This window comes from Streptomyces sp. NPDC006235, from assembly GCF_040613735.1.
Classification (GTDB): domain Bacteria; phylum Actinomycetota; class Actinomycetes; order Streptomycetales; family Streptomycetaceae; genus Streptomyces.
The window spans coordinates 148,889-264,231 of sequence record NZ_JBEXSR010000007.1; the positions used below are offsets into that span (position 1 = coordinate 148,889).

General features: G+C 71.5%; 98 protein-coding genes and 2 pseudogenes (1 of these 100 cut by a window edge). 42 read left to right on the forward strand and 58 right to left on the reverse strand.

The genetic code is table 11. The annotated features are described in order from the left end of the window. Positions 1-548: hypothetical protein (locus ABZ192_RS11685; RefSeq protein ID WP_356924317.1), on the reverse strand; the 548-nt coding region annotated here is incomplete at its 3' end. A 118-nt stretch (positions 549-666) separates the two neighbouring features. Here ABZ192_RS11685 and ABZ192_RS11690 point away from each other — a divergent pair. Genes ABZ192_RS11690 through ABZ192_RS11700 form a run of 3 tightly spaced genes read left to right on the forward strand, consistent with a single transcriptional unit; the run spans position 667 to position 2,737 of the window. Next, complete coding sequence (locus ABZ192_RS11690; RefSeq protein ID WP_356924318.1) at positions 667-1,740, forward strand: sialidase family protein; 1,074 nt, start codon at positions 667-669, stop codon at positions 1,738-1,740. A 33-nt stretch (positions 1,741-1,773) separates the two neighbouring features. Then, positions 1,774-2,493 (forward strand): NADPH-dependent F420 reductase, encoded by a 720-nt coding sequence (gene npdG, locus ABZ192_RS11695; RefSeq protein ID WP_020269687.1) that lies wholly within the window; start codon positions 1,774-1,776, stop codon positions 2,491-2,493. 13 nt (positions 2,494-2,506) lie between these two features. Next, a complete protein-coding gene (locus ABZ192_RS11700; RefSeq protein WP_356924319.1) occupies positions 2,507-2,737 on the forward strand; it encodes a hypothetical protein in 231 nt (76 codons plus the stop codon). 4 nt (positions 2,738-2,741) lie between these two features. Here the strand turns inward: ABZ192_RS11700 and ABZ192_RS11705 are convergent, their stop codons facing one another. Next, positions 2,742-3,542, reverse strand: coding sequence for a site-2 protease family protein (locus ABZ192_RS11705; RefSeq protein ID WP_356924320.1), 801 nt, complete (start codon positions 3,540-3,542; stop codon positions 2,742-2,744). Positions 3,543-3,646: 104 nt separating this feature from the next. Here ABZ192_RS11705 and ABZ192_RS11710 point away from each other — a divergent pair, with 104 nt between their 5' ends. Both ABZ192_RS11710 and ABZ192_RS11715 read left to right on the forward strand, forming a co-directional pair. Beyond that, the gene (locus ABZ192_RS11710) at positions 3,647-4,387 is read left to right on the forward strand and encodes a DUF6578 domain-containing protein (protein WP_356924321.1); all 741 of its coding nucleotides are present in this window, start codon (positions 3,647-3,649) and stop codon (positions 4,385-4,387) included. A 580-nt stretch (positions 4,388-4,967) separates the two neighbouring features. Then, the gene (locus tag ABZ192_RS11715; RefSeq protein ID WP_356924322.1) at positions 4,968-8,252 is read left to right on the forward strand and encodes a BTAD domain-containing putative transcriptional regulator; all 3,285 of its coding nucleotides are present in this window, start codon (positions 4,968-4,970) and stop codon (positions 8,250-8,252) included. Between the two features lie 21 nt (positions 8,253-8,273). On the opposite strand, the gene ABZ192_RS11720 is transcribed toward ABZ192_RS11715, so the two are convergent. The 3 genes from ABZ192_RS11720 to panB all read right to left on the reverse strand — a co-directional run bounded on the left by ABZ192_RS11720 (position 8,274) and on the right by panB (position 11,113). Next, entirely contained in the window at positions 8,274-9,089 is an 816-nt protein-coding gene (locus tag ABZ192_RS11720) for an ABC transporter permease (protein ID WP_356924323.1), read from the reverse strand. Then, positions 9,086-10,105: an ATP-binding cassette domain-containing protein gene (locus ABZ192_RS11725; protein WP_356924324.1), complete on the reverse strand. Its 1,020-nt coding sequence runs from the start codon at positions 10,103-10,105 to the stop codon at positions 9,086-9,088. Before ABZ192_RS11725 ends, ABZ192_RS11720 begins: the two co-directional genes overlap by 4 nt. 132 nt (positions 10,106-10,237) lie before the next feature. Beyond that, entirely contained in the window at positions 10,238-11,113 is an 876-nt protein-coding gene (gene panB / locus ABZ192_RS11730) for a 3-methyl-2-oxobutanoate hydroxymethyltransferase (protein WP_356924325.1), read from the reverse strand. Between the two features lie 202 nt (positions 11,114-11,315). Here panB and ABZ192_RS11735 point away from each other — a divergent pair, with 202 nt between their 5' ends. The 6 genes from ABZ192_RS11735 (at position 11,316) to ABZ192_RS11760 (ending at position 18,781) form a co-directional block, all read left to right on the forward strand. Beyond that, positions 11,316-12,917, forward strand: a complete 1,602-nt coding sequence (locus ABZ192_RS11735) for an MFS transporter (protein WP_356924326.1) — start codon at positions 11,316-11,318, stop codon at positions 12,915-12,917. 49 nt (positions 12,918-12,966) lie between these two features. Beyond that, the gene (locus ABZ192_RS11740; protein ID WP_356924327.1) at positions 12,967-13,602 is read left to right on the forward strand and encodes a TetR/AcrR family transcriptional regulator; all 636 of its coding nucleotides are present in this window, start codon (positions 12,967-12,969) and stop codon (positions 13,600-13,602) included. A 175-nt stretch (positions 13,603-13,777) separates the two neighbouring features. After that, the gene (locus ABZ192_RS11745) at positions 13,778-14,839 is read left to right on the forward strand and encodes an endonuclease/exonuclease/phosphatase family protein (protein WP_356924328.1); all 1,062 of its coding nucleotides are present in this window, start codon (positions 13,778-13,780) and stop codon (positions 14,837-14,839) included. A 155-nt stretch (positions 14,840-14,994) separates the two neighbouring features. Beyond that, entirely contained in the window at positions 14,995-16,212 is a 1,218-nt protein-coding gene (locus tag ABZ192_RS11750) for an MFS transporter (RefSeq protein ID WP_356924329.1), read from the forward strand. A 254-nt stretch (positions 16,213-16,466) separates the two neighbouring features. Continuing rightward, positions 16,467-17,711, forward strand: a complete 1,245-nt coding sequence (locus ABZ192_RS11755; protein ID WP_356924330.1) for an MFS transporter — start codon at positions 16,467-16,469, stop codon at positions 17,709-17,711. A 146-nt stretch (positions 17,712-17,857) separates the two neighbouring features. Next, the gene (locus tag ABZ192_RS11760; RefSeq protein WP_356924331.1) at positions 17,858-18,781 is read left to right on the forward strand and encodes an NADP-dependent oxidoreductase; all 924 of its coding nucleotides are present in this window, start codon (positions 17,858-17,860) and stop codon (positions 18,779-18,781) included. Between the two features lie 18 nt (positions 18,782-18,799). Here the strand turns inward: ABZ192_RS11760 and ABZ192_RS11765 are convergent, their stop codons facing one another. The 6 genes from ABZ192_RS11765 to ABZ192_RS11790 form a co-directional block, all read right to left on the reverse strand. Continuing rightward, on the reverse strand, positions 18,800-19,396 hold the full coding sequence (locus ABZ192_RS11765; RefSeq protein ID WP_356924332.1) for a class I SAM-dependent methyltransferase: 597 nt from the start codon (positions 19,394-19,396) through the stop codon (positions 18,800-18,802). A 19-nt stretch (positions 19,397-19,415) separates the two neighbouring features. Beyond that, positions 19,416-20,123 carry a haloacid dehalogenase type II gene (locus ABZ192_RS11770; protein WP_356924333.1) on the reverse strand — a complete coding sequence of 236 codons (708 nt, stop codon included), beginning with the start codon at positions 20,121-20,123 and terminating at the stop codon, positions 19,416-19,418. Between the two features lie 119 nt (positions 20,124-20,242). After that, on the reverse strand, positions 20,243-21,997 hold the full coding sequence (locus tag ABZ192_RS11775) for an NAD+ synthase (protein WP_356924334.1): 1,755 nt from the start codon (positions 21,995-21,997) through the stop codon (positions 20,243-20,245). A 92-nt stretch (positions 21,998-22,089) separates the two neighbouring features. Continuing rightward, positions 22,090-24,033 (reverse strand): S53 family peptidase, encoded by a 1,944-nt coding sequence (locus ABZ192_RS11780; RefSeq protein ID WP_356924335.1) that lies wholly within the window; start codon positions 24,031-24,033, stop codon positions 22,090-22,092. Positions 24,034-24,238: 205 nt separating this feature from the next. Then, the gene (locus ABZ192_RS11785) at positions 24,239-24,859 is read right to left on the reverse strand and encodes a DUF305 domain-containing protein (RefSeq protein ID WP_356924336.1); all 621 of its coding nucleotides are present in this window, start codon (positions 24,857-24,859) and stop codon (positions 24,239-24,241) included. Then, complete coding sequence (locus ABZ192_RS11790; RefSeq protein ID WP_356924337.1) at positions 24,856-25,521, reverse strand: DUF3105 domain-containing protein; 666 nt, start codon at positions 25,519-25,521, stop codon at positions 24,856-24,858. The genes ABZ192_RS11785 and ABZ192_RS11790 overlap by 4 nt, the downstream gene beginning before the upstream one ends. Before the next feature lie 172 nt (positions 25,522-25,693). On the opposite strand from ABZ192_RS11790, the gene ABZ192_RS11795 reads away from it, so the two are divergent. Continuing rightward, a complete protein-coding gene (locus ABZ192_RS11795; protein WP_356924338.1) occupies positions 25,694-26,143 on the forward strand; it encodes an Rrf2 family transcriptional regulator in 450 nt (149 codons plus the stop codon). On the opposite strand, the gene ABZ192_RS11800 is transcribed toward ABZ192_RS11795, so the two are convergent. After that, the gene (locus ABZ192_RS11800; protein WP_356924339.1) at positions 26,140-27,330 is read right to left on the reverse strand and encodes a globin domain-containing protein; all 1,191 of its coding nucleotides are present in this window, start codon (positions 27,328-27,330) and stop codon (positions 26,140-26,142) included. The genes ABZ192_RS11795 and ABZ192_RS11800 overlap by 4 nt on opposite strands. A gap of 294 nt (positions 27,331-27,624) precedes the next feature. On the opposite strand from ABZ192_RS11800, the gene glnA (ABZ192_RS11805) reads away from it, so the two are divergent. From glnA (ABZ192_RS11805) to ABZ192_RS11815, 3 genes are all read left to right on the forward strand, one after another. Further along, the gene (gene glnA, locus ABZ192_RS11805; RefSeq protein WP_030249586.1) at positions 27,625-28,986 is read left to right on the forward strand and encodes a type I glutamate--ammonia ligase; all 1,362 of its coding nucleotides are present in this window, start codon (positions 27,625-27,627) and stop codon (positions 28,984-28,986) included. Between the two features lie 182 nt (positions 28,987-29,168). Then, on the forward strand, positions 29,169-30,341 hold the full coding sequence (locus tag ABZ192_RS11810; RefSeq protein ID WP_356924340.1) for a hypothetical protein: 1,173 nt from the start codon (positions 29,169-29,171) through the stop codon (positions 30,339-30,341). Between the two features lie 10 nt (positions 30,342-30,351). After that, a complete protein-coding gene (locus ABZ192_RS11815; protein WP_356924341.1) occupies positions 30,352-31,305 on the forward strand; it encodes an HD domain-containing protein in 954 nt (317 codons plus the stop codon). Between the two features lie 26 nt (positions 31,306-31,331). Here the strand turns inward: ABZ192_RS11815 and ABZ192_RS11820 are convergent, their stop codons facing one another. From ABZ192_RS11820 to ABZ192_RS11830, 3 genes are all read right to left on the reverse strand, one after another. Beyond that, complete coding sequence (locus ABZ192_RS11820; protein ID WP_356924342.1) at positions 31,332-32,579, reverse strand: hypothetical protein; 1,248 nt, start codon at positions 32,577-32,579, stop codon at positions 31,332-31,334. A gap of 75 nt (positions 32,580-32,654) precedes the next feature. Further along, on the reverse strand, positions 32,655-33,101 hold the full coding sequence (locus ABZ192_RS11825; RefSeq protein ID WP_356924343.1) for a VOC family protein: 447 nt from the start codon (positions 33,099-33,101) through the stop codon (positions 32,655-32,657). Positions 33,102-33,123: 22 nt separating this feature from the next. After that, positions 33,124-33,636, reverse strand: a complete 513-nt coding sequence (locus tag ABZ192_RS11830; RefSeq protein WP_356924344.1) for a pyridoxamine 5'-phosphate oxidase family protein — start codon at positions 33,634-33,636, stop codon at positions 33,124-33,126. Between the two features lie 168 nt (positions 33,637-33,804). On the opposite strand from ABZ192_RS11830, the gene ABZ192_RS11835 reads away from it, so the two are divergent. Continuing rightward, positions 33,805-36,813 carry a bifunctional [glutamine synthetase] adenylyltransferase/[glutamine synthetase]-adenylyl-L-tyrosine phosphorylase gene (locus ABZ192_RS11835; RefSeq protein ID WP_356924345.1) on the forward strand — a complete coding sequence of 1,003 codons (3,009 nt, stop codon included), beginning with the start codon at positions 33,805-33,807 and terminating at the stop codon, positions 36,811-36,813. Positions 36,814-36,818: 5 nt separating this feature from the next. Here the strand turns inward: ABZ192_RS11835 and ABZ192_RS11840 are convergent, their stop codons facing one another. From ABZ192_RS11840 to ABZ192_RS11850, 3 genes are all read right to left on the reverse strand, one after another. After that, complete coding sequence (locus ABZ192_RS11840; RefSeq protein WP_356924346.1) at positions 36,819-37,103, reverse strand: hypothetical protein; 285 nt, start codon at positions 37,101-37,103, stop codon at positions 36,819-36,821. 181 nt (positions 37,104-37,284) lie between these two features. After that, positions 37,285-38,163 carry a phosphatase PAP2 family protein gene (locus tag ABZ192_RS11845; protein ID WP_356924347.1) on the reverse strand — a complete coding sequence of 293 codons (879 nt, stop codon included), beginning with the start codon at positions 38,161-38,163 and terminating at the stop codon, positions 37,285-37,287. Positions 38,164-38,256: 93 nt separating this feature from the next. After that, entirely contained in the window at positions 38,257-39,291 is a 1,035-nt protein-coding gene (locus tag ABZ192_RS11850) for a LacI family DNA-binding transcriptional regulator (protein WP_356924348.1), read from the reverse strand. Between the two features lie 414 nt (positions 39,292-39,705). Here ABZ192_RS11850 and ABZ192_RS11855 point away from each other — a divergent pair, with 414 nt between their 5' ends. The 8 genes from ABZ192_RS11855 to ABZ192_RS11890 all read left to right on the forward strand — a co-directional run bounded on the left by ABZ192_RS11855 (position 39,706) and on the right by ABZ192_RS11890 (position 53,970). Next, a complete protein-coding gene (locus ABZ192_RS11855) occupies positions 39,706-40,974 on the forward strand; it encodes an extracellular solute-binding protein (RefSeq protein WP_356924349.1) in 1,269 nt (422 codons plus the stop codon). 118 nt (positions 40,975-41,092) lie between these two features. Continuing rightward, on the forward strand, positions 41,093-42,097 hold the full coding sequence (locus tag ABZ192_RS11860) for a sugar ABC transporter permease (protein ID WP_356924350.1): 1,005 nt from the start codon (positions 41,093-41,095) through the stop codon (positions 42,095-42,097). 14 nt (positions 42,098-42,111) lie between these two features. After that, positions 42,112-42,963, forward strand: coding sequence for an ABC transporter permease subunit (locus ABZ192_RS11865; protein ID WP_356924351.1), 852 nt, complete (start codon positions 42,112-42,114; stop codon positions 42,961-42,963). A 221-nt stretch (positions 42,964-43,184) separates the two neighbouring features. Next, complete coding sequence (locus tag ABZ192_RS11870) at positions 43,185-44,852, forward strand: glycoside hydrolase family 13 protein (protein WP_356924352.1); 1,668 nt, start codon at positions 43,185-43,187, stop codon at positions 44,850-44,852. 154 nt (positions 44,853-45,006) lie between these two features. Then, the gene (locus ABZ192_RS11875) at positions 45,007-46,380 is read left to right on the forward strand and encodes an alpha-amylase family protein (protein ID WP_356924353.1); all 1,374 of its coding nucleotides are present in this window, start codon (positions 45,007-45,009) and stop codon (positions 46,378-46,380) included. Positions 46,381-46,486: 106 nt separating this feature from the next. After that, positions 46,487-51,886: a pullulanase-type alpha-1,6-glucosidase gene (gene pulA, locus ABZ192_RS11880; RefSeq protein WP_356924354.1), complete on the forward strand. Its 5,400-nt coding sequence runs from the start codon at positions 46,487-46,489 to the stop codon at positions 51,884-51,886. Positions 51,887-51,963: 77 nt separating this feature from the next. After that, positions 51,964-53,583 carry a fused response regulator/phosphatase gene (locus ABZ192_RS11885; RefSeq protein ID WP_356924355.1) on the forward strand — a complete coding sequence of 540 codons (1,620 nt, stop codon included), beginning with the start codon at positions 51,964-51,966 and terminating at the stop codon, positions 53,581-53,583. A 30-nt stretch (positions 53,584-53,613) separates the two neighbouring features. Further along, a complete protein-coding gene (locus tag ABZ192_RS11890; RefSeq protein ID WP_356924356.1) occupies positions 53,614-53,970 on the forward strand; it encodes a 5-carboxymethyl-2-hydroxymuconate Delta-isomerase in 357 nt (118 codons plus the stop codon). 54 nt (positions 53,971-54,024) lie between these two features. On the opposite strand, the gene ABZ192_RS11895 is transcribed toward ABZ192_RS11890, so the two are convergent. The 3 genes from ABZ192_RS11895 to ABZ192_RS11905 all read right to left on the reverse strand — a co-directional run bounded on the left by ABZ192_RS11895 (position 54,025) and on the right by ABZ192_RS11905 (position 57,306). After that, complete coding sequence (locus ABZ192_RS11895; RefSeq protein WP_356924357.1) at positions 54,025-54,714, reverse strand: TetR/AcrR family transcriptional regulator; 690 nt, start codon at positions 54,712-54,714, stop codon at positions 54,025-54,027. A 94-nt stretch (positions 54,715-54,808) separates the two neighbouring features. Beyond that, positions 54,809-56,731 (reverse strand): hypothetical protein, encoded by a 1,923-nt coding sequence (locus ABZ192_RS11900; RefSeq protein ID WP_356924358.1) that lies wholly within the window; start codon positions 56,729-56,731, stop codon positions 54,809-54,811. A gap of 47 nt (positions 56,732-56,778) precedes the next feature. Next, positions 56,779-57,306 (reverse strand): tetratricopeptide repeat protein, encoded by a 528-nt coding sequence (locus ABZ192_RS11905; protein ID WP_356924359.1) that lies wholly within the window; start codon positions 57,304-57,306, stop codon positions 56,779-56,781. Between the two features lie 148 nt (positions 57,307-57,454). Here ABZ192_RS11905 and ABZ192_RS11910 point away from each other — a divergent pair, with 148 nt between their 5' ends. Next, positions 57,455-57,907 (forward strand): hypothetical protein, encoded by a 453-nt coding sequence (locus tag ABZ192_RS11910; RefSeq protein WP_356924360.1) that lies wholly within the window; start codon positions 57,455-57,457, stop codon positions 57,905-57,907. 81 nt (positions 57,908-57,988) lie between these two features. Here the strand turns inward: ABZ192_RS11910 and ABZ192_RS11915 are convergent, their stop codons facing one another. The 9 genes from ABZ192_RS11915 to ABZ192_RS11955 all read right to left on the reverse strand — a co-directional run bounded on the left by ABZ192_RS11915 (position 57,989) and on the right by ABZ192_RS11955 (position 67,312). Next, positions 57,989-59,548: a DUF1996 domain-containing protein gene (locus tag ABZ192_RS11915; RefSeq protein ID WP_356924361.1), complete on the reverse strand. Its 1,560-nt coding sequence runs from the start codon at positions 59,546-59,548 to the stop codon at positions 57,989-57,991. Between the two features lie 203 nt (positions 59,549-59,751). Next, positions 59,752-60,405 (reverse strand): response regulator transcription factor, encoded by a 654-nt coding sequence (locus ABZ192_RS11920; RefSeq protein ID WP_356924362.1) that lies wholly within the window; start codon positions 60,403-60,405, stop codon positions 59,752-59,754. Then, positions 60,390-61,661, reverse strand: coding sequence for a sensor histidine kinase (locus ABZ192_RS11925; protein ID WP_356924363.1), 1,272 nt, complete (start codon positions 61,659-61,661; stop codon positions 60,390-60,392). Before ABZ192_RS11925 ends, ABZ192_RS11920 begins: the two co-directional genes overlap by 16 nt. An 85-nt stretch (positions 61,662-61,746) precedes the next feature. Beyond that, positions 61,747-62,748 (reverse strand): NAD-dependent epimerase/dehydratase family protein, encoded by a 1,002-nt coding sequence (locus ABZ192_RS11930; protein ID WP_356924364.1) that lies wholly within the window; start codon positions 62,746-62,748, stop codon positions 61,747-61,749. Positions 62,749-62,822: 74 nt separating this feature from the next. Beyond that, complete coding sequence (locus ABZ192_RS11935; RefSeq protein ID WP_356924365.1) at positions 62,823-63,419, reverse strand: winged helix-turn-helix domain-containing protein; 597 nt, start codon at positions 63,417-63,419, stop codon at positions 62,823-62,825. A 331-nt stretch (positions 63,420-63,750) separates the two neighbouring features. Beyond that, a complete protein-coding gene (locus ABZ192_RS11940) occupies positions 63,751-64,671 on the reverse strand; it encodes a hypothetical protein (RefSeq protein ID WP_356924366.1) in 921 nt (306 codons plus the stop codon). Positions 64,672-64,758: 87 nt separating this feature from the next. After that, entirely contained in the window at positions 64,759-65,790 is a 1,032-nt protein-coding gene (gene glnII, locus ABZ192_RS11945) for a glutamine synthetase (RefSeq protein WP_020274437.1), read from the reverse strand. A 360-nt stretch (positions 65,791-66,150) separates the two neighbouring features. After that, on the reverse strand, positions 66,151-66,810 hold the full coding sequence (locus ABZ192_RS11950; protein WP_356924367.1) for a hypothetical protein: 660 nt from the start codon (positions 66,808-66,810) through the stop codon (positions 66,151-66,153). Positions 66,811-66,952: 142 nt separating this feature from the next. Further along, positions 66,953-67,312 carry an arsenate reductase family protein gene (locus ABZ192_RS11955; protein WP_356924368.1) on the reverse strand — a complete coding sequence of 120 codons (360 nt, stop codon included), beginning with the start codon at positions 67,310-67,312 and terminating at the stop codon, positions 66,953-66,955. A gap of 200 nt (positions 67,313-67,512) precedes the next feature. On the opposite strand from ABZ192_RS11955, the gene ABZ192_RS11960 reads away from it, so the two are divergent. Next, positions 67,513-67,827: a hypothetical protein gene (locus ABZ192_RS11960; RefSeq protein WP_356924369.1), complete on the forward strand. Its 315-nt coding sequence runs from the start codon at positions 67,513-67,515 to the stop codon at positions 67,825-67,827. Positions 67,828-67,888: 61 nt separating this feature from the next. Here the strand turns inward: ABZ192_RS11960 and ABZ192_RS11965 are convergent, their stop codons facing one another. The 7 genes from ABZ192_RS11965 to glnA (ABZ192_RS11995) all read right to left on the reverse strand — a co-directional run bounded on the left by ABZ192_RS11965 (position 67,889) and on the right by glnA (ABZ192_RS11995) (position 74,697). After that, positions 67,889-69,085 (reverse strand): winged helix DNA-binding domain-containing protein, encoded by a 1,197-nt coding sequence (locus ABZ192_RS11965; RefSeq protein ID WP_356924370.1) that lies wholly within the window; start codon positions 69,083-69,085, stop codon positions 67,889-67,891. 81 nt (positions 69,086-69,166) lie between these two features. Then, positions 69,167-70,807 (reverse strand): alpha/beta fold hydrolase, encoded by a 1,641-nt coding sequence (locus ABZ192_RS11970; protein WP_356924371.1) that lies wholly within the window; start codon positions 70,805-70,807, stop codon positions 69,167-69,169. A gap of 55 nt (positions 70,808-70,862) precedes the next feature. Further along, positions 70,863-71,447, reverse strand: a complete 585-nt coding sequence (locus ABZ192_RS11975; protein WP_356924372.1) for a hypothetical protein — start codon at positions 71,445-71,447, stop codon at positions 70,863-70,865. 7 nt (positions 71,448-71,454) lie between these two features. After that, positions 71,455-72,372, reverse strand: a complete 918-nt coding sequence (htpX, locus tag ABZ192_RS11980) for a zinc metalloprotease HtpX (RefSeq protein WP_356924373.1) — start codon at positions 72,370-72,372, stop codon at positions 71,455-71,457. A 97-nt stretch (positions 72,373-72,469) separates the two neighbouring features. Beyond that, a complete protein-coding gene (locus ABZ192_RS11985; protein ID WP_356924374.1) occupies positions 72,470-72,844 on the reverse strand; it encodes a signal peptidase I in 375 nt (124 codons plus the stop codon). 38 nt (positions 72,845-72,882) lie between these two features. Beyond that, on the reverse strand, positions 72,883-73,155 hold the full coding sequence (locus tag ABZ192_RS11990) for a hypothetical protein (protein ID WP_356924375.1): 273 nt from the start codon (positions 73,153-73,155) through the stop codon (positions 72,883-72,885). Positions 73,156-73,287: 132 nt separating this feature from the next. Beyond that, positions 73,288-74,697, reverse strand: coding sequence for a type I glutamate--ammonia ligase (glnA, locus tag ABZ192_RS11995; RefSeq protein ID WP_356924376.1), 1,410 nt, complete (start codon positions 74,695-74,697; stop codon positions 73,288-73,290). Between the two features lie 210 nt (positions 74,698-74,907). Between glnA (ABZ192_RS11995) and ABZ192_RS12000 the strand changes: the two genes are divergently transcribed. Beyond that, complete coding sequence (locus ABZ192_RS12000; RefSeq protein WP_010037124.1) at positions 74,908-75,375, forward strand: RDD family protein; 468 nt, start codon at positions 74,908-74,910, stop codon at positions 75,373-75,375. A 114-nt stretch (positions 75,376-75,489) separates the two neighbouring features. On the opposite strand, the gene ABZ192_RS12005 is transcribed toward ABZ192_RS12000, so the two are convergent. The 4 genes from ABZ192_RS12005 to lipB form a co-directional block, all read right to left on the reverse strand. Continuing rightward, the gene (locus tag ABZ192_RS12005; protein WP_356924377.1) at positions 75,490-76,194 is read right to left on the reverse strand and encodes a DUF4191 domain-containing protein; all 705 of its coding nucleotides are present in this window, start codon (positions 76,192-76,194) and stop codon (positions 75,490-75,492) included. A gap of 79 nt (positions 76,195-76,273) precedes the next feature. Continuing rightward, positions 76,274-76,486 (reverse strand): hypothetical protein, encoded by a 213-nt coding sequence (locus ABZ192_RS12010; RefSeq protein WP_010037129.1) that lies wholly within the window; start codon positions 76,484-76,486, stop codon positions 76,274-76,276. 260 nt (positions 76,487-76,746) lie between these two features. Continuing rightward, entirely contained in the window at positions 76,747-77,712 is a 966-nt protein-coding gene (lipA, locus tag ABZ192_RS12015; RefSeq protein WP_356924378.1) for a lipoyl synthase, read from the reverse strand. Positions 77,713-77,806: 94 nt separating this feature from the next. Continuing rightward, the gene (gene lipB, locus ABZ192_RS12020; RefSeq protein WP_356924379.1) at positions 77,807-78,607 is read right to left on the reverse strand and encodes a lipoyl(octanoyl) transferase LipB; all 801 of its coding nucleotides are present in this window, start codon (positions 78,605-78,607) and stop codon (positions 77,807-77,809) included. Between the two features lie 238 nt (positions 78,608-78,845). On the opposite strand from lipB, the gene ABZ192_RS12025 reads away from it, so the two are divergent. Then, positions 78,846-80,318, forward strand: a complete 1,473-nt coding sequence (locus tag ABZ192_RS12025) for a regulator (protein WP_356924380.1) — start codon at positions 78,846-78,848, stop codon at positions 80,316-80,318. 53 nt (positions 80,319-80,371) lie between these two features. Here ABZ192_RS12025 and ABZ192_RS12030 read toward each other — a convergent pair whose 3' ends face one another. Then, the gene (locus tag ABZ192_RS12030) at positions 80,372-81,778 is read right to left on the reverse strand and encodes an NAD(P)/FAD-dependent oxidoreductase (RefSeq protein ID WP_356924381.1); all 1,407 of its coding nucleotides are present in this window, start codon (positions 81,776-81,778) and stop codon (positions 80,372-80,374) included. 283 nt (positions 81,779-82,061) lie between these two features. Then, positions 82,062-82,964: a TIGR01777 family oxidoreductase gene (locus tag ABZ192_RS12035; RefSeq protein WP_356924382.1), complete on the reverse strand. Its 903-nt coding sequence runs from the start codon at positions 82,962-82,964 to the stop codon at positions 82,062-82,064. A 70-nt stretch (positions 82,965-83,034) separates the two neighbouring features. On the opposite strand from ABZ192_RS12035, the gene ABZ192_RS12040 reads away from it, so the two are divergent. Further along, entirely contained in the window at positions 83,035-83,532 is a 498-nt protein-coding gene (locus ABZ192_RS12040; RefSeq protein ID WP_356924383.1) for a GNAT family N-acetyltransferase, read from the forward strand. Positions 83,533-83,548: 16 nt separating this feature from the next. On the opposite strand, the gene ABZ192_RS12045 is transcribed toward ABZ192_RS12040, so the two are convergent. After that, entirely contained in the window at positions 83,549-84,733 is a 1,185-nt protein-coding gene (locus ABZ192_RS12045) for a MarP family serine protease (protein ID WP_356924384.1), read from the reverse strand. 260 nt (positions 84,734-84,993) lie between these two features. Here ABZ192_RS12045 and ABZ192_RS12050 point away from each other — a divergent pair, with 260 nt between their 5' ends. Next, the gene (locus tag ABZ192_RS12050) at positions 84,994-85,845 is read left to right on the forward strand and encodes a peptidoglycan recognition protein (protein ID WP_356924385.1); all 852 of its coding nucleotides are present in this window, start codon (positions 84,994-84,996) and stop codon (positions 85,843-85,845) included. A 154-nt stretch (positions 85,846-85,999) separates the two neighbouring features. On the opposite strand, the gene ABZ192_RS12055 is transcribed toward ABZ192_RS12050, so the two are convergent. Further along, complete coding sequence (locus ABZ192_RS12055) at positions 86,000-86,518, reverse strand: DUF4240 domain-containing protein (protein WP_356924386.1); 519 nt, start codon at positions 86,516-86,518, stop codon at positions 86,000-86,002. Between the two features lie 84 nt (positions 86,519-86,602). Between ABZ192_RS12055 and ABZ192_RS12060 the strand changes: the two are divergent. Then, positions 86,603-87,193, forward strand: a pseudogene (locus ABZ192_RS12060) (IS200/IS605 family accessory protein TnpB-related protein); the annotation flags it as partial. Here the strand turns inward: ABZ192_RS12060 and ABZ192_RS12065 are convergent. The 6 genes from ABZ192_RS12065 to ABZ192_RS12090 all read right to left on the reverse strand — a co-directional run bounded on the left by ABZ192_RS12065 (position 87,190) and on the right by ABZ192_RS12090 (position 97,431). Beyond that, positions 87,190-88,167, reverse strand: coding sequence for a YafY family protein (locus tag ABZ192_RS12065; RefSeq protein WP_356924387.1), 978 nt, complete (start codon positions 88,165-88,167; stop codon positions 87,190-87,192). The pseudogene ABZ192_RS12060 and the gene ABZ192_RS12065 sit on opposite strands and share 4 nt — an antisense overlap. A gap of 59 nt (positions 88,168-88,226) precedes the next feature. Continuing rightward, complete coding sequence (aceE, locus tag ABZ192_RS12070) at positions 88,227-90,929, reverse strand: pyruvate dehydrogenase (acetyl-transferring), homodimeric type (RefSeq protein ID WP_356924388.1); 2,703 nt, start codon at positions 90,927-90,929, stop codon at positions 88,227-88,229. Between the two features lie 269 nt (positions 90,930-91,198). Continuing rightward, on the reverse strand, positions 91,199-91,822 hold the full coding sequence (locus ABZ192_RS12075) for a GntR family transcriptional regulator (protein WP_150480437.1): 624 nt from the start codon (positions 91,820-91,822) through the stop codon (positions 91,199-91,201). Positions 91,823-92,085: 263 nt separating this feature from the next. Further along, positions 92,086-93,888, reverse strand: coding sequence for a 2-oxoglutarate dehydrogenase, E2 component, dihydrolipoamide succinyltransferase (sucB, locus tag ABZ192_RS12080; RefSeq protein ID WP_356924389.1), 1,803 nt, complete (start codon positions 93,886-93,888; stop codon positions 92,086-92,088). Positions 93,889-93,951: 63 nt separating this feature from the next. Beyond that, a complete protein-coding gene (gene lpdA, locus ABZ192_RS12085; RefSeq protein WP_020276914.1) occupies positions 93,952-95,340 on the reverse strand; it encodes a dihydrolipoyl dehydrogenase in 1,389 nt (462 codons plus the stop codon). Positions 95,341-95,904: 564 nt separating this feature from the next. Then, entirely contained in the window at positions 95,905-97,431 is a 1,527-nt protein-coding gene (locus tag ABZ192_RS12090; RefSeq protein ID WP_356924390.1) for a leucyl aminopeptidase, read from the reverse strand. Between the two features lie 347 nt (positions 97,432-97,778). Here ABZ192_RS12090 and ABZ192_RS12095 point away from each other — a divergent pair, with 347 nt between their 5' ends. The 5 genes from ABZ192_RS12095 (at position 97,779) to ABZ192_RS12115 (ending at position 104,376) form a co-directional block, all read left to right on the forward strand. Further along, on the forward strand, positions 97,779-99,812 hold the full coding sequence (locus ABZ192_RS12095) for a hypothetical protein (protein ID WP_356924391.1): 2,034 nt from the start codon (positions 97,779-97,781) through the stop codon (positions 99,810-99,812). Positions 99,813-99,912: 100 nt separating this feature from the next. Further along, positions 99,913-101,436: a GT4 family glycosyltransferase PelF gene (pelF, locus tag ABZ192_RS12100; protein WP_356924392.1), complete on the forward strand. Its 1,524-nt coding sequence runs from the start codon at positions 99,913-99,915 to the stop codon at positions 101,434-101,436. Further along, the gene (locus tag ABZ192_RS12105; protein ID WP_356924393.1) at positions 101,433-102,947 is read left to right on the forward strand and encodes a hypothetical protein; all 1,515 of its coding nucleotides are present in this window, start codon (positions 101,433-101,435) and stop codon (positions 102,945-102,947) included. Before pelF ends, ABZ192_RS12105 begins: the two co-directional genes overlap by 4 nt. Further along, positions 102,944-103,603, forward strand: coding sequence for a spherulation-specific family 4 protein (locus ABZ192_RS12110; protein ID WP_356924394.1), 660 nt, complete (start codon positions 102,944-102,946; stop codon positions 103,601-103,603). The genes ABZ192_RS12105 and ABZ192_RS12110 overlap by 4 nt, the downstream gene beginning before the upstream one ends. Continuing rightward, positions 103,600-104,376, forward strand: coding sequence for an endo alpha-1,4 polygalactosaminidase (locus ABZ192_RS12115; protein WP_356924395.1), 777 nt, complete (start codon positions 103,600-103,602; stop codon positions 104,374-104,376). The genes ABZ192_RS12110 and ABZ192_RS12115 overlap by 4 nt, the downstream gene beginning before the upstream one ends. On the opposite strand, the gene ABZ192_RS12120 is transcribed toward ABZ192_RS12115, so the two are convergent. Continuing rightward, positions 104,336-104,947 (reverse strand): RDD family protein, encoded by a 612-nt coding sequence (locus ABZ192_RS12120; protein ID WP_356924396.1) that lies wholly within the window; start codon positions 104,945-104,947, stop codon positions 104,336-104,338. The two genes, ABZ192_RS12115 and ABZ192_RS12120, sit on opposite strands and share 41 nt — an antisense overlap. Positions 104,948-105,029: 82 nt before the next feature. Further along, positions 105,030-105,812, reverse strand: coding sequence for an adenosylcobinamide-GDP ribazoletransferase (locus ABZ192_RS12125; RefSeq protein ID WP_356924397.1), 783 nt, complete (start codon positions 105,810-105,812; stop codon positions 105,030-105,032). 60 nt (positions 105,813-105,872) lie between these two features. Here ABZ192_RS12125 and ABZ192_RS12130 point away from each other — a divergent pair, with 60 nt between their 5' ends. Further along, complete coding sequence (locus ABZ192_RS12130) at positions 105,873-106,637, forward strand: hypothetical protein (protein ID WP_356924398.1); 765 nt, start codon at positions 105,873-105,875, stop codon at positions 106,635-106,637. 4 nt (positions 106,638-106,641) lie between these two features. On the opposite strand, the pseudogene ABZ192_RS12135 reads toward ABZ192_RS12130, so the two are convergent. Beyond that, positions 106,642-107,286, reverse strand: a pseudogene (locus tag ABZ192_RS12135) (hypothetical protein); the annotation flags it as partial. Positions 107,287-107,424: 138 nt separating this feature from the next. After that, complete coding sequence (gene cobT, locus ABZ192_RS12140) at positions 107,425-108,543, reverse strand: nicotinate-nucleotide--dimethylbenzimidazole phosphoribosyltransferase (RefSeq protein ID WP_356924399.1); 1,119 nt, start codon at positions 108,541-108,543, stop codon at positions 107,425-107,427. Positions 108,544-108,713: 170 nt separating this feature from the next. Here cobT and ABZ192_RS12145 point away from each other — a divergent pair, with 170 nt between their 5' ends. Further along, the gene (locus ABZ192_RS12145) at positions 108,714-109,760 is read left to right on the forward strand and encodes a class I SAM-dependent methyltransferase (RefSeq protein ID WP_356924400.1); all 1,047 of its coding nucleotides are present in this window, start codon (positions 108,714-108,716) and stop codon (positions 109,758-109,760) included. A gap of 146 nt (positions 109,761-109,906) precedes the next feature. On the opposite strand, the gene ABZ192_RS12150 is transcribed toward ABZ192_RS12145, so the two are convergent. Continuing rightward, entirely contained in the window at positions 109,907-111,106 is a 1,200-nt protein-coding gene (locus ABZ192_RS12150; protein ID WP_356924401.1) for a bifunctional adenosylcobinamide kinase/adenosylcobinamide-phosphate guanylyltransferase, read from the reverse strand. Positions 111,107-111,329: 223 nt separating this feature from the next. Between ABZ192_RS12150 and ABZ192_RS12155 the strand changes: the two genes are divergently transcribed. Beyond that, entirely contained in the window at positions 111,330-111,542 is a 213-nt protein-coding gene (locus ABZ192_RS12155; protein WP_306967594.1) for a hypothetical protein, read from the forward strand. A 39-nt stretch (positions 111,543-111,581) separates the two neighbouring features. On the opposite strand, the gene ABZ192_RS12160 is transcribed toward ABZ192_RS12155, so the two are convergent. Then, entirely contained in the window at positions 111,582-112,283 is a 702-nt protein-coding gene (locus ABZ192_RS12160; protein ID WP_356924402.1) for a methyltransferase domain-containing protein, read from the reverse strand. An 83-nt stretch (positions 112,284-112,366) separates the two neighbouring features. After that, entirely contained in the window at positions 112,367-112,966 is a 600-nt protein-coding gene (locus tag ABZ192_RS12165; protein ID WP_356924403.1) for a DUF3043 domain-containing protein, read from the reverse strand. Between the two features lie 336 nt (positions 112,967-113,302). Between ABZ192_RS12165 and ABZ192_RS12170 the strand changes: the two genes are divergently transcribed. From ABZ192_RS12170 to ABZ192_RS12180, 3 genes are all read left to right on the forward strand, one after another. Continuing rightward, positions 113,303-114,088: a PspA/IM30 family protein gene (locus ABZ192_RS12170; RefSeq protein ID WP_356924404.1), complete on the forward strand. Its 786-nt coding sequence runs from the start codon at positions 113,303-113,305 to the stop codon at positions 114,086-114,088. A gap of 23 nt (positions 114,089-114,111) precedes the next feature. Next, a complete protein-coding gene (locus tag ABZ192_RS12175; RefSeq protein ID WP_356924405.1) occupies positions 114,112-114,390 on the forward strand; it encodes a hypothetical protein in 279 nt (92 codons plus the stop codon). A gap of 359 nt (positions 114,391-114,749) precedes the next feature. After that, positions 114,750-115,343, forward strand: partial view of a histidine kinase gene (locus ABZ192_RS12180; protein WP_356924406.1) — the beginning only. 624 nt of this gene lie beyond the right edge of the window; the window shows 594 of its 1,218 coding nt (coding positions 1-594); it begins with the start codon at positions 114,750-114,752; its stop codon lies off the right edge, out of view.

Here is a 115,343-nt window from a genome sequence, read left to right on the forward strand (position 1 = left end):
TCCCGGAAGCGGCGCCGGCCGCGCGGTGTCGGCACGGCGTTCTCCCCGGCCGCCGCGCTGACCAGGTGCTGCACGGTGTCCAGGTCCAGCTCCGAGCCGTCGGGCACGGCCAGGGCCTCGTGGGCCATCGCCGGCAGCTCGCCCTCACCGGGGCCGAGGGACAGCACCGTCGCCCCGGCGCGCCGGGCGTCGGACACCCGTTCGAGGAGGGGTGAGGCGGGGCCCTCGGGAGACACCACCAGCAGCGTCTCGCCCCGCCGGGCCGCCTCCAGTCGCCCGAGGCCGACCGCCAGGTGCGCCGGATCCGAGGGGCGCGCGTCATGACGTACCAGCGTCGGGGCCAGCTCCGGCGTGCCCGACCACGCCGCCTCGTCCACCAGGTGCGCCGCCAGGTGCCACGGCTCGTACTCCGGCGTGCCGACGAGCAGCAGTCCGCCGCCGTGCGACACCACCGACCCCCGCAGCGCACCGGCGAACCGCCGCGTGGCGCCCAGCCACTCCGTCCCGGCGAGCACTTCCCGCAACAGCGCGACCCGTACGGCATCCATACGACCGCATCCTGCCCCAACCGGTCAGTCGTGACGCGGAATTCACCACGAGTTCGCCCGGCTCGGGCAGAGGGACCGGTCATCCGTACCGTCGTCGAACACCCGGAGGAACCCGCCGATGACCGAGACCAGTGTCCCCTTCCGCGCCGGCCGGGAGGGGTACGCCAGCTTCCGCATCCCCGCCGTCGTCGCCACCGCCGACGGCACCCTGCTGGCCTTCTGCGAGGGCCGGGTCGGCTCCCGGGACGACTTCGGGAACATCGACATCGTCCTGAAGCGCTCCACGGACGGCGGCCGCACCTGGAGCCCGCTCCTGGTCGCCGCCAAGAACGGCGACGCCCTCGCCGGCAACCCGGCCCCCGTCGTCCTCGACACCGGTCGCGTCCTCCTCGTGCACGTACGCAACGCCGCGCTCGCCACCGAGGACGCCATCCGGCGCGGCAAGGTGAGCGCGGCCGACGGACGCCGCGTCTGGGTGCAGCACAGCGACGACGACGGCCTCACCTGGTCCGCGCCGAGGGAGATCACCCAGCAGACCAAGAAGCCGCACTGGCGCTGGTACGCCACCGGACCCGGCCACGCCCTCCAGCTGGGCACCGGCCGGATCGTCGTCCCCGCCAACCACTCCCTGCCGCCCACCGGCACGGACAACGGCACGGAGGGCAGGTACAACGGCGGCCACTGCCTGCTCAGCGACGACCGGGGCGCGACCTGGCGGATCGGCTACGTCGACGACAACACCGACGGCTACATCAACGTCAACGAGACCACCGCCGCCGAACTCCCCGACGGCCGCGTCTACTTCAACACCCGCAACGACTCCCCGTCACCCGGCACCCGCGCCGACGCCCACTCGATCGACGGCGGCCGGACCCTGGTGAAACCCTTCCGACCCCAGGCGGGCCTGTCCGCACCCGTGTGCCAGGCGAGCGTCCTCCAGCTCCGCGACCCCGACGTGCTGCTCTACTCCGGCCCCGCCGACCCCGGCTTCCGCGCGCTCATGACGATCCGCGCCTCCGCCGACGGCGGCACCACCTGGCGTCCGGCCCACACCGTGGACGGCCTGCCCGCCGCCTACTCCGACCTCGTGCGCGTCGACACGGACACCGTGGGTCTGCTGTACGAGACCGGCGACTTCAGCGCCTACGAGACCATCGCCTTCCGCCGGGTGCCCGTGACGGAGCTGACCTGAGCCGACGGCCGCGGCGGACGTAGAGTCAGGGCCATGACCTCTACCGACAGTGCTGCCACCGACAATGCCCAGAAGGCCCCCGCCAAGGACCCCTGGGACCTGCCCGACGTCTCCGGACTCGTCGTCGGAGTGCTCGGCGGGACCGGGCCGCAGGGCAAGGGTCTCGCCTACCGGCTCGCCAAGGCCGGGCAGAAGGTGATCATCGGGTCGCGGGCGGCCGACCGTGCCCAGGCCGCCGCGGAGGAACTCGGACACGGCGTCGAGGGCGCCGACAACGCCGAGACCGCGCGCCGCAGCGACATCGTGATCGTCGCCGTGCCCTGGGACGGCCACGGCAAGACCCTCGAATCCCTGCGCGAGGAGCTGGCCGGCAAGCTCGTCGTCGACTGCGTCAACCCGCTCGGCTTCGACAAGAAGGGCGCCTACGCGCTCAAGCCGGAGGAGGGCAGCGCCGCCGAGCAGGCCGCCGCCCTGCTGCCGGACTCCCGGGTCACGGCCGCCTTCCACCACCTGTCGGCCGTGCTGCTGCAGGACCCGGAGATCGACGAGATCGACACCGACGTGATGGTGCTCGGCGAGGTCCGCGCCGACGTCGAGATCGTGCAGGCCCTCGCCGGGCGCATCCCCGGCATGCGCGGCATCTTCGCCGGGCGGCTGCGCAACGCTCACCAGGTGGAGTCGCTGGTGGCGAACCTGATCTCCGTCAACCGCCGGTACAAGGCGCACGCGGGGCTTCGCGTCACCGACGTGTGAGCCGCCGAGGCGCATGGGGGACACTGGTCGTCGTAGCAGTGTCCCCCGACAGGAGTCGACCGAAATGCCCCGCCTCGCCCTCTACGCCCTGATTCTCTGCGTCCTCGCCGTGGCCGCGGCCGTCGTCTCCTTCACACGGGGCAGCTGGCTGGGGATCGTCTGGGTGCTGCTGGCGGGCCTGTCGTCCAACATGTGCTGGTACTACGTGAAGCGCGGCAAGCAGGAGAAGTCCGTCACGGGCTGATGCCTCAGGGAGCGGCCGAGCAGAACTCGTTCGAGCCCTGCCAGAAGCGGTACAGCTCCTGCCCGCAGTACGTCTCGAAGTCACTGATCCCGAGCGACTTCAGGAGCGAGTCGACCACGTCGAAGAACACGCCGTTGACCGCGGGCAGCCACAGCAGCGCGAACACGAACAGCAGGCCGAACGGCGCGAACGGCTCCACCTGGCGCCGGATGTTGTACGACAGCCAGGGCTCGACGACGCCGTAGCCGTCCAGGCCCGGCACCGGCAGGGAGTTCAGCAGCGCGGCCGTCACCTGGAGCAGTGCCAGGAAGGCCAGGGCGAACCGGAAGTCGGCCGGCACGCCGTCCAGCGCGTCCAGCCAGAACGGGGCCGTGCACACGACCGCGAACAGCACGTTCGTCAGCGGACCGGCAGCAGAGATCAGACTGTGCTTCCAGCGGCCCTGGATCCGGCCCCGCTCGATGAACACGGCCCCGCCGGGCAGCCCGATCCCGCCCATGATCACGAAGATCACCGGGAGGACGATGCTCAGCAGCGCGTGCGTGTACTTCAGCGGATTCAGCGTGAGGTAGCCCTTCGCGCCGACCGAGATGTCGCCGCTGTGCAGGGCGGTGCGCGCGTGCGCGTACTCGTGCAGACAGAGCGAGACGATCCAGGCCGCCGTCACGAAGAGGAACACGGCGACCCCGGGCTGTTCCGCGAACCCGGTCCAGGTCGCCCACCCCGTGACCGCCGTCACGGCCAGAATCCCGACGAAGACGGGACTGATCCGCCGCTCACTGTGGCGGCTGGTGGCGGTGGTCATGGGACTCCCTGCACTCTCGGACACGCGATGGGGACGCCCGACGGTACCGGGCGCAGGGGGAAAACGTCTCGCGCGGGGCGGTCGGTTCCGGGGAGGGTGGGGGCATGGGGCTGTGGCACGTGTTCTACGCGGACTGGCAGATGGAGTGCTGCGGCACGCCGTTCTCGGTGGGGGACGAGGTGAGCTGGCCGCTGATGCTCGTGGGCTCGGACAGGGTGCTGGGCGGCGGCTGGCATGATCAGCTCACCGAGCTCGTCGGGCCGGTCGAGCACGTGGGCGGCGTCCGGGTCGTGCGGGAGGAGACGGGCCTCACGGTGGCCCTGGCCGCGGACCCCGACTCCGAGGAGGATCTGGGGCCGAGGCCGGGGGACCGGATGAGGTCGGTGGGGCTGCTGTCCGTCGAGCGCCACGGGGCGGTGTGGCCGCACGCTGAGGGGCGGGTGCGGGCGGTGCAGGTGCTGACCCAGGTCTACGCCGAAAGCGCGCCCGGATCGCGCTCGTGGGAGCCGGTGCGCCGGGAGCGCGGGTTGCGGGCGGTGGACCGGTGTCCCAAGTGGTTCACCGAGACCGAGGGGAAGCGGGGTGCCGACGGACGGGGACGGCAGTCGCGTGAACCGGGAGCGGTGGTGACCCTGGACGTGCCGGGCACGGACTCCCGCCTCTCCTACGCCGTCCGCGAGGCCCGGGGCATCCCGCACCAGGACGCGAAGCCCGGCGCGGAGACGGAGGGCCTCTCGGCGGCGGACCTGGCGGCTCTGCTCCAGACGCTGAGCACGGCGGCCGGCCCACGGGGGCGCCGGGGGCGGTCCGGTGGGAGGGGCGGTCGACATGGCGGACATGCCTGACCGCTGCCGGTGCGGCTGCCGCAGCGGTCGGGGACGGGCTGCACTCGCCACGGACCGACGCCCGCCGCCCAACGCTCCGGCATCCGCGGCCCGTTCGGGGCGGGGGAGGGGCGCGGCCGGACGATGTCCTTTGTATGTCGGGGGCTTTCCGTCGTATGTCTGGGGCTTTCCGTCTTGGCCGGGTCGGCTGGGCCGACGGGCCCGGGCCGGGGCGAGCCGAGGCTCTCTGCCCGCCGCTTGCCGGGTTGCGGCCCTGGCCGGGTGCGTCGAGGGCCGGGTTCCGTGTCGGAAGTCGGCCGTGGGCCGGCGTACTGCCGGTGGCCCGGGGACTGTCGGCTCCGGCCGGTCCGTGCCCGTCGTGGCCGAGCCGGGTCCGAGAGGTCGGGGGTTCGTGACAGGCTGAGGCTCTCTGTCCGTCGCCCCCCGTCCGTGCTTGCCGGGTCCGGCCCTGGCCGGGTGGCCGGGGCCGTGGCAGCTGTTGGTCGGCGTGCTGCAGATGGCTGGGGTCGGGCCCGCGGCCGGCGGTCCCGGCCCGCCGCGCCGTAGAACCGTCGTGACCGCCCTCGTACCACCGGAGACAATGGATCCCGTGCGTTATCGCATCCTCGGCACCACGCAGGCGCTCCGCACCGACGGCACGGTCGTCCCGGTGGGCGGGGCGCGGCTGCGTGCGCTGCTGACCGTGCTGGCCCTGCGGGCCGGCCGTACCGTGCCCGTGGGGCTGCTGGTGGACGAAGTGTGGGGCGGTGATCCGCCCGCCGACGCCCCGGGGGCGCTCCAGGCACTGGTCGGGCGGCTGCGGCGGGCGCTCGGGGCGGACGCGGTCGCCTCCGACGAGGGCGGGTACCGGCTCACGGCCGCGCCCGACGACGTCGACCTGCACCGGTTCGAACGGCTGGCCGATGAGGGGCTGCGGGCCCTGGCCGACGGCGATCCCGCCAAGGCGGTCATGGTCCTGGACGACGCCCTCGCCCTGTGGCGCGGCCCGGCCCTGGTCGACCTGCCCGACCGCGCCGCCGAGGCGGCCCGCCGGGACACCCGCCGCCTGGACGCGCTGCGCGCCCGCCACAGCGCCGCCCTCGCCCTCGGCCAGGCCGAGCAGTCCCTGCCCGAGCTGACCGCCCTGTGTGACAGCCACCCCCTGGACGAGCCCCTCCAGACCCTGCGCCTGCGCGCCCTGCGCGACGCCGGCCGCACCGCGGAGGCGCTGGACGCGTACGAGGACGTGCGGCGGCTGCTCGCCGACCGGCTCGGGGTGGATCCGGGACCGGAACTGCGGACCCTGCACGCCGAGTTGCTGAAGCTGGGCGACGACAGCACCGCGCCCGGGCCCGCCGCGGACGCCCCGGCCGCGGGCAACCTGCGCGCCCGCCTCACCTCCTTCATCGGCCGCGAGTCCGACATCGAGACCATCTGGGACGATCTCACCGCCGCCCGCCTCGTCACGCTGCTCGGACCGGGCGGGGCGGGCAAGACCCGGCTGTCCCAGGAGGCCGCCGAGGCCGTACGGCACGCCATGCCCGGCGGCGTCTGGCTGGCCGAACTCGCCCCGGTCGACGACCCCGCCGCCGTGCCGGAGGCCGTGCTCACCGCCGTCGGCGCCCGCGAGACCGTGCTGTACGGCGCCGGCGCCGAAGGCATCCGGGCCGCCGTCGCCGACCGGCTCGACGATCCCGTCGAGCGGCTCGCCGAGCACTGCTCCCGACCCGGCATGCTGCTGATCCTCGACAACTGCGAGCACGTCGCCGACGCCGCCGCCCGGCTCACCGGGGAACTGCTGGAGCGCTGCCCCGGCCTGACCGTCCTCGCCACCAGTCGCGAACCCCTCGGCGTGCCGGGCGAGTTGCTGCGGCCCGTGGAGCCGCTGCCCGAGCCGGTCGCGCTGCGGCTGCTCGCCGACCGGGGCGCGGCGGCCCGGCCCGGCTTCCGGATCGAGGACGACCCCGCGGCGTGCGCGGAGATCTGCCGGCGCCTCGACGGGCTGCCGCTCGCCATCGAACTGGCCGCCGCCCGGCTGCGGATGCTGACACCGCGCCAGATCGCCGACCGGCTCGACGACCGCTTCCGTCTCCTCACCTCCGGCAGCCGCACCGTCCTGCCCCGCCAGCAGACCCTCAGAGCCGTCGTCGACTGGTCCTGGGACCTGCTCGACGAGGACGAACGGGACGTCCTGCGGCGGCTGTCGGTGTTCGCGGGCGGCTGCGACCTGCCCGCCGCCGAGGCGGTGTGCGGACCGGTCGCCCTGGAGGCGCTCGGCTCGCTCGTCGACCGCTCCCTGGTCGTCGCCACACCGCCCGGCGAGCCGGCGGACGGCGAGATGCGGTACCGGCTGCTGGAGACGGTCGCCGAATACGCCGCCGAGCGACTGGAGGAGTCCGGGCAGCGCGCCGCAGCCGAGCGCGCCCACCTGACGTACTTCCGCGAACTCGCCCGCACCACCGACCCGTTGCTGCGCGGCCCGGACCAGCTCGCCGCGATCCGCCGGCTGGAGCGGGAGTACGAGAACCTGCGCACCGCCCTGCGGCACGCCGTCACCCTGCGCGACGAGCAGGAGGCGCTGTGCCTGACGCTGTCCCTCGTCTGGTACTGGCAGATGCGCGACCTGCGCATCGAGGCCCGCAACTGGTGCCGCGAGGTCATGGCCCTCGGCCCGGACCCCTTCACCGAGCCCGTCCGCCGCGCGGCCCCGGTGTGGCAGCGCTGCACCGACACCCCGCCCCCGATGAGCGGCGAGATCCTGTGGGAGGCCCGGCGCGGTGTCCACCTGGCCCATCTCGCGTGCATGGACACCGAACTGGAGGCCTGGCAGAACCCGCGCTCCCAGCAGAAGCTGCGGACCATCTCCCTGACCTACGAGCCCGGCCTGCCGCAGAACTGCCGGCTCCCCGGCCTGCTCTGGTTCTTCGCCGTGATGCTGACCGGCGACATGGGGCGGCTGCGCGTCATCATCGACGCGTCCATCCGCACCTGCCGGGAGACCCCCGGCTTCGACTGGGAGCTGGCCTCCGGCCTGCAGATGCGGGCCAACTTCCTCGCCAACCGCACCGACTGGGCGGGCGACGCCGCCCGGGACGCGGACGAGTCGCTGGAGATCTACCAGCGTCTCGGTGACGCCTGGGGCACCGCCGAGGCCCTCTCCGCCCGCGCCGAGGCCCATGAACGCAAGGGTGAATACCCCCTGGCCGCCGCCGACTACGAGGCGGCCATCGCGCACGCCGAACAGATCGGCGCCCGAGCCCAGGCGGCCGTCCTCGCCGCCCGGCTGGGCAGCGCGCTGCTGGAGGCGGGCGAGGGCGAGCGCGGCGAGCGGCTGCTGCGTGAGGTGATCGCACAGCGCGAGGACACGCACAGCGAGGCCATGCCCGCCGCCCGGCTCTTCCTCGCCGGCTGGCTCGGCATGACGGGCCGTGTCCCCGAGGCGCGCGAGCAACTGCGGCGGCTGCGCCAGGACTTCCGTATCGCCCACTTCATCATCTTCGACGCGTACATCCTGGGCACGGAGGCGTGGCTGGACGCCATGGAGGGACGGTACGAGGAGTGCCTGGACCGGATCCGCAAGGCGCTGGAGCGGGCCGCCGACCCGCTGTCCGAGGCCATCGCACCCCATATGCGCTCGGGCTACCTGATCATCGGCGCCTCGGCCCTGGCAGCCCTCGACGGCGGGCGGCGCGCCGTGGACGCGGCCCGCTGCCTGGGCGCCTTCGACGCCCTGCTGCCCTCCGGCCACATCGCCCAGCGGCAGGAGCGCGAGACCCGGGAGCGGACGGAACGGCAGGTCCGTGCGCTGCTCGGCGACCAGGCGTACGAGGCCGCGTACGCGCAGGGCGGTGGCCTCTCCCTGGAGGAGGCCACCGCCCTGCTCTGACGCGGATGGGACTCCCTCCGGTCAGCTCTTCGTGCGGAACTTGTGGATCGCGACCGGCGCCATCACCGCGGTGATCGCCACCGACCAGCCGAGCGTCACCCACAGGTCGTGCGCGACCGGCCCGCCCACCATCAGACCGCGCGCGGCGTCCGCCAGCGTCGACAGCGGGTTGTAGTCGGTGAACGCCTGCAGCCAGCCCGGCATCGACGTCGTCGGCGCGAAGATCGACGAGCCGAACTGGAGCGGGAACAGCACCAGGAAGCCCATCGCCTGCACGGATTGCGCGTTCTTCAGGATCACGCCCAGGGTGAGGAACACCCACATGATCGACGAGGCGAACGCCGTGGACAGCGCCACGGTCGCGAGCAGCCCCGGCCAGCTGCTGATCTCGAAGCCGACCGCGACGGCCACGATCATCAGCACCGCGGTCGCGAACAGCATCCGCAGCAGCTCCACCGAGATCTTCGCGAACAGCACCGAACCCCGCCCGATCGGCAGGGACCGGAAACGGTCCATGACACCGGAGTTGAAGTCCTGGCTGAAGCCGGTGCCGACGCCCTGGGACAGCGTCATGCTCATCATCGCGATCATGCCGGGGATCACGTACTGCACATAGCGGTCCTGCCCGCCGCCCAGGGCCTGCCCGATCGAGCCGCCGAAGACGAACACGAACAGCAAGGTGAAGATGACCGGCATCAGCAGGGCGTCGGCCATCGACTCCGGGTCCTTGCGGATCCACAGCAGGTTGCGGCGGATCAGGGCACCGGTGTGGCGCAGGTGGCCGCGCAGCGAGATACGGGCGTCCGCCTCGGCGTCGTGGACGGTGACGGCGCTCATACGGCGGCCTCCTGAAGGTCTTCGGCGGGCATGGCGTCCTGCGGGGCACTGGCGCGGTGGCCGGTGAGGGACAGGAACACCTCGTCCAGGCTGGGCAGTTCGGTGGTGAGGGAGGAGAGGGTGATGCCGCGCGCGGTGACCGCGCCGACCACGGCGGTCAGCTGCTCGTCGCTGAGGATCGGCACGAGGACGTCACCGCGTTCGGTGTCCACGGTCGTGGTGGCCAGCCCGGTGATCCCCAGCTCGTCCAGCGCGCCGGCGAGAGGCCGCAGCTGCGCCGGATCGGCCGGGCGGATCCGCAGCGCCCGGCCGCCGACCTTCGCCTTCAGCTCCTCGATGGCACCTCCTGCGATGATCCGGCCGCGGTCGACGACCGTCAGCTCGGAGGCGAGCTGCTCGGCCTCCTCCATGTACTGGGTGGTGAGCAGCACGGTGACCCCGTCGCCGACCATGCGCTTCACCTCGTCCCACACCTCGTTGCGGGTGCGCGGGTCGAGCCCGGTGGTCGGCTCGTCCAGGAAGAGCACGGCCGGCCGTCCGATCATGGACGCGGCCAGGTCCAGCCGCCGCCGCATGCCCCCGGAGTACGTCGCCGCCGCCCGCTTGGCGGCCTCGGTCAGCGAGAAGCGCTCCAGCAGCTCGTCGGCCCGGCGGCGGGCGTCCTTGCGGGGCAGGTCGAGCAGCCGCCCGATCATGTACAGGTTCTCCCAGCCGGAGAGCTTCTCGTCCACGGAGGCGTACTGCCCCGTGAGCCCGATCACCCGCCGCAGCTGCCGGGGCTGCCGTACGACGTCGTAGCCGGCGACGGTGGCCCGGCCCGAGTCGGGAGCGAGCAGGGTGGACAGGATCCGGACCAGGGTCGTCTTCCCGGCCCCGTTCGGCCCGAGGACACCCATGACGGTGCCCTCCCGCACATCCAGGTCGACCCCGTCCAGTGCCTTGGTCTCGCCGTAGTGCTTCACCAGCCCCCGCACGGTCACAGCGGCGCCGCCGGTGTTCTTGTCGATTCGCGTCATGCCCCTGACGATGTCAGCCCCCACCGACAAACCGCCGACAGGGGCCCCGGGGTCACCGACAGAACGCGGCAGCCCGCCGACGGGGGAAGATCGGCGGGCTGCCTGTGGTACCGCAGTGGCTCTGGCGGTGGTCTAGTGGACGGAGTGCTCCTCCTGCGGGAACGTTCCGCCGACGACCTCCTCGGCGAACGCCTTCACCGCGTTCCCCATGACCTCACGCAGGTTCGCGTACTGCTTCACGAACTTCGGCATCCGCCCGCCGGTCAGGCCCAGCATGTCGGTCCACACCAGGACCTGCGCGTCGGTCTCCGGGCCCGCCCCGATCCCGACGGTCGGGATGTGCAGCACCCGCGTCACCTCGGCCGCCAGCTCCGCCGGAACCAGCTCCAGCACCACGGCGAACGCGCCCGCGTCCTGCACGGCCTTGGCGTCCCGCAGCAGCTGCTGGGCCGCCTCCTCGCCCCGCCCCTGCACGCGGTAGCCCATCGCGTTGACGGACTGCGGGGTCAGGCCGATGTGCGCCATGACCGGGATGCCGGACTCGACGAGCAGCCGGATCTGCTCGTGCGACCGCTCGCCCCCCTCCAGCTTCACGGCCTGCACGCCCGCCTCCTTCACCAGCCGGGTCGCCGAGCGCAGCGCCTGCACCGGGCCCTCCTGGTAGGAGCCGAAGGGCAGGTCGCCGACGATCAGGGCGCGCGAGGTGCCCCGTACGACCGCCGCCGACAGCATGGTCATCTCGTCGAGGGTGACGGGCACGGTCGTCTCGTACCCGAGGTGGCAGTTGCCCGCCGAGTCGCCGACGAGCATGACCGGGATGCCGGCCTCGTCGAAGACGGACGCGGTCATCGCGTCGTAGGCGGTGAGCATGGGCCACTTCTCGCCGCGCTCCTTGGCGGCGGCGATGTCCCGCACGGTGATGCGGCGGGTGCCCTTGCCCCCGTACAGCGTCTTGCCGCCGTCGGAGGACTTCGGCTGAGCAGTCTGGGCAGCCGGAAGCTGCGTCATTGCACGGCTCCTAACACGTCATCTCGAGGCGCCCTGACGGCGTCCCCGGACCACGTCCATGGTGGCACCTCGTGCCGGCAAGGGCTAGGGGAGCCCCTGTGAGTTCCGCCCCCACGCCCTGAAGCACAGTGGCCGTAAGAGCTCGGTAAAAGTATTCCAATACGAGACGGTCTCGTATCGAAATGGTCCTACGCTCGGCGGCATGACTACTCCTGCCGACCGTGCCGCCCCCACCGGCCCCCGCCTACCGGAAGCGGTGCACCGGCGCCGCTGGGCGATCCTCGGCGTGCTGATGCTCAGCCTGCTGATCGTCGTCCTCGACAACTCGATCCTGAACGTCGCCATCAAGACGATCTCCACCCCCGCCCCGACCGGCCTCGGGGCCACGCAGAGCGAGCTGGAGTGGGCGATCAACGCCTACACCCTCGTCTTCGCGGGCCTGCTGTTCAGCGCCGGTCTGCTCGGTGACCGGTTGGGCCGCAAGAAGGTGCTGCTCGGCGGGCTCGCGGTGTTCGGCGTCGGCTCCGCGCTCGCCGCGTTCTCCGGCTCCCCGGGCGAGCTGATCGCCTTCCGTGCCGTGATGGGCCTGGGCGCCGCGTTCGTCATGCCGGCCACCCTCGCCGTCCTCATGCACGTCTTCGAGCGCGAGGAGCAGCCGAAGGCCATCGGCATCTGGGCGGGCGGCGTCGGCCTCGCCATCGCCATCGGTCCGATCACCGGCGGCGTGCTCCTGGACCACTTCTGGTGGGGCTCGGTCTTCCTCGTCAACGTGCCGATCGTGCTGCTCGCGCTCGCACTGATGCTGTGGTTGGTGCCCGATTCCCGGGACCCGAACCCCGGCCGCCTCGACCCCGTCGGTGTCGTCCTGTCCGTCGTCGGCCTCGTGCTGCTCGTCTACGGCATCATCAAGGGCGGCCAGCTCGCCGACTTCACCGACGCCACCGTGCTGTCGACGATCGGCGCGGGGCTCGCGGTCCTCGTCGCCTTCGTGGTGTTCGAGAAGCGCAGCGACCACCCGTCCATCGACGTCACGTACTTCAAGAACAAGGTCTTCTCGGCCGCCATCGCCGCCATCGCGCTGGTCTTCTTCGCGCTGATGGGCGTGACCTTCTTCTCGGTCTTCTACACGCAGAGCGTGCGCGGCTACTCGCCGCTGCAGACCGGTCTGCTGATGCTGCCGCTGGCCGCCGCCCAGATGATCTTCGCGCCGCGTGCCCGGCTGTTGGTCGACCGCTTCGGCAACCGGGCCACCACGACCGCCGGACTGCTGGTCATCGCCGCGATGCTGGCCGCCTTCGCCACGCTGGAGGCCGACACCCCCATCTGGATCCTGGAAGTGATCTTCTTCCTGATGGGCGCCGGCATGGCGCACATCATGACGCCGGTCAGCGTCGTCATCATGCAGGCCCTGCCCCGCGAGAAGGCCGGCTCGGCCTCCGCCCTCAGCAACACCTTCCGGCAGGTCGGCGGCGCGCTCGGCATCGCCATCCTCGGCTCGGTGCTGTCCACGGCGTACCGCACGGGCATCGAGGACAAGCTCGGTCAACTGCCGCCGGCCGCCCGGCACACCGCGGGGGAGTCCATCGAGGCCACGCTCGGCGTCGCCGCGAAGCTGGGCCCGCAGGGCAAGGCCCTGGTCACCCCGGCCTACGACGCGTTCCTGCACGCGATGCACATCACCGCCCTGTGGGGAGCGGGCGTCGCACTGATCGGCGCGGCCGTCGTGGCGCTGTTCCTGCCCGGCAGGCCGCCGGCGCCCCAGGAGGGGGAACAGGAGAAGGAGTTGTCGGACGCGCGGTCGTAGAACTACGCGAGAATTCATCCCCGACCCGCTCGAGAGAGGACGGAGCGACGTGAGCCTCGCCGCAAGGCAACCCCGGCACGACGGCCCTGCGAGGGGCCGCCCCAGAAGCGAGGCCGTCGAGCGCGCCATCATCGAGGGCCTGATGAGGCTCCTGGAGGAGGGCGTGCCCCTCGCGGAACTGTCCATCGAGCGCGTCGCCCGGACCGCAGGCGTCGGCAAGGCCACCATCTACCGGCGCTGGAGCGGCAAGGAGGAACTCTTCGTCGACGTCCTGCGCGCGGTCGAACCCCCCGAGCCGCCGCTCCCCGGCACCTCCATGCGCGACGACCTCGTGGCCCTGCTGGAACAGGCGCGCCGGCGCGGCCTGGCCAACCGCTCCTCGGCGATCCTGACCAATGTGCACGCCCAGATGAAGAGCAGCCCCAAGATCTGGGCGGCGTACGAGGCCACGGTCCTCGCACCGCGCCGCCGGCTCGGCCTGGAGATCCTGCGCCGGGGGCAGGAGAACGGCGAACTGCGCACGGACGTCGACCTCGAACTGCTGAGCGACATGTTCATCGCGCCCGTGCTCGTGCGCTCCGTCCTGCGCCCGGACGCCGACCTCCCCGACGACCTCGCCGCCCAGGTCGTCGACACACTCCTCGAAGGCCTACGGCCCGTCAGTTCCGCAGCTCACGGGTCCTAGTGTGCGCGTTTCGTCACAGAGGGCGCTTACTGAGGCCCCGGTCGGAACTCGGTGCCCGGGCTCGTACGTCATCGCCCCCGTACGGCCGTCGAGGGACGGCGGGAACGGAACGGATCATCCCCTAGGGTCGTAGACACGGGGCGATGGTGTGCACGGCAGGCAGTGAGGCGACGGTATGGCGCAGCAGGCGTACATGACGGAGACGGACAACGGCGGCTCGGGGCACGAGCCCCGGGGAGACCGGCTTCGGCGCCTGTACGACCGGCTGCTCGGTGGCCGGCTCGGTGACCGGCTCCGCGACCGGCGCATCTGGCGGCGCGGCGTCGTCCTGGCCGTGTGCGCGGTGCTGCTGGCCGTGGTCATGATGCTGCACTCGCGCATCCCGAACACCGTCGGCAACCTGGGCAGCCTCGTCGAGACGTTCCTGCCCTGGCTCGGTCTCCTCATCCCGGTGCTGCTCCTGCTCGCCGTGGTCCGCAAGTCCGCGACCGCGCTGATCGCGGTGCTGCTGCCGGCGTTGGTCTGGCTGAACCTCTTCGGCGGCCAGGTGAGCGACAAGACCGCCACCGGCGGCGACCTCACCGTGGCCACGCACAACGTCAACGCGGACAACCCCGACCCGGCCGGCACCGCCCGTGACGTGGCCGCCTCCGGCGCGGACGTGGTGGCCCTGGAGGAGCTGACGGCGGACGCGGTCCCGACGTACGAGCGGGCACTGGACTCGACGTACCCCTACCACTCGGTGCAGGGCACGGTCGGGGTGTGGAGCAAGTACCCGCTGACCGGAGTGCGGGCCGTCGACATCGACCTGGGCTGGACGCGGGCGATGCGCGCCACCGTGACCGCCCCGGCCGGGCAGGTCGCGGTCTACGTCGCCCACCTGCCCTCGGTGCGCGTGAAGATGGAGGCCGGGTTCACGGCCCGGCAGCGCGACCGGAGCGCCGACTTCCTGGGCGAGGCCATCGCCCACGAACCGCTGAGGAACGTCGTCCTGCTCGGCGACCTGAACGGCACCATGAACGACCGCGCGCTCAACGCCGTCACCTCCCAGATGCGCTCCACGCAGGGCGCCGCCGGCAACGGCTTCGGGTTCAGCTGGCCGGCGTCGTTCCCGATGGCGCGCATCGACCAGATCATGGTCCGGGGTCTGAAGCCGGAGAGCTCATGGACCCTGCCGGAGACGGCCAGTGACCATCTGCCGATCGCGGCCCGTGTGAGTGTCACCACAGGCGGTTGAGGAAAACCGCAGCTCAGGGCCTGTTCGGCAGGAGCCGGCAACCGAGGCTTCACCTCTCGGCGACCTGGCGGAATAGTGGGCCTGCGAGACTTTGTTCCGTACTTGAACATACGAAGTCACGAAGTACGAACCCGTAAGTCTCGAAAGGCTCCCTCATGCCCCTGGCCCTGCTCGCCCTCGCCGTGGGCGCCTTCGGCATCGGTACCACCGAGTTCGTGATGATGGGGCTGCTGCCCGACGTCGCGAACGACCTCAACATCTCGATACCCAGCGCCGGCCACCTGGTGTCGGCGTACGCGCTGGGCGTCGTCATCGGCGCCCCGCTGCTGGCCGCGGTCACCGCCCGGATGTCCCGCCGTACGGTCCTGATCGGGCTGATGGGGCTGTTCGTCGCGGGCAACGCGCTGTCGGCCCTGGCTCCCGACAACGGCTGGCTGCTGGCGGCCCGCTTCCTGAGCGGTCTGCCGCACGGCGCCTTCTTCGGCGTCGGCGCCGTCGTCGCGACGAACATGGTCGGCCCCGAACGCAAGGCGCGCTCGGTCTCCCTGATGTTCCTCGGCCTGACGGTCGCGAACGTCGTGGGCGTGCCCGTCGCGACCCTCATGGGTCAGCAGCTCGGCTGGCGGGCGACCTTCCTCGGCGTCAGCGCCATCGGCCTGGCGGCGATCGCCGCGCTCGCGTTCCTGATCCCGCACGACCACGAGCACGCCACGGCGAAGGGCCTGCGCGGCGAACTGGCCGCCCTGCGCTCCGTCCCGGTCTGGCTGTCGCTCGGCACCACGGTCGCGGGCTTCGGCGCCCTGTTCGCGGCCTACAGCTACATCACGCCCATGCTCACGGACGCCGCCGGGTACGCCGGCGCCAGCGTGACCCTGCTGCTGGCCCTGTTCGGCGTCGGCGCGACCGCCGGCAACCTGCTGGGCGGCCGCCTGGCCGACCACTCCCTGCGGGGCACCCTGTTCGGCGGACTGGGCGCCCTGGTGGCGGTGCTGGCACTGTTCCCGCTGCTGATGCGCACGGAACTCACCGCCGCCGTCGCCGTGATCCTGCTCGGCATGGCGGCCTTCGCCACCGGCTCCCCGCTCCAGCTGATGGTCATGGACAAGGCCGCCTCGGCCCCGTCCCTGGCTTCCTCCGCCAACCAGGCCGCCTTCAACCTGGCCAACGCCGGCGGTGCCTGGATCGGCGGCCTCGCCCTGGCCGCGGGCTTCGGGGTCACCTCCCCGGCCCTGGCCGGCGCGGCCCTGGCCGTGCTCGGCCTCGGCGTGGCGTCGCTGGCGTACGCGGTGGACCGGCGCAGTGTGCCGGCCGGCGGGCGCGAGCGGGTCGTGGCGAGCCATGTCCCGCAGGAGGCGGAAGCGGTACGCCGCTGACGAAAGGCCGGTGCGCCGGCGCTGTGACTCGGGCGGCAGCTCGCGGGTGTGTTCCGCGGGCTGCCGCTCTGTATGCAGGGGGACTGCTTCATGCAGGGGGACTGCTTCGAGATCCACGCCGACCCCTTGGCGAACAACTGGTGGTTGTGGACTGCTTGCAGGTCGGTTGTTTGACCTGCTGTCGTCCTGCCCGCTTACCTCTCATCGGTCAACGTCGGTTTGTCCGGTGGGACCTCAAGGGGAGCACGCTGAGCATGGTGGGCAGACGACGGTTGGGCCGGCAGTTCGACTGGCTGTGGGCGTCATACGCGGTGAGCGCCTATGGGTCCGGGCTGGGGTTCGGGGCGTTGCCGCTGATCGCCGTGCTGGTGCTGCATGCCGGACCCGCTGAGGTGTCCGCGCTCTCCGCGGTGGGGCCCGCGGTGGGGGCGCTGATCGCGGTGCCGCTCGCGCCGTGGGTGGAATTCCGGCGCAAGCGCCCGGTCATGATCATGATGGATCTGGCCCGGTTCGCGGCCATGGCGACGATCCCCGTCGCCTACGCCTTCGGATGGCTCGGTTTCGTCCAACTGCTCGTGGTCTCGGCCGTGGTCGCCGCAGCCAAGATCGCCTTCAACGCGGCCAGTGGCGCCTACCTCAAGGCTCTCGTGCGGCCGGACGACCTTCTCGTCGCCAACGCGCGGTTGGAGTCCACGAACTGGAGCTCCATCGCGGTGGGGCCACCGCTGGGCGGGGCGGCGATCGGCCTGTTCGGGCCGGTCACCACCGTGGTGGCCGACGCGCTCAGCTACCTGCTCTCGGCGCTGGGCATCACCGCGATCCGCGGCCAGGACGAAGCGCCGCGAACAACCGACAAGAGCCCGCTCCGGGCGGGCGCACTGCTCGACGGCTGGCGACACATCATGGGCCACCCCGGTCTGCGGCCGCTCTACCTCAACCAAATGGTCGTCGCCGGGCTGATCATGGCGACCGAGCCGCTGCTGGCCGTGCTGCTGCTTCGCCAGCTCGGGTTCCCACCCTGGCAGTACGGCCTCGCCTTCGCCGCCCCCTGCCTCGGCGGACTCATCGGCTCGCGACTGGCCCGCCATGTCGTAGCCCGCTTCGGCCGGCACCGGGTCTTCCGGACCGTCGGCACCCTGCGCGCCATCTGGCTGATCGGCCTGGCCTTCGTCCGTCCCGGCGTCGTCGGCCTCGTCACCGTGATGGCCATCGAGTTGGCGATCATCATCAACATGAGCCTGTACAACCCGGTACTCGCCACCTACCGGCTCGAACACACCCCCAAGCATCTCGTCGCCCGCACCCTGACGGCCTGGTCGATCGGCCAGCAGGCGTCCATCGCCCTCCTCACCGCCCTCGCCGGGCTGCTCGCCGACCTCACCAGCCCACGCACCGCCCTCACGGTCGCAGGACTGCTCATCCTGACCACCCCGCTCCTGCTTCCCCGACAGGACCAGACGTCGCAGCACGAGCCGGAACCGTCCCGCAGCCACTCATGAGACACCGCAACTCACCACTGCAGCCCGCAGCCACTCGGCAACCGAGAGGACGCGGCCGGTCGGTCTCTCACTTCGGCGCGCGGGGAACACCCCACCGGTTCCGGGCGGTTCTCCCTGAACCACTCCCGGATGCACGGAGGTTGCCAGTGCTGGCTGCGCGCTACCACCGCTACGGCGGTCCAGAGGTCCTCTCCGTGGAGGAGACCGAGGAACCCCACGCCGGCCCGGGGCAGGTCCGCATCTCCGTGCGTGCCACGGGCGTCACGCCCGCCGACTGGTACCTGCGCTCGGGGATGCTGACGGAGCTGGCCTCCCTGCGCTTCCCCCACATCCCAGGGATGGACGCCGCCGGAGTCGTCGACGAGGTCGGCGAAGGCGTGACCGGCACCGCCGTGGGAGACGCCGTGTTCGGCCTCGTCCCCCTGGCCCGGCTGGGCGGGGCCTGCGCCCAGTACGCGGTGCTGGAGGCATGGGCCCGCAAGCCCCGGGTGTGGTCCTTCGAGGCGGCGGGCGGTGCCGCGGGCAACGTCGAGACGGCCACCCGTGTGCTGGACGCCCTCGGGGCCGCCGAGGGCATGACCCTCCTCATCGAGGGCGCGGCCGGCGGCGTCGGCACGATGACCGCGCAGCTGGCCAGGGCCCGCGGGCTGACCGTGATCGGCACCGCGAGCGAACGCAACCACGCCTTCCTCGACGGACTCGGCGTCACGCCGGTCACCTACGGCCCCGGCCTGGCCGGCCGCCTGGCCCCGCTCGCTCCGCGGGGCGTCGACGTGGTGCTGGACGCGGCGGGCAAGGGCTCCCTCGCCGACCTGGTCGCCATCGCCGGAGACCCCCACCGCGTGGTGACGATCGCCGACTTCGACGCCGCCCGCCACGGAGTACGGCTCTCCCGCTCCGGCGTGGGGGAGCCCGGCTGGTCGGGACTGCCGTACGCCGCGTCCCTCGCCGAGGAGGGCCGCCTCACCGTGCCGGTGCACAGGGTGTACCCGCTGAAGGACATCGCCGCGGCGCACGAGGAGAGCGCCACCGGTCACGCGCGCGGCAAGATCGTCGTCACCGTGCCCTGAGGCACAGAACTCCCCCGGTCAGGCACGGCGTGCCGCGACGACCGCCGAACTGGACGGCGTGGTCAGGACCTCGGTGGCGTCCAGGGCCGGGTGGGTGAGGTAGAAGAGGCGGAGCTCGTCCACCTCGCCCTCGAACCGGGGCGGCCAGTCGGCCGAGGGGGTGAAGTCGTCCAGGACGAGGATGCCGCCGGGTGCCAGCAGCTCGACGACCCGCTCGGGGGCGTCCCGCTTGCCGCCGCCGTCGCAGAAGAAGGCGTCGAACGGGGCGTGTTGCTCAAGGAGCCGCCAGTCGCCGGTCAGCACGCTGACCCGGTCGTCGTCCGCGAAGACGCCCGCCGCCCGCCGGGCCAGCTCCTCGTCGCGCTCCACGGTGACGAGACGCGCACCGGCCCCCAGACCACTGTGCAGCCAGGCGGTGCCCACACCCGAGCCGGTGCCGCTCTCGGCGACGACCCCGCCGGGCTTGGCGGCGGCGGCCAGTCGGAGCAGCCTGCCCACTTCCGGGATGCAGCTCTTGACGAACCCCGCCTCGGCGGCCAGCCGCTCGGCGGTCACCACACGGTCCGGAACCACACGGTCCGGAACCACACGGTCCGGAACCACACGCCCTGCCATGATCAACCCCCTGTCGGTGTCAGCCAGACGTTACCTGACTCCCTGTCAGCGAGCTGATCAGTTGGGCGAGTTCGTCGAACCGCCCGTCGAAGGTGTCGGTGTTCGCCGGCGGATCCCCGACCGGCCGCCGGACAAAGGCGGTCCGCATCCCGACCGCCTGCGCTCCGCGCAGGTCCCAGGCGTGGGCGGCCACCATGAGGACGCGGTCCGGAGGGCATCCCGCGGCGTCCAGCGCGAGCCGGTACACCTCCGGCGCCGGCTTGTACGCCTGGACGGCTTCGGCGGACAGGGCCTGGTGCCAGCGCAGCCCGGCGTGCGCGTTGAGGCGCGGCAGCGCCGCGCGGCCGGCGTTGGAGAGCCCGATCAGGGGGAAGTGCCGCGCGAGCTGTTCGAGACCGGCGACGGAGTCGGGCCAGGGCGGCAGCCGCCGGCCCGCTGTGGCCAGCCGGGCGATGGCCGCGGGGTCGGAGAGTCCGGCCCGCCCGGCCACGCGCCGCGCTGCCTCCGCGTCGATGATCTCCGTGCCGGCGTACGCGCGCAGCCCTTGCCGGATGCGCCGCTGTTCGTCCTCGCGGTGCTGTTGCCACAGGGCGAGCAGGTCGTCGGCAGCCGCCTCATCGGACGCGGGCAGGGCTTCGTGGATCGCCGCTCGAAGCCCTCTGGGCTCGTCGACGAGTGTGCCGAGGACGTCGATGACGACGACCTCGATGTCGCGGATCCCGGTCACGCGTCTTCCCCGCCTTCGTGCCGCAGCCGTCACCACCTGAGGAGGTGACGATGCTGCCACCGCCCCCGTCACCGGTCAAGACGGTGACGGGGGCGTCACGTTCGTGAGCGACGAGGCTGTCAGACCGACTCCCGCCACCCGTTCGTGATCGGCAGGCGGCGGTCCTTTCCGAAGCCCTTCACCGAGATCTTCGTGCCCGGCGGGTACTGCCGTCGCTTGTACTCGGCCGTGTCGACCATGCGCAGTGTCTTCGTGACCAGCTCCCGGTCGTAACCGGCCGCGACGATCTCGTCGGCGCCCCGGTCCCGGTCGACGTACAGGTCCAGGATCGCGTCCAGCACCGGGTAGTCGGGGAGCGAGTCCGTGTCCACCTGGCCCGGGCGGAGTTCCGCGCTCGGAGGCTTGGTGATGGAGTTCTCGGGGATCGGCGGGGTCTGGCCGCGTTCCCGGGCGGCCCGGTTGCGCCACTCGGCCAGGCGGAAGATCGACGTCTTGTAGACGTCCTTGATGGGGCCGTAGGCGCCCACCGAGTCGCCGTAGAGCGTGGAGTAGCCGACCGCCAGTTCCGACTTGTTGCCGGGGGCCAGGACGATGTGGCCCTCCTGGTTGGAGATGGCCATGAGCAGCGTGCCGCGCAGGCGGGACTGGAGGTTCTCCTCGGCCAGGCCCGTCAGGCCCAGCGCGCCCATGTAGGCGTCGAACATCGGCTCGATCGCGACCGTGCGGTAGTTCAGGCCGGTGCGGCGGGCCAGGTCCGCCGCGTCGTCCTTGGAGTGGTCCGAGGAGTACTTCGACGGCATCGACACGCCGTACACGTTCTGCGCGCCCACCGCGTCGCAGGCGATCGCCGCGACCAGCGACGAGTCGATACCGCCCGACAGGCCGATCAGGACGGACTTGAAGCCGTTCTTCGCGACGTACGCCCGCAGGCCCACGACCAGCGCCGAGTAGACCTCCTCGTCGTCGTCCAGGCGGTCGGCGTAGCCACCGGTGAGCTCGGGCTCGTACGGGGCCAGAGGCTCCTCCGACAGCACCACCCGGTCGATGCGCAGGCCGTCGTCGACCACACCCGTCGGGGCGTCCGCGGCCGCCGCCGGCAGGTCCAGGTCCAGGACGACGCAGCCCTCGGCGAACTGCGGCGCCCGCGCCACGACCTCGCCGTCCTTGTCCACGACGATCGAGTCACCGTCGAACACCAGCTCGTCCTGGCCGCCGATCATGGCGAGGTAGGCCGTCGTGCAGCCGGCCTCCTGGGCCCGCTTGCGGACCAGCTCCAGGCGCGTGTCGTCCTTGTTGCGCTCGTAGGGCGAGGCGTTGATCGAGATCAGCAGGCCCGCCTGCGCCGAGCGCGCCGCGGGGACCCGGCCGCCGTCCTGCCAGAGGTCCTCGCAGATGGCCAGGGCGACATCCACGCCGTGGACGCGCAGGACCGGCATGCTGTCACCGGGCACGAAGTAGCGGAACTCGTCGAAGACGCCGTAGTTCGGCAGGTGGTGCTTGGCGTAGTTCAGCACCACCTCGCCCCCGTACAGCACCGCCCCCGCGTTCTGCGGCGCGCCGGCCGGCTGGCCGTACTTCGGCTGGGCGGTCGCACAGCGGTCGAGGTAGCCGACGATCACCGGCAGCTCGCCGAAGCCCTCGTCGGCCAGGCGGACGGCGAGGCTCCGCAGCGCCGCCCGGGAGGCCTCCACGAAGGACGACCTGAGGGCCAGGTCCTCGACGGGATACCCGGTCAGCGTCATCTCGGGGAACGCCACGAGATGGGCCCCCTGCTCGGCGGAGTGCCGGGTCCAGCGGACGATCGACTCGGCGTTCCCGGCGAGGTCGCCGACGCTCGAGTCGATCTGGTTCAGGGCGAGACGTAGTTGAGGCACGGGCCCAGTGTAATCGTCAGAGCGACGCAATGGGGTGGCGTGGGTCACCCCACGCCACCCCTGTTCCCCTTGCGGAGGTCAGCCGTCCGACGTCAGCGGCGCCGGTACGACTCCACGTACCCGCTCGCGGGCGTGCCCACGCCGGTGACGTCGTCGTAGCCCTTCACGGCGGACAGCGAGCTGTCCTTGCCCAGGCTGCGCACGGACGTGGCCAGGCCGCCCGTGGCGTCGTAGCCGTTCACGAAGTCGACGCGGGCCACGGCCAGGCCGGAGCCCGTCGGGTCGTCGGTGACGTCGTGGTAGGCCTTCGAGCCGGCCTTCGCGTAGATCGCCGGGTTGGCGAAGCCGATCGGCGTGCCGCCGCGGGCCTCCTGGGCCAGTGCCTGGATGGCCGCGATGGTCGGCGCGGCGAGCGACGTGCCGCCGATGCGGTACTCGCTGTACGCCTGCGTCTTCCCGTCGGGCATCGTCTGGGTCTGGCCGACCAGGAACCCGGTGTTCGGGTCGGCGATCGCCGCGATGTCCGGGACGACCCGGTTGCCCGCCGCGCTGTTGGCCTTCGCCAGCGCGCCCGGCACGACGCCCTTCTGGTACGAGGGCTCGGCGACGGTCCTGCTGGTGCCGCCGCCCGCGCCGGAGGTGAAGGCGCCGGGGAAGTCCGTCCAGCTCTTGCCGTCGGCCGACAGGTTCGCCTTGTCGGTGCCCCAGCCGGTCTCCCACAGGTACGTGTCGTTCTTGCCGACGGCCAGCGAGGTGCCGCCGACGGCGGTGACCCACGCCGAGTTGGCCGGGGAGTCGACCTGCTTCGTCCCGGAGCTGGCGACCTCGTCGCCATCGTCGCCGGAGGAGAAGTAGAAGCCGATGCCCTCGACCGCGCCCAGCTGGAAGACCTGGTCGTAGGCGGCCGCGAGGTCGGGCGTCTGCGCGGCCTCGATCTCGCCCCAGGAGTTGGAGACGATGTCGGCCAGATGGTGGTCGACGACCTTGCCGAGCGCGTCGAGCAGGTCGGTGTCGTTGCAGGACGCGGCGCCCACGTAGGTGACGTCCGAGGCCGGCGCGACCGCGTGCACGGCCTCGACGTCCAGGGTCTCCTCGCCGTACCAGCCGGAGGCCGAGCACGCCTTGGTGTCCGTGTACTTCTTGGGCAGCACCTGGTGGAGCTGGCCGGTCTTCCAGGCCGCGTCGCCGTGCTTGCCGGCGTAGGTGGCCGCGTCGTGGGCGATCGTCGGGGAGGCGTACGCGTCCGTGATGGCGACCCGGACGCCCTTGCCGGTGTGCGTGCCCGCGCCGTAGGCGGCCCGCAGCTGCTTGCCGGTGTAGCCCTTGATCGCGTACGGGATCTTCGTGCCGTACGCGTCCGGCAGCGTGCTCGCGGTGTTCGAGCCGTAGTACGAGGAGAACGGCCCGGCGTTGCGGAAGACGGTGTCCGGCGGCGGCAGCTGGTCGTCGTGCGTGACCATGTGCGGGGCGTTGTCGAGACCCGCGACGGTCAGCACGGCGCCGGCCAGGCCCGCCGGCACGGAGGCGGTGCTCGCCGGGGCGCGGTAGGTCTTCGCGCCCTTGGCGAAGTTGTGCAGCTGGGCGCCGAACGCCTTCTGCGCGGCGGCCACGTCACCGGTGACGGAGACGTAGTGCGCCGTGACGCCGGTGACCTCCAGACCGGCGGCCGTCAGCCAGGCCTTCACCGCCGCCACCTGGGCCTTGGTCGCGCCGAAGCGGGCCTGCGCCTGCTTGGCGGTCAGGTACTTGCCGTACGAGGCCGACGTCGGGTCGGAGACGGCCTTGGCGTACGCGGCCAGGCCGGCCGCGTCGCGGCCCCGGAGATAGACCCGGGCCGACACCCCGGCGCCGTCGGAAGCGGCACCCTTGTCGGCCCTGGCCGTGGCCCACGCGGGCTTGGTCCCGGCGAGCAGGTCGCGGAGCGGGTGGTCGGCGGCGTGCGCCGCGGGTATGCCGAGCGCCAGCGCGCCGGCGAGCATCGGCAGTGTCGCCGCCATGCTCAGCCCGGCACGCACCGTGGCGCGGTTGGATCTCATGAAACCCCCTGTGCGGTTCGTCGCGAGTGGATCACTCGACCGTCGCCACTCTCGCGACGAACCGTTCATGCCAGGGGAATGCGCACCCCAAGAAGCGCCCTACGGAGGCCAAGAAGAGCCCAAGGAGCCGTAAGGGAGGGCGATTTGAGGCTTACGCCCTCTGTTTCCGCCCTCCGATGCTTCACGTCCTCCGATGCTTCACGCCCTACGAGCGCGGCGCGGCGCCCCGCTCCTTCAGCAGGTCCGCCATCAGTCCGATCTCCGACTGCTGCGCGTCCACCATGCCCTGGGCGAGCCGCTTCTCCACACCGACCTTGCACTTGTCGACACAGCCCTCGGCCATGTGGATGCCGCTCTTGTGATGGTCCGTCATCAGCTGGAGGTAGAAGACCTCGGCCTGCTTGCCGCTGAGTTCGCCGAGCTTCTTCAGCTCGGTGTTGGTCGCCATGCCCGGCATCAGCGCGCCGTCCTTGCCGGAGGCCATGCCGCCCATGTCCATCCAGGTCATCGGCGGCTCGGAGGACACCTTGGGCAGCCCCCACAGATCGAGCCAGCCGAGCATCATGCCGCGCTGGTTGGCCTGCGTCTGCGCGATGTCGTACGCGAGGCGCCGCACCTCCTCGTCCTTCGTGCGGTCGCGCACGATGTAGGACATCTCCACGGCCTGCTGGTGGTGCACCGCCATGTCCCGCGCGAAACCGGCGTCCGCGGACTCGGCGGAGGGGGTCCGGCCGCCACCGTCGTCCCCGGCGACGGCGTAGGTGATCGCGCCGGCCGCCACGAGCGCCGTCGCCGCGGCCCCGGCGATCAGAGCGGCCTGCCTCACTGCGACAGCCCGTTCGTGCAGGCGGCGCCCGGCTCGGGGGTCTGCTCGCCCTGGACGAACTTCTCGAAGAACTTGTCGACGTTCGGGTCGCTCGCCCCCGTCACCGTGCGCTGGTGACCCCACGCCGACAGCATGACCGGATCCTTCTGGTCGTCCAGCGGGCTCATCAGCGTGTACGGCGTCTTCTTCACCTTCGCCGCGAGCGCGTCGACGTCGGCCTTCTTCGCGTCGGCGTTGTACGTCACCCACACCGCGCCGTGCTCCAGCGAGTGCACGGCGTTGGTGTTGTTGATCTCCTTGGTGTAGACGTCGCCGTTGCAGTTCATCCAGACCTGGTTGTGGTCGCCGCCGACCGGCGGCACGGAGGCGTACTTCACCGCCTTGTTGACGTGGTTGCGGGCCAGCTCGCCTTCCCAGGTCTTCACGCCGTCCTTGCCCGTGACGAACTTGCCCTTGCCCGAGGTGTCGGTGGACGCCGTGTCGCTGCCGCCGTCGGACTGGGACCGCACGAGCACGACACCGCCGGCGACGAGACCGCAGACGATCACGACACTGGCCGTGATGGTGAGGATCCGGTTGCGACGCTCACGGGCCTGCTCGGCGCGCCGCATCTCCTCTATCCGCGCCTTGCGGTCCGTGTTGCTCTTCTTGGCGGAGCCCATGGGGTGTCCTTCGTGGGAAAAGGGGGACGGTCGGGTGGGCTGATCGTAATGGGGGAGACGGGGCCCCTCGTAGGGCCGTCGCGGGAATGGGCTGAATCGATACGGCACCGACAGGTGTCCGACAGCTTCCGCATTATTTGAACCTGGGATACCGATTACCTAGGCTGCGGGTATGCGGCTGCTGCGCTCCACCGACCTGGCCCTGCGGGTCCTGATGCGGCTCGCCGTCGCCGGTGAGTCGACTCCGACGACCCGGGACGTCGCCGCCGGCATGGATGTGCCCTACACCCACCTGGCGAAGGTCGTCGCCGAGCTCCAGCACATGGGCCTGCTGGCCGCCCGCCGCGGCCGCGGCGGCGGTCTCACGCTCACCGAGCAGGGCCGCACCGCGTCGGTGGGCGCCGTGGTCCGCGCCTTCGAGGGCGGCGGCGACGTCGTCGACTGCGAGGGCGCCACCCCCTGCCCCCTCAACTCCGCCTGCCGCCTGCGCACCGCCCTGCGCCGGGCCCAGGAGGCGTTCTTCACCTCGCTGGACCCGGTCACGGTGGGGGACATCGTGGCGGAGCCGACCGGGGCCCTGCTGCTGGGGATCTCGCGGGGCGCCGATCCCCGCGGCGTCTAGGCGGTCCGCCCCGCCAGCCACAGGTCCGGACCGAACACCTCGTAGTGGATGTCGGCCGGTGCCACGCCCTTGCCGATCAGCTGGGCCCGTACCGCCCGCATGAAGGGCAGCGGCCCGCACAGGTACGCGCGCGTGCCCGGCTCGACGGGGACGTCGGCGAGGTCGACCAGGCCGGAGCGGGTGCCCTCCGGGGCGTCCTGCTCGTACCAGAAGTGGACGGCCGCGCCGGGCAGCTTGGCGGCGTAGGCCTCGTGGTCGGCGCGCAGGGCGTGCGTGGCGGGTGAGCGGTCGCCGTGCACGACCGTGACCGGGGCGCGGTGTCCCGAGTCGGCGAGGTGGGCCAGCATCGCGGTCATGGGGGTCACGCCGATGCCCGCCGAGGCCAGCAGCAGCGGGGTGTCGGGGCCGGCGTCCAGGACGAGGTCGCCGTAGGGCTCGGACAGCTCCAGGCGGTCACCCACCCGCACACGCGCGTGCAGGTGGTTCGAGACCTCGCCGTCGGGGGTGCCGTCGCCCTGCACCCGCTTCACGCTGATCTGCCGCAGGTCCGGGGCGGGCGCCCCGGAGAGGCTGTACTGACGTATCTGCCGGGCGCCGTCCGGGAGGGCGACGCGGACGGAGACGTACTGGCCCGCGAGGAAGTCCCGCACCGGACCGCCGTCGGCGGGCCGCAGCCGGAACGTGGCGACGTCCTCGGTCTCGGCGACGCGCTCGACGACCTCCCAGGACCGCCAGGCGTGCCCGCCGCGCTCCTTTCGGAGCCGCTGCTCGATGGCGATGAGGGCGTTCGCCATCAGCCAGTAGACCTCGTCCCAGGCGGCGGCGACCTCGGGGGTGACGGCGTCACCGAGTACGTCGGCGATGGCGGCGAACAGGTGCTCGTGGACGATGTCGTACTGCTCGGGCGTGATGCCGAGGGAGGCGTGCTTGTGGGCGATGCGGTCCAGCATCGCGTCCGGCCGCTGCTCCGGGTGGTCCAGCAGGTGCGTCGCGAAGGCGGCGATGGATCCGGCGAGCGCCTGCCGCTGGGTGCCGGCGGCCTGGTTGCCCCGGTTGAACAGGTCGTTCAGCAGCTCGGGGTGGGCCGCGAACAGCCCGGCGTAGAAGCGCTCGGTGATCGTGCCGAGGGCCGCGCCGACGGCGGGGAGGGTGGCGCGGACGGTGGCGGCTGACTGCTCGGACAGCATCGGGACTCCTCAGGACTCGACTGCCGCGCACGGTATTTAAAGTTGCATATGAAATGCAAATTAAGCGGGAGGGGAGCGAACCGAACCGGCCGTTACGGATGCCGGTGCGAGCAGGCACTATGGGCGGAAGAGCAGTTCACCCGCCGTACGTGAGGCGTTCGGTCCGGGGCCGCCCGGGCGATCATGGTGCGCAACGCGCACGAAATGGTGGTGTGGTGGGATGCTCACGTGCCCGACCGCCTCCCGAGCTACGGAAGACAGGCGGCCTGACCAGCAAGGATGGGGAAGCGGAAGATGGACAAGCAGCAGGAGTTCGTGCTCCGGACGTTGGAGGAGCGCGACATCCGGTTCGTACGCCTGTGGTTCACGGACGTCCTGGGCTTCCTCAAGTCCGTCGCCGTGGCCCCGGCCGAGCTGGAACAGGCCTTCGACGAGGGCATCGGCTTCGACGGCTCCGCCATCGAGGGCTTCGCCCGGGTCTACGAGTCCGACATGATCGCCAAGCCGGACCCGTCGACCTTCCAGATCCTGCCCTGGCGCGCGGAGGCCCCGGGCACGGCCCGGATGTTCTGCGACATCCTCATGCCGGACGGCTCGCCGTCCTTCGCGGACCCGCGCTACGTGCTCAAGCGCTCCCTGGCCCGCGCCTCCGACCTGGGCTTCACGTTCTACACGCACCCGGAGATCGAGTTCTTCCTGCTGAAGGACCGGCCGCTGGACGGCAGCCGTCCGACGCCCGCCGACAACTCCGGCTACTTCGACCACACCCCGACCAACGTCGGCATGGACTTCCGCCGCCAGGCGATCACCATGCTGGAGTCGATGGGCATCTCCGTCGAGTTCTCCCACCACGAGGGCGCGCCCGGCCAGCAGGAGATCGACCTGCGCTACGCCGACGCGCTCTCGACGGCCGACAACGTCATGACGTTCCGCCTGGTCATGAAGCAGGTGGCGCTGGAGCAGGGCGTCCAGGCGACCTTCATGCCGAAGCCGTTCTCCGAGCACCCCGGCAGCGGCATGCACACCCACCTCTCCCTCTTCGAGGGCGACCGCAACGCCTTCTACGAGTCGGGCTCGGAGTACCAGCTCTCGAAGGTGGGCCGCTCCTTCATCGCGGGCCTGCTGCGGCACGCGGCGGAGATCTCGGCGGTCACCAACCAGTGGGTCAACTCCTACAAGCGCATCTGGGGCGGCGCGGAGCGCACGGCGGGCGCGGGCGGCGAAGCCCCCTCGTACATCTGCTGGGGCCACAACAACCGCTCGGCGCTGGTCCGCGTCCCGATGTACAAGCCCGGCAAGACCGGCTCCGCCCGGGTCGAGGTCCGCTCCCTGGACTCCGGGGCGAACCCGTACCTCTCCTACGCCGTCCTCCTGGCCGCCGGTCTGAAGGGCATCGAGGAGGGCTACGAACTCCCGCCGGGCGCCGAGGACGACGTCTGGGCCCTCTCCGATGCCGAGCGCCGTGCGATGGGCATCGAGCCGCTGCCCCAGAACCTCGGCGAGGCCCTGACCCTGATGGAGCGCAGCGACCTGGTCGCCGAGACGCTCGGCGAGCATGTCTTCGACTTCTTCCTGCGCAACAAGCGGCAGGAGTGGGAGGAGTACCGCTCGGAGGTCACGGCGTTCGAGCTGCGGAAGAACCTTCCGGCGCTGTAAGGACGGCCGGCGCGGATTTCCGCGACTTAAACCCGGGGCCGACGGTCGGGGACCGTCGGCCCCGAGGTGTCTCGAAAGCTGTCGAAAGCTGTGTCACTCAAGGCCTGTGGTCACGCCACCGACGCTAGAATATTCACCGCTCGTCGCCGTTTCGGACCACCACTGGACAGGGGTGCAGCGAATTGACGACCGGAGAAGCGCTTCGCAAGCATGTGCCCATCATCGCCGAGCATGACACATGGATCAGCGTCGACCCGATCATCGGCTGCCCCGCGAATTGCGCCTACTGCTATCTCGGTCCGATCGGACTGAAGGCGCAGCAGCCCAGGCCGAGGGTTACTCCGGGGCGAGCAGTGGAAATGTTGTGCGAGTACCTCGATGAAACGCGCGGCGACCTGAGCCATGACATGGATTCCACCCCTGTCTGCTTGGGTAATTACACGGATATGCTGCTGACCGCCACCAATCAGGAATACCTTCGCGGATTCGCGAGCGAACTGGCCGGTGCCGGTCTCGCTCGGCCTCTGGTGGTGGTGACGAAAGGGCGTATGCCACGAGCCCTCGCGGAGGCCCTCGACGCCCTGAACATCGCCATTGTCGTCTTCTGCTCGCAGTCCTTTCATCGCACGACCATGCGATTACGGACGGAGCGCGGGCCGGTCCTCACCCCGGACGAGACCTTTGACGCCGGATTCAGCTGCCGGGACTTCGACAACATAACGATGGTGCACTTCTGGCGGCCGATCGTCCGCAGCAGTGTGCCGTCCGCCGACTGGGCGATCCGGACGGTACGGAGGCTGAAGGCTTCGGAGTACCGCTGTTCGGTTGCCATCGGCCTCTCCGCCGGAGCGGGAATCGCTCAGCAGGAACTGATCGAGACCGGTTTGCTCGAAGGGCGCTCCCGGGCATGTGACGAGATGTGGGACGACGGGGCCTGGGCGGACATCAACACCGCCGCGGCTGCCGTCGGATACCCGGTCTACCGGAGCACCTCGTGCGCCATCGCATTGGCCACCGGAAAAGCAGAAGCCCTCGGAGTGTGGGACCATCGGCGCGGCGCTGCGGAGCAGTGCCTGCCCTGCAACTGCCCAACGGCCCAGCGGGCCCTGTGCCGATCTCAGACCCTGCAACCGGAGGTGCCGGACGAGCCGCTTTCATGGATCGCGAGTCAACTGGGAGGCAGCACCTCCCGGCTTGAGGTACTCCCTGGCCGACGCGTCCGGACCTGTGGGAAGGCACAGCAGTCATTGATCAGCCTGACACTGCACAAGTATCAGATCGAACTTCTACCCGAATCAATCTCAGCAGAGCGTGCCTGGCTCGGTAGGTTCGGCAGGGAAGGCGGCAATGATTAGCTCTGGAACGATGGTGTCGGAACTCCTTCCGACTTGGTTGACCTACGCCGCGAAGCGATTGCGAAGCATCACCGGTTTTGTCACGGTGCACCCCAATGGGGGCGACCCTCGAACTCTTGCCTTCTCGCGCTACGAACATGTCACGAGGGTGGCTTCCCTGGCCTTGTCGTTAGGGGAAGAACGCAGCTTGCCGCGGTCGGAGGTGCTGCTGTTCTCCTGGCTGCACGACATCAATCGCTGGCCTTTCGCGCACAACGCCGAGAAGGGACACTTCGACCAGGCCGACGACATCGAGCGCTTCACGGCAGGCCGGTTGTCGGCGGAAACCGTGAGGCAAGCCGCCGACATCGCGCGCAAACGCGTTCCCGGTTTGAACCAAGCAGCACGCGCGGTGCTGCTGGCGGACATCGTGACCGGCTTCTTCGAGGACACCCTGTTCACGATCACCGGCCTGAACCTGTCGCCGTCCGAGCTCCCGGACGACGCGCTCGAACTGCTGCGCCTGCCCGTCGGGGACTACGCCTTCCTGGAGGAACTCCAGTACCTCTACGTCCTGTTGAACCAAGAAACGGACGTGGCCAGGTACGTCCGCAACTTCAATTCACTGGTCTTCAGGTCCACCCGTAAATTTCTCGCCGATCATGATTTCCTGAGTTCCGATCCGCTGGAGAGCGAAAGGTTCTGGGGCGTTCGCACGGCACTGCGCTCCGAGTTTTTGGAGGATTACATTTTCCCCCTGAACAATGAGAAGGTGTGTCACGGCGAGATGATCCGGAGGGTCCTCGTGGACCCGGTGGTCAGTCGCCTGGGAGAGAACGCCCAGGCATGCCTGACCCGGTGGACCGAAGTCGACATGGTCGCCTATGTGCTGCGTGAGCGGCTGGTGGCCGAGGAAACGGTGACCGAACTCAAACCGACCCTGGACTACGTGCGGAGGTTCGAGCCGAACCGCTGTTTCATGTGAGCAGCCCGGTCGGCCGGCGCCGCACCTCAGCGGCTCGCGCGGCGCCAAGCGCTGAGGTACTCCTGGTAGACGAATTTCTGAGTGGTGTTCCCACGGAACGAGTAGCGCTTCAGCGTGGCCCGTGCGCCGATCCAGAGGCCGCCCACCATGGGAAGACCGGACGCGGTGGACGCGACCGAAGAAACCCCCTCGGCAAGCTGGCTCTCCAGAGGCGTGATGTCGGCGGTGCTCAGTCCGAGGCGCTCGTTGAGCTGCTGGGCGATCTCCTCGATGTCACGCTCAAAACGGAGGACGTCCTCCTCGGTCCTGATACCGCGGACGAGCTCCCTCAGGGAGCCCGCTTTCATCCGGTAACTCATGATGCGGTCACAGACGAGGTCGATCCATTCTCGCTCCGTCCGCAGGCCCGCCTCTTCGTTGTTCCACAACCGCCCTCCCACCAACGGTAATTCAAGGCGGAGCAACTCGAGGTGACGAGAGCGTGCGGGGCCCGCGTTTTCGCTCAGGCTTTCATGGATGCCGCGAATCAGCTTGATCACATCCACCGCGGTCTCCTCGTCCAGGCCGTCCGAGAGGATCTGGCTGGTCACCGCGAAATCCCGGCGGAGGCCGTGCGGCTGGTAGGCATGGCCGGTGACAGTCGCTCGCGCCTGGTAGCGGAGCGACCTCGCCAGGGCCGCGATGAAGTTCGACGGCTCCACTGCCCCCGGCATCAGCGGGCGGAAGAGTTCACCGATGGCGACGGATGTCGCGCGGGCCCACTCGCCGAGTCGGTCCGGTTCGATTCCGTCCGAGGTCGGCACGCGCACCAGATGATGGGGGATCTGCGTCTGGTGGAAATCATTCCACTGCAGGATCCTCTTCCGGAGGCCGATGTTTCCCGCCGCCTCCGCTTCCTGATCACAGGCATCCATGGAGCGTAAGAACGAAAGCATCGCCTCCACGCCGCGGGTCTGCAAGGTGCTGAGCACCTCTGTTTCCGCGGCGGCCAGACGCTGCACCGAGTCGGCGAAGACCTGTACCGGCGTGACCAGGCCGAGTTCGAGCAGGCGCCGCAAAAGGTACGGTTCGTCACCGAACTGTTCGGAGGCAGGAGTGAGGTGCACCGGGTGGATCACTCTCACCGCGGGCTGAAAAATAAGAGACTGCACCAATTCCACATAGGATTGGCGTGCGAATGGATCGCGACTCCGCTCGCCACGGTTCTGTGCAGTGATGAACTCCTGGGCGCTGATAAAGGTCGAATTATCGAGCGCAAGCGGAGGCATGCCCATATCGCGCATCGTACCGTCCGGCAAATTGACACGCCAGTATGCCGGACGGTGACAATGCGGCGGTGAGCCTTCCGGTCATCCCTGCTGTCGCTTCAGTTCCGCCAGAAGCAGGTGCAGCGGCTTCTCCGCCCGCTGCCGGTACTCCTGAATCGCCCAGCCGTTTCCGTCCGGGTCCTGGAAGTGCATGAACGTGGCACCGTCATCGGGGGCGTACTGGACCGGCTCCGAGACGTCGAGGCCGCGTTCGACGAGTTCCGCGTGGGCCGCCTTGATGTCGGCGACGCACAGCTGCAGGCCCTGGTAGGAACCGGGGGCCGGGGTGGGTCCGGGAGTCATCTCCCAGATCGAGTCGCCGAGCGCGATCGAGCAGCCCGAGCCGGGAGGCGTCAGCTGGACGATCCGCATCCCGGGCATGACCTCCTGGTCGATGTCCACGTGGAAGCCGACCTTGTCGCGGTAGAAGTCCCGGGCGCGGTCGATGTCGGTCACGGGCAGCGGGATGACTTCGAGCGTGAAGTCCATGGCATGACTCCTTCGTCAGGCATCAGGCGAACCGCCACCTCGTCTGGCTGAACGGCTCCCCCTTACCGAAGCCGAAAACGGTGCGCGGCGCCACCGAGTAGACGGCCGCGTGCCCCGCGCCGTGGTGGAAATAGCCCACCCGTACCTCGAAGTGCCAGAAACTGCCGTACTTCGCCTCCCACGCGGCGGCCAGTTCGCGTAGCCGCCCGTCGTCGGTCACGCGGGTCGCCTCGCCCTCGACCACCAGGTCGTAGCCCTGGTTCCAGGTGTTCGTGCCGGTGGTCAGCACGACGTGCGGGTTCTCGGCGAGGTTCCTGGCCTTGCGTTCTTCCGGGCCCGTGCAGAAGTGCAGGGCGCCGTCCGACCAGACCGCCGGCAGCGGGGTGACGTGCGGGCGGCCGTCCGGGCGCACCGTCGTGATCCAGAACAGTTCGGCGGCCCCGAGCCGCGCCTCGGCCTCCTGCCAGTCGGTCGCGGTGGCCGTCTCGTCGCTGTAGCGGCGGTCCAGACGGGTCTGCGGGTGCATGGTGGTCATGAGCGTCCTCCTGGCCTGTGGCTCCGGTTCTCCCGGCCTGTGGCTTCACAGGTGCAGACCCCGTCCGCACGCCGAACTCATCGGCGCTTCCCCGTCCCGTGCGGTTAGGCTCAAACCCGTAGACCTTGATCCGATGCAAGTCCGAGGAACAGTGCGAGGGAGGCTCGGATGACGGCGGCGCCGGGGCGCAGGAGCAGTACCTTCACGCGGCTGCTGCGGCACGGCTTCACCGACGCCTCCGCCGCCGAGCGGCTCCTGGACAGCGCCGAGCTCGCGCCCCTGCGCGACGACCCGGTGCTGCTGGACGCGCTGGGCGCCACCGCCGACCCCGACCTCGCGCTGCTCGGACTGGTCCGGCTGCTGGAGGCCCAGCCCGAGCCCGGTGCCCGCCGGGAGCTCCTCGACACGCTGATCTCGTCCAAGCCGCTGCGCGACCGGCTGCTCGGTGTCCTCGGCGCCTCCACCGCCCTCGCCGACCACCTCATCCGTCACCCGGACGACTGGCAGGCGCTCGTCATGTACGAGGCCCACGACCTGCACCCCGGGGTGGAGGAGTTCGAGGCAGGTCTCGCGGAGGCCACCGACGCCGTCTCCCTGCGCGTCGCCTACCGGCGCTGCCTGCTGTCCATCGCCGCCCGGGACGTGTGCGGCACCACCGGCGTCGCCGAGTCCGCCGCCGAACTCGCCGACCTGGCCACCGCCACCCTGCGGGCCGCCCTCCGCATCGCCGGGGCGGCCGCGCCCGAGGACGTCGCCCTGTGCCGGCTCGCGGTCATCGCGATGGGCAAGTGCGGCGGCCACGAGCTGAACTACGTCTCCGACGTGGACGTCATCTTCGTCGGGGAGGCCGTCGAGGGCGCCGACGAGACCAAGGCCGTCCGCGCCGCGACCCGGCTCGCCTCGCACATGATGCGGATCTGCTCCGAGACGACCGTCGAGGGGTCCATCTGGCCCGTGGACGCCAACCTCCGCCCCGAGGGCAGGAACGGCCCGCTCGTGCGGACCCTCTCCAGCCACCTCGCCTACTACCAGCGCTGGGCCAAGACCTGGGAGTTCCAGGCCCTGCTCAAGGCCCGCCCGGTGGCCGGTGACCTCGACCTCGGCGCGGAGTACGTCGCCGCCGTCCAGCCGCTGGTGTGGAAGGCCGCCGAGCGCGAGAACTTCGTCCCGGACGTGCAGAAGATGCGCCGCCGGGTCGTGGAGAACATCCCCGTCGCCGAGGTCGACCGCCAGCTGAAGCTGGGCCCCGGCGGCCTCAGGGACGTCGAGTTCGCCGTGCAGCTGCTCCAGCTGGTGCACGGCCGGGCCGACACCTCGCTGCGCAGCGGCACCACCCTCGACGCGCTGAAGGCCCTCGCCGCCGGCGGATACGTCGGCCGGGCCGACGCCGCCCAGCTCGACGAGGCCTACCGCTTCCTGCGCTCCATGGAGCACCGGATCCAGCTGTTCCGGCTGCGCCGCACCCACCTGGTGCCCGAGGACGAGGCCGAACTGCGCCGCATCGGCCGCTCCCTCGGCCTGCGCACCGACCCGGTCGCCGAGCTGCTGCGCGAGTGGAAGCGGCACGCCACCGTCGTACGGCGGCTGCACGAGAAGCTGTTCTACCGGCCGCTGCTCGACGCGGTCGCCCAACTCGCCACCGGTGAGGCCCGGTTGAGCGTCGAGGCGGCCCGGGAGCGCATGGTCGCCCTCGGCTACGCCGACCCGGCCTCCGCCCTGCGCCACCTGGAGGCCCTGGCGTCCGGCGTCACCCGCAAGGCCGCCATCCAGCGCACCCTGCTGCCCGTCCTGCTGGGCTGGTTCGCCGACTCGGCCGACCCGGACGCGGGTCTGCTGAACTTCCGCAAGGTCTCGGACGCGCTCGGCAAGACGCCCTGGTACCTGCGGCTGCTGCGGGACGAGGGCGCCGCCGCGCAGAACCTCGCCCGCGTGCTGTCCGCCGGCCGGCTCGCGCCCGACCTGCTGATGCGCGCCCCGGAGGCGGTGGCGCTGCTCGGCGACGGGGACGGAGGCGGTCTCGAACCGCGCTCCCGCGCCCATCTGGAGCAGGAGATACTCGCCGCGGTGAACCGGGCCGACGGCGCCGCCCAGGCGGTCACGGCCGCGCGCGGTGTGCGTCGCCGCGAGCTGTTCCGTACGGCCGCCGCCGACATCGTCGGCTCCTACGGCACCGAGGAGCAGCCCGTCGAGGCCGACCCGGGCGCCCTGGTGGACCGGGTCGGCGGCGCGGTGTCGGACCTGACGGCCGCGACCCTCGCCGGCACGCTCCGCGCGGTCGTGCGCGACGGGTGGGGGGACAGCCTGCCCACCCGGTTCGCGATCATAGGGATGGGCCGCTTCGGCGGACACGAACTGGGCTACGGCTCCGACGCGGACGTGCTGTTCGTGCACGAGCCGCGCGACGGCGTCGACGAGCGGGAGGCCTCCCAGGCCGCCAGCAAGGTCGTCTCCGAGATGAGCCGGCTGCTCCAGATCCCCAGCGCCGACCCGCCCCTCCTCATCGACGCGGACCTGCGCCCGGAGGGCAAGTCCGGCCCGCTCGTGCGGACCCTCACCTCGTACGCGGCGTACTACCGCCGGTGGGCCCTGACCTGGGAGTCGCACGCACTGCTGCGCGCCGAGCCCGTCGCCGGGGACGAGGACCTGGGCCGCCGGTTCATCGAGCTGATCGACCCGCTGCGCTACCCGGCGGACGGGCTCGCCGACGAGGCCGTGCGCGAGATCCGGCGGCTGAAGGCCCGAATGGAGTCCGAGCGGCTGCCGCGGGGCGCCGACCCCAAGCTGCACGCCAAGCTGGGGCCGGGCGGCCTGTCCGACGTGGAGTGGACGGTGCAGCTGCTGCAACTGCGGCACGGCGCGGCCGAGCCGGGCCTGCGCACGACCCGGACGCGTCAGGCCCTGGCCGCCGCGCGCACGGCCGGCCTCATCGGGGACGAGGACGCGGCGGTCCTGGACGAGGCCTGGGTCCTCGCGACCCGCGTCCGCAACGCGGTCATGCTGGTACGCGGCCGGGCGGCCGACACGTTCCCCACGGAGCCCCGCGAACTGGCCGCCGTGGGACGGTACTTGGGCTACGGCCCCGGCCACGCCGGCGACATGCTCGACGCGTACCGGCGAACGGCCCGCCGGGCCCGGAGCGTGGTGGACGAGCTGTTCTACGGAGTGGCGGAGCGTTAGCGCGGTCACTGCCGGCAGGTACCGGCCCGCACCTCCCTCGCGTGCTTCACGAACTCCGTCAGGCCCACCTCGAACGCCCGGTCCGCCCGGCCCGCGCTCGACGCCGACAGAGCCTCGGCCGGGGAGGTCAGCCACGGCACGAGCGGGCTCTCGCGAGCGGGCCCGCTCGGCCGCTCGTCGGCGTTGACGGGGTTTTCGTCGTCACCGCGCGGACCGCTGCGGCCCGGCTGCCGGGCGGGCGTGTGGCGGCGCCTTCGGGCCGGGCGCGTCCGTGGCCGCCGGTGGCTCATCGGCTATGGCGGTTCCGCCGCCGTGCCGGCCCGTTGCGGCCCGGCGTGGCGGCGAACATCATCGCGCCCTGCCCGCGCGCGGTACCCGACGACCTGTCCGCCGCGCGCCTGGCGGGCGGCGCCTCCCCGGGTCTGATTCGTGATGGCCGGGCCGGTTGGGCACCGCCGGGGCCGACGGCGGTCAGCGCTTGGTGGAGGGTTCCGGGGCGGGACGCCTGCGTGGCCTGTCGGTGTCACGCCTCGGTACGTCTCTCGGCAGGGCGTACGGAAGCCTCCCGTACCAGACACCCGCCACCGCGAAACCGAAGGACAGGCAGAGCACGCCACCGACGGCATCCAGCCAGAAGTGGTTCGCCGTGGCGACGATGACCACCAGCGTCAGCGCCGGGTACAGAAGGCCCAGCACCCGCACCCAGGGGACCGTCGCCAGGGCGAAGATCGTCAGGCCGCACCACGTGGACCAGCCGATGTGCATCGACGGCATCGCGGCGTACTGGTTGGACATGTGTTTCAGGTCGCCGGACGCCATCGACCCCCAGGTCTGGTGGACCATGACCGTGTCGATGAAGTCGCCGCCGTTCATCAGCCGTGGGGGTGCGAGCGGATACAGGTAGTAACCGACCAGGGCGACGGCGGTCGTCGCGAACAGCACCAGGCGGGTCGCCGCGTACCGGCCGGGATGGCGACGGTACAGCCACACCAGCACACCCAGCGTCACCACGAAGTGCAGCGTCGCGTAGTAGTAGTTCATGCCGATGATCAGCCAAGTCACCGAGTTCACGGCCCGGTTCACCGACTCCTCGACGGCGATGCCCAGAGCGTGCTCGGTCTGCCAGATCCAGTCGGCGTTGCGCAGCGCCTCGGCCTTCTGCTCGGGCACGGCGTTGCGGACGAGCGAGTACGTCCAGTAACTCACCGCGATCAGCAGGATCTCGAACCAGAAGCGGGGCCGGCGGGGGGTGCGCAGCCGGGGGAGGAGGCCCCTTCCCGGATCGGCCGCGACCGGGTCCGGAACGGCCGCTTGCCGGCCGTCCAGCGTCGTCACGGTCGTGTCACCCATAGGCACAAAGTCTGCCAGAAAAGCCCTGTTCCCCCGATCATCCCCCGCACTGGTGCGGACCGCATGTTCTGCGGCGAAATCCAGCCGGGAACCTCAGGAGCGAGCGCGGTCCCCGGGCGCCGAAGCGGTCGAACCGCGCACCACCAGTTCCGGCATGAACACGAACTCGCTGTGGGGCGCGGGCGTCCCGCCGATCTCCTCCAGCAGCGTACGGACCGCCGCCTGGCCCATCGCCGGGACCGGCTTGCGGATCGTCGTCAGCGGCGGGTCGGTGAAGGCGATCAACGGCGAGTCGTCGAAGCCGACCACGGAGACGTCCTTCGGAACCTCCAGGCCGCGCTGGCGAGCCGCCCTGATCGCGCCCAGCGCCATCATGTCGCTGGCGCACACCACGGCCGTGCAGTTCCGCTCGATCAGCGCCGTGGCCGCGGCCTGCCCGCCCTCCAGGGTGTAGAGGGAGTGCTGGACCAGCTCCGTCTCGACGGCCTCGGCACCCAGCCCCAACTGGTCCTGCATGGTGCGTACGAACCCCTCGATCTTGCGCTGCACGGGCACGAAGCGCTTGGGCCCCAGAGCCAGACCGATCCGCGTGTGCCCGAGGGACACCAGGTGCGTCACCGCGAGGTTCATCGCCGCGCGGTCGTCGGGGGAGATGAACGGCGCCTGCACCTTCGGCGAGAAGCCGTCGACCAGCACGTACGGCACGCCCTGCGCGCGCAGCCGGTCGTAGCGCTGCATGTCGGCGGAGGTGTCCGCGTGCAGCCCGGAGACATAGATGATGCCGGCGACCCCGCGGTCCACCAGCATCTCCGTGAGCTCGTCCTCGGTCGAGCCGCCCGGCGTCTGCGTGGCCAGCACCGGCGTGTAGCCCTGCCGGGTCAGCGCCTGGCCGATGACCTGCGCCAGGGCCGGGAAGATCGGGTTCTCCAGCTCGGGGGTGATCAGACCCACCAGGCCCTCACTGCGCTGCCGCAGCCGCACCGGGCGTTCGTAGCCCAGCACGTCGAGGGCGGCCAGCACGGACTGGCGGGTGGTGTCGGCGACGCCCGGCTTCCCGTTGAGGACGCGGCTGACGGTCGCTTCGCTCACCCCCGCCTGAGCAGCGATGTCGGCAAGCCGTGTGGTCACAGCACTGGACTGTAGCGGCCGGGGTTCCGCTTGCACACCGACGGGACGCCTGGTGCGGGCCGGCGCACGGCCCGCTGCGGGTTGCTTGGTCATCGCGGTCCCTCGAAGTCGTGGTCGGCGTCCGATCCGCAACGGATGATTCCCTCGGCGGCAACGGATGGCAAGTGCTTGCAGAGTCTTGCACAACTGCCCGACTCCCCGCCCGACAGCCGGAAATCCCCGTTCCGCAACGGTCAGGAGTAGATCCGGATGAGACCCGAAAGAGGTCACGGCGGGGTAACCATCCGCACCGCTTGCAACTTTTTGCTGCAAGGTCTTTCGCAAGTCGTTGCAGCGCGGCTAATCTCACCGACGCCCGGCGGCCAACGGCGCAGTCGGCAGCACGAAACGGGCTTTCACCCTCAAGGAGAACTCATGCGGCGTGGCATAGCGGCCACCGCGCTGGTGGCGTCCCTCGCCCTGGCGGCGACGGCGTGCGGCGGGAGCGACAGCGGCGACGAGGCCGACGGCCCGGTCACCATCACCTGGTGGGACACCTCCAACGCCACCAACGAGGCGCCGACCTACAAGGCCCTGGTCAAGGAGTTCGAGGCCGCCAACAAGGGCATCAAGGTCAACTACGTCAACGTCCCCTTCGACCAGGCGCAGAACAAGTTCGACACCGCCGCCGGTTCCAAGGGCGCCCCCGACGTGCTGCGCTCCGAGGTCGGCTGGACCCCGGCCTTCGCCAAGAAGGGCTTCTTCGCGCCGCTGGACGGCACCGAGGCCCTCGCCGAGCAGGACAAGTTCCAGCCCAGCCTGATCGAGCAGGCCAAATACGAGGGCAAGACCTACGGCGTCCCCTTCACCACGGACACCCTGGCCCTCGTTTACAACAAGGCCCTGTTCAAGAAGGCCGGCGTCGAAGCCCCCAAGACCTGGGACGACCTGAAGAAGGCCGCCGCCACCATCAAGGACAAGACCGGCGCCGACGGCTACTGGGGCTCCACCCAGGCCTACTACGCCCAGTCCTTCCTCTACGGCGAGGGCACCGACACCGTCGACGTCGACGCCAAGAAGATCACCATCACCTCGCCCGCCGCCAAGAAGGCCTACGGCACGTGGCAGAGCCTCTTCAAGGGCAAGGGCCTGCACAAGGCCGACACCACCGCCGACGCCTACGCCCACATCCAGGAGGCGTTCGTCAGCGGCAAGGTCGCCTCGATCGTCCAGGGCCCGTGGGAGATCACGAACTTCTACAAGGGTTCGGCCTTCAAGGACAAGAACAACCTCGGCATCGCCACCGTCCCGGCCGGCTCCACCGGCAAGACGGGCGCCCCGACCGGCGGCCACAACCTCTCCGTGTACGCGGGCTCGGACAAGGCCCACCAGGAGGCCTCGCTGAAGTTCGTGAAGTTCATGACCTCGGCGAAGGCCCAGGAGACCATCGCGCTGAAGAACTCCACGCTCCCCACGCGCGAGGACGCCTACACCGCGAAGGTCAAGGCCGACCCCGGCATCGCCGGCTACCAGGGCGTGCTGTCCTCCGCCCAGCCGCGCCCGGCGCTGCCCGAGTACAGCTCGCTGTGGGGTCCGCTCGACGACGAGCTGATCGAGATCGCGGGCGGCAAGGAGTCCCTGGACAAGGGCCTCGGCGACGCCGAGACCGCCATGACCAAGCTGGTGCCGGACTTCTCCAAGTGACCGCCGCGTGGCCGCCGGATCCCCCGGTCATGGGGGAGGAGGCCCGGCGGCCACCGGCCGCGCCCGAGCCCGGGCGGCTCCCCTCCGAACTCCTTGAACCTCCAGAAGGTGCCGAACCATGACAGTCGTCATCGACCGAGCGACCGGCAAGCGGCGCGGTGAGCGGGAACCGCGGCCCGGGCCGGGCAGCCGGCTGAAGAACGGCTTCCACAAGCACTGGTACGCCTACGCGATGATCGCGCCGGTGGCGGTCGTCCTCGGCGTCCTCGTGCTGTACCCGCTGGCGTACGGCCTGTACCTCACCCTCACCGACGCCACCAGCCTGAACACCGCCCGCACGATCGGCGTCAATCAGATCGACGCCACCTACAAGTTCATCGGCCTGGACAACTACGCCGACATCCTGTGGGGCCCGACGGCGTACGACCGCTTCTGGTCGCACGTCCTGTGGACGGTCTTCTGGACGGCGGCCTGTGTCGCCCTGCACTACGGCATCGGTCTCGGTCTCGCCCTGCTGCTCAACCAGAAGCTGCGCGGGCGCACCCTCTACCGGATGATCCTGGTCCTGCCCTGGGCCGTGCCGACCTTCGTCACCGTGTTCGGCTGGCGGTTCATGCTCGCCGACGGCGGCGTCATCAACTCCGGCCTGGACTTCCTGCACCTGCCGACACCGCTGTGGCTGGAGGACACCACCTGGCAGCGGTTCGCCGCGATCATGGTCAACACCTGGTGCGGCGTGCCGTTCATGATGGTCTCGCTGCTCGGCGGACTCCAGTCGATCGACGCGAGCCTGTACGAGGCCTCCGAGATGGACGGCGCCAACGCCTGGCAGCGCTTTCGCCACATCACCCTGCCCGGCCTGCGGTCCGTCAGCACCACGGTCGTGCTCCTCGGCGTGATCTGGACCTTCAACCAGTTCGCCATCATCTTCCTGCTGTTCGGCAACACCGCCCCGGAGGCCCAGATCCTCGTGACCTGGGCCTACCAGCTGGGCTTCGGACAGCAGCCGCGCGACTACGCCCAGTCCGCCGCCTACGGAATCCTGCTCCTGTCCATCCTGATCGTCTTCACGTCCTTCTACCGCCGCTGGCTGAACCGCAACGACCAGCAGCTCGCGATCTGAGGCAGGAGTCCGACATGAGTACGACCACCCGCCGCCGCGGCGAGCACAGCCGCACGACCTCCCTCGTCTCGCACGCCGTCCTGATCGGCGCGAGCCTGACCGCGCTCTTCCCGATCGCCTGGCTGGTCTTCCTGTCCCTCGGCCCGGACAAGGACGACTACCTCCACCCCGGACGCATCTGGGGCAAGATGGCGCTCGACAACTACGCGTTCGTCCTGCAGGACACCAATTTCTTCCACTGGCTGAAGAGCACGCTGATCGTGGGGCTGGGCACGACGTTCATCGGCGTCGTCGTCGCCGCGTCCACCGGCTACGCGGTCTCGCGCATGCGGTTCCCCGGCTACCGGAAGCTGATGTGGATGCTGCTCGTCACCCAGATGTTCCCGATCGCGGTACTGATCGTGCCGATGTACCAGATCCTCTCGGATCTGCAGCTCATCGACAGCTACCTTGGTCTCATCCTTGTCAACTGCACCACGATCGTGCCGTACTGCGCCTGGCTGATGAAGGGCTATTTCGACACCATCCCGTTCGAGATCGACGAGGCCGGGCGCGTCGACGGGCTGACACCCTTCGGCACGTTCGCGCGGCTCATCCTGCCGCTCGCCAAGCCGGGCCTCGCGGTCGCGGCGTTCTACAGCTTCCTCACGGCCTTCGGTGAGGTCGCGTTCGCTTCGACGTTCCTGCTGAGTGACGACAAGTACACGTTTGCCGTCGGTCTCCAGACGTTCGTGAGCGAGCACGACGCGCAGCGGAACCTGATGGCCGCGACGGCTGTACTGATCGCGATACCGGCTGCCCTGTTCTTCTACCTCGTGCAGAAGAACCTGGTGACCGGGCTCACCGCCGGCGGCACGAAGGGGTGACTTCGCTTGTCGGCCGGCTGCGGGGCCGTCGTGGCCGGTCGCGCCCACGCGGCGGAGCCGCATATCGATAGAGTCCCGCGCCCCTTGGGACGCTGCCGATCCGCCCTCCAGAAGCCCGAGGTGGCCGCGGTGCCCATCCGACCCCGCTGTGCCGCGGCCGCCTCGTCACCCACCCGCCTCACGCTCACATGACCACACCTCAGTTACGCATCAAGGACGACATGAGCCAGCACTCAGCCGCACCTGCCCCCACCCCCACGTCCGCCGTGGCCGTCGCCAAGCGTCGCGACTGGTGGCGGGACGCGGTGATCTACCAGGTGTACCCGCGCAGCTTCGCCGACAGCAACGGCGACGGCATGGGCGACCTGGAAGGTGTCCGCACCCGCCTGCCGTACCTGCGCGACCTCGGCGTGGACGCCGTGTGGCTCAGCCCCTTCTACGCCTCGCCGCAGGCCGACGCCGGCTACGACGTCGCCGACTACCGGGCCGTCGACCCGATGTTCGGCAACCTCCTGGACGCCGACGCGCTGATCCGCGACGCCCATGAGCTGGGCCTGAGGATCATCGTCGACCTCGTGCCCAACCACTCCTCCGACCAGCACGAGTGGTTCAAGCGGGCCGTCGCGGAGGGCCCGGGCTCACCGCTGCGGGACCGCTACCACTTCCGCCCCGGCAAGGGGAAGAACGGCGAACTCCCTCCCAACGACTGGGAGTCGATCTTCGGCGGTCCGGCCTGGACGCGGGTCCCGGACGGTGAGTGGTACCTGCACCTCTTCGCCCCCGAGCAGCCCGACTTCAACTGGGAGCACCCGGCGGTCGGCGACGAGTTCCGTTCCATCCTGCGCTTCTGGCTGGACATGGGCGTCGACGGCTTCCGGATCGATGTCGCCCACGGCCTGGTGAAGGCGGAGGGGCTGCCCGACCTTGGATCCCACGACCAGGTGAAGCTGCTGGGCAACGATGTCATGCCGTTCTTCGACCAGGACGGGGTGCACGAGATCTACCGGCAGTGGCGGCGCATCCTCGACGAGTACTCGGGTGGGCGCATCTTCGTCGCCGAGGCCTGGACGCCGACCATCGAGCGCACCGCCAACTACGTCCGCCCGGACGAGCTGCACCAGGCCTTCAACTTCCAGTACCTCAGCACCCACTGGGACGCCGCGGAGATGCGCGAGGTCATCGACCGCACCCTGGACGCCATGCGCCCGGTCGGCGCCCCCGCCACCTGGGTCCTGTCCAACCACGACGTGACCCGGCACGCCACCCGGTTCGCCAACCCGCCCGGCCTCGGCACCCAGATCCGTCTGGCCGGCGACCGGGAGCTGGGCCTGCGCAGGGCCCGGGCCGCGACCCTGCTGATGCTGGCGCTGCCCGGCTCGGCCTACATCTACCAGGGCGAGGAGCTGGGCCTTCCGGACGTCGTGGACCTGCCCGACGAGGTGCGCCAGGACCCGGCGTACTTCCGGGGCGCGGGCCAGGACGGCTTCCGTGACGGATGCCGGGTGCCGATCCCCTGGAGCAGGACCGGGTCGTCGTACGGCTTCGGCGACGGGGGCAGCTGGCTGCCGCAGCCGGAGGGCTGGGGCGAGCTGAGCGTCGAGGCGCAGACCGGCGCGCCCGGCTCGACCCTGGAGCTGTACCGGGCCGCGCTCGCCGTGCGCCGGGAGCAGCCCGACCTCGGAGCCGGCGCGTCCGTGGAGTGGCTGCGGGCACCCGAGGGCGTGCTCGCCTTCCGGCGCGGGGAGTTCGTGTGCGTGGCGAACACCACCGGCGAGTCGGTGGCGATGCCGGCGTACGGGCGGATGCTGGTCGCGAGCGGGGAGATCGTCCACGTTGACGACGAGGCGAAGGTGCCCGCCGACACCACGGTGTGGTGGACCACCGCCTGATCCGCCCTCTGCTCTGCCGCCTGACTTTCCGTTGAATTTGGCACGGCCCGCTGCCCTTCGGGGCGGCGGGCCCTTACCATCTGCGTCACCGCAAGGTTTCTGAACCTTGCAGCAAGAACCGTCAACAGTCCTTCAACGAAGAAGGAAACCCCACATGGCACGCAGACACCTCGCCGCCGCCGTCGCGCTCGCCGCGGCTGCGGTTGTCATGAACCCGACTGGCGCCCAGGCCTCCCCACCTGGCACCAAGGACGTCACCGCCGTCCTCTTCGAGTGGAAGTACGCCTCCGTCGCCCGCGAGTGCGGCAACACCCTCGGGCCCGCCGGATACGGCTACGTCCAGGTCTCCCCGCCCGCCGAGCACATACAGGGCCCGCAGTGGTGGACCTCGTACCAGCCGGTCAGCTACAAGATCGCCGGCCGGCTCGGCGACCGCGCGGCCTTCCGGAACATGGTCGACACCTGCCACGCGGCCGGTGTGAAGGTCGTCGTCGACACGGTGATCAACCACATGGCGGCGGGCGACGGCACCGGCACCGGCGGCTCGTCGTACACGAAGTACACCTACCCGGGCCTGTACTCGTCGTACGACTTCGACGACTGTACGAGCCGGATCAGCTCCTACCAGGACCGCTGGAACGTCCAGCACTGCGAACTGGTGGGCCTCGCCGACCTCGACACCGGCGAGAACTACGTCCGCGGGGCGATCGCCGGGTACATGGACGACCTGCTCTCCCTCGGCGTGGACGGCTTCCGCATCGACGCGGCCAAGCACATGGACGCCGCCGACCTGGCGCACATCAAGTCGCGGCTGAGCAATCCGTCGGCGTACTGGAAGCAGGAGGTCATCCACGGAGCCGGCGAGGCCGTCCAGCCCACCGAGTACACCGGCAACGGCGACGTCCAGGAGTTCCGCTACGCCTACGACCTCAAGCGGGTCTTCAACAGCGAGAACCTCGCCTATCTGAAAAACTACGGCGAGGGCTGGGGCTACATGAACAGCGGCGTCTCCGGCGTCTTCGTCGACAACCACGACACCGAGCGCAACGGCTCCACCCTCAGCTACAAGGACGGTGCGAACTACACGCTGGCCCACGTCTTCATGCTGGCCTGGCCCTACGGTGCGCCCGACATCAACTCCGGTTACGAGTTCACCGACCACGACGCCGGCCCGCCGAACGGCGGCCAGGTCAACGCCTGCTGGCAGGACGGCTGGAAGTGTCAGCACAACTGGCCGGAGATCAAGTCCATGGTCGCCTTCCGCAACGCCACCCGCGGCGAAGCTGTCACCGACTGGTGGGACAACGGGGGCGACGCCATCGCCTTCGGCCGCGGCGGCAAGGGGTTCGTGGCCATCAACCACGAGCCGGGCTCCCTGACCCGGACGTACCAGACGTCGATGCCTGCGGGGACGTACTGCGACGTGCAGAACAACACGACCGTGACGGTGAACTCCAGCGGGCAGCTGACGGCCACGCTGGGCTCGAACACCGCCTTGGCGATCCACGCGGCCACACCGCGCTGCTGAAAATTCTTTCCAGCAGTTGCAGGACTCTTGCTGAAAGTGTTTCGGCGGCGATACGTTCGCGCGGGGTCGGACCCGAGAGAGCCGCAATCGCAAGGAGTCCACGTCAGTGATACCGAGATGGCCGGTGCCGTCCAGGCGCCGAACCTCCCGTGCCGGACGGGTCGCTGCGGTCACCGCCACCGCGCTGGCCGCAGCACTCGTCCAGCCTCTCGCCGCCGGGGCGGCCACCCCACCGGCGCCCCCGTCCGACGCGAGGCTCGCCGCCGAGCCCGCCCGCCACGACGCCACCCGTGAGCAGTTCTACTTCGTCCTGCCGGACCGTTTCGCGGGCGGCGACCCGCGCAACGACAAGGGCGGGCTGACCGGTTCACGCCTGTCCACCGGCTACGACCCCACCGACAAGGGCTTCTACCAGGGCGGCGACCTCAAGGGCCTGACCCGGAAGCTCGACTACATCAAGGGCCTGGGCACCACCGCCCTGTGGATGGCCCCGATCTTCAAGAACCAGCCCGTGCAGGGCACCGGCGCGAACGCCTCCGCCGGCTACCACGGGTACTGGATCACCGACTTCACCCAGGTCGACCCGCACTTCGGCACCAATGAAGACCTCGAAACCCTCATCGACAAGGCCCACGCCAAGGGCATGAAGGTCTTCTTCGACGTCATCACCAACCACACGGCGGACGTCGTCGACTACGAGGAGAAGTCCTACGACTACCTCTCCAAGGGCGCCTTCCCGTATCTGACGAAGGACGGCGTGCCCTTCGACGACGCCGACTACGCGGACGGGCGGCGGGACTTCCCCCGCGTCGACAGCGGCTCCTTCCCGCGCACGCCGAAGGTGACCCGGAAGAACAAGGTCCCGTCCTGGCTCAACGACCCGACGATGTACCACAACCGCGGCGACTCCACCTTCGCCGGTGAGAGCTCCGCGCACGGCGACTTCTCCGGCCTCGACGACCTGTGGACCGAGCGGCCCGAGGTCGTGCGCGGCATGGAGCGGATCTACCAGCGCTGGGTGCGGGACTTCGACGTCGACGGCTTCCGGATCGACACCGTGAAGCACGTCGACACGGAGTTCTGGACGCAGTGGGCGACCGCCCTGGACGCTTACGCCGCCGAACGGGGCCGCGACGACTTCTTCATGTTCGGCGAGGTCTACTCGGCCGACACGGACGTCACCGCCCCGTACGTCACCCGGGGCCGCCTCGACGCCACGCTCGACTTCCCCTTCCAGGAGGCGGCCCGGCAGTACGTCTCCCAGGGCGGCAGCGCGCAGCAGCTCGCGAGCGTCTTCGGCGACGACTACAAGTACACGACCGACAAGGCCAACGCGTACGAGCAGGTCACCTTCCTCGGCAACCACGACATGGGCCGCATCGGGCACTTCCTGAAGCAGGACGACCCGAAGGCCACCGACGCCGAGCTGCTGAGGAAGGACCGGCTCGCCAACGAGCTGATGTTCCTCAGCCGCGGCAACCCCGTCGTCTACTACGGCGACGAGCAGGGCTTCACCGGCGCGGGCGGTGACAAGGACGCCCGGCAGAGCATGTTCGCCTCCCGCACCGCCGACTACCTCGACGACGACCTGATCGGCACCGACCGCACCCACGCCGAGGACGCCTACGACACGAGAGCACCGCTCTACCGGCAGATCAGTGCTCTCGCGGGGCTCCGCAAGGCACACCCCGCCCTGGCCGACGGCGTCCAGGAGCAGCGCTACGCGGCCGACGGCCCGGGCGTGTACGCCTTCTCCCGCACCGACGCCCAGAGCGGCATCGAGTACGTCGTCGCCGTCAACAACGCGGACGAGGCGAGGACGGCGACCTTCGCGACCGGTTCGGCCGGCATGACCTTCAAGGGCGTCTACGGCACCGACGACTCCCTGAAGAGCGACGGTGACAGGAAGCTCACCGTCACCGTCCCGCCCGGCTCGGCGATCGTGCTCAAGGCGTCCGGCCGCCTCGCCGCGCCCGCCACCGCTCCGACGATCACCCTGAAGGCCCCGGTGGCCGGCGCCACCGGCACGGTGGAGCTCTCCGCCGACGTCGACGGCGGCCGGCTCAACCGCGTCGTCTTCGCCGCCCAGGTGGGCAACGGCAGGTGGCAGACGCTCGGCTCCGCCGACCACGCCCCGTACAAGGTCACCCAGACCGTCGCCGACGACGTACCGCCTGGCACGGCCCTGCGCTACAAGGCCGTCGTGGTCGACTCGTCCGGCCGCACCGCGAGCGCCCTGGCCGCCTCCACCACCGGCACCCCGCCGGCCGAGCCTCCGCCCGGCGCCTCCTCCCGCGACTACGCGATCGTCCACTACAAGCGCGCCGACGGCGACTACGCCGACTGGGGCCTGTACGCCTGGGGCGACCTCGCCGACGGCGAGGCCACCCAGTGGCCCGACAGCCACCCCTTCACCGGCCGGGACGCCTACGGCGCCTTCGCCTGGGTCAAGCTCAAGCCCGGCGCCTCGACCGTCGGCTTCCTCGTCGTCGACAAGGACGGCGACAAGGACGTCGCCACCGACCGCACGATCGACGTCACCAGGACCGGCGAGGTCTGGATCGAGCAGGGCAAGGAGACCGTCACCACCGAGCGCCCGGACCACCCGGCGCCCGACAGGACCAAGGCCGTCCTGCACTACCACCGCGCCGACGGCAACTACGACGGCTGGGGCCTGCACGTGTGGACGGGCGCCGCCCAGCCCACCGAGTGGTCGAAGCCCCTGAAGCCGGTCAAGACTGATACGTATGGTGCGGTCTTCGAGGTACCGCTCAGCGACGGTGCCACCAGCCTCAGCTACATCCTCCACAAGGGCGACGAGAAGGACCTGCCCGCCGACCAGTCGCTCGACCTCAAGACGTACGGCCATGAGGTGTGGCTGTTGAGCGGCCAGGAGAAGTACCTGCTCCCGCAGCCGGCGGGCACCTCGGCCGCGCTCGACCTGAGCACGTCCAAGGCGGTCTGGATCGACCGGAACACCCTCGCCTGGAACGGCTCCGAGGCCGCCGCCTCCACCCAGCTGCTGTACAGCCGGGACGGCTCGGTCGCGGTCGAGGACGGCGCCCTGACCAGCGACGACGAGAGGTGGCTCCGGCTGTCCAGGAGCACCCTCACCGATGCCCAGAAGGCGAAGTTCCCGCACCTGAAGGAGTACGACGCCTGGACCGTCGACCCGCGCGACCGCGACCGGGTGCGTGAGGCCCTGCGCGGTCAGGTCGTCGCCACGCAGCGGGCCGTGAACGGGGCCGTGCTCGCCGCGACCGGTGTGCAGATCGCCGGCGTGCTCGACGACCTGTACTCCGGCGCGACGAAGGCCGACCTCGGGCCGGCGTTCTCCGGGAGCCGCCCCACGCTGTCCGTGTGGGCGCCGACCGCGCAGCACGTGGCGCTGGAGATCGGCGACTCCACCGTGCCGATGAAGCGCGACGGCACCACCGGCGTCTGGTCCGTCTCCGGCCCGAAGTCCTGGAAGAACAAGCCCTACCGGTACGTCGTGAAGGTCTGGGCGGCCAGCGCCGGCAAGGTCGTCACCAACAAGGTCACCGACCCCTACTCGGTCGCCCTCACCGCGGACTCCGAGCGCAGTCTCCTGGTCGACCTGGACGACAAGTCCCTCAAACCCGTCGGCTGGTCGACGTACACCAAGCCCGAGGCCGTACCGCTGCGGGACGCCCAGATCCAGGAGCTGCACATCCGGGACTTCTCCGTCGAGGACAGGACGGCCAAGCACCCGGGCACCTACCTCGCCTTCACCGACAAGGCGAGCGACGGCTCGAAGCACCTGCGCGCGCTGGCGAAGGCCGGCACCTCCTACGTCCACCTCCTGCCCGCCTTCGACATCGCCACCATCCCGGAGCGCGAGGCCGACCAGGCGAGCGTCGACTGTGATCTGGCCTCCTACCCGGCCGACTCCGACAAGCAGCAGGAGTGCGTCGGGAAGATCGCCGCGAAGGACGCCTACAACTGGGGCTACGACCCGTACCACTACAGGGTCCCCGAGGGCTCCTACGCCACCGACCCGGACGGCACGGCCCGCACGGCCGAGTTCCGCAAGATGGTCAAGGCCCTCAACGACGACGGCCTGCGGGTCGTCATGGACGTCGTCTACAACCACACCGCGGCCGCCGGCCAGGAGCGGACCAGCGTCCTCGACCGGATCGTGCCCGGCTACTACCAGCGGCTCCTGGCCGACGGCTCGGTGGCGAACAGCACCTGCTGCGCCAACACCGCCACCGAGAACGCCATGATGGGCAAGCTGGTCGTCGACTCGATCGTCACCTGGGCCAGGCAGTACAAGGTCGACGGCTTCCGCTTCGACCTCATGGGCCACCACCCGAAGGCGAACATCCTGGCCGTACGGAAGGCACTGGACGAGCTGACCCTCGCCGAGGACGGCGTCGACGGCAAGAAGATCATCCTGTACGGGGAGGGCTGGAACTTCGGCGAGGTCGCCGATGACGCCCGGTTCGTCCAGGCCACCCAGAAGAACATGGCCGGCACCGGCATCGCCACCTTCTCCGACCGGGCCCGTGACGCCGTGCGCGGCGGCGGCCCCTTCGACGAGGACCCCGGCGTGCAGGGCTTCGGGTCCGGCCTCTACACGGAACCCAACTCCTCTGAGAACAACGGCAGTCCGGCCGAACAGAAGGCCCGCCTGCTGCACTACCAGGACCTGATCAAGGTCGGGCTCTCCGGCAACCTCGCCCGCTACCGGTTCACCGACACCGGCGGCAAGGAAGTCAAGGGCTCCGAGGTCGACTACAACGGCTCACCCGCCGGCTACGCGGACGCCCCCGGCGACGCCCTCGCCTACGCCGACGCGCACGACAACGAGTCCCTCTTCGACGCGCTCGCCTTCAAACTGCCCGCCATGACCAGCGCGTCCGACCGCGCCCGGATGCAGGTCCTGGCCATGGCGACGGCCACCCTGTCCCAGGGCCCGGCGTTCTCCCAGGCAGGCACCGACCTGCTCCGCTCGAAGTCCCTGGACCGCAACTCCTACGACAGCGGCGACTGGTTCAACGCCGTCCACTGGAACTGCGCCGACGGCAACGGCTTCGGCCGCGGACTGCCCATGGCGGCCGACAACGCCGCCAAGTGGCCGTACGCCAAGCCCCTGTTGAGCAAGGTGCGGGTGGGCTGCGAGCAGATCGAGGGCGCCTCGGCGGCGTACCGGGACCTGCTGCGGATCCGTACCACCGAGAAGGACTTCTCCCTCGGCACGGCCGAGCAGGTGCAGTCCCGGCTCTCCTTCCCGCTGTCCGGCAGGGACGAGACGCCCGGAGTGATCACCATGCGGCTCGGTGACCTCGTCGTCGTCTTCAACGCCACTCCCGAGCGGCAGGAACAGCGTGTCCCCGCACTCGCCGGGACCGGCTACCGGCTGCACCCCGTGCAGGCGGCGGGGGCGGACTCTACCGTCAAGTCGTCCTCCTACGCGGCGGAATCGGGCACGTTCGCCGTTCCGGGGCGCACGGTCGCCGTCTTCACCCGGGCCGCCGGATAGCCGCACTACGTTGGGTGGGGCAGGCCGCGACCGACGGTCCGCCCCACCTATGTACGCCCCGAGGCGCCCAGTCGACGATGGACCGCAACGGCACGCAGCACAGCCCCGGCACCACCGTGCTGGTCGTGGACGACGTCGCGGCCAGCCGGTACGCCATGGGCGCGGTGCTGAGCCGGGCCGGCCACCAGGTCGTGCCCGTCGCCAGCGGCGGCGAGGCGCTCGTCGAACTCGACGTCCGGCTCCGGGACGGCACCCTGCCCGACGTGGCCCTCGTCGACGTGGGCTTGCCGGACATGAGCGGTTTCGAACTGTGCCGCCGGGTCCGGGCCCGGCCGCCCCTGGCCGCGCTGCCCGTCGTGCACTTCTCCGCCGCCGCGACCGCCCCAGGCGACCGGTGCCGCGGCCTGGACGCGGGCGGCGACGCCTATCTGACCGTGCCCGCCGAGCCGCAGGAGATCCAGGCCGTCGTACGCGCCGCCGTGCGCGGGGCGCGCCGCAGCACGGGCGCCGAGACCACCGTCCACCGTCTGACGCTGCTGTCCGAGGCCATCGTCACCGTGCAGGCCGCCCGCTGCCCGCGGGAACTCGCCGCCGCGGCCGCCGACGGCGCCGCCCGACTCACCGCCTCGCCCGCCGTGGGCTTCGTGATCGGCCCGGACGGCGAGCCGTACCTGGGCACGGCCCGCTGCCGCCCCGCGCCCGCGTCCAGCGGCGCCCACCAGGCGGCGGCACGGCTGGTCACCCGGCTCGCGGAGGGCCGCACGGGCGTCCACAGCACCGTCGTCCCCGCGCCGTTGTGGCCGGCCGGGATGTTCCGGCCGGGCGTCGAGGACGACGCCCGCCTGACGGTGGCGACCGCGCAGGACGGCCGGACGGCGGTCTGCCTGGCCACACCCGTACGGCGTGCCGCGATCACCGATCCCGCTGCCGACGGGCTGCTCGCCCGCCTCGCCCAGGCCTGTGCCCTGGCCGCCGAGCCGCTGCTGCTGTACCGGGTGGAGCGGCACGTCGCCCTCACCCTCCAGCACAGTTTCCTGCCCCAGCCGCACAAGCTGCCGCACCTGCCCGGCGTCGACATCGTCGTCCGCTACGTGCCCGCCTCCCGGCAGACCGAGATCGGCGGCGACTTCTACGCCGCCCTGCGCACCGCCGAGGGCGTGCTCACCGCCGTCGGGGACGTCGTCGGGCACTCGCTGGACGCGGCCACCGTCATGGTCGAGATCCGGCACGCGCTGCGCGCCTACTGCGTGTCCGAGAGCGACCCGGTGGTCCTGGCCGGGCGGCTCGACCGGATGCTCCAGCAGTACCACCCCGACATCACGGCCACCGTGTGCCTGGCCCTGCTCGACCCCGGCAGCGGGCGGGTGCGCATCGCCAACGCCGGGCACATCCCGCCGCTGGTCCTGCGCAACGGGGGCGGCGCCGAGTACGTCGACGCGTGCGGTCCGCTGCTCGGACTGGGCCTGGAACGGCCCGCGGCGACCGAGCGGCAGCTGAAGCCCACCGATCGCCTCCTCATGGTCACCGACGGCCTCATCGAGACCCGCGGCACTCCCCTGGAGACCTCCCTGGAACAGCTCCGCACGGCCGCCGCGGACGCCCCGGCCGGCCTCGACACCCTCTGCGACGTGCTCCTCGGCTGCTTCGGCCGGGACCGTGAGGACGACATCGCGATGCTGGCGCTGCGGTTAGGGTGAGCCCATCGGCCGCCCAGACCAGGAGTGCTCATGCCGCAGATCACCGTCGACTATTCCGCCGACCTCGCGGACCACTTCGACCGGCCCGGGTTCGCGAAGGCGCTGCACGAGGCGACCGTCGAGATCGCGGCCGCCAAGCCGGCGGCGTGCAAGACCCGGTTCCGCCGGACCGAGGACATCGTGGTCGGCCCCGAGACCGAGGGGCACGCCCATGTGCACGTCCACATCGCGCTGCTCCCCGGCCGCACCGAGGAGACCAAGGCCCGGCTCACCGAGGCCGCCCTGGAGGTGCTGCGCACCCACCTGAAGGCCGCCGGGGGACGCGCGCTGCACGCCTCCGCCGAGGTGCGCGAACTGGACGCGTCCTACCGCAAGTTCGAGAGCTGAGAAGCCGGAGGGCTGAGAAACCTGAGGGCTGAGAAGTCCGGGAGCCGCGCGGTCTCAGGTCGCCAATGCCAGGAGGCGCCCGGCCAGGGTGGCGAACGGGCCGTCGGCCGGCTCCTCCCGGGCGATGCGGCGCATCAGGGCGCCCATCTCCGCGTCCTGGGCGGCGCTGACCGCGGTGAGCGCGGCGAAGTCGTGGACGAGCTGGACCTCCAGCTCGGCCCGCGGGATGCGCCGGCCGTCCAGCCAGATCAGCGCCGTCGACTCGGCGAGCGAGATCCAGGAACGCACGACCAGTTCCAGCCGCGCGGGCGGATCGGTCACGCCCAGATGCGAAAGGATCTGGACATACGCGGCCTGTCGTACGGAGTCGATGAGCGCGTTGGTCGTCGAGGAGCCCACCGCCGGGCCGCCGCGCATCAGGGCGGAGAAACCGGGGCCGTGCTCGTCGACGAAGTCGAAGAAGCGGCGCATCACCCGCAGCAGCCGCGCCCCCAGCGGCCCCTCGTGCGGTTCCACGAACCGGGCCGCGAGATCGTCCGAGGCCCGCTTCAACGCGGCCTCGTACAGGCTGAGTTTGCCGGGGAAGTAGTGGTAGACCAACGGGCGTGAAATGCCCGCGGCGGACGCTATCTCGTCGATGGAGACCTCGTCGGGCGAGCGGCGGCTGAACAGTTCGAGGGCGACGCCGATCAACTGCTGCCGCCGCTCCTCGACTCCCATTCTGCGGCGAACCCCGGTAGTCATGCGAACACCTTACCGATCGATTCCAGCCTTGAACGGATCGGATCGATCACGGATGTTCACGCGGGTGCCCCGGGCGGGTGCCCGGGGCCGTCGGTCAGTGCAGCCCGCCGATCGCACGCCCGTCCCGCAGGGTGCCCTTCAGCTCGGCCCGCGCTCCCTGCTCGGCCGGCACGGTCAGCAGACTGGTCTGCGACGACCCGGTGACCCCGCCCGTCGCCCGGACCGAAGCGGTCGCCCGGCTGCCGGCGGCCAGCAGATACCAGCCGCCCGCCTTCGACTTCCACAGCACCCCGGCCAGCACGTGCGGCTCGCGCGCCCCGCACGCGAGGACGTTCTCGGCCTTCGCCGCCACCGCCCCGTACCTCCCGCCCGGCGTGTGGAACTGGGCCAGCACCCGCGCCCCGCCGCCCCGCCAGGTCTCGGCCCGGGTGCACACCCACGAGGCCGTCCCGCTGGCGTCCGGCAGCGGCTGCTCGTTGAACGCCCAGGCGTTGACGCTGCGCACGCCCGCGGAGCGCACCGTCCCCAGCGAGCAGGCGAACGGCTCCCAGGTGCGCAGCGCCTCGGCGCCGGACACCTCGCCCGGGGACCCGGGCCGTCCGGCCGTCAGCCGGGCCGGGACCAGTTCACCGAGGTCGGTCAGCAGCCGCGTCTTCGTGCCGTCGGTCAGTTGCAGCACGTTCCACGACGTGCACGCGCCGGACCGCAGGGCCGGGCTGGCCAGCGGCGCGGTCACGCCGTCGGTGAGAGCCAGGTCCATCGCGCCGGAACCCGGCTTCATCAGGTCCCGCTCGCCCGCCTCCTTCACCCAAGGGGCGGTCAGGTAGCGGACGTTGCCGTCGGCCCGGCCGAGGACCACCGCGCCCGCCTCGGCCCGGCCCGCGCCGTCGACCCGGGCGAAGTCGAGGGCGGCGCCCTGCGTGCCCTCCTTCGGTTCGGCGTACCGGGCGATGCGCAGCCCGTCGTAGAGGATCACCACACGCGCCGCGTCGACCGTCCCCGCGTACAGCAGCTGGGGCGGTCCGGCCGGGCCGCCGGACGCGGTGCCGGGTGTCGCGGAGACCCGGACCGTCTCGCCGGGGCGGGCCCAGACGGCCAGGGCACGGCGCAGCAGGCCCGAGTCGCCGGTGAGGTCGCCGCGGGCCGGCCACACCGAGAAGTCGGTGCGCGCCGCGCCCCGCCACGCGGTGGGGGAGACCCGGGTCAGCTTCGCGGGGTTCAGGGCGGCCTGGGCGGCCGGATTGCGCGCGTACGGCGGCGCGGCGGCGCCCTCGGGCCCCCAGCCCTCGCCGGGCAGACCCAGCAACGCCCCGCACACCAGCAGGGCCGCCCCGGCGGCCAGCGCGGCCTTCAGGTGCTGGCGGCGCCGCATCAGGTCGGTGGGGCGGGCCTGGAGCGAGCAGGGGTCGAACTCGGGGGAGTCGAGCAGCCCGTACTGCGCGGGGATGCCGCCGGCCTCCAGCAGCGCGCCGTCCACGTCGGCGACGCCCGCGGCCGTGAGCACCCTGCGCACGCCGTCGTCCGTCAGCCGCTCCAGGCCGCGCAGCGCGTAGGCGGCCCGGGCCGGCCCGGACAGGGTGGACAGCCGCTGGTCCAGGGCGAGTTCGTCGGCGCCGCCGGAGCGCGGGAACAGCTTCAGGCCCCACACCTGCGGCAGCACCGGCGGCAGCTGGGACCGCTTCGGCCACGCCCTGCGCTTCAGCGGCAGCCCCGCCTCCAGCGCCGTACGCAGCACCTGCAGACGGACCAGGGCGTAGCCCGGGTCGCCGTCACGGCCGGTCGACTGGGCCGGGATCACCGGCGCCGGGGTGCGGTTGCGGGGGAGTGCGCGCTGGGTGAGGGCGTGTGCGGTGAGGACGCGCCTGTTGCGGCCCAGACCCGGCGGCAGCACCAGATAGGCGAGCCGCACGAGCCGCGGATAGTGCTCGACGAGCGCGGCCTCGGCCTGCTCGACATCGACGACCGGGCCGGCGGGGGAGGGGGGCGCGGGGCGCTGGGCGACATCCTGTGACTGCACGTTCAGCAGAACGAGCGAATCGGGGGATGGTCACCTGACCACGGGGGTCAGGCCCCCGGCTGCTCCCCGGGCTCGACGAGGAGCCGCGCGTAGTTCGCCATCGACCGCTGGTAGCGCGGCAGGTGCGGGGCCAGGGCGCCGAGGGCCAGCGACAACGCCTCGCGGTCGCGGCCCAAGCTGGACAGGCACAGCGCGAGCGTCGCGCGGACGGGGTCGTCCAGTTCGTCGGACGGGGCGTCCAGCTCGGCTTCGAGCAGCTTGACGCCCTCCGCCGCCTGTCCGATGTTCCGCAGGGAACTGGCCAGCTGGATCTTCGTGCGGCGGGCCTTGTAGGGGCTGACGCGGGCGAGGCCGAGGCCGAGCGCCTCCCGGTAGAGAGGGACGGCCTTGTCCGAGTGGCCCGTGGAGTCCCAGGCGCAGGCCTGCTCGAACGGCCCGAGGGGGCTGCCGTCCGGCAGCTCGGCGACGAGGGCGTCGACGTCGGCACGGAAGCGGGCCTCGTCCTCCTCCGTTTCGGCGTAGTCGTCGAACCGGTCCCACAGGGCGGCCACGCGATCTTCCCAGTCCTGGTTCACGGGGACACACTCGCACGGACGTGCCTGGGCTGACACCCGCTTTTTTGAGCGCTGCGCCCGCCACAGCCGTATCGAAGGCGAGAGCCTCTTGCCGGGGCTCTGTGCGGCATGCGTCCGGACCGTGCCGTGACAAGGACCGGAGGAACAGATGAGGGTGACCCGACCGATGCTCGCGCTGAGCGGCGCGGTGGCGATACTGGCGCTGGCCGGCTGCGGATCCGGCGGCAAGGACGAGGCGGCCGTGCCGGAGGCGGTGACCGGCAGCCTGGAGCACATCGCGGCAGAGGCCAAGTGCAAGCCGAACATGCAGACCGACGCCGACGAGATCCGCCAGGCCCTCTGCAAGAAGGGCAAGGAGAAGTACGTCCTCGCCACCTTCGCCACCGACCGCGGTCAGCGTGAATGGCTGAACGGTGCGAAGGACTACGGCGGCTACTACCTGGTCGGCCGCAAGTGGGTCGCCGTCGGCGAGAAGAAGACGGTCACGGCGCTCCAGGGCACCATCGGCGGGACCATGGAGGAGGGCTCCGAGCACATGAACCCCGGCGGCAGCCACAACAAGGGCGGCCACGGCGGCGGCAGCAGCAGCCATCACGGCTGACCGCCCCGGCGGAAACGGCAAGCGAAAGCCGGCGGTGGGATTTCCCACCGCCGGCTTTCTGCCGTTCTTACCGCGTGAGGACTACTGGCAGTCCTCGCCGTTGTTGATGCACTGGACCATCTCGTTCATCACGTTCTCGTCGAAAAAGTTGATGAAGTCGTTGTGGTCGGTGATCGGCTTGTGCAGCTGCTCCGGGAAGGAGTCCACCGCGAACGGGTTCTGGACCTGCCCGTTCTCGATCTGCGGCGCCGGGACGTCGTAGACCAGACGGACCTGGAGCTGGGGGATGGCCTTGAAGCCGTTCGAGCAGCTGCCGTCCGCCTCCACGAAGTCCACGTGGGTGCGGTGGTTGGCGCTGTCGATGTTCTGGCCGTCCCAGCAACTCTGGAAGTTGGACGTCCGCACCACGCTGCTGCCCTCGGGGCAGACCGGGTACTTGTCCGTCACCTGCCGGTCCTCGAAGCCGGTGCAGCTCCAAGAGGTGTTGGCGTTGTTCAGGCCGTTGGTGAAGGACTTGGCGTCACCCGTGATGATGCGCAGGGCCTTCGGCATGGCGACGACGTCGCTCGTCCGGTTGCCGACGAACTTCAGCTGCGCCTCGGCGGGCTCGATGATCTGGCCGACGTTGCCGTCCTGACCGCCACCGGGGTTGTTCTGGTCGAAGTCCTGCGAACCGTCCTGCAGTCGCAGCACCGGCCAGAAGTAGGACGACTTGTCGCCCTGGTTCTGACAGCTGGTGTCCGCCGCGGCCAGGTCCTCGTCACTCGCGAACGCGTCGTTGTCCTGGTTGCCCACGTAGTCGTGCACGTGCTGCGCACCGTTGGAGACACCGGGAGCAACGATCACGTTGTCCGAGTTGTGGTTGTCGTTCGAGTTGGTGCCGCAGTTCGTGGTGAAGGTGCCGGTGGAACCACCGTCGCCGTTCGCGGCGAGACCGTTCGGCAGGTTGCGGGAGTTGGGCTGGACGTCCTCGATGTTGATGAAGTCGTCGGCCACCGGGCCGTTGCCGGCCTGGCCGCCGTTGCCGCCCTGGCCCTGGTCCTGGCCGTTGTCGCCGCCCTGGTCCTGGCCGCCGTCCTGGTTCTGACCGCCGTCCTGGTTCTGGTCCTGGCCGTCCTGGTTCTGGCCGTCGTTGTTCTGACCGCCCCCGGCGTTGCCGTCGTTGGTGTTCGCGTCGGCGGCCATGCCCTGGCACTCCGCCATCTGGGCGAGGTTGTCCGGGGCCTGTCCGCCCACCCGCCGGATGTTGATGCCGATCCGGTCGATGGCCGCGACCCGCTTCGACTTCAGCGGGCCGAGGATCGCGTTGTTGACGAAGCCCGGGTCACCGGCCTGGGCCTGACGCGTGGAGGCGAGCCGCGAGTAGGCCTCGCTGATCTGCTTGTCGAGGTTGGCCAGCTCCTTGTCCACCCCCTGGCGGGCGCCGTCCGGCACGTCGGTCAGCTGCTGTCCGACGTCCGGGCACTGGATCGTGGCGATCTGTGCGCCCGCGGACTTCGTCTGGTTCGCCGAGTTCTCCTCATGCGCCGAGGCATAGAAGTTTGCCCAGATCAGCCCGCCCCCACCGAGCGCTAGGGCCGCCGATGCGGCTATGGCCTTGGTGGCCATCGGCGTCCGGCGTTTTCTTGTGTTGCGTCCCATGGAACTCCTCTGACTTCCTTTTTCGGGGGCATCGAGGCGCCCGACAGGAGTGAAGCGGCTCCCTTCCATACGGAGGCCGTCCCAGGGGTGTTCAGATGTCTCGGAAATTGATGCGAGATTCGTGAGGGAGCTGTGTTCTCAACAGCCCCACAGGCACCAGGAGTTGTTGATCACCGACCGTGGGTGAACAGGCGGGTCCGATATCACCGGCCGTGGTCGAGATACGCGAGAACCGCCAGCACGCGCCGGTTGTCGTCGTCCGAGACCTCCAGTCCCAGTTTGGCGAAGATGTTCGCGGTGTGCTTGGCGATCGCCCGTTCCGTCACGACCAGCCGGGCCGCGATCGCCGCGTTGGACCGGCCCTGCGCCATCAGCTCCAGCACCTCCCGCTCCCGGGGCGTCAGCCGGGCCAGCGGACGGTCGTCGCCCGACTGCCGCGCCAGCAGCTGCTGGATGACTTGCGGATCCATCGCCGTACCACCGGCGGCGACCCGCCGCACCGCGTCCACGAACTGCTCGGCGTCGAACACCCGGTCCTTCAGCAGATATCCGACGCCGCCGCTGCCGTCGGCGAGCAGCTCACGCGCGTACAGCTGCTCCACGTGCTGGGAGAGCACCAACACCGGCAGCCCGGGCCGCCTCCCGCGGGCCTCGAGCGCGCACTGCAGCCCCTCGTCGGTGTGCGTGGGCGGCAGGCGGACGTCGACCACGGCCACGTCCGGCTTCAGCTCGGCCAGCGCGGCGGCCAGTTCGGGACCCGACTCGACGGCCGCCGCGATCTCGAAGTCGTGCGCCTGGAGCAGCCGGACGAGTCCGTCGCGCAGCAGGAAGAGGTCTTCGGCTAGGACAACGCGCAAGGGATCTCCATGGTGACCATGGTGGGACCGCCCGCGGGACTGCCGACGGCCAGGACGCCGTCGAATGTACCCAGTCGCCGCTCCACCCCGGCCAGCCCGGAACCGGCCTCGATCACCGCGCCTCCCTTGCCGTCGTCGGTGACGGTCACCCGCAGATGGCCGTCCGTGTGGTGCAGGTCCACCCAGATCCGGTCGGCGCCGGAGTGCTTCACGGCGTTGGTGAGCACCTCGCTCACGGCGAAGTACGCGGCCGACTCCACGGGCGCCTCCGCCCGCCCGGGCAGGTCCACGTTCACCTCGGTGGCCACCGGCAGCCGCAGCGCCAGCGCCCGTACGGCGTCGCCCAGTCCGCGTTCGGCCAGGACCGGCGGATGGATGCCGCGCACCAGCTCGCGCAGTTCCGACAGCGCCTCGACCGAGGACCTGCGGGCCTGCGCGATCAGCTCCTTGGCCTTGGCCGGGTCCTTGTCGAGGAGCGCCTCGATGGTGCCCAGGTCCATGCCCACCGCGACCAGCCGGGCCTGCGCCCCGTCGTGCAGGTCCCGTTCGATGCGCCGCAGTTCGGCGGCCGAGGTGTCGACGGCATCGCGCCGCGTCTCGGTCAGGACCCGCACCCGCTCGGCCAGTTCCCGCTGGTTCGAGCCGAGGACGGCCTGGGTGAGCCGGTGGTGGACGTCCAGCAGGCGGAAGGTGAGGAAGTGCGCGAAGAACAGAACAACGAGGGCCAGGGCCGCCGCACCGAACGCGGAGGTCTGGTCGTGGACCCGCACGAATCCGTACCAGTACCCGTCTGCGCCGTCGAGAATCCGCCACAGCCCGGCCGCGAGCGCGAACCCCTCCAGCGGGAACAGCCACAGCGCGGCCGGCAGCAGAGCGGTGAGGAACCCGGCCGTCATGTCGACCGGCAGCCACCTCAGATCCCGCCAGGTCGCCGGGTCGCGCAGCATCCCGAAGGTGCGCGACCACGGATTGGCGTCCTTCGGCAGCGGCCGGTACGCCTGGGGTATCCGCACCCCGCCCCACTTCGCCGCGAGGTCGCGCCGCCAGTTCGCGAACGCCCGTACCCCCTGCAGCACGTACGGCGTCGTGACGAGCCCGATCCCGATCGGGATGAGCGCCATGGACACCAGGGACAGGGTGAAGCACAGCACCGCCCCCGGCAGGGAGACGAGGGCGACCCCCAGCCCCCGCATCGCCGCGAGGACGACGCCCCGCCCCTTCGTCCGCCCGTTGCCGCTCTTCGTGTCGATGGTCATGGCGTCAGTCTCGCCGAGCGGGGATGCCGGGTCACTGGGCCGGAACACCCGCTCCGAGGGTGGTGCCAGGTACACCTCCCACGCCTCAGACCGCCCCGAGCACCTTCGCCTCCACCTCCGGGTCGAGGCCCGAATGCGGCCGGTCGGGGCGCTGGGGCGCCACCCCGCCGAGGTCCTGGAGCCACCGCCAGGTGTCGGCCACGGTCTCCTCGACGGGCCGGCAGCTCAGCCCCGCCGCGACCGCCCGTGTGACGTCCCTGCTGTGCAGGGCGTCGTGCAGGTCACTGCCCGGCGGCACCCACACCGGCAGCTCCGTCCACGGCTGGATGCCCGCCTTCAGGATCACCTCCGGCTCGGTCCACCGCAGTTCGGCCGTGCCGCCGGTGACCCGTGCGCAGGTCTCCAGCAGCTCGCCCATCGTGGTGTGCCCCGGCGGACTGACCAGGTTGTACGGCCCGCTCAGCTCCCGCTCCGCCGCGTGCAGGGCCCACTCGGCCAGGTCACGGACGTCCACGTACTGGAGAGGCAGGTCGCGCGGGCCGGGCGCCAGCATCGGGCCGCCGCGCGCCGTGCGGGCCAGCCACCAGGGCAGCCGGCCGATGTTCTCGTAGGGGCCGAGGATCAACCCGGCCCGTACGAGCACCGACCGGTCCTCGCCGAAGGCGTCCAGCACGGCCAGTTCACCACCGCGCTTGTCCTGTGCGTACGCGGTCTGCTCCGCGTCGGCCGAGGCGCCCTCCACCAGCGGCGCGTCCTCGCCGTGCTCGGCGGCCCGGGGCCAGGCGTACACCGAGCAGCTCGACACGTACACGTACCGGCGGGCGCGGCCCCGCAGCAGCCGCGCCGCGTCCCGCACCGCGCGGGGCGCCGCCGACCAGGTGTCGACGACGACGTCCCACTCGCCCGGGTCCTCGGCGAGGGCGGCCAGGCCGCCGGGCGCGGTGCGGTCGCCGAGCAGCGAGCGCACACCCGGCGGCGCCTGGTGCCGCCCCCGGTGGAAGACGGTCACCTCCCACTCCCGGGCCAGGGCCGCCTCCACGACGGCCCGGCCCACGAACTCCGTACCACCCAGCATCAGAAGTCTCATGCCGTCGACTCTGCCCGCCGGGGCGGCGGTACGGAACGCCTGTCTGCCGTCAGCAGACGGGCGGGCACCGGGGCTCAGCCCCCCACGGGGGGCACGTACTTGTAGCCGACCCGGCGCACCGTGCGGATCGTGTCGCGGTGTTCGGCACCCAGTTTGCGGCGCAGGCGGGCGATGTGGACGTCGACCGTACGGCCGTCACCCACGTGTCCGTAGCCCCACACCGTGCCGACCAGCTGGTCACGGGTGTGCACCCGGCCCGGGTGCGCCACCAGGTGGGCCAGCAGCTCGAACTCCAGATACGTGAGGTCGAGCGGGCGCCCGGCCACCTCGGCGGTGCGCTGCACGGTGTCGACGCGGATCGGCGGCTCGCCGCCCGGGGCGGAGCCTGCGGGGCTTTCGGCGCGGGTCGTCTCCGACCGGCCGGGCGCCGCCGCCGGGAACGGCGGCTGCTGGTCGGCCGGTACGAGCACCAGGTAGCCGATCATCGGCGGCTGCCCCGGCAGCGTCGGCAGGGCGTGCTGGGGCGCCGGGAGCCAGGTGGCACCCGGCGGCAACAGGTCCGCGACGGTCACCACCTCGTCCCGGTCGACGGCACGCAGCCGATGCCGGGGTCCGGCGGCCGAGGGGGAGTTGAAGGGGGCGGCGGGAGACAGAGAACGAGTGGTCGCCATGAGAGTCAGCTCTTTCGCGCGAGGAGTTCGTCGGAGAGGTCGACGGCCGCGATTCGTGGTCGGGCTCGCCGAGGGACGTACGCGGTTCGCGCTGGCCGAAGGCCGGGGTGTACGGCTTTAGAGGGCCGGCGCGTTCGTCGCGCGGCAACACACCCGGTCGAAGTCGTGGTCCTGACGGGACGGCCAGAAGGGCTCGAGGTCATGGCGACCCGTCGCGGTGTGCTTCTGGTGGCTGGCCATGCGGCCATTGAAGCAGACGGGTGCCGGGTGCCGGGACCCTCCTCTCACAGCGTGGACAGCCGCCGGGCGGGCGCACGGCCCGCCCGGCACCTCATCCCACCAGGCGCTTGCGCCACTCCAGGGGCGCGACGTCGATCGACTGGCCCGGGTCGCCGTCCCACTCCGCGGACAGCCCGGCCGCGGCCAGCGCCGCCACCACCTCGTGTCCGACGGCCTTCGTGGTCTCCTCGGAGCCGTCGAACCCGCCGTAGTGGAGCGACAAACCGTGTCCCTGCGCCGCGCCGCGCGTGCCCTGGTGGTGGAAGAAGACGAACCCGCGCACCCCCGGCTTGCCGTCCGCCTCCGCGCCGATCTCCGACATGCCGCAGCCGCGGCAGCAGGTGAAGTCCTCCCGGGCGACGATGCCGTCGTCATCGAGGGCCGAGAAAGCCCGCTCCAGCCGGTCCGGTCCGGTGCGCTCGGTCCACTGCTCCTGCTCGTCGAGCCGGTCCAGCCAGAGGCGCTCGACGATCTCGCGGGCCTGTGCGGGGGAGAGGCCGTCCTCCATGAGGTAGACGGTCTCGCGGACCAGCTCGTCGATCCCCAGGTAGCCGTCGGTGAGCATCTCGCGGACGTACCTCCCGGCCCGCGCGGCGACCTCGGCCGCGAGGGCAGGGGCCGCCTCCGGCAGCCCGAACTCCTCGCGCTCCCAGCAGACTCCGGCGTCCCAGCCGTCCTCCTGCCGCGCCCAGCGCACCATCACGTCGGCGACGAGGGCCGGGTCGGTCACCCGGGCCACCCACATGTGGGGGACGCGGCCCGTGCGGTGCTGGAGGTCGTACGCCCCGTCCCCGTCGCGTGCCGTCTGGATGAAGACCAGCGGCCGGTCCGGTATCCGCTGCACCACCAGGAAGTGGTCGTCGTCGCCGCCGATCCGCTGCACCAGCTCGCGCAGTTGCCGCGCCGGCATCCGCGCGTACGTCTGCCCGCTCTCCGTCTTCACCTTGATGCCGAGGCCCCCGTCGATCTCCATGCCCCCACGATGACACGCCCCACTGACAACGCGAGGGGCGCCCACCGCGAACGGTGAGCGCCCCTCAGGAGCCTTGTTCCGGGCGGATCAGACCTGGCCGGCCTTCTCCAGCGCCGAGCAGCAGGTGTCGACGAGCAGCCGGGTCACCACGTACGGGTCGACGTTGGCGTTCGGGCGGCGGTCCTCGATGTAGCCCTTGCCGTCCTTCTCGACCTGCCACGGGATACGGACCGAGGCACCACGGTTGGAGACGCCGTAGGAGTACTCGTTCCACGGGGCGGTCTCGTGCAGACCGGTCAGGCGGTCGTCGATGCCGGCGCCGTAGTTCTTGACGTGGTCGAGCGGCTTGGAGCCCTCACCGAGCGACTCGGCAGCGGTGATGATCGCGTCGTAGGACTCGCGCATCGCCTTGGTGGAGAAGTTGGTGTGCGCGCCGGCGCCGTTCCAGTCGCCCTTCACCGGCTTCGGGTCCAGCGTCGCGGCGACGTCGAAGTCCTCGGCGGTGCGGTACAGCAACCAGCGGGCCACCCACAGCTGGTCGGAGACCTCCAGCGGGGCCAGCGGGCCGACCTGGAACTCCCACTGACCGGGCATGACCTCGGCGTTGATGCCGGAGATGCCCAGGCCCGCCTTCAGGCAGTTGTCCAGGTGCGCCTCGACGACGTCACGGCCGAAGATCTCGTCGGCGCCGACGCCGCAGTAGTAGCCGCCCTGCGGGGCCGGGAAGCCGCCCTTGGGGAAGCCGAGCGGGTAGCCGTCCTTGAAGAAGGTGTACTCCTGCTCGATGCCGAAGATCGGCTCCTGCGCCGCGAACTTCTCCTCGACCTCGGCCAGCGCGGCACGCGTGTTGCTGGCGTGCGGGGTCAGGTCGATGTTCAGGACCTCGCACAGCACCAGGATGTCGTCGCCGCCGCGGATCGGGTCCGGGCAGGTGAAGACCGGCTTGAGGACACAGTCCGAGGCGTGGCCCTCGGCCTGGTTGGTGGAGGACCCGTCGAAGCCCCAGATCGGCAGCGCGTCGAGACCGGCGGGCGAGCCCGCGATGATCTTGGTCTTGGAACGCAGCTTGGCCGTCGGCTCGGTGCCGTCGATCCAGATGTACTCAGCCTTGAAGGTCACGGGCCACATCCTTGGGTGTGTCTGGGCGCGTATCGCGGGTGCTTGCGGCGCTGCGGCACTGGGGCGCCGCTCAATGCCCGGCAGCCTGTCAACAGGCGATTTCCCGGCCATTGCTCGAATGTGAACCCCGTGTTACCTGGTGCCGCTGTGCCGCACCTCACGCTGTGAGGGTGTGTGCTCGCGGGGCAGGAGCCGGTCACCGGCTTCCCTCCGTCAAGCCGGTGACCGGCGCCGCGTGTCCCACAGCGCGCCGGTCCTGCCGCTCCTGGCCGGGAGCGGCAGGACCGCTGACACGTACGAGGGGGCGGCCGAGGGGTGGGCCGCCGCCTCAGTGACTCACTCGGCCTCGCTCGTACGGCGTCACCCCACCTTCTCGATCACGGCCCGGCGGATCAGGAACTTGCCGGGCTCACGGACCTGTTCGAAGGCCGCGTTGTTGAGCAGCACACAGCTGCCGGAGACCGAAGTGACCTCCACCGTCGTGGACTTGTCGTTGTCCAGGTTGGTGACCTTCAGCTTCGTACCGGCCGGGAACTGGTTGCTGGACGCGGCGGGCGCACCGTCCTCGCCGGAGAGCGTGACGGTGGAGCCGTTGCACACCTGCTGACCGGAGGCCGCGGCGTCACCGCCGGAGTTCTCCGCGGGGGCCGACGGGGTCGACGGCGCGGACGGGGCGGGCTGCGAGGGCTGCGCGGCCTGGGAGTCCTGAGCCGACTCCCCAACCGCGCACCCCGACGCCTCCTGCTTCCGCTTGATCTCCTCGACGACCGCCTGGCGGTTGGCGATCCGGGCTTCCGACTGGGCGTCGGGGTTGGCCCGCTGGTCGGCGATGAACTTCTCGTTGTTGCCGAGGGCGGTGGCGAGTCCCAGACAGGCCGTCGACTCCGCCGCCGACTTGGGGGCCGGCGGCGTGGCGTTCGACGTGCTCGCCATGACGAAGGCCCCGCCTCCCGCCACGGTCGCCGCGCTCACCAGCAGCGCGATCTTCTTCTTCGTACCGAGCGTTCTCCTACGCGACATGCGCGCCTCCTGAAGAGGTAGGGGGAGCGTACGCCGCTATGTACGAGATACCGAACGAGGTTACTCAGCGGTTACAGGAGTCACTGAAGTAACCTCCGTCACACAAGAAGGAGATCTCCAGGGGGCATCTCCAGGGGGACCTCTAACGGGAGAGGGCGTCCCGCACGGCCTCGTCGGTGCGCGCGACCACCGCCGTACCGTCGTCCGCCGTGATGATCGGCCGCTGGATCAGCTTGGGGTGCTCGGCGAGGGCCTTGATCCACCGCTCCCGCGAACTCGCGTCCCGGGCCCACTCCTTGACGCCGAGTTCCTTGGCGGCGGCCTCCTGGGTGCGGGTGATGTCCCAGGGCTCCAGGCCGAGCCGGTCCAGCACGCCCCGGATCTCGTCCTCGCTCGGCACGTCCTCCAGATAGCGGCGGACGGTGTAGTCGGCGCCCTCCGCGTCGAGCAGCTTCACGGCACTGCGGCACTTCGAACAGGCCGGGTTGATCCAGATCTCCATGGGGCTACGGTACGCCCCCGTGACGCCGGTGAGCGCGGGCCCGAACCCCGTTCTCCACTCGTGTCACCGCACCCCCGAAAGCCCTTGTGGCCAGGGCCTTTTGTCAGTGGTGGGCAGTAGAATAGAAGCAGTGTTCGAGGGTGGCGCCGGGATCGCCGAGGACCCCGGAGTGCCGCCCTCACCGCGACAGGAGGATGCCTGTGCCCGCTGCCGCACTGAAGCCGAAGCCGCTGCCCACCCAGTCCACCGCGAAGCGCCCCGTCCTGCTCGACCTGCCCTACGTGCCCGTGGAGAAGCGGCCGCTGCCGCCGGGCCGGCCGCGCGAGTGGTACGTCGCGCACAACCGTCGCCTCAAGGCGATGCGCCTCGCCATCGCCCTGCTCGACTCCGGCGTCTACATGCCGAACCAGGCCCGCAACGAGACGATCCGCGACACGGCGGAACTGATCGGCGTCCACCCGCCGTCGGACACGACGTGCCACATGGTGAGGGCGTTCATGCGGTACTCGCGATGAGCTGACCGGAGCGCCGGGTGCCCGTCCTTCCGGGCACCCGGCGTCGGCGTTCCTCCGGAGCTCAGTCGTCCCGGCCCGCCGCCAGCTCCTTCTCCAGCGGCGTCCGGAAGCGCGGCGTGATCCGCGTCGTCCCCACCCACCTGCTCAGCTGCTCCGCCTCCTTCTCGATCGCCGCCAACGCCTCCCGGCCCGTCCCCGCCTCGTCGAGGATCCGCCAGACGATCTCCCCGTCGGGGCGCTGGGCCCAGCCGCCGACCACGCGTCCGTTCCACCACACCGTCGGCCCGACGTTCCCGCTGCGGTCGAACAGCCGGGGCCGCAGTTCCGGCGCGAGATACCAGTCGCGCTGCTGCCACCCCATCGCCGTCGGGTCGAGGGCGGGCAGCAGCGCCGCCCAGGGCTCGCCGGGCGCGGTCACCTCGTCGACGTCACCGGCGGTCACCCATCCCGTGCCCTCGTCCAGCGACACAGGCTGCGCCCCGATCGCGGTCAGTGCCGCACGGACCTCCGTCACGCGCCACCCCGTCCACCACTTCAGATCGGCTTCGGTCGCCGGACCACACACGGCGAGCCACCGTCCCAGCAGCTCCGCCTGCGCCTGCGCCGGGTCCAGTTCGGGATGCTCCGGCGCGACGGCCCAGCGGAACTGGCTGGACGTCCAGGAGCCGAGCGGCCGCCCCCGTACGACCTTCCCCTCGACGCCCAGCACCCTCAGCAGCCGGGTCGAGACCGTGTGCACCCCCTCGTAGCGCTTCCCGGCCGCGTACACGAACTGCTCCCGCAGCCGCGGCTCGTCCGCGGCGAGTTCGGCGGCCGTGGCCTGCCCGCGCCGGGCGAGCGCCGCCAGCGCCGACTCCTCGACCTCCGCCAGCCAGGCCGCGTCCGGCGCCCCGGCCGCCGCCATGTCCCTGAGCAGCGCGGCCCGCTCCCGGGCGGCGACCGCCAGGCCGGTCGAGGCGTGCACGACCGCCGTCAGGGCCGTGGGGAACACGAACACCGTGTGCCGCATGCCGTGCATCCGCACCAGGGAACGATCGTCGTACAGGGCGCGCCCGGTCTCCGCCACCGTCCTCGCGGGGTCCGCGAGCCGCGCGCCCACGGCCAGGTACACCGCCGCAGGGTCCGTGCCGTGCAGGGCCACAAGCGAACCGGCCACCTCCTCGGGACTCCCCGCCCGCGCCTGCCCCGCCAGCCGCTGCCGCAACGCGAGCCGCGCCCGCCGCTCCGCCACCCCGATGTACCGCTGCGCCCCGCCCATACCGGCCTCCACTCGTCGTGCCCGTCCGACTCCCACTGCATCTTCGCGAACGCCACTGACAATCGACCGTCGGCGGCCCGCTCAGGCGTACCGCTCCAGCAGCCCCGCCACATAGGCCTCCAGCCGCCCGCCCAGCACCTGGGGCATCAGATCCGCCCGGCCCAGCTCCCGCCACGGGCCCGCCAGCTTCTCCGCGGCGGGGGCGTAGGCCAGGGCGTCGAGCAGCCGCCAGTACAGGTGGTCCGGGCCGTCGGCGAGCCGGTGGCCGCCGTGCGCCTCGTAGCGTTCCCGGAAACCGAGGCCGACCTCCGGGCCGTGCAGCAGCGCGAGGGCCGTCGAGCAGTGGGCGACGTCCAGGTCGGAGGGGCCCCACGAGGTCTCCACCCAGTCGACGACACCGCTGATCCGCAGGCCGGCCCCCGAGCCGGTGAACAGCACGTTCCCGGGGTGGAAGTCGCGGTGCAGGAAGCAGCCCTCGTACGGCGGCGGGTCGCGGCGGATCACGTCCACCGCCCGTTCCCACATCGTCCCCTGGGGTGCGCGCACCCGCTCCGGGGATGTCCAGGCCTGGTACGGCCGCGGGCGCTCCTCGGGGACGACCCCGTGGATCCGGCACAACTGGGCCGCCAGCAGATCCACCCGCCGGTCCAGGTCGTCCTCCTCGTCCACCCGGACCCGCCCCGGCAGCTCGGACATCAGCAGGGACGGATGGTCGCAGTGCTCGGCGGTCGCGTCCACGCCGGCCGGCTCGGGCGCCGGCACGCCCGCCTGCCCGGCCAGCAGCGTGAGCACCTCCGCCTCGCGGGCCAGCAGCCCGGGGGCGTGCCGCCGGAAGAAGGGCTTCACGAAGGTCCGCAGGACGAGCGCGGTGCCGTCGTCGAGGGCGAGCCGCCGCATCTGTGCGCTCCAACCGCCCGTGAGGAAAGTGGACGTGTCGACCGTACGGCCCTCCGGGAGCTGTTTGGCCACCCACGCGCGGGTCGCCGTCCAACCCTGCTCGCCCAGCCCTGTCAGGGCAGCCGTGACGAACTCCCGCAGGTCGCCGGGGTGGTCGCGGAACCAGCGGCCCAATCGGTGCTGTGCCTCGGGGAGTTCCCAGTGGGTGAACTGGGCGCGCCGGGCCAGTGCCTCCGAGACGGCGTCCGTCACGGTGGGCGTGACCTCGTCCGTGCCCGGCACCGCGAGCACCGCCCGCCCCTCGTACCCGCGCAGGACGTCGAGCGCGGGCGACTCCCGCCGGCTTCCGGGCCGCCGGATGATCTCGCTGAACCGCCCGCCATCCGCGCCGAACGGCACGTCCCACGCCTCAGCCGCATACACCGCCGGCGCGCACAGTCCCAGTGCGCCCACCCGGTCCCCGTAGTGCCGGACGAGATCGGCCACCGTCTGGCCGCTCATGCTGAAGCCGACGAGGACCAGCGGCCCGTCCACGCGCGCGTGCGCATCGATGACCGACGCGGCCTGCTCGAAGCGGCGGCGCAGGCTCAGCTCGCTGAGCAGGCCGGTGCTCTCCCCGTGCCCGGAGAAGTCGAAGGCGAGGGCGTGGCAGCCGTGCGCGGCGAACTCCGACAGCAAGGGCACCAGCGGCTCCTTGCTGCCGTTGCCCGCGCCGTGCAGGAGTACGGCGGTCGCCCTGGCCGGCCCGCCCGGGCCGGTGTCGCAGGACAGCCCGGCGAGTCGTTCACCGTCGACGGTGTGCGTGAAGGAGATCAGCTCACCCATGCGGCCATTCACTCACGCACCCCGGGTCCGGTGACGGGCGATCACACCGGGACCGTCACAGACCCGGTGCCCCCCACACCGGGAACCAGCGGTTCAGGTCCTGCTCGATCGGCAGGTCCTCGGCGAGCGCCGCCCGTACCTGGAGTTCCAGCGCGTTGTCACGCCGCTGGGCTTCTCCCGGCAGGGGCGCGAACGGGTAGAAGGTGCCGCGCTTGTAGAGGTAGACCAGCCCGAGCCGCCGGCCCGACCGGTCCCCGAACCCCGCGAGCGAGCACAGGAGTTGAGGGCCAAACCCGTTGACCTCCATCTGGCTGTTCACGGCGTGCAGGTCCGTCACGAGCGGGGCCAGCTGGTCGGGGGCGCGGTGCGAGACCAGCCAGGAGTAGCCGTAGTCGTCCTGCCGCAGTTCCACCGGAGGGCCGTCGCGGTCGGTGTCCGCGTCCAGCAGTGCCTGCACCTCGCGGTGGGTCTGCTCGAAGGCCGCGCCCTCGACCGTGGCGAAGCACACCGCGCCCTGACCGGTCGGGGTGAAGCCCGCCGCGGCCTCCAGCGTCACGGCCGCCGACGGCAGCGCGAAGAGCCGGTCCAGGTCCGGCGCGACGGGCTTCGTGCGGCCGAGCAGAATGTCCAGCAGCCCCATGCCCCGCTCACACCCCTCCGGAGGACGTCGCCTCGCCCAGCTCGGCCGAGATCCGGCCCAGCTGGTCGAGCCGCTGCTCCAGGCTCGGGTGGGTCGAGAAGAGCCGTGCGACACCGGGCTCGCGGCCCAGCGCCGGCGTGAAGTAGAAGGCGTTGAAGGCCTGGGCCGTGCGCAGGTCCTTCGTCGGGATGCGGGCGATGTCCCCCGAGACCTTGGTGAGGGCGGAGGCCAGCGCCGAGGGCCGGCCGGTGAGGAGCGCCGCCGCACGGTCCGCGGCCAGCTCCCGGTACCGGGACAGGGACCGGATCAGCAGGAAGCTCAGCGCGTACACGGCCGCCGACACGCCCATCACCGCGGCGAAGACCACCGCCGTGTTCTGGTCCCGTCGGCCCCCGCCGAACAGCTGCGAGTAGAAGGCGAACCGTACGATCAGCCCGGCGAGCACACCGAGGAACGAGGCGACCGTGATCACGGCGACGTCCTTGTGCGCGACGTGCGACAGCTCGTGCGCGAGGACGCCCTCCAGTTCGGCCGGCTCCAGGCGCCTGAGCAGCCCGGTCGTCACACAGATCACGGCATGGTCGGGGTTCCGCCCCGTCGCGAACGCGTTGGGCATGTCCATATCGGACACGGCCACCACCGGCTTGGGCATGTCCGCGATGGCGCACAGCCGGTCCACGACCCCGTGCAGCTCGGGATGCTCCTCCCGCTCCACGACCCGCCCGCGCATCGCGAACAGTGCGACCCGGTCCGAGAACCAGTACTGCGCCCCGAGCACCGCCGCCGCGATCAGCACGACCAGCACCCACGACTTCAGCAGCACGATCAGCGCCGCGACGAACCCCACGTACACCAGCCCGAGCAGGAACAGTGTGATCCCCATACGGGTGGTCAACCGCCGGTCGCTCCGGAAACGGCTGTGCATCTGCATCACCCCGCAGTCAGGCACTCGTCCCACTGCCAGTGTGCACCCGGCCCCGCCCATGAACGGGTCGCGATCATCCCCAGGCCCGGCAAAGCCCTCAGCCGCCCCCGCCGCCCACCACGTACCCGGGCACGGACGGCCACCGGACCGTCAGCACCACCGACTCCTCCTCGGCGTACCAGGAGTGGTCGACCCCGCGCCCCCACACGACGTAGTCGCCCTGCCGCTCCAGCAGGACACTGCGACCGGGAAGTTCCACCCGGAAGCGCCCGCTGATGAGCACCAGCAGCGCGGTCCGCTCCTCGCCCCGCACCCACTGCGCGCGCTCGTCGCCGGCCGGATGGACACCCCACTTGATCTCGACGGCCTCGCTGTGCCGCGGATCGCCGACGTCCTTGAAGTGCCCGAGGAGCCACCCCCGGTCCAGCGCCGCGTCCTTGCCCGCGTTACCCGCGTACACACCGTCATCCACGCGGCCGGACGCTAGCACCCGCCCCGACGGGACAGGGCCTAGTAGGGCGCCCGGAAGTTGAGGTACCCGAGCAGCACGATCACCGCGGCCACGCAGCCGATCACCACTGCCGTCGACACCCACGACGAGCGGGCCCCACGGCCGGACGACCTGTGGTCGGGCTCGGGGCGGAAGGGCACGGGCCCGGGCGGGTTGTGCTTCCAGCGCGCGGCGAGCATACGGGCCCGCGCCGAGGGCTCCTTGTGCTCGGCACTGTCCGCCCATCTGAGGTCGAACTCGCGCTCCTGGCCGTCCTGTTCGTGCTCGGGCATCTCCTGCTCCACCCCCGTGAGGTCGTGGCAGCAGAATAGAACACACGACCGCGCCCCCGCTGCCCGTAGGGGCGGCGGAGGCGCGGTTCGTGATGCCTCGATCAGGCGTCGATCACACGGATCGGGTGTCGATCACACGTCGAAGTACAGCTCGAACTCGTGCGGGTGCGGACGCAGCTGCAGCGGCGCGATCTCGTTCGTGCGCTTGTAGTCGATCCACGTCTCGATCAGGTCCGGCGTGAACACGTCGCCCTGGAGGAGGAACTCGTGGTCGGCCTCGAGGGAGTCGAGGACGGCCGGGAGCGAGGTCGGGACCTGCGGGACGCCCGCGTGCTCCTCGGGGGCGAGCTCGTAGAGATCCTTGTCGATCGGCTCGGCCGGCTCGATCTTGTTCTTGATGCCGTCCAGGCCCGCGAGCAGCAGCGCGGAGAACGCCAGGTACGGGTTGCCGGAGGAGTCGGGCGCGCGGAACTCGACGCGCTTGGCCTTCGGGTTCGAGCCCGTGATCGGGATACGCATCGCGGCGGAGCGGTTGCGCTGCGAGTAGACCAGGTTCACCGGGGCCTCGAAGCCGGGGACCAGGCGGTGGTACGAGTTCACCGTCGGGTTGGTGAAGGCCAGCAGCGACGGGGCGTGCTTGAGGATGCCGCCGATGTAGTAGCGGGCGGTGTCCGACAGGCCCGCGTAACCGGCCTCGTCGTAGAAGAGCGGGGAGCCGCCCGCCCACAGGGACTGGTGGACGTGCATGCCCGAGCCGTTGTCACCGAAGATCGGCTTCGGCATGAAGGTCGCGGTCTTGCCGTTCTTCCACGCCACGTTCTTCACGATGTACTTGAAGAGCTGGAGGTCGTCCGCGGCGGCGAGCAGCGTGTTGAACTTGTAGTTGATCTCGGCCTGGCCGGCGGTGCCCACCTCATGGTGCTGGCGCTCGACCTGCAGGCCGGCGCGGTTCAGCTCCAGGGAGATCTCGGCGCGCAGGTCGGCGAAGTGGTCGACCGGCGGGACCGGGAAGTAGCCGCCCTTGTAGCGGACCTTGTAACCACGGTTGTCCTCGAGGGCGCCGGTGTTCCAGGCGCCGGCCTCGGAGTCGATGTGGTAGAAGGACTCGTTCGCGGTGGTCGCGAAGCGGACGGAGTCGAAGACGTAGAACTCGGCCTCGGGGCCGAAGTACGCCGTGTCGGCGATCCCGGTGGAGGCGAGGTAGGCCTCGGCCTTCTTCGCCACGTTGCGCGGGTCACGGGAGTACTGCTCGCCCGTGATCGGGTCGTGGATGAAGAAGTTGATGTTCAGCGTCTTGTCACGGCGGAACGGGTCGACACGGGCGGTCGACAGGTCCGCGCGCAGCGCCATGTCGGACTCGTGAATGGCCTGGAAGCCGCGGATGGACGAGCCGTCGAAGGCCAGCTCCTCGTCCGCGTCGAACGCCTCGGCAGGCACCGTGAAGTGCTGCATCACGCCCGGCAGGTCGCAGAAGCGGACGTCGATGAACTTGACGTCCTCGTCCGCGATGAACTTCTTGGCCTCGTCGGCGTTCTGGAACATCCAGCTCCTCCTACTCCCGACCGTCCCGCCGGGGTGGTAGTTCGTTCGTGCGGCCAGTGCGGGTGGCACACGCTGACCTCGACCCTAGGGACGGGTGGTTTCTCGGGCGTGACTCATTTGTTTCGCACAAGTTAACCGGCTCACCTTCCACCGTAGCCCCGACGCACCCCGCCGTGCCCTGGTCATTTCCGGGCGCAGTACCGTGGACGGGTGGACAACAGGCAAGCACTCGGATCGTGGCTTTCCGGGCCCCGCGCGGCGGCGGAAGAGGCCGGTGTCGACTTCGGATACCGGGGTGAGCAGCTCGGTCTGCCCGAGGAGGGACCCGGCTCGATCGCCCGCCCGGGGCGGCGGCTCGGCGCCCTCGCCGTGGACTGGGGCCTGAGCCTCCTGATCGCATACGGTCTCATTACCCAGAGCTACAACGAAGCGGCCCAGATCTGGGCGCCGCTGATCATGTTCGCCCTGATGGTACTCACGGTCGGTACGGTCGGCTTCACGCCGGGCAAGCGGCTGCTCGGCCTGCGGGTGCTCGCCCTGGACACCGGCCGCGTCAGCCCCTGGCGCGCGGTGCTGCGCACGGTCCTGCTCTTCCTCGCGATCCCCGCCCTGATCTGGGACCGCGACGGCCGGGGCCTGCACGACCGGCTGGCGGGCACGGTCGAGGTGCGCATCTGAGGTGCGCATCTGAGGTGCGCATCTGACGCGCAATCCGACACGCGCGAACGGACGTGAGTGAAGGGGCGGCCGGAGTGATCCGGCCGCCCCTTCACTCATGAGGTGTGCGGGCTGTCAGCGCGCCTTCGGCCCGCCGCCCCTGGGCATCCGCATGCCCTTGGGCATCGGCCCCTTCGGCAGCGGCATGTTGCTCATCAGGTCGCCCAGGGCGCGCAGCCGGTCGTTGGTGGCGGTGACCTGCGGGCCGGTCAGCACGCGGGGCAGCTTCAGCATGGTCGTGCGCAGCTTCTTCAGCTCGACCTGGCCCTCGCCCGTGCCCACGACCAGGTCGTGCACCGGGACGTCCGCGACGATGCGGTTCATCTTCTTCTTCTCGGCGGCGAGCAGGGACTTCACCCGGTTCGGGTTGCCCTCGGCGACCAGGACGATGCCGGCCTTGCCGACCGCGCGGTGCACCACGTCCTGGTTGCGGTTCATCGCCACCGCGGGGGTCGTCGTCCACCCCCGGCCGATGTTGTCGAGCACCGCCGCCGCGGCACCGGGCTGGCCCTCCATCTGCCCGAAGGCGGCCCGCTCGGCCCGGCGCCCGAACACGATCGCCGACGCGAGGAAGGCGAGCAGGAGGCCCAGGATTCCGGCATAGATGGGGTGACCGATCAAGAAACCGATCGCGAGGAAGACACCGAAGGTGACGATTCCGACTGCCGCGAGTACAAGACCGATCTTCTTGTCGGCCTTGCGGGTCATCTTGTAGGTCAGGGCGATCTGCTTCAGTCGCCCGGGGTTCGCAGCGTCCGCTGCAGGTTCCTTCCTCGCCATGCCACGCAGTCTACGTGGCCCCACAAGCGCCTACGACGGCAGTGTCCGCAGGGCGACTCGCGGGGGAGGGGGACGGGCTTCAGGGGTGGACGGAGAGGGAGCGGGAGACGGACTGCTCGAGGACGCGCTGCGCCTCGACCCGGTCCTTGGCGCGACGGCGGTCCTCCAGCACGGAGGTCCAGGCGTTGCGGCGGGCGGTGCGCTGACCGCTGCTCAGCAGCAGCGACTCGACGGCACGCAGGGCGGTGGTGAAGGACGGAATCGCGGTGGCGCGAACGGGCGCGGCCTGCATGGGTGAGGTCCCCCCTCGGGAGCGGTGTACGTGCTGTGAGTTCAGCGTCACTGATTGGTGTTACCAGGGCGTGTCCGACCGGTCAAACACCCATGAAGCCCCGGCGTGGATCCGCGGAACGCCGACGCGGTCCTGACATACGCCCTCATCTGCGAGGACGGTCAGGACCGCGTCATATCGGTCACTACCGGCGGGTAGTCTCTTGTGCGCGAATTCACACGCTTGTCTCGCCCTTTGGCGGGAAGGGCGGTGACGGTTCGTCAGACAGCTTGGGCCGCGATGCGCGCGTCCCGCTGCTCCATGGCCATCTGATACAGCCGACCGGCGCGGTACGAGGACCGCACGAGCGGGCCCGACATCACACCGGAGAAGCCGATCTGCTCGGCCTCCTCCTTCAGCTCCACGAACTCGTGCGGCTTGACCCAGCGCTCCACCGGGTGGTGGCGCACGGAGGGCCGCAGGTACTGCGTGATGGTGACCAGCTCGCAGCCAGCGTCGTGCAGCTGCTGCAGCGCCTCGCTGACCTCCTCGCGGGTCTCGCCCATGCCGAGGATCAGATTCGACTTGGTGACGAGGCCGTAGTCGCGGGCCGCGGTGATGACCTTCAGGGAGCGCTCGTAGCGGAAGCCGGGGCGGATCCGCTTGAAGATCCGCGGGACCGTCTCGACGTTGTGCGCGAAGACCTCGGGGCGGGAGGAGAAGACCTCCTCCAGCTGCTCCGGGACGGCGTTGAAGTCGGGCGCGAGCAGCTCGACCTTCGTCCGGCCGGCCTCGCGGCCTGCCGTCTGCTGGTGGATCTGGCGGACCGTCTCCGCGTACAGCCAGGCGCCGCCGTCCTCCAGGTCGTCGCGGGCGACGCCGGTGATCGTGGCGTAGTTCAGGTCCATGGTGACCACGGACTCACCCACGCGGCGCGGCTCGTCGCGGTCGAGCGCCTCGGGCTTGCCCGTGTCGATCTGGCAGAAGTCACAGCGCCGGGTGCACTGGTCGCCGCCGATGAGGAACGTGGCCTCGCGGTCCTCCCAGCACTCGTAGATGTTGGGGCAGCCGGCTTCCTGGCAGACCGTGTGCAGGCCCTCGCTCTTCACGAGGTTCTGCATCTTGGTGTACTCGGGGCCCATTTTCGCCCGGGTCTTGATCCACTCGGGCTTGCGCTCGATGGGGGTCTGGCTGTTGCGGACCTCCAGGCGCAGCATCTTGCGTCCGTCGGGTGCGACTGCGGACACGACCGGCTCCCTAGCGATTGATTCTTCGGCGTCCTCAAGGGTACGCCCGTTGATTTGAAAGCCTGTGTGGGTGCCAGCCCCTCCACAGCCCGTTTTATGCCGCGGGCGCCTTCTCGATCTCCCGCGGCTTCAGCTCGGCGTTCTCCAGGACGTCCCTCAGGTGCCGCTCGACGACCGGCAGGACCTCCTCGATCGTGACGTCGCGGCCCAGCTCGCTCGCCAGGGAGGCGACCCCCGCGTCACGGATGCCGCACGGGATGATCCGGTCGAACCACTTGTTGTCCGGGTTCACGTTGAGCGAGAAGCCGTGCATGGTGACACCCTTGGCCACGCGGATGCCGATCGCGGCGATCTTGCGGTCCTCGCGGCGCTGGCCCGCGTTGGAGGGCGCGTACTCCGGGCCGTTCAGGCGCGGGTCGAACTCCTCGTCGTGCAGCCTCGGGTCGAAGTCCAGGGCCAGGCCGCCGAGCGCGGGGCGCTGCTCGACCGGGTCGCCCAGCACCCACACCCCGCTGCGGCCCTCGACCCGGGTGGTCTCCAGACCGAACTCCGCGCAGGTACGGATCAGGGCCTCTTCGAGGCGGCGCACGTGCGCCACGACGTCCACCGGGCGCGGCAGCTTCTGGATGGGGTAGCCCACCAACTGGCCGGGGCCGTGCCAGGTGATCTTGCCGCCGCGGTCCACGTCGATGACCGGTGTGCCGTCGAGGGGCCGCTCGTTGTCCGCCGTGCGCCGGCCCGCCGTGTAGACCGGGGGGTGCTCCAGGAGCAGCACGGTGTCGGGGACCTCGTCCGCGAAGCGCGCCGCGTGCACCCGGCGCTGTTCGTCCCACGCCTCCTGGTACTCGACGGCCTCGTCACCGAACCCCATGCGGACGAACCGCAACTCACTCACGGCAAGCGCCTCCCTAGGACGGGTGTGTCAGGCACGTATCGCGCCCCAGCCACTGTACGTCCGGCCCGGGCACGTCAGTCCTGGGGCCAATCCTCACACGATCGGATGAATGTCCGGGAAAATGTGTGATGGGGTGCTTACTCTCCGCTACATTCTCGCCGTCCAGCAAGCCAAAAGGCCTGCTCACAGGCAATCCGGCAGATCACCAGCACCGGAAGGCAGGAGACCGCACCGCACCATGACGGAACGACCCGCGCAGCGCACCCCCAACCGACAGCTCGCCGCGCTCATCGCAGAAGCGGGGTTCTCCAACGCGGGTCTCGCCCGTCGCGTGGACCAGCTCGGTCTCGAACACGGACTCGACCTGAGATACGACAAGACATCCGTCACCCGGTGGCTGCGCGGCCAGCAGCCCAGGGGCACCACGCCCGCGCTGATCGCCGAGGTCTTCACCCGGCGCCTGGGCCGCCGCCTCACCGCCCAGGACCTCGGCCTGGACGCCTGCGCGCCCGTCTACGCGGGGCTGGAGTTCGCGTCCACCCCCGAGGAGGCCGTCGACATCGTCAGCGGGCTGTGGCGCAAGGACTCCGGCAGCCACGCCGAGCTGCGCAAGATCGCCTTCACACCGGCCGGGCTCGTCGTGCCCAGCCGGGACTGGCTGATCGGCCGCGCCGACGAGAAGGTGGCCCGGGGTGAGCCGGCCGCCGCCCGCATCCCGGCGCGGGGCCGCCCCGCCCTCCGTCCGTCCGCCGAGCAGGGCGTGCCGTCCCTGCCCCGCCAGCGCGGGCAGGCCGAACGCGGACCCGGCCAGAAGGTGACCGCCGGCGACATCGCCGCCCTGCGCTCCGTCGGCGAGTTGTTCCGCACCCTCGACGACGCCTACGGCGGCGGCCACGCCCGCCAGGCCCTCGTGCGCTATCTGGAGCACGAGTGCGAGCCCATGCTGCGCGGCACCTACGGCGAGCAGACCGGCCGCCGGCTGTTCGCCGCCGCCGCCGACCTGACCCGGCTCGCGGGCTGGACGTCGTACGACATCGCCGCGCACGGCCTCGCCCAGCGCTACTTCGTGCAGGCGCTCCGGCTCGCCCAGGCGGCCGGGGACCGGACGTACGGGGCGTACGTGCTGGTCACCATGAGCCGGCAGGCCGTCTACCTCGGGCACGGACGGGAGGCGGTGCAGCTCGCGCGCGTGGCCCAGCAGGGTGTCGGCACCTCGGCCCCGCCGGTCGTCCAGGCGCTGCTGCACGCCTCCGAGGCGCGCGGGCACGGGGTGCTCGGCGAGGTGCGGGCCTGCACGGCCGCACTGGTCCGCGCCGAGCGCGCCCTGGAGACGGCCCGGGCCGGGGACGACGTCCCGCACTGGGCCAAGTTCTTCGACGAGGCGCAGCTCGCCGACGAGTTCGGGCACTGCCACCGGGACCTTCAGCAGTTCCGCGCCGCCGCCCAGCACGCGGAGCGCTCACTCCAGCTCCGCGCCCCGTCCTACGCCCGCAGCCGTCTGTTCTGCCGCGTCGTCCTCGCCACCGCCCGCCTCGGCCTCGGCGAACTCGACCAGGCCTGCCAACTGGCCGCGGAGGCGGCGGGCCAGGCCGCGGAGATGCGCTCGGTACGGGCGGTGGAGTACGTGAGGGACTTCGAGCGACGACTGGAGCCGTACAAGGATGCAGCGCCCGTGCGGACCTACCGCGATAAGGTAGCGGCCCTTCTTTAGGGGCGCGGGGAACTGCGCGAACGGCCACGACGAACCCGCACCCGACAAACCACCTACGCAGCCCGCGGCACAGTCGGCAGCGGATCGGCAACATGCATCGACCGCCCCGCCCCCAAGTCCGCCAAGATCGCCGCGGATGCCCGGTGCCCGGAGTGCAGAGCGCCCTGGACAGTACTGGTGTCCCGGTGATCCCCACACACATACAGCCCGGCCAACAACCGCACCGGCCGCCGCAGATCGTGCGGCGGCCGCATCGCGGGCACGGCCTCCGCCGTGTGGTGCACGGCCAACGTCTCCCACCGAGCCGTCGACACCCCGTACAGCCGCGCCACATGCATCCGCACGGCCGTGTCGACATCCCCCGGCGGTCGCCCCAGCACCGTCGAAGACACCAGGGCCCGCCCCGCCGGCGCCCGGGACGGATCGACGCGGCTGACCACCGCCGTGTACGCGACCGGCCCACCGAGATCCGCGTCGAGCAGCAAGGACGCCCCCGTGCCCGGCGGTTCGTCCGTCGTGTGGTGCACCACCGTCACCGGATGGAAGTCCGGCACCCGCAACCCGGGCAGCAACTCGGCCGCGGCCCTGGCGCCCGTCGCCACCAGCACCGCCCGGCAGCGGATCTCCCCGTGCTCGGCGGTGGTCACCGAGGTCGTGGAGACGGAGGTGACACGCACGCCGGTGTGCACGGTGCCCGGCGGCAGCGTGCTCGCCAGCAGCTCCGGCAGGGCCTCGGCGCCGCCCTCCGGCAGACACAGCCGCCCGCCCGCGAAGGCACGCAGCGCGAGGTCCGCGCACCGGCTGGACGTCGTCAGGTCCGGGTCGCACAGCAGGGCGGCCAGCAGCGGACGCAGGAAGCCGTCGATCGTCCGGGCCGGCAGCCCGCGAGCCGCCAGGGCCTCACCGGCGGGCAGCTCCGGGCGGGCCAGCAGCCGTTCGGCCGGGGTGCCGGCCAGCCGGGTCAGGGCGGCACCCAGGCGGGCCTGGTCGACGGCCGTGCCCAGCGGCGCACCGGACCGGCTCCGGGGCACCGAGACCTGCCGGCCGGGCACCGCCACCGGCCTCCTGGGCGGCCTGGGCGCGGACGGCGACCGGGGGGCGCTCGCCAGGGCGCGCACAGCGTGTAGTGCGCCCCGCGCGCCCCCTGTGCCCGCCCGGACGCCCGCGCGATGGTGGCGTCCGTCGCCGTGCAGCAGGACCCCGGGCGAGAAGGGGCGCAGCACGAGGGTGCCGAGGCCCGGTGTCAGCCGTAGCTCCGGGTACGCCGTGGACAGCAACTGGCCGATTCTGTCGAGCCGGAAGCCGTCGACCTTCTCCGTCGTCATCCGGCCGCCGACCCCGTCGGCGGCCTCCAGGACCATGGTCGTCACTCCTGCGCTGGTCAGCCGGTGCGCGGCCGAGAGTCCGGCGACCCCGGCCCCCACGACGACCACGTCCGCCTGGTAAGCGGGCTCAAGCACGTGCCCCTCCTCGAGGTTGCGCGGGCGCTGGAGACGTCATGCCCTCAACAGGCCCCAGGGATACGCGAGTTCTGGTCGAGCGTAGGGCCGTGATCGGTCAGGGGGAGTCGCGCATCGACAGGGCACGGTCGCACGGCGGTCGCATACGGATTCCTTGTGGGCGTGAAGTGGTCACAGAGGGCTGGTGTGCGGCGCGAGGGACTGTCTCGGAACAGTCGGTCAGCGGTCGGTCGGCAGTCGGTCAGCGGTCGGCCGGCAGTCCGTCGGCGGTCTCCCGGGTGCGTCACAACGCCGCCCGGATCGCCCCCTCGATCTCCGGGAAGGCGAACCGGAACCCCGACTCCAGCAGTCGCGTCGGCAGGACCCGGGCGCTGCCGAGCACATCCCCGGCCATCTCGCCGAGCACGGCCCGCAGGACGGGCGCGGGCACCGCGAACAGCGTCGGGCGGTGCAGCACGCGCCCCATCGCCGCCGTGATCTCACCGTTCGTCAGCGGGTTCGGGGCGGTGAGGTTGAACGGCCCGGACAGGCCGTCGGTGTCGATGAGATGCCGGATCGCGGCGACCTCGTCGTGCAGCGCGATGAACGACCAGTACTGCCGCCCGTCGCCCATCCGCCCGCCGAGCCCCGCCCGGAACAGCGGGAACAGCCGCCCCCACGCACCGCCCTCGCGGGAGACGACCAGCCCGGTCCGGGTGAACACCGTGCGGACACCGGCCTCCTGGGCGGGTGCGGTCGCGGCCTCCCACTCCACGCACAGCTCGGGAAGGAACCCCTCGCCCGCCGGGGCGCTCTCGTCGACGGCCCGGTCCCCGGTCTCGCCGTAGTAGCCCATGGCACTGCCGTTCACGAAGACCCGCGGCCGGTCCTGCTCGTCCAGCGAGGCGACAGCGCGGGCGAGCGCTGCCGTGCCGTTCACCCTGCTGTCGCGGATCCGCTGCTTGTAGGCGTCCGTCCAGCGGCGGTTGCCGACCCCCGCACCGGCCAGGTTCACCACCGCGTCGCACCCGGCGAGCCCGGGCGCGTCCACCCGCCCGCCCTCGGGGTCCCAGTGGACCTCGTCCGCGGCCCGGGGCGCACGGCGTACGAGACGCACCACCTCGTACCCGTCCGCTGTCAGGGACCGCACCAGGGCGCCGCCGATGAGACCGGACGCACCGGCCACTGCGATTCGTGAGCGTTCCATGGGCCCCATCCTGCCCGCCGGCGCCATAAATCCGGCGTACGGCCACAAGCCATCGCCGTAGGGTGACGCCATGCCCGAGTCCCGCGATCTCCGAATACGCCTCGCCACGCCCGATGACGGCGAAGGTCTGGCCCTGCTGGACCGGCTCGCGTGGTCGCACCTGCACGCCGTGGTACCCGAGCCGCAGCCGCCGTACCCGCCGTTCTTCAGCGAGCGGCACGCCCCCGAGGACTGCCTGGTCGCCGAACTCGGTGACCGCCTGGCGGGCTACCTCCACCTCGGCTTCCCGACGCCGGTCGACGCCAACCGGCACGTCCGGCAGATCCAGGGCCTCGTCGTCTCGCAGGAGGCGCGCGGCCGGGGTGTCGGGCGGGCGCTGGTCCGGACCGCCGTGGACGAGGCCCGCCGGCGCGGTGCCCGCCGCCTCACCCTGCGCGTCCTCTCCCACAACACCCCGGCACGCAAGCTCTACGAGGCCGAGGGATTCGTGGTGGAGGGAGTCCTGCCCGAGGAGTTCCGGCTCGATGGGCAGTACGTGGACGACGTGCTGATGGGACGTTTCCTCTGAGCCCGTGCCGGGGCGCCTAGGACGCGGCCAGCTCGCCCGTGTCCACCGGTGCCGTCGCGTTCGCCGCGCGCTCGGCGTCGGAGGAGACCTCGGCCGCCGTCAGCACGTAGCCCGTCTCGGCGTCCGAGGTGGAGCGGGCGAAGACCACGCCGAAGACCCGGCCGTCCGTGGTGAGGAGGGGCCCGCCGGAGTTGCCGGGGCGGACCGTGGAACGGATCGAGTAGATCTCGCGGGTGACCGTGCCGTCGTTGTAGATGTTCTGGCCCGTCGCCCGGACCCGGTTCGCGACCGTCGCCGCCTGGAGGTTCAGGTCGCCGTCCTGCGGATAGCCGGCGACCACCGCCGAGTCGCCGCGCTCGGCGTCGTCGTCGAACCGCAGCACGGGCGCCTTCAGGCCCGGCACGTACAGCACGGCCACGTCCTTCTGCGGGTCGAAGAGCACCACCCGCGCCTCGTACGTCCGCCCGACCCCGCCGATCTGCACGGTCGGCTCGTCGATGCCCGCCACCACGTGGGCGTTGGTCATCACGCGCTCTCGCGCGTACACGAACCCGCTGCCCTCCCGGCCCTGCGTGCCCGCGACGCCCTCGACCTTGACCGTGCTCAGCTTGGCGGCGTTCGTGGCGGCCGCCGTGACGCTGTCGCCGGAGGGGGCGGCGACCTCGGCGGTCGACTCGTTCTCGAAGGGGTTGAAGACCTGCGGGAAGCCCGCCTCGGTCAGCGCCGACGTGGCCCGCGAGAACCAGGCCGGGGTGGTGTCCGGCATCGTCTCCTGCACCGCGCCGAGCAGCCGGGAGTCCCGGATCGCCGACGTGACCAGCGGTGACGAGGACGCGCCCAGGACGCTCGCGGCCACCCACGCCACGATCAGGACCGCGACCGAGTTGGCCACGGCCCCGCCGATCCCGTCCGCCACCCGCAGCGGCCCCCTGTCCAGCTCCCGCCGCAGCCGGAGCGCGAGGCGCCCCGCCAGTTCGTGACCCACCACCGCCGGGAGCAGCACCGTCAGCACCGCCGTCACCGTCGCGCGGGTCGAACCGGGCGGCACCAGGTCCATCACCCACGGCAGGATCCACACGCCGACGACCGCACCGCCCACGAAGCCCGCCAGCGACACACAGCCGGCCACCAGCCCGCGCCGGTAGCCGGATGCCGCATAGGCCAGGACCACCAGCAACAGCAGGATGTCGAGCAGGTCCACGCAACGCCGCCTTTCGTTCGGAACCCCTTAGTACGTGGGGGAAGGGCCCGGTGATCAGTCACACGCGCGTGAATGATCAGAACCGGCCACGTGCGCGTGCACTCGGAAAAACGTCGCGGACCGTGACGATGGTTCCACCAGGTGGCACATCACACATCGCGGACGGACCGGATCAGGCCGACAGTGGGTCCATGCGTGTCTTGCGGAGACGGCGGGGTACGCGCAGGCGCCGCGCCGCTGGGACACCCGGCATAGCCGGTATGCCGCGCGCGGTCCGGGTGCTGCTCGGCTGCCTGCCGGGCGTCGCCGCCGTCGTGGCGCTGGTGCTGTGCGCCCACGGCGTCGAGCACGCCGCCGAGACCGGCGCCCGCCCGGCCGCGCACCGCCCCGCCGCCACGCCCTACACCGCCCCGCGCCCGTACATCGTGCCGCGATCGCAGTGGCTGGGCGACGCCGCCCGCAGGCAGCCCCGCCCGCGCTACGACGACCGGGTCGCCGCCGTCTTCGTCCACCACACCGACTCGCCCAACGGCTACGACTGCGCCGACGCGCCCCGCATCCTGCGGGACCTGTACACCGGCCAGACGGGCACCCGCGACTGGGACGACATCGGCTACAACTTCGTCGTCGACCGCTGCGGCACCGTCTACGAGGGCCGCGCCGGCGGCGTCGAGCGGGCCGTCACCGGCGCCCACACCCAGGGCTTCAACCACCGCACCACCGGCATCGCCGCCCTCGGCACCTTCACCGCGGGCATGCCCGTGCCCCGGGCGATGATCCACGCCATCGCCGCGCTGTCCGCCTGGAAGCTCGGCCTGACCGGCACCGACCCGCGGGCGCGCGTCCGCCTGGTCTCCAGCAACGGCCTGAGCCGGTACGCGGCCGGCACCGCCGCCGAGCTGCCCGCCCTCGCCGGCCACAACGACGGCTACATGACCAGCTGCCCGGGCGCCGCCCTGCACGCCAGGCTGCCCGAGATCAGGCAGCTGGCCGCCCGGCTGCAGGGCCGGCCGACGGGTCCACAGGAAGGCCACAGCGGGCGCGCAGGGGCCTCAGATCCCGGCGTCCTGCCGTCGACCCCACAGTCGGCCGACCGGAGGTGGGGATCATGAACAGCAGTACCTGGCCGGCAGCGGCGCGCGGCCCCTGGGCGGTGCACCCAGAGCACGCACCGGACGCCGCAGGGCCCGCCCTCCGGGCGGACGACGGGACTTCGCGGACACCCCCTGACCAGGCCAACGCCGCCCCGCTGCACCACGCGGTCGATCAGCCCCTGAAGCGCTCCCACAGCCGGGGATAGCGCTCGGCGAGCAGCTCCTCGTTCTCGAAGTCGAGCGGAGTGCCCTCCGGTTCCGGGGGCGCGGGCGGGATCCCCAGATCGGGGGCGACCGTGCCGGTGAGCTGCTCGTAGGCCTCGTCCGCCGCGTAGCCGAGCTCCTCGCCGTCGCCGTCGATCTCCTCGTCGAAGTCGTCCAGCAGATCGGCGAGCGAGTCCGGGTCGTGCACGGCGCCCTCGAAGACATGGCGGCCCTGGCCGATCAGCCAGCAGCGGAAGAAGTCGAAGGCGTCGTCGCTCGCCCCGTCCAGCAGCACCCAGGCGGCGCCCCACAGGTCCCAGCGGTAGGCCCGGTTGTAGCGGGACTCGAAGTGCCGGGCGAAGTCCAGGACCGAGTCCGGGTCCTTCTGCGTGAGCCGCTCCACGAGCAGGTCGGCCTGCTCTTCCGGGTCGCCCTCGGCGGCCTCCCGGGTGTCGTCCACCAGCTCCCAGAACTCCGTCTCGTCCATCACGGGTCCAGCATCGGGCCTGGGGCACGGGGGCGCACCCGGAGTGCGCGGGATCGTTATACGCCGTCCCGGGGGTGGTACGGCTTCTACGACCTGTCCGGCACCGCCGCGCACCGGGACGCCCAGATCCGCCATGCGCTGACCCGGCTGCTGCACCACACCCGCCGCAGTGCAGCCGAGGCGATCGCCATCGAGGACCTCGACTTCACCGACGGCACCAGCCGGGAGAAGCACGGCCGTAACAAGCGGTTCCGGCGTCTGATCTCCCGCTTTCCCACCGCGAAGCTGAAGGCGCGGCTGGTGTCGATGGCCGCCGACACCTCCCGGTGGGGTGCCCAGCACTGGCAGCAGCCCCTGACCACATCCCATCGTGACACCACTCGCCACGACGCGGCAGCCGTGGCCATCGGACGGCGCGCCCTGGGGCATCCGATCCGGCGACGGACGGCACCACCCCGCAACGACCAGAGCGATCGTTACGGGCATCGGACCGTCCAGGCGGGACCGGAGACCTCCGGGCGTGAGGGACCCCGCCCCCGCATTCCCGGACCACGCACCAGATGCGTGCCGCCCGGACGCGGAGTGAAAGCGGGCGACCAGCGTGCCCAACACCGTTCGGAGCACGCGGCTGAGCATGAGCCCTGGCAGCAGGACTCACTCCCGCTCAGTCTTTAGGAACGGTGGTACAGCCCGGCCAGCCGCAGCGCGTCCCCGGCGAACCGCTCGCGCAGGCTCTCCGGCGCCAGTACCTCCACCTCCGGGCCCAGCGCCGTCAACTGGGTGTGGGCGACCTCCTCGGACTCCACCGGCAGGGCCACCGTCACCCAGCCGTCACCGTCCGGGGCGTCCGCCTCCGCCAGGGCCTCACGGGCGGACAGCGAGTCGAGGGCGTGCGGCAGCCTGCGTACCCCTTCGGGGGACAGCCGCACCACGACCCGCGCCCGCAGTAGGGACCGCGCGAACTGCTCCGCCCGCTCCTCCCAGAAGGCCGGCAGATCGAACTCCGGCTCCCGCTCGAAGCGCTCCTCGCCCGGGTCCACCGCCGTGAACCGGTCGATCCGGTACACCCGGAAGGACCCGCCCCCGGCCACCCTGGCGCACAGGTACCAGACGCCCGCCTTCAGCACGAGCCCGTACGGCTCCAGCTCCCGGACGACCTCGTCCTCACCGCGCCGGTAGCGCGCGGTGATCCGCCGGTCGTCCCACACCGCGTCGGCGACCGCCGGCAGCAGCACGGGCGTCTTCGGCTCCCTGAACCAGTTCGGGGCGTCCAGGTGGAACCGCTGCGCCGCCGTCCTGGACGCGTCCCGCAGGGAGGGCAGCAGGGCGGCCGAGACCTTCAGCCGGGCCGCCGAGGCGGCGTCCTCCAAGCCCATCTCGCGCAGGGCGCCCGGCACCCCGGACAGGAACAGCGCCTCGGCCTCGCTGCGGTGCAGCCCGGTCAGCCGCGTACGGTACCCGCCGACCAGCCGGTACCCGCCGACCCGGCCCCGGTCCGCGTACACCGGCACACCCGCCTCCGACAGCGCCTGGGCGTCCCGGGTGACCGTCCGCTCCGACACCTCCAGCTCACGGGCGAGCTCGGCGGCCGTCATGGAGGGCCGGGACTGGAGCAGCAGCACCATCTTGATGAGCCGGGCAGCGCGCATGGACCACATCATGCAGCAGGAGGCCCCCGCCGCAGCGGGAGCCTCCTGTCGGACAGCCCTTACAGGCCGTACTTCGCGCGCGCTTCCTTCACGGCCGTCGCCTTGACCTCGCCGCGCCCCGCGAGCTGGGCCAGGGCCGCGACGACGATCGACTCGGCGTCGACACCGAAGTGGCGGCGGGCCGCCTCACGGGTGTCCGAGAGGCCGAAGCCGTCGGCGCCCAGCGAGGACCAGTCCTGCTCGACCCACTGCGCGATCTGGTCCGGGACCTGGCGCATGTAGTCGGAGACCGCCAGCACCGGGCCCTCGGCGCCCTGGAGCGCCTGCCGGACGAACGGCATCCGCTCCTCGCCGCGCAGCAGGGCCTCGTCCGCCTCCAGGGCGTCCCGGCGCAGCTCGCTCCACGAGGTCGCCGACCAGACGTCGGCCGCCACGCCCCACTCCTCGGCGAGAAGCTTCTGCGCCTTGAGCGCCCAGTGGATCGCCGTACCGGAGCCGAGCAGCTGGATCCGCGGGGCGTTGGCCGGGGGCGTGATGCCCGCCGACTCCGCCGTGTTGAAGCGGTACAGGCCCTTGACGATGCCCTCGTCGATGCCGTCCACGGACGGCTTCGCGGGCTGCGGCAGCGGCTCGTTGTAGACCGTCAGGTAGTAGAAGACGTTCTGGTCCTCACCCGGGGCCGCCTCGCCGTACATCCGTCGCAGGCCCTCCTTGACGATGGCCGCGACCTCGTACGCGAACGCCGGGTCGTACGTCAGCGCCGCCGGGTTCGTCGCGGCTATGACGGGGGAGTGGCCGTCGGCGTGCTGGAGGCCCTCACCGGTCAGCGTCGTACGGCCCGCGGTGGCACCGATGAGGAAGCCGCGGCCGAGCTGGTCGCCGAGCTGCCACATCTGGTCGGCCGTGCGCTGCCAGCCGAACATCGAGTAGAAGATGTAGAACGGGATCATCGTCTCGCCGTGCGTCGCGTACGACGTCGAGGCGGCGATGAAGTCGGCCATCGAACCGGCCTCGGTGATCCCCTCGTTGAGGATCTGGCCGTTCTGGGCCTCCTTGTAGTACATCAGCTGGTCGCGGTCGACCGGCTCGTACGTCTGGCCCTTCGGCGAGTAGATGCCGAGCGACGGGAAGAGGCTCTCCATACCGAAGGTGCGCGCCTCGTCCGGGACGATCGGCACCCAGCGCTTGCCGGTCTCCTTGTCGCGGACCAGGTCCTTGACCAGGCGGACGAACGCCATGGTGGTGGCCACGTTCTGCGAGCCGGAGCCCTTGTCGAAGGACGCGAACGCCTTCTCGGCCGGGGCGGGCAGCGGCGCGACCGGGTGGACGCGGCGGGCCGGGGCCGGACCGCCGAGGGCGGCACGCCGCTCCTGGAGGTAGCGGACCTCGGGGGAGTCGGCGCCCGGGTGGCCGTAGGGCACCACGCCGTCGACGAAGTCGCTGTCCTTGATCGGCAGGCCGAGCAGGTCGCGCATGTTCTTGAACTCGTCCACCGTCAGCTTCTTCATCTGGTGGTTGGCGTTCTTCGACGCGAAGCCCTCACCGAGGGTGTGGCCCTTGACCGTCTGGGCCAGGATCACGGTCGGCGCGCCCTTGTGCTCGACGGCCGCCTTGTACGCGGCGTACACCTTGCGCGCCTCGTGACCGCCGCGCGAGAAGTGGAAGCACTCGAGGATCTTGTCGTCGCTCAGCAGCTTCGCCATCTCCGCCAGCGCCGGGTCGCCGCCGAAGAAGTCCTGGCGGATGTAGGCCGCGTCGCGGGTCTGGTACGTCTGGATCTGCGCGTCGGGTACCTGGCGCAGGCGGCGTACGAGCGCGCCCGTGGTGTCGAGCCGGAACAGCTCGTCCCAGGCCGTGCCCCACAGCGTCTTGATGACGTTCCAGCCGGCTCCGCGGAACTGGGCCTCCAGCTCCTGCACGATCTTGAAGTTGGCGCGGACCGGGCCGTCGAGGCGCTGCAGGTTGCAGTTGATGACGAACGTGAGGTTGTCCAGCTCCTCACGGGCCGCCAGCGCGAGGGCCGCCGTCGACTCGGGCTCGTCCATCTCGCCGTCACCGAGGAACGCCCACACGTGCGAGGCGGAGGTGTCCTTGATGCCGCGGTTGGTGAGGTAGCGGTTGAAGCGCGCCTGGTAGATGGCGGAGAGCGGGCCCAGACCCATGGAGACGGTCGGGAACTCCCACAACCAGGGCAGCCGGCGCGGGTGCGGGTAGGACGGCAGGCCGTTGCCGCCCGACTCGCGGCGGAAGTTGTCGAGCTGCTCCTCGGTCAGACGGCCGTCGAGGAACGCGCGGGCGTAGATGCCGGGGGAGGCGTGGCCCTGGATGTAGAGCTGGTCGCCCGAGCCGTCGGCCTCTTTGCCCCTGAAGAAGTGGTTGAAGCCGGTCTCGTACAGCCAGGCAGCCGAGGCGAAGGTGGCGATGTGGCCGCCGACGCCGTACTTGCTGCCGCGGGTGACCATCGCGGCCGCGTTCCAGCGGTTCCACGCGGTGATCCGCTGCTCCATCGCCTCGTCACCGGGCACGGCCGGCTCGGCGGCGGTGGGGATGGAGTTGACGTAGTCCGTCTCCAGGAGCTTCGGCAGCGCGATGCCGGCGCCCTCGGCGCGCTCCAGCGTGCGGCGCATCAGGTACGCGGCACGGTGCGGCCCGGCCGCCTCGGTCACCGCGTCCAGGGAGGCCTGCCATTCGGCGGTCTCCTCCGGGTCCCGGTCCGGGAGCTGGTCGAGCTCGCTCGGCTGGATGGCGTTGGGGTCGGTCATGTCGCCGCCTTCCTCAGTCGAAGGGGGTTCCCTCACGTAAGGGGATCGGGGGTGCCCTTTGTCTTTGGCAGGACAGGGCTGGAGCTTGGGTGGCAAGCCCGTCGGCGACTGTAACTCGCTGATCGATGATCGATCAAAGGGTTGAGAGGGAAAACCTCTTGATCACGAGAAAGTAGGCACGGGGTGCCTCCGGCGGTGGCACGGAGTGACCCCTTAGGATCGGTGTTTTCGCAGGTCGGAAGGCGTTTGAGCGGGGGTGCGCTCGGGTGTCACGCCCGGGGCGCGCAGCCCAGGACGTGCGCCTTCACCAGTTCCGCGATCCGGGGGTCGCGGCGCTTGAAGGCGGCGACCAGCTCCTCGTGCTCCTCGGCGTACGACTGCTGCTGTGTGCCCAGCCAGCGGATCGACAGGGCCGTGAACACCTCGATGCCGAGGCCTTCCCAGGTGTGCAGCAGGACGGAGTTGCCCGCCGCGCGGACCAGTTCGCGGTGGAAGGCGACGGTGTGACGGACCTGGGCCGTGCCGTCGGACACGCGGTCGGCCTCGTAGAGGGCGTTGACGTGGGGTTCCAGGGCCGAGCAGTCCTCGGCGAGGCCCTGGGCCGCCAGTTCCGCGGCGATGGCCTCCAGGCCGGCCCGGACCGGGTAGCTCTCCTCCAGGTCGGCCGCCGTCAGGTTCCTGACGCGGACGCCCTTGTTCGGAGCGGACTCGATCAGACGCAGGGACTCCAGTTCCCGCAGGGCCTCGCGTACGGGTGTCTGGCTGACTTCCAGTTCCGTGGCGATGCGCCGCTCCACGATCCGCTCGCCCGGCTGCCAGCGTCCGCTGATGATCCCCTCCAGGATGTGCTCGCGGATCTGTTCGCGCAGCGAGTGGATGACGGGGGCGGTCATGAGGGCTCCTTAGGCGGGATTGACGTTTAGACAATACGGCCGGTTCGCTCCGCGGGTGGGGTGGGTGACGGCGCTTTGGTGCAGGTGAGACGAGGCTTACACGGGGGGTGTGTGCTGTGTTGTTCGGCTGACGGTTGTGGGGGGTTGCTCGCGCCCACGCGGCGGAGCCGCACATCGATACAGCCCCGCGCCCCCGAACAGGCAGTGCCCCCGCCCGGAGATATCCGAGCGGGGGCACCGTACAGCCGTACCGGCGTTGGGGGTCAGAGGCCGAGCTCGACCTCGAACTCGCCCGCCTCCAGGATGGCCTTGACCGCCGTCAGGTAACGGGCCGCGTCGGCGCCGTCCACCAGGCGGTGGTCGTAGGACAGGGTCAGGTACGTCATGTCGCGGACGCCGATGACCGGGCCGTCCTCCGTCTCGATGACGGCGGGGCGCTTGACCGTGGCACCGATGCCGAGGATCGCGACCTGGCCCGGGGGCACGATGATCGTGTCGAAGAGCGCGCCGCGCGACCCGGTGTTGGAGATGGTGAAGGTCGCGCCGGACAGCTCGTCCGGGGTGATCTTGTTGGCGCGGACCTTGCCCGCCAGCTCGGCCGTGGCCTTGGCGATACCGGCGAGGTTGAGGTCGCCGGCGTTCTTGATGACCGGGGTCATCAGGCCCTTCTCGGAGTCCACCGCGATACCGATGTTCTCGGTGTCGAAGTAGGTGATGGTCCCCTCGGCCTCGTTGATCTTGGCGTTGATGGGCGCGTGCGCCTTCAGCGCCTGGGCCGCGGCCTTGACGAAGAACGGCATCGGGGAGAGCTTGACGCCCTCACGGGCCGCGAACGCGTCCTTGGCACGGGCGCGCAGCTTCATCAGGCGGGTGACGTCGACCTCGACGACCGAGGACAGCTGGGCCTGCTCGTGCAGGGCCTTGACCATGTTGTCGCCGATGACCTTGCGGATCCGCGGCATCTTGATGGTCTGGCCGCGCAGCGGGGACGCCTCCAGCACCGGGGCCTTCTTGGCGGCGGCCGGAGCGGCCGCGGCCGGAGCCGGGGCAGCGGCGGCGGCCTTGGCGGCCTCGGCGGCGGCCATGACGTCCTGCTTGCGGATACGGCCGCCGACGCCGGTGCCCTTGACGGTGGACAGGTCGACGCCGTTCTCGGCGGCGAGCTTGCGCACCAGCGGGGTGACGTAGGCACCGTCGTCGGCCGGCTTGGCGGCGGCCGGAGCGGCCGGGGCCTGGGCCGGAGCCGGGGCGGGAGCAGGAGCGGCCGGGGCCGGGTCGGGAGCCGGGGTGACCTGCTGCTGCGGGGCCGGAGCCGACGGGGCCTGCGGAGCCGGGGCGGGCTGCGCCGGAGCCGGAGCCGGAGCAGCAGCCGGAGCCGGGGTGGGCTCGGGCTGGGCCGGGGCGGCCGGGGCCTCCTGCGCCGGGGCGGCGGCCGGAGCGGCGCCCGCCTGGCCGATGACGGCGAGCTTGGCGCCGACCTCGGCGGTCACGTCCTCGCCGACCACGATCTCCAGCAGCGTGCCCGAGGCGGGCGCCGGGATCTCGGTGTCGACCTTGTCGGTGGAGACCTCGAGCAGCGGCTCGTCGGCCTCGACGCTGTCACCGACCGACTTCAGCCAGCGGGTGACGGTGCCCTCGGTGACGGACTCGCCGAGCGCGGGCAGGACCACGTCCGTGCCCTCGGCGGAGCCGCCGCCGGCAGCGGCGTCGGCGGTGGGAGCGGGCGCCGGGGCGGCCTGCTCGGTGGACGGGGCGGCCGGGGCCGGCTCGGGGGCGGGCTCGGCGACCTGCTCGGCCTGCGGGGCCGGGGCGGCAGCGGGCGCGCCCGTGCCGTCGTCGATCACGGCCAGCTCGGCGCCGACCTCGACCGTCTCGTCCTCGGCGACCTTGATGGACGCCAGGACACCGGCGGCGGGCGAGGGGATCTCGGTGTCGACCTTGTCGGTCGACACCTCGAGCAGCGGCTCGTCGGCCTCGACGCGCTCACCCTCGGCCTTCAGCCAGCGAGTGACAGTGCCCTCGGTGACGCTCTCTCCGAGCGCCGGAAGGGTTACGGAAACCGCCATGGTTTCGGTTGCTCCTTACGGAAAGTGCGGAAGTCTGTGTCGTCGCGTTCGTCGACCGAGGGGTCAGTCGTGCGCGTGGAGGGGCTTGCCGGCCAGGGCCAGGTGGGCCTCGCCGAGCGCCTCGTTCTGCGTCGGGTGCGCGTGGATGAGCTGCGCGACCTCGGCGGGCAGCGCCTCCCAGTTGTAGATCAGCTGGGCTTCGCCGACCTGCTCGCCCATGCGGTCGCCGACCATGTGGACGCCGACGACGGCACCGTCCTTGACCTGGACGAGCTTGATCTCGCCCGCGGTGTTCAGGATCTTGCTCCTGCCGTTGCCCGCGAGGTTGTACTTCAGAGCGACGACCTTGTCCGCGCCGTAGATCTCCTTGGCCTTGGCCTCGGTGATACCGACGGAGGCGACCTCCGGGTGGCAGTACGTCACCCGCGGGACACCGTCGTAGTCGATCGGAACGGTCTTGAGACCGGCCAGACGCTCCGCCACCAGGATGCCCTCGGCGAAGCCGACGTGCGCGAGCTGGAGGGTCGGGACGAGGTCACCGACGGCGGAGATGGTCGGCACGTTCGTGCGCATGTACTCGTCGACCAGGACGTAGCCGCGGTCCATGGCGACGCCCTGCTCCTCGTAGCCCAGGCCCTGGGAGACCGGGCCGCGGCCGATGGCGACGAGCAGGACCTCGGCCTCGAACTCCTTGCCGTCGGCGAGGGTGACCTTGACGCCGTCCTGCGTGTACTCGGCCTTCTCGAAGAACGTGCCCAGGTTGAACTTGATGCCGCGCTTGCGGAAGGCGCGCTCCAGCAGCTTGGAGGAGTTCTCGTCCTCGACCGGGACGAGGTGCTTCAGGCCCTCGACGATGGTGACGTCGGTGCCGAAGGACTTCCACGCGGAGGCGAACTCGACGCCGATGACACCGCCGCCGAGGATGATCGCGGACTTCGGCACACGGTCCAGGACGAGGGCGTGGTCCGAGGAGATGATCCGGTCGCCGTCGATCTCCAGGCCGGGCAGCGACTTCGGCACGGAGCCGGTCGCGAGGAGCACGTGGCGGCCCTGGACACGCCGGCCGTTCACGTCGACGGAGGTCGGGGAGGACAGCCGTCCCTCACCCTCGATGTAGGTCACCTTGCGGGAGGCGACGAGCCCCTGGAGCCCCTTGTAGAGGCCGGCGACCACGCCGTCCTTGTACTTGTGGACGCCGGCGATGTCGATGCCCTCGAGGGTCGCCTTCACACCGAACTGCTCGCTCTCGCGGGCCTGGTCGGCGATCTCACCCGCGTGCAGCAGGGCCTTGGTGGGGATGCAACCTCGGTGCAGGCAGGTGCCGCCGACCTTGTCCTTCTCGATCAGGGCGACGTCCAGGCCCAGCTGCGCCCCGCGCAGGGCCGCGGCGTAACCACCGCTGCCACCGCCGAGGATCACTAGGTCGAAAACGGTGCTGGCGTCGTTCGCCACGTCACGTCCTCCATGCATGTGCGCCGTACGCCGGTCTTCACTGACCGGCAGGCGGCTGGTGTCCGGCCGCTCGTTCTTCGGCCCTTCGGTGGGGCCCTGTCCTGCCGAGCCCCATCTTCGCACTTGTCAGCACAGAAGGAGACGCCGGGCTGCTGTGTGAGACGCCCCACGTTCAGATGTGACGCGCTGGGGGTCATGCCCTGTGGGGCGCGGGGCTGTGTCTGATCTGCGGCTCCGTCGCGCGGGCGTGACCTGCCCCCACGCTGATCTGTGACGGACGGCGGGGTCATGCCCTGAGGGGTGCGGGGCTGTGTCTGATCTGCGGCTCCGCCGCGCGGGCGCGACCTGCCCCCACGCTGATCTGTGACGGACGGCGGGGTCACGCCCTGTGGGGCGCGGGGCTGTGTCTGATCTGCGGCTCCGCCGCGCGGGCGCGACCTGCCCCTACGCTGACCTGTGACCGACGGCGGGGTCACGCCCTGAGGGGCGCGGGGAACTGCGCGATCAGCCCCCACGCCCCCGCACTCGCCACACAACCGGCGAGACCGAGCTCTCGGGCGGAACTCAGCCCAGGTCGCCCGACGCCGTCAGCTCGGCAAGCCGCACCAGCGTGCGCACAGCACTGCCCGTCCCGCCCTTCGGCGTGTACCCGAACGGTCCGCCCTCGTTGAACGCCGGCCCGGCGATGTCGAGGTGCGCCCAGGTGATGCCCTCGCCCACGAACTCGCGCAGGAACAGCCCGGCGACCAGTCCGCCACCCATCCGCTCGCCCATGTTCGCGATGTCGGCCGTGGGCGAGTCCATCCCCTTGCGCAGGTGCTCCGGCATCGGCATCGGCCACGCCGGCTCCCCGACCTCCTGCGCCGCCTCGTACAGCGCCGTACGGAAGGAGTCGTCGTTGCCCATGATCCCGAACGTCCGGTTCCCCAGCGCCAGCACCATCGCCCCGGTCAGCGTCGCGACGTCCACGATCGCGTCCGGCTTCTCCTGGGACGCCGCCCACAGGGCGTCGGCCAGCACCAGCCGGCCCTCGGCGTCGGTGTTGAGCACCTCCACCGTCTTGCCGCTGTACATCCGCAGCACGTCACCCGGACGGGTCGCGGACCCGGAGGGCATGTTCTCGGCCAGGGCCAGCCAGCCGGTGACGTTGACCTCCAGCCCCAGCCGGGCGGCCGCCACGACCGCGGCGAACACCGCAGCCGCGCCGCTCATGTCGCACTTCATCGTCTCGTTGTGACCGGCCGGCTTCAGCGAGATGCCGCCCGAGTCGTACGTGATGCCCTTGCCGACGAAGGCGAGGTGCTTCTTCGCCTTCGAGGAGGTGTACGACAGCTTCACCAGGCGCGGACCCGCCACCGAGCCGGCCCCGACGCCGAGGATGCCGCCGTAGCCGCCCTTCTCCAGGGCCTTCACGTCGAGCACCTGCACCTTGATGCCGTGCTCCTTGGCCGCGGCCTGGGCGATCGCGGCGAACGACTCGGGGTTCAGGTCGTTCGGCGGGGTGTTGACCAGGTCGCGGGCGCGGTTGAGCTCCTCGGACACGGCGACGGCACGCTCGATCGCGGCCTTGTACGCCTTGTCACGGGGCTTGCCGCCGAGCAGGGCGACCTCGGCGAGCGGGGCCTTGCCGTTCTTCGCCTTGGAGTCCTTGCCGTTGTCCTTGTAGGCGTCGAAGGAGTAGGCGCCGAGCAGCGCGCCCTCTCCGATCGCGCCGGCGTCGGCGGCGTCCGTCAGGGGGAGGGCGAAGGCGGCCTTCTTGGACCCGGCCAGAGCGCGGGCGGCGACGCCGGCGGCCTTGCGCAGGGCCTCGGTGTCGTAACCGGCGTCCTTCTCGGGCGCCGGGCCCAGGCCCACCGCCAGCACGAGCGGTGCCTTGAAGCCGGACGGCGCCGGCAGCTTCGTCGCCTCGCCCTCGGCACCGGAGGCGCCGAGGGTCTCCAGAACGCCGGCGAGCCTGCCGTCGTACGCCTTGTCCACGGCCTCGGCGCCCGGCGCGACGACCGGCCCCTTGGCACCCTTGGCGACACCGATCACGATGGCGTCGGCCCGCAGACCGGGCGCCGCGGCGGTGCTGAGAGTGAGAGCAGTCACGGTGGTGAAATCTCGCTTCCGATGTGAAGTTGCTGTGGTCGAACGGTGTGGGTCGACCGGGCCCGACAGCCGACCCTATGCACGACCTCAGGGTCTGGTATCCGCGGGGCCTTCCCCGGTGCGGCGAACACTCGACGACGAGACTACGCGCGTGGCCGTGTTCGCTCATTTCTGCGGGCGTTCGCCTGGCGGTGGCGGAGTGGCCATTTCTTGATCCTTTATGCCGGTGAACTGAGTCACACTCATCGGGATCCGGTGAGCGCCCCGCTCGCCGCTTTGCATGATTTCCACGGATCCTCCTCTGTTCGACCGCAAGGGGATCTCTGGGATCTTCAGGGGGAGGAACCATGGCGCAGCGTGCGCGCAGGTGGAGAAACACGGCCGCCGCGGTGACGGCGGCGGGCATGATCACGGCCGGGGCGGTGGCGCCGGGGGCGGCGGCCGCGGCGGAACCCCGCATCGATCTGAAGGTGCTGGTGGTGGACAACGGCGACAGCTCCGTCCGGGCCGTGACCGCCCAGCTCAGGAGCACCGGCGTCCCGTACGCGACCGTCGATCTGAACGACGCGGACCGCCCGAAGATCACCGAGTCGTTCCTGAGCGACACGGTGAACGGCAGCCCCCGCGCCAAGTACCAGGGCGTCGTCCTGCCGAACGAATCCCCGTTCGGCGCGGGCTCCGCCGAGCAGACCGCCCTGGAGACCTACGAGCGGACGTACGGCATCCCTCAGGTCGACGCCTACACCTGGGCGCACCCGGAGGTCGGCCTCGACTACACCAGCGAGGGTGGCTGGGCAGGCACTCTTGACGGGCGCGAGGCATCCGTCACCGCGGCCGGCAAGGCGGGCTGGTTCGGCTACCTCGACGGCGCGTTCCGGTTCGAGGACAACGCGGCGGCCGTCCAGGAGAGTTACGGCTATGTGACCCGGCCCCGCGCCGGCTTCACCAGCTACGTCGACATCCCCGTGCCCGGCGGCTCGGGCCGCGGCAGCCTCGTCGGCGAGTACGCCCACGACGGCCGCCGCGAACTCGTCGTGACCTTCGCCTACAACGGCAACCAGCAGCAGTTCCGGCTGCTGGCCCGGGGCATCGTCGAGTGGCTCACCCAGGGCGTGCACCTCGGGCAGACCCGCAACTCCTTCGCCGTGCACATCGACGACGTGTTCGCCCCGGACAGCCGCTGGGACACCGAGCGCAACTGCACCCCGGGCGACTTCGACTGCGCGGGCGGCGACGGCGAGGGCACCACGCCGATCCGCATGACCGCGGACGACGCCGCCCACGCCGCCCAGTGGCAGCGCGAGCACGGCTTCACCATGGACATGGTCTACAACGCCGGCTCCGGCGAGGAGTGGAAGGCCCAGCACGGCGGCACCGACGCGCTGACCGACCGGCTGCTCGCCGACAAGGCGCAGTACCGCTGGGTCAACCACACCTACACCCACCCCTTCCTCGGCTGCGTGCAGGACACCTCCACCGTGCCGTGGAGCTGCGCGAAGAACGCCGACGGTTCGACGAAGTACATGAGCCGCGCCGAGATCGCCGCGCAGATCCGCGACAACCACAACTGGGCCGTGAACAAGGGCCTTCCCGTCGACCGCACGGAACTGGTCACCGGCGAGCACTCGGGCCTGAAGACCCTGCCGCAGCAGCCGAACGACAACCCCAACCTGGCCGGCGCCCTCGCCGACACCGGCGTCAGGTGGGTCGCCTCGGACAACTCCCGCGAGCCCGAGCAGCGGGCCGTCGGCAACGCGCTGACCGTCCCGCGCCACCCCGTGAACGTGTACTACAACGTGGGCACGGCGGCCGAGATGGCCGACGAGTACAACTGGGTCTACACCTCGCGGGCCGACGGCGGCAGCGGCGTCTGCGAGGACAACCCCACCTCCACCTGCCTCGACGAGCCGCTCGACCCCACCACCGGCTACGCCGAGCACATCGTCCCGCAGGAGGCGCGCACCGCCCTCGGGCACGTCCTCGCCGGAGACCCCCGGCCGCACTACGCGCACCAGTCCAACCTGGCCGAGGACCGGCTGCTCTACCCGGTCATGGAGAAAGTCCTGGACGACTACCGGGCCCTGTTCGCCGACAACACCCCGCTGGAGAACCCCCGGCACAGCGCCATCGGCACCGAGGTGCAGCGCCGCGCAGCCTGGCAGACCGCCCTGGCCGACGGCCGTGTCACGGCGTACCGCATCGGCAACACGGTCACGGTCACGGCACCGTCCGGCATCCAGATCCCGGTGACCGCGCCGGAGGGCACGAAGAAGGAACTCGTACTGGGCACGTCCGCCTTCGGCACCCCGTACGCGGGATCCCGCTCGGCCTGGACGACCCCGGCAGCACTCCAGTCGGCTCTCACACTGAAGCTGCCCTAAAGGGGCGCGGGGAACTGCGCGACCAGCCCGCACGAAGCCGCACTCGGCATCCGGGCAGCAGTTCCCCGCACCTACATCCGCACCACAGGGGGAATCACACATGAGGCGAACAGGCCGTCATGTCACCATGCTCACAGAAGGCACCTACCCACACGTCCACGGCGGCGTCAGCACCTGGTGCGATCAACTCGTCAAGGGCATGCCCGAGGTCGACTTCCACCTCGTCTCGCTCACCGGCAACGGCCGCGAACCCGTCACCTGGGAACTGCCACCCAACGTCCACGCGCACACCCCGGTCCCCACCTGGGGCCCGCGCCCCGGCCGCAGAAGGCCGCCCTACGGCAGAGCGCGCCGCAGCTTCACCGAGACCTACGAGCGTTTCCTGCTCTCCTTCCTCGACCCCGGCTCGCACGCCGACTTCGGAGAGTCCCTGAACGAGCTGGCCGTGCTCGCCCGCGACGGACACCTGCCGGCGGCGCTGCGCACCGAGTCCGCGCTGCGGTCCCTGATGTGGATATGGACCATGCCGCATCTGCCGACGGCCGCCGCCCGCCCCACCGTGCACGACGCGCTGACCGCGACCGACCTGCTGGAACACGCCCTGCGCCCGCTCGGCGTCCGCATCCCCGAGGACTGTGTCGCCCACGCCGTCAGCAGCGGCCTGGCGACCCTGCCCGCGCTCGCCGCCCGCCACCTGGACGGCGTGCCGTTCCTGCTCACCGAGCACGGCATCTACCTGCGCGAGCGCTATCTCGGCTACCGCCAGGGCGCCCAGCGCTGGCCCGTGAAGGCCTTCATGCTCGGCTTCTACCGCGAGCTCAACTCGTACGGCTACCGCGCCGCCGATCTGATCACCCCGTGCAACCAGTACAACCGCCGCTGGGAGGAGCGCGGCGGCGCCGACGCCGGCAAGATCCGCACCGTCTACAACGGCGTCGACCCGGCCGCCTTCCCGCACGCCGGCCCCGAGCCCGAGGTCCCGACCCTGTCCTGGTGCGGCCGGATCGACCCGATCAAGGACCTGGAGACCCTGATCCGCGCCTACGCGCTGGTGCGCGCCGAGATCCCGGCGACCCGGCTGAGGCTCTTCGGCCCGGTCCCGCCCGGCGGCGAGGCCTACCGCACGCGCCTGGAGAAGCTCGCCGCCGAACTGGGCGTCACCGACGGCCTGACCTTCGAGGGCCGCGTCACCGAGGTCTGGCGGGCCTACGCGGCCGGGCACCTGGTCATGCTGTCGTCGATCTCCGAGGGCTTCCCGTTCTCCATCATCGAGGCCATGTCGTGCGGCCGTACGACGGTGTCGACGGACGTAGGGGGAGTGCGCGAGGCCGTCGGCGACACGGGTCCGGTCGTGCCGCCGCGCGAGCCGGAGAAGATGGCCGCCGCCGCGCTGACGCTGCTCAAGGACGACGAACGGCGCCTGGAACTGGGCCGGTTGTCGCGCCAGCGCGTCATCGACCGGTTCACGCTGCGCCGCTCGGTGGACGCCTTCCGCACCATCTACAAGGAACTCGCGGGCGAGGACGAGGTGTACGAGCCGACGCTGGAGACCGTCGCCGACTGGACCCTGGAGCTGCGCGACCCCTGGTACGCGTCCGTCGCGACGGACGGGGCCGGCTGGTGAGCGGAAGCGTCTGGCTGCCCCCGGGCTCCCGCCCGGACACCCTCCCCGGCATCCCCCGGCAGCGCACCCCCAGCTGGGCCCGGCCCGACCCGGTCGACGAACTCGCCGTCCGTCTGGAGGACTTCATAGCCGCGGCCGTCCACCCCGACGAGATAGCCGCTCTGCTCGAGTCCGACGGCCTCTCCGACGACCAGATACGCGAACGGTACGGCGTGAAGAACTCCTTCGCGCTCGCCGAGACCCTCTACGAACGGGTCGAGCGCCGCTACCCGGAGCCCGACGGCCCGGCGCACGACCCCTGGCGGATCGGCCTTCTCGGCTGCCTGCTGCGCGGCGTCGTCTTCGCCCTGCCCGGCCTCGCCTACGTCCTCGGCGCGCCCTTGTTCACCGGTCCCGGCGACTTCGGTCTCCCCGCGGGCACGGTCCCGCTCCTGGCCGGCGCCCTGTGCGGCTGGACCTGGAACCAGGGCCTCGCCCACCGGGCCTACGCCTGGCTGGGGCTGGGCGACCGGACGGCCGCCCGGCGCGCCCTGCTGCTCGGCGCCCCGGCCGGTGCGCTGCTCGGCGCACTGGTCGCCCTGGCGTTCGCGGGCGCCGCCGCCCCGGCCGTGGTCGCCTTCGCCGCCGGGCAGTCCTGCTACCTGGCGGCGGCGACGGTACTGCTGGTGATGGGCCGCGAACGGTTCCTGCTGGCCGCGCTCGCACCGATGGCCATGGGCGCGGTCCTGTCCCTGGTCGACCCGCTGCCCGAGGCCGCGAGCCTGGCCCTGCTGCTGGGCTCCCTGGCGGCGGTCGCGGCCCTCGCCGTCCGCGAGGTGGCACCCGCTCTGAGGGAACCGCGCGAGGGCACCTGGACCGCCGGCCTCGTCGCCCTGCTGCCCTTCGGCGGGTTCGGCACCGTCCCCGCGCACCGGCGCCCCGCCGGTCCCCGGCTCACGGGCTCCCTGCCCTACGCCCTGTTCGGGCTCGGCACCGGTGTCCTCGTGCTGTACGCGGCGCTCGGCGACGTCCTCGCCGGCGAGGAGCACAGCGCGGTCGCCGCGCCCGCCGCGGTGGCGCTCACCCTCAGCATGGGCCCCGCCGAGTGGCTGCTGTACCGCTTCCGCAGCGACAGTCTCGCCGGACTGCGCTCCAGCGGCACCGCCCGGGACTTCCGGCGCACCACGGTCCTGACGGTCGCCCAGTGCCTGGCCGCCTATCTCGCCGCGCTGCTCGCGCTGAGCCTCGCCGCCTCCCTCCTGTGGCCGCAGTCCCCGGTCCCGGGCGGTGTCCGGCTGGCCGGGCTGCTCCTGCTGGGTGTGGTCCTGTGGACGGGGCTGCTGCTCCAGTCGTTCGGCGCGGTGACCGGCGCGACGGCGGTGTGCTGCGCAGCGGCAGTCGTCCAGACCCTGCTCGTCGCCACCCGCACCGGCGACCCGCACACCGCGGGCCTGGCCGTGTACGGCGCGGCGGCCGTCGTCCAGGCCGTCCTGGTGTGCGCGCTGCTGGGGAGGGCAACCGCCCACCGATGAGCACTCTCCTGGTCCCGTACTACGAGCACCCGTCCGCCCGCCCCGCCGAATGGGACGCGATCGTCGCGGCCGCGCCCCGCCTCTACGGGGTCGTTCTCAACCCGGCCAGCGGACCCGGTGACCGCCCCGACGCGGCCTTCGCCGAGGTCGCCGGCCGGCTGAGGGCGGCGGGTGTCCGGGTGCTGGGGTACGCCGACACCGACTACGGCCGCCGCGCCGCCACCGACGTCGTCCGCGACCTCACCCGGCACCGCGACTGGTACGGCACCGACGGCGCCTTCCTCGACCAGGTCCCCGCCGGGCCCGAGCAGTTCGAGCACTACCAGGGGCTGGCGGTGGCCGCCTGGGGCGTCGGCTGCGGCACCCTCGTCCTCAACCACGGCACGGCACCGCACCCCTGCTACGCCCGCATCGCCGATGTCCTCGTCACCTTCGAGGGCACCTGGGCCTCCTACCAGGCCCTGCCCCACCAGCCCTGGCCGGGCGGCGGCGGGGTGCGGCTGTGTCACCTGGTGTACGGCGTGCCGCCCGGCGCGGACTCCGAGGGCCTGGCGCGGGAGCGGGGCGCGGCGGTGCACTGCTCGGTGCCCGGAACCGGAGATCATCCTTGGGGCACCCTGCCGTACACCCTGCACAACCCGGAGAACGCCCCGTGAGACGCCCCCTGCTCGCCGCCCTGCTCGTCCTGCTGCTCGCGGGCTGCACCCAGAGCCCCGACGACAAGCCCGGCCTCCGCTGGCAGCCCCGCCCCGGCACGGCCTGGCAGTGGCAGCTCAGCGGCCGGCTGGACACCTCGGTCGACGTGCCGGTCTACGACATCGACGGCTTCGACCACTCCGAGGCCACCGTCACCCGGCTGCACCGCGAGCACCGCAAGGTCATCTGCTACCTGTCCACCGGCGCCTGGGAGGAGTTCCGCCCGGACGCGAAGAAGTTCCCGAAGCCGGTGCTCGGCCGGGGCAACGGCTGGGAGGGAGAACGCTGGCTCGACATCCGCCGCACCGACGTCCTGGAGCCGATCATGGCGGCCCGCATGGACATGTGCCGCGACAAGGGCTTCGACGCGGTGGAGCCCGACAACATGGACGGCTACCGCAACGACACGGGCTTCCCGCTGACCGCCGCCGACCAGCTCCGCTACAACCGCCTCATCGCCCGCCTGGCCCATGACCGGGGTCTGGCCGTCGGCCTGAAGAACGACCTGGACCAGATCCCGGAGCTGGTCGGCGACTTCGACTTCGCGGTCAACGAACAGTGCGCCCAGTACGACGAGTGCGGGGCCCTGAAGCCGTTCGTGGAGGCGGGCAAGGCCGTCTTCCACGTCGAGTACGAGGTGCCCACCGGCCGCTTCTGCGCCGACTCCCGCCGCCTGAAACTGAGTTCGCTGCTCAAGAAGTACGAACTAGGGGCGTGGCGGCAGGCATGCTGAGGCCGATCCCCGTGACCGCCGTGCCCGCGACCCGGTCGGCGAGGGACCGCCGGCCGGGGGAGAGGACCGGCAGCGCGTTCAGCAGGAACAGCACCACCGCGACCGCCCACGCCAGCACCGACAGCACGACCTGCCCCTCGACCAGCAGCACACAGGCCACCGCGTACACGGCGACGTCCGCCGCCGTGGTGACCGCGGCCCGCCGCGCCGCCCTGAGCCCGCGCGGGAGGTCCGAGGTGACCTTCAGCCCGGCCAGGGCCTTGCCGACCGTGCGCCCGGCCACCGCCAGGCACACCCATTGGTAGAGGAACACCGTCAGCACCAGCAGCCCGAAGGCCTGCTCGACGTACAGCACCGACTTGTCCCACAGCGTCAGCCCCAGGTCCTGGGAGGCGTCGAGCACGTCGCCGCGCGAGGTCAGCAGATCCAGGCCGCCGCGGGTGGCCAGCTCGGGCACGTCGGTGACGAGCGCCGAGATCCGGTGGAAGGTGAGCACGGCGAGCGCCGAGGCCAGCGCCACCACCAGTGCGAAATCGACGAGCCAGGCCAGGGCACGGCGCAGCTTCGGCATGAACATCCCCCGATCACTTGTGTGTCGGGGCAGGAAGCTAGCGGCTGGGCGGCCCGTTCAGGAGAGGGACGAGGAGATCGTTTCAGCCCAGTGACAGAACGACCAACGCCGTGGTCGCCGCCGTCTCCGCCAGAGCGCCGAAGACATCCCCGGTGACCCCGCCGAAGCGGCGAGTGCAGTGGCGCAGCAGCACCTCGGCGGCGGCCAGGGAGAGGACGACCGCGAGCACGCCCCGGACCATGTCGTACGGCCCGAGGACGGCACCGGCCGCTGCCGCGGCTCCCGCGACGGCAACGGCGGCGACCACCGCCCCCCGCACCGGCACCGCGCCCGCCACCGCCGCCCCCAGCCCCTCCGGCCGCGCCGCCGGCACCCCGGCCCGGGCCGCCAGGGTCAGGGCCAGCCGCGCGACCGTCGCGGAGACGACGGCGGCACACGCGCCCCGGGCCCAGGAGACGTCGTAGGCCTGGGCGAGCGCGGCGGCCTGCGCGAGCAGGGCGAGGACGAGGGCGATGACCCCGAACGGCCCGATGTCCGACTGCTTCATGATCCGCAGGGCGTCCTCGGCGGGCTTGTGGCTGCCCAGCCCGTCGGCGGTGTCCGCGAGTCCGTCGAGGTGCAGCCCCCGGGTCAGGACGGCGGGGACGGCGACGGTGGCCGCGGCGGCGAGCAGTCCGCCCGCGCCGAGGAACAGCAGCACCAGCCCGGCGGCGGCAGCGGCGGCACCGACCGCGAGCCCGGCCAGCGGAGCGCACAGCATGCCGCCGCGCGCGGCCTCCCGGTCCCACCGGGTCACCCGGACCGGGAACACCGTGAGGGTGCCGAAGGCGAAGCGGAGACCGTCGAGGGGCGAGGTTCTGGGCACCGGCGCAGGCTACCCGCCGGTCAGAAGAGCGGATGCGGCGGCCGAGGATAAAGTTCACATATGGGATGGCTGGAGCGGAACATCATCGAACCCGGCAAGCTGCCGCTGCTCCTGGCCCTCGTCTCCTTCGTGGTGACCTTCCTGATCACCCGGGGCATCACCCGCCTCATCCGGGCGGGCAAGGGCCCCTTCCGCAACATCAGCGGCAGCGGCGGTGTCCACGTCCACCACGTCGTCCCGGGGATCATCCTGACGATCGCCGGCGGCTTCGGCGCGGTCGCCAGCGGCCAGCACGGCTTCGGCTCGGGGCTGGCCGCAGTGGTCTTCGGCATCGGGGCCGGGCTCGTCCTCGACGAGTTCGCCCTGGTCCTGCACCTGGCCGACGTCTACTGGAGCGAGGCCGGCCGCAAAAGCGTCGAGATGGTCGTCCTCACCGCCTCCCTCGTCGGCCTGCTCCTGATCGGCTTCTCGCCCCTGGGCGTCGACGGCCTCTCGGACGACCAGGAGCAGAACCGCGCCACCGTGATCGTGAACATCGCCGTGAACTTCGTGTTCGCCCTCATCGCCCTGTTCAAGGGCAAGACCCGCCTCGCGGTCTTCGGTGTGATCGTTCCCGTCATCGCCCTGATCGGCGCCGTACGGCTGGCCCGCCCCGGCTCCTACTGGGCCAAGCGCTTCTACCGGCGCCGCCCCCGCGCCCGCGCCAAGTCCGGCCTGCGGGCCTACCGCCACGACCGCCGGTGGCTGGGCCCCCGGCGCGCGTTCCAGGACTGGATCGGCGGCGCGCCGGACCCGCAGCAGCCCCGGTCCCTCGAACACCACTGACGTGCCGCCGGCGCAGCGCCCCGCCCGCGCACACCACCAGCACCGCCGCGATCGCCGCCAGGTGCTCCTTGCCCGCCAGGTTCTCCTTCACGGCGACCTCGGCGACCATCGCCACGATCACCGCCCCGGCCGTGACGTACGCGCGGTAGCGCCAGCCCAGGCAGACGGCCAGTCCCACCACCGCCGCCGACGGCCCGGTGTCCACGACCCGGGCGTCCGAGGCGGGCAGGCCCAGCGGGGAGTCGGGGCCCAGCCAGATGCCGAGGCGGGCGTAGAGCGTGCCCGCGAGCGTCGCGAGGTACGCGACGACCAGCGTCCACCGCCGGCCCAGGCAGAGTTCCGCGATGCCGAACACCACCAGCAGCTGCGCCAGCGCGCCCCACACCGGCAGGTCCAGCGCGGGCACGAACAGCGACAGCGGAGTCCGCAGGAGCGCGAGCCACAGCGGGTCCTCGGCCCGCACCGCCCCGATGTCCTCAACGAACCGGTAGCCCCAGGACTGGCTGTGCACCACGTGCAGCGCGGCCGTGAGGCACACGGCCGCGACCGCCATCGGCACGGCCCGCAGGCGCCGCTCCCGCAGCGGCCCGCGCACGGCCGCGTACAGCGGCCCCCATTCGGCACGGGCCCAGCGGGCGAGCGTGGTCATCGGGTCGTCCTCGTCCGGATGTCGGTACCTCGGGTGTGCGCGGTGTCTGTGGCTCAGTCAAACCGACACCACACGCGAAGACCGACCGGGACGGGACGAAGTTGAGCCAGGTGCGCGTGACCAGGATCTCCCGGAACGCTACTGCTCGGAGGGAACCTCGGAAGCCTCCGAGACCTCGGGGGCCTCGGTACTCACCACCGCCTCGGACTCCTTCGGCTTCTCGGGCAGCTCCGCCGCCAGCGCCGCCGCGGCCTGCACCAGGGGGAGCGCGAGCAGGCCGCCCGTGCCCTCGCCGACGGTCACGCCCTGGGTCAGCAGCGGCTCCAGAGCCATCCGGTCCAGCGCCTTGGCCTGCCCGGGCTCACCGCTGTCGTGCGCGGCCAGCCACCAGTCCGGCGCCCGGAACGCGATCCGCTGCCCGACCAGCGCGCACGCCGCCGTCACGACCCCGTCGAGCACCACGGGCATCTTCCGCACCGCGCTCTGCAGCAGGAAGCCCGTCATCGCGGCGAGGTCGGCCCCGCCCACCGTCGCCAGCAACTGCAACTGGTCCCCGAGCACCGGCCGGGCCCGGCGCAGCGCGTCGCGGATCGCCGCGCACTTGCGCATCCACGCCAGGTCGTCGATCGCCAGCCCGCCCCGGCCGGTGACGACCGACGCGTCGACCCCGCACAGCGCCGCGACCAGCACGCCCGCCACCGTGGTCCCGCCGACGCTCACATCACCGAGCACCACCAGGTCCGTACCGGAGTCGGCCTCCTCGTCGGCCAACGCGACCCCGGCCAGGAACGCCGCCTCGGCCTCCTCCGGGGTCAGCGCGTCCTCGATGTCGATCCGCCCGCTGCCGCGCCGCACCCGGTGCCGCACGACGTCCTCGGGCAGCGACTCCGGGTCGCAGTCCAGGGCCATGTCGACGATCCGCACCGGCACGCCCAGCCGCCGCGCCAGCACGGACACGGGCCGGCCGCCCTCCAGCACCTGACGCACCAGTTCCCCGGCGCCGCCCGCCGGCCGGGCCGAGACGCCCAGCTCGGCGACGCCGTGGTCACCGGCGAAGAGCACCACCCGCGGCCGTTCGATCGGCCGCACCGGCACGGCCGACTGCGCCGCGGCGAGCCACTCACCCAGGTCATCGAGGCGGCCCAGCGACCCGGGCGGCACGATCTGCCGCTCCCGGCGCGCCTCCGCGTCACGGCGCACCCCGCCGTCCGGACGCTCGATCAGATCGGTGAAGTCGTCGAGATTAAGCGAGCTCATTCGCCGAACAGTACCGGCACCGGTCGAACAGCAGGGCGCCACATCGCGACTCCGCGCAGGCGACGTCGTTGCACCCGGGATCCCCATCCCATACGTTCCGGTTTGCAGCGGATTGTCGTACGTGGTTCGTCGGACGTCCCTGCCGTACGCCTCGCGCCCGGGAGCCGCCCATGCCCGCACAGCCCGACCCCTCCGCACTCCCCGTTCCCCAAGCGACCACACGGGTCCACGAACCGCGTCGCGAGGACTGCCCCTGGTGCGGCTCCGCCCGGCTGCGGAACCGGCTGCGCACCGGTGACCTGCGGCGGTACAACCCGGGCAGCTTCACCGTCGACGAGTGCCGGGACTGCGGCCACACCTTCCAGAACCCCCGCCTCACGTTCGATGGCCTCGCGCTCTACCACCGGACGGTGCGCGGAGCGCCCCGGGACGTCGCGGCCGACACCCTCCTCGCGCTGCGCGCCGGCCGGTTCCGCCACCGCTCGGCCGCCCGCGCGATGCTGCGGTTCGGGGAGCCGGAGAGCTGGCTGGACGTGGGCACGGGCCACGCCCGCTTCCCCGTGACGGCCCGGGAGTTCTTCCCGTACACCTCGTTCGACGGCCTGGACCACACCCCGCGCGTGGTCCGCGCCCGCCCGGCCGACCGCGTCGAGGAGTCCCACGTGGGCCGCCTGACGGACCCCCGGATCTCGGAACCCCTGCGCGCCCGCTACGACGTGGTCAGCATGCTCCACCACCTGGAGGGCACCCCCGACCCCCGCGCGGAACTCCACGCCGCCCTCGACGTCCTGCGCCCCGGCGGCCACCTGCTCATCGAGACCCTGAGCCCCCGCAGCGTGTTCGCCGCGCTCCTGGGCCGCTGGTGGCTCGCCTACGACCAGCCCCGCCATCTGCACCTGCTCCCCCCGCACAACCTCCGCGCGGAACTGGAGGCGGCCGGCTGCACGATCGCCCTCCTGGACCACCGCCCCGTCCACATCCCCCACGACCTCTCCGGCGCCACGGCCCTGGCCCTCTCCCACGCCCTCCCCGCCCCCGACACCCCATGGCGCGCGAGCCCCCCACCCCTGGCCTACCAACACCTCCGCGAGGCCTTGCTCCGAGCGGGCATCCCACTCGTGGCCCTGGCAGCGCTGGCAGACCACCTCATCGCCCCACTGACCCGCCGCACACGTTTCGCGAACACGTACCGCCTGATCGCCCGCAAACCGGCTTAGCTACGGGCTGAGCTGCGGGCATTCGCGCCTCCCCCCAGTGCCTTAAGGGTCTGGGAGGTGCCCCCAGGCGGCACGGGTGGGCGCAGCGGCACCTCGTCGCGCCGAGCTGCGCACCCACCCGGCCCCAGCCCAGACGCCGCGCACAGTCACCCCCGCAGGACGACCGCCTGCCCCGCCACCACCAACACCACATGCTCACACTCGTCCGCGAACCCCGCGTTCAACCGCCCGAGTTCATCCCGGTACCGCCGCCCCGACGCAGTCGACGGCACGATCCCCGACCCCACCTCGTTCGACACGGCGACAACGGTCCGCCGAGTCGACCGCACCGCATCCGTCAACTCCCGCACCCGCTCCCGCAACACCTTCTCCCCCCGCTCCGCCCACACCGCGTCGTCCCACGCCCCCGCCGCATCCATCGCATCCGTCAGCCACAACGACAGACAGTCGATGAGCAACGGCGGCCCCTCCGCCTCCAGCAGCGGCACCAGATCGCACGTCTCGACCGTCTGCCACGACCCCGGCCGCCGCTCACGGTGCGCGGCCACCCGCGCCGACCACTCGGTGTCCCCGTTCCGCGACCCGCCGGTCGCCACGTACAGCACGTCGGGAAAGGCCTCCAGCCTCCGCTCGGCCTCCACCGACTTGCCCGACCGCGCCCCGCCCAGCACCAGCGTCCGCCGCGGCAGGTCCGGCACGTCCTCGTACGCCCCCACCGCCAGCGTCGTCCCGTCCGGCACGGCCCGCGCCCCGGCCGCCGCGAGCCGCCGCCCCAGCTCCGGCCCGGGCGGCACGTCGTGGTCCAGGTGGACGGCGACCACATCGGTCGTCGGCCCCACGGCCCCCACCGCCCGCAGCTTCGCCAGTGCGTCCGGCCGCCCCACGACATCCATGAGCACCATGTCGTACGACTCGGCCGGCCTCTCCAGCCCCGCAGGCGCCCCACCAGGCGGCAGGTACAGCAGCCGCTGCCCCTCCGGCCCGGTCACCGCGTACCCCGTGCCGGGCGCGTCCATCGCCACCGCTCGCACTCGATGCCCCGTCAGCAGCGTCAACTCCCGCCCGTCCGGCACCCGTCCGGGCTGCGGCAGCCCGGCCGGCACCTCGACCGCCGGCCCGTCGTGCGGATGCGACAGCAGCACCTGCCGCACGCCGGTCAGGGAACGCCCCGCCCGCGCCGCCGCGAAGGCGGCCCCGGGCGTCAGGTCGAGCAGCAACGCCCCGTCCAGGAGCAGCGCGGTGGCCGCCCGCGCGTCGGGCCCGAGAGCAGCCGCACAGGCCGCGCAGGGACAGTCGGGGCGGGGAAGCCCCGCAGGGGCACCAGTACCGAGCAGAGTCAGTTCCACGCCCCGATTCTCACCCGTGCACAGGGAACATGCGTGACGGAGACGTCCCTATAGGGGCGCGGGGAACTGCGCGCCCAGCCCACGGTGGCCCGCACGCGCCCACTGACGTGCACCTCCGACCACATATCCCGCCCAACCCAGCGGAGCGCATAGGCTCGGGTCAGGAGCCGGACCAAGATCCGGCTTCCGCTGTGCAGTGTGCTCACACACATGGGAGGCGTACATGGCGGCATGGACGTGGCGGTTCGAGAAGACCGACGGGACGGAGGTCCAGCCCGCGGTGCCGCCGGAGGAGTTCCCCACCCAGGGGGACGCCGAGTCCTGGATCGGGGAGCACTGGAAGGCCCTGAAGGAAGGCGGTGCCGACCAGGTGCGGCTGTTCGAGGACGCCACGGAGATCTACGGGCCGATGAGCCTGCACGCGGCCGACGCGTGAGCCCGGGCGGGGGCCGACGGCCCCCGCCCCCAGGCGCTGTCAGCCGCGCACGCCGCACAGGTGCAGCAGCGCCGCCACCCCGCGGTACGGATCCGTCCGCCCGGCCTTCTCCTCCACCGCGAGCAGTGTCTCCACGTCGGCCGGGACCTCGGCGCCGTCCGCCGCCGTGTCCGTGAACACGCGCACCCCGTACCAGGCGTGCAGCGGCGCCCCGATCCCGGCGAGCGTCGACGTCAGGTCCTTCAGCCGGTCCGCCCGTACGTCCAGTCCCAGGCGGTTGCGGTAAGCGGTCGTGTCGAAGGCGGCCAGCGCGCCCGCCCAGTCGCCGGACAGCCCCGGCCGGATCGCCAGCGCGTCCCCGTTGCGCACGAGCAGGGACAGCAGCCCGCCGGGCGCGAGCATCCGGGCCAGGCCCGCCAGCAGCGGGTCGGGCTCCTCCACGTACATCAGGACGCCGTGGCACAGGACCACGTCGAAACTGCCCGGCAGGAAGTGCACGCCGGTGTCCCGGCCGTCGCCCTCGATGATCCGCATCCGCTCCCGGATGCCCTCCGGCTCCCCGGCGAGGGACTCCCGGGCCACGGCGATCATCTTCGCGTCCTGCTCCAGGCCGGTCACCTGGTGCCCGGCCCGGGCCAGCCGCAGCGCCTGCGTGCCCTGGCCCATTCCCACGTCGAGCACCCGCAGCCGCTGCCCCACCGGGAACCGCCCGACTATCTGCTCGTCCAGCTGCCGGGCCACCAGCTCCTGCCGGACGACATCGCGCAGCCCGCCCAGCTTGTCCAGCCAGGCATCCGCCGCACCCCCGGAGAACGACGTCGCGGTCAGGGCCGCTCTCCGCGCTTGACCTGCGGCTTCGGCAGCCGGAGCCGGCGCATCTGGAGCGAGCGCATCAGGGCGTAGGCGACCGCTCCGCGCTTGTTCTCGTTCGCGAAGCGCTCGTTGAGCTGCTTCTTCAGGCGGAACGCCGTGACGAACGAGTCGAGCACGATCAGCACGATCACGACGAGCCACAGCAGCAGCGCGATGTTCTGGAGCGCGGCCACCCGCACCATGCTCAGCACGAGGATGACGACGGCCATCGGCAGGAAGAACTCCGCGATGTTGAACCGCGAGTCGACGAAGTCGCGCGCGAACCGGCGGACCGGTCCCTTGTCACGCGCGGGAAGGTACCGCTCGTCGCCGCTCGCCAGCGCCTGGCGCTGCCGCTCCAGCGCGCTGCGGCGCTCCTCGCGCTGCCGCTTGGCCGCCTCCTTCCGCGTCATCGACGTGTTGGCGACGCTGCGGCGCTGGGACTGGGCCTCACTGCGCTTGGGCGTGGGCCTGCCCTTCGGGGCCTGCGGGTCGCGGGGCTGCTTGGAGAAGTTCACCGGCGCCTTGTCGGCGGCCTGGGCCTTCTCATCCTTCGAACGGCTACGGAACACAAAACCCAAGGGTAAGGGCTTCCCGGGCATGGACCCCAGTCCCGCGGGGAACGATCCGGCAACACCAGTCGTCAGTAAGGGGACAGAGGGGACGTTGTGTACGCACCCGGTCGTTCCCGGGACGTGCGGCTCCGGTTACCCGGGGTATCCCGGGTTACCCCGGGGACCACCTACTCCCTACGCCGGAGCGGGAGCGTACTCAGTCGTCCTTGGGGATGAGCGCATCCGTCCCCGAACAGTGCGGTAATGGATGCAGGGCCCGTACTGTGGGTTCTGTCGCAGGTGCTGGAGCCGGAGTCGGTCAGAAGGGGGCGCGCGAAGCCCATGAGCGGTGTCATGAAGCGTATGGGGATGATCTTCCGCGCGAAGGCGAACAAGGCCCTTGACCGGGCCGAGGACCCGCGCGAGACCCTCGATTACTCGTACCAGAAGCAGCTGGAACTGCTCCAGAAGGTCCGCCGCGGCGTCGCCGACGTGGCGACCTCGCGCAAGCGCCTGGAACTCCAGCTCAACCAGTTGCAGTCCCAGTCCACCAAGCTGGAGGACCAGGGCCGCAAGGCGCTCGCGCTGGGCCGTGAGGACCTGGCCCGCGAAGCGCTGTCCCGCCGTGCCGCCCTCCAGCAGCAGGTGACCGACCTGGAGACCCAGCACGCGACGCTCCAGGGCGAGGAGGAGAAGCTCACCCTCGCGGCCCAGCGGCTCCAGGCCAAGGTCGACGCCTTCCGCACGAAGAAGGAGACGATCAAGGCGACGTACACGGCGGCCCAGGCGCAGACCCGGATCGGCGAGGCCTTCTCCGGCATCTCCGAGGAGATGGGCGACGTCGGCCTGGCGATTCAGCGCGCCGAGGACAAGACGGCCCAGCTCCAGGCCCGCGCCGGCGCGATCGACGAGCTGCTCGCCTCCGGTGCCCTCGACGACCAGTCCGGGATGCACAAGGACGACATCCAGGCCGAGCTGGACCGGCTCTCCGGTGGTACGGATGTAGAGCTGGAACTGCAGCGGATGAAGGCCGAGCTGGCCGGAGGTTCGAGCGGTGGGCAGCAGGCCCTCGAAGGTGGCACGAGCCAGCAGCAGTCCCAGCAGCAGCCGCAGGACACCCCGCGCTTCGACAAGCAGTAGGGGCCCACGCCTAGGAGGGCGACATGATCGTACGGATCATGGGGGAGGGCCAGGTGAGGCTGGCCGACAGCCACCTCGCCGAACTGAACAAGCTGGACGACGAGCTCCTGGCGGAAATGGAGAACGGCGACGGCCCCGGCTTCCGCCGCACCCTCCAGGCCCTGCTGGCCAGGGTCCGAGACCTGGGCGAACCCCTCCCGGACGACTCCCTCGAACCATCAGAACTGATCCTCCCGTCCCCGGACGCGACTCTGGAGGAAGTCAGGGAACTCCTGAGCGACGACGGCTTGATTCCCGGCTGACTTAGGGCCTGTCGTTTGGATCACGCCGCAGACGCGGGGTCTGCACGCGCATCTGCGGCGTTGTCGTCGGTTGCCGATGCTCCGCATCGACGCCCTCCTCCGCCTTGCAGCTGCACGCACCAGACCCCGTTCACCGGCGCTGATCAGCGCTGTCGGTTCCCTGCGATCTGATCCAAACGACAGGTCCTAGCTGCGGGCAGTCGTGCCGCGAGGGGCGGCACGGGTGGGCGCAGCGGCACCCCGCACCGCCGGGCTGCGCACCCACCCGCCCCCAGCTTCCACGCCGAGCACCTCACAACCGGCCTTCCGGCCCCGGCCGCCATACCCCCGCACACCCACCCCGGCTACCGTGAACCCCCGTGAGCACCCTCCAGCGGGCCAAATGCCAGGCAAAGGCACATCCCCTGGCCATGGACGCCGTCCTGGCCGCAGCCGTCCTGGTCTGCATGGTCGCCGGTTCGTTCGTAGAACCCCGCCACCGCGACAGCGTCAGCTGGGCCCTGCGCACCCCCGACACCCTCAGCCTCGTCCTCATGGCACTCGGCGCCGCCGCCCTGGTCTTCCGCCGCCGCGCCCCGATGACCGTCCTGGCCCTCACCGGCGCCGTCTCCGTCATCGAATCCGTCACCGGCGACCCCCGCGCCCCCGTCGCCATGTCCGCGGTCATCGCCCTGTACACCGTCGCCTCCACCACCGACCGCCCCACCACCTGGCGCGTCGGCCTGCTCACCATGACCGTGCTGACCGGCTCCGCCATGGCCGCCGGCAGCCTGCCCTGGTACGCCCAGGAGAACCTCGCGATCTTCGCCTGGACCGGCATCGGCGCCACCGCCGGCGACGCCGTCCGCAGCCGCCGCGCCTTCGTCCAGGCCATCCGCGAACGCGCCGAACGCGCCGAACGCACCCGCGAGGAGGAGGCCCGCCGGCGGGTCGCCGAGGAGCGCCTGCGCATC

Bases quoted from the DNA above. Each gene is read 5' to 3' on its own strand.
- ABZ192_RS11875 (WP_356924353.1), top strand. From the start codon at position 45,007: ATGGCACGCAGACACCTCGCCGCCGCCGTCGCGCTCGCCGCGGCTGCG.
- ABZ192_RS11990 (WP_356924375.1), bottom strand. From the start codon at position 73,155: ATGCCCGAGCACGAACAGGACGGCCAGGAGCGCGAGTTCGACCTCAGA.
- ABZ192_RS12110 (WP_356924394.1), top strand. From the start codon at position 102,944: ATGAGCACTCTCCTGGTCCCGTACTACGAGCACCCGTCCGCCCGCCCC.
- ABZ192_RS11750 (WP_356924329.1), top strand. From the start codon at position 14,995: ATGCCCCTGGCCCTGCTCGCCCTCGCCGTGGGCGCCTTCGGCATCGGT.
- ABZ192_RS11725 (WP_356924324.1), bottom strand. From the start codon at position 10,105: ATGACGCGAATCGACAAGAACACCGGCGGCGCCGCTGTGACCGTGCGG.
- ABZ192_RS11940 (WP_356924366.1), bottom strand. From the start codon at position 64,671: ATGGAGATCGACGGGGGCCTCGGCATCAAGGTGAAGACGGAGAGCGGG.
- ABZ192_RS12005 (WP_356924377.1), bottom strand. From the start codon at position 76,194: ATGGCGAGGAAGGAACCTGCAGCGGACGCTGCGAACCCCGGGCGACTG.
- ABZ192_RS11690 (WP_356924318.1), top strand. From the start codon at position 667: ATGACCGAGACCAGTGTCCCCTTCCGCGCCGGCCGGGAGGGGTACGCC.
- ABZ192_RS11745 (WP_356924328.1), top strand. From the start codon at position 13,778: ATGGCGCAGCAGGCGTACATGACGGAGACGGACAACGGCGGCTCGGGG.
- ABZ192_RS11815 (WP_356924341.1), top strand. From the start codon at position 30,352: ATGGTGTCGGAACTCCTTCCGACTTGGTTGACCTACGCCGCGAAGCGA.
- ABZ192_RS11855 (WP_356924349.1), top strand. From the start codon at position 39,706: ATGCGGCGTGGCATAGCGGCCACCGCGCTGGTGGCGTCCCTCGCCCTG.
- glnA (WP_356924376.1), bottom strand. From the start codon at position 74,697: ATGTTCCAGAACGCCGACGAGGCCAAGAAGTTCATCGCGGACGAGGAC.
- ABZ192_RS11790 (WP_356924337.1), bottom strand. From the start codon at position 25,521: ATGGGCTCCGCCAAGAAGAGCAACACGGACCGCAAGGCGCGGATAGAG.
- ABZ192_RS12145 (WP_356924400.1), top strand. From the start codon at position 108,714: ATGCCCGCACAGCCCGACCCCTCCGCACTCCCCGTTCCCCAAGCGACC.
- ABZ192_RS11910 (WP_356924360.1), top strand. From the start codon at position 57,455: ATGAGGGTGACCCGACCGATGCTCGCGCTGAGCGGCGCGGTGGCGATA.
- ABZ192_RS12095 (WP_356924391.1), top strand. From the start codon at position 97,779: ATGGCGCAGCGTGCGCGCAGGTGGAGAAACACGGCCGCCGCGGTGACG.
- htpX (WP_356924373.1), bottom strand. From the start codon at position 72,372: ATGCACAGCCGTTTCCGGAGCGACCGGCGGTTGACCACCCGTATGGGG.
- ABZ192_RS12120 (WP_356924396.1), bottom strand. From the start codon at position 104,947: ATGCCGAAGCTGCGCCGTGCCCTGGCCTGGCTCGTCGATTTCGCACTG.
- ABZ192_RS11735 (WP_356924326.1), top strand. From the start codon at position 11,316: ATGACTACTCCTGCCGACCGTGCCGCCCCCACCGGCCCCCGCCTACCG.
- ABZ192_RS12155 (WP_306967594.1), top strand. From the start codon at position 111,330: ATGGCGGCATGGACGTGGCGGTTCGAGAAGACCGACGGGACGGAGGTC.
- ABZ192_RS11825 (WP_356924343.1), bottom strand. From the start codon at position 33,101: ATGGACTTCACGCTCGAAGTCATCCCGCTGCCCGTGACCGACATCGAC.
- ABZ192_RS11780 (WP_356924335.1), bottom strand. From the start codon at position 24,033: ATGAGATCCAACCGCGCCACGGTGCGTGCCGGGCTGAGCATGGCGGCG.
- ABZ192_RS12055 (WP_356924386.1), bottom strand. From the start codon at position 86,518: ATGGACGAGACGGAGTTCTGGGAGCTGGTGGACGACACCCGGGAGGCC.
- ABZ192_RS11715 (WP_356924322.1), top strand. From the start codon at position 4,968: ATGGATCCCGTGCGTTATCGCATCCTCGGCACCACGCAGGCGCTCCGC.
- ABZ192_RS11845 (WP_356924347.1), bottom strand. From the start codon at position 38,163: ATGGGTGACACGACCGTGACGACGCTGGACGGCCGGCAAGCGGCCGTT.
- ABZ192_RS11965 (WP_356924370.1), bottom strand. From the start codon at position 69,085: ATGGGCGGGGCGCAGCGGTACATCGGGGTGGCGGAGCGGCGGGCGCGG.
- npdG (WP_020269687.1), top strand. From the start codon at position 1,774: ATGACCTCTACCGACAGTGCTGCCACCGACAATGCCCAGAAGGCCCCC.
- ABZ192_RS11885 (WP_356924355.1), top strand. From the start codon at position 51,964: ATGGACCGCAACGGCACGCAGCACAGCCCCGGCACCACCGTGCTGGTC.
- ABZ192_RS11710 (WP_356924321.1), top strand. From the start codon at position 3,647: ATGGGGCTGTGGCACGTGTTCTACGCGGACTGGCAGATGGAGTGCTGC.
- ABZ192_RS11895 (WP_356924357.1), bottom strand. From the start codon at position 54,714: ATGACTACCGGGGTTCGCCGCAGAATGGGAGTCGAGGAGCGGCGGCAG.
- ABZ192_RS12040 (WP_356924383.1), top strand. From the start codon at position 83,035: ATGCCCGAGTCCCGCGATCTCCGAATACGCCTCGCCACGCCCGATGAC.
- ABZ192_RS11860 (WP_356924350.1), top strand. From the start codon at position 41,093: ATGACAGTCGTCATCGACCGAGCGACCGGCAAGCGGCGCGGTGAGCGG.
- ABZ192_RS11820 (WP_356924342.1), bottom strand. From the start codon at position 32,579: ATGGGCATGCCTCCGCTTGCGCTCGATAATTCGACCTTTATCAGCGCC.
- ABZ192_RS11840 (WP_356924346.1), bottom strand. From the start codon at position 37,103: ATGAGCCACCGGCGGCCACGGACGCGCCCGGCCCGAAGGCGCCGCCAC.
- ABZ192_RS12035 (WP_356924382.1), bottom strand. From the start codon at position 82,964: ATGGAACGCTCACGAATCGCAGTGGCCGGTGCGTCCGGTCTCATCGGC.
- ABZ192_RS11830 (WP_356924344.1), bottom strand. From the start codon at position 33,636: ATGACCACCATGCACCCGCAGACCCGTCTGGACCGCCGCTACAGCGAC.
- ABZ192_RS11950 (WP_356924367.1), bottom strand. From the start codon at position 66,810: ATGTCGCGTAGGAGAACGCTCGGTACGAAGAAGAAGATCGCGCTGCTG.
- ABZ192_RS11970 (WP_356924371.1), bottom strand. From the start codon at position 70,807: ATGGGTGAGCTGATCTCCTTCACGCACACCGTCGACGGTGAACGACTC.
- ABZ192_RS11930 (WP_356924364.1), bottom strand. From the start codon at position 62,748: ATGAGACTTCTGATGCTGGGTGGTACGGAGTTCGTGGGCCGGGCCGTC.
- ABZ192_RS12025 (WP_356924380.1), top strand. From the start codon at position 78,846: ATGACGGAACGACCCGCGCAGCGCACCCCCAACCGACAGCTCGCCGCG.
- cobT (WP_356924399.1), bottom strand. From the start codon at position 108,543: ATGAGCTCGCTTAATCTCGACGACTTCACCGATCTGATCGAGCGTCCG.
- ABZ192_RS11925 (WP_356924363.1), bottom strand. From the start codon at position 61,661: ATGACCATCGACACGAAGAGCGGCAACGGGCGGACGAAGGGGCGGGGC.
- ABZ192_RS11955 (WP_356924368.1), bottom strand. From the start codon at position 67,312: ATGGAGATCTGGATCAACCCGGCCTGTTCGAAGTGCCGCAGTGCCGTG.
- ABZ192_RS11800 (WP_356924339.1), bottom strand. From the start codon at position 27,330: ATGCTGTCCGAGCAGTCAGCCGCCACCGTCCGCGCCACCCTCCCCGCC.
- ABZ192_RS11835 (WP_356924345.1), top strand. From the start codon at position 33,805: ATGACGGCGGCGCCGGGGCGCAGGAGCAGTACCTTCACGCGGCTGCTG.
- ABZ192_RS12010 (WP_010037129.1), bottom strand. From the start codon at position 76,486: ATGCAGGCCGCGCCCGTTCGCGCCACCGCGATTCCGTCCTTCACCACC.
- glnA (WP_030249586.1), top strand. From the start codon at position 27,625: ATGGACAAGCAGCAGGAGTTCGTGCTCCGGACGTTGGAGGAGCGCGAC.
- aceE (WP_356924388.1), bottom strand. From the start codon at position 90,929: ATGACCGACCCCAACGCCATCCAGCCGAGCGAGCTCGACCAGCTCCCG.
- ABZ192_RS11705 (WP_356924320.1), bottom strand. From the start codon at position 3,542: ATGACCACCGCCACCAGCCGCCACAGTGAGCGGCGGATCAGTCCCGTC.
- ABZ192_RS12065 (WP_356924387.1), bottom strand. From the start codon at position 88,167: ATGCGCGCTGCCCGGCTCATCAAGATGGTGCTGCTGCTCCAGTCCCGG.
- ABZ192_RS12050 (WP_356924385.1), top strand. From the start codon at position 84,994: ATGCCGCGCGCGGTCCGGGTGCTGCTCGGCTGCCTGCCGGGCGTCGCC.
- ABZ192_RS11755 (WP_356924330.1), top strand. From the start codon at position 16,467: ATGGTGGGCAGACGACGGTTGGGCCGGCAGTTCGACTGGCTGTGGGCG.
- ABZ192_RS11890 (WP_356924356.1), top strand. From the start codon at position 53,614: ATGCCGCAGATCACCGTCGACTATTCCGCCGACCTCGCGGACCACTTC.
- pelF (WP_356924392.1), top strand. From the start codon at position 99,913: ATGAGGCGAACAGGCCGTCATGTCACCATGCTCACAGAAGGCACCTAC.
- panB (WP_356924325.1), bottom strand. From the start codon at position 11,113: ATGACGCAGCTTCCGGCTGCCCAGACTGCTCAGCCGAAGTCCTCCGAC.
- ABZ192_RS11870 (WP_356924352.1), top strand. From the start codon at position 43,185: ATGAGCCAGCACTCAGCCGCACCTGCCCCCACCCCCACGTCCGCCGTG.
- ABZ192_RS12170 (WP_356924404.1), top strand. From the start codon at position 113,303: ATGAAGCGTATGGGGATGATCTTCCGCGCGAAGGCGAACAAGGCCCTT.
- sucB (WP_356924389.1), bottom strand. From the start codon at position 93,888: ATGGCGGTTTCCGTAACCCTTCCGGCGCTCGGAGAGAGCGTCACCGAG.
- ABZ192_RS11935 (WP_356924365.1), bottom strand. From the start codon at position 63,419: ATGGCGACCACTCGTTCTCTGTCTCCCGCCGCCCCCTTCAACTCCCCC.
- ABZ192_RS12075 (WP_150480437.1), bottom strand. From the start codon at position 91,822: ATGACCGCCCCCGTCATCCACTCGCTGCGCGAACAGATCCGCGAGCAC.
- ABZ192_RS11720 (WP_356924323.1), bottom strand. From the start codon at position 9,089: ATGAGCGCCGTCACCGTCCACGACGCCGAGGCGGACGCCCGTATCTCG.
- ABZ192_RS11865 (WP_356924351.1), top strand. From the start codon at position 42,112: ATGAGTACGACCACCCGCCGCCGCGGCGAGCACAGCCGCACGACCTCC.
- ABZ192_RS12130 (WP_356924398.1), top strand. From the start codon at position 105,873: ATGGGATGGCTGGAGCGGAACATCATCGAACCCGGCAAGCTGCCGCTG.
- ABZ192_RS11915 (WP_356924361.1), bottom strand. From the start codon at position 59,548: ATGGGACGCAACACAAGAAAACGCCGGACGCCGATGGCCACCAAGGCC.
- ABZ192_RS11700 (WP_356924319.1), top strand. From the start codon at position 2,507: ATGGGGGACACTGGTCGTCGTAGCAGTGTCCCCCGACAGGAGTCGACC.
- ABZ192_RS11765 (WP_356924332.1), bottom strand. From the start codon at position 19,396: ATGGCAGGGCGTGTGGTTCCGGACCGTGTGGTTCCGGACCGTGTGGTT.
- ABZ192_RS12175 (WP_356924405.1), top strand. From the start codon at position 114,112: ATGATCGTACGGATCATGGGGGAGGGCCAGGTGAGGCTGGCCGACAGC.
- ABZ192_RS11795 (WP_356924338.1), top strand. From the start codon at position 25,694: ATGCGGCTGCTGCGCTCCACCGACCTGGCCCTGCGGGTCCTGATGCGG.
- ABZ192_RS11975 (WP_356924372.1), bottom strand. From the start codon at position 71,447: ATGGGGCTGCTGGACATTCTGCTCGGCCGCACGAAGCCCGTCGCGCCG.